Source organism: Nicoliella sp. ESL1113 (assembly GCF_058509245.1).
The window spans coordinates 230,686-346,028 of record NZ_CP196387.1 but is presented as its reverse complement, the minus strand read 5'-3'; the positions used below and the strand labels follow the sequence as shown (position 1 = coordinate 346,028).

Annotated in this window: 31 protein-coding genes (2 of these 31 only partly in view); 9 read left to right on the top strand and 22 right to left on the bottom strand. The window is 49.0% G+C overall.

Annotated features, from left to right (window positions below; all coding sequences use genetic code 11):
- Positions 1–198: the 5' end (the start) of a TetR/AcrR family transcriptional regulator gene (locus ACSYTJ_RS01280; protein ID WP_491717066.1), read on the bottom strand. It extends 348 nt beyond the left edge of the window; only the first 198 of its 546 coding nucleotides appear in the window; its start codon is at positions 196–198; its stop codon lies beyond the left edge, outside the window.
- A 17-nt stretch (positions 199–215) separates the two neighbouring features.
- Positions 216–764 (bottom strand): TetR/AcrR family transcriptional regulator, encoded by a 549-nt coding sequence (locus tag ACSYTJ_RS01275; RefSeq protein WP_491717065.1) that lies wholly within the window; start codon positions 762–764, stop codon positions 216–218.
- A 217-nt stretch (positions 765–981) separates the two neighbouring features.
- Between ACSYTJ_RS01275 and ACSYTJ_RS01270 the strand changes: the two genes are divergently transcribed.
- On the top strand, positions 982–2,235 hold the full coding sequence (locus ACSYTJ_RS01270; protein ID WP_491719963.1) for a DUF5776 domain-containing protein: 1,254 nt from the start codon (positions 982–984) through the stop codon (positions 2,233–2,235).
- A gap of 101 nt (positions 2,236–2,336) precedes the next feature.
- Here the strand turns inward: ACSYTJ_RS01270 and ACSYTJ_RS01265 are convergent, their stop codons facing one another.
- The 9 genes from ACSYTJ_RS01265 to ACSYTJ_RS01225 all read right to left on the bottom strand — a co-directional run bounded on the left by ACSYTJ_RS01265 (position 2,337) and on the right by ACSYTJ_RS01225 (position 9,574).
- The gene (locus ACSYTJ_RS01265) at positions 2,337–2,864 is read right to left on the bottom strand and encodes a DUF5776 domain-containing protein (RefSeq protein WP_491719962.1); all 528 of its coding nucleotides are present in this window, start codon (positions 2,862–2,864) and stop codon (positions 2,337–2,339) included.
- A gap of 94 nt (positions 2,865–2,958) precedes the next feature.
- The gene (locus ACSYTJ_RS01260; RefSeq protein ID WP_491717062.1) at positions 2,959–3,681 is read right to left on the bottom strand and encodes a hypothetical protein; all 723 of its coding nucleotides are present in this window, start codon (positions 3,679–3,681) and stop codon (positions 2,959–2,961) included.
- A 78-nt stretch (positions 3,682–3,759) separates the two neighbouring features.
- Positions 3,760–4,461 (bottom strand): class A sortase, encoded by a 702-nt coding sequence (locus ACSYTJ_RS01255; protein ID WP_491719961.1) that lies wholly within the window; start codon positions 4,459–4,461, stop codon positions 3,760–3,762.
- Between the two features lie 70 nt (positions 4,462–4,531).
- Positions 4,532–6,154 (bottom strand): ABC-F family ATP-binding cassette domain-containing protein, encoded by a 1,623-nt coding sequence (locus ACSYTJ_RS01250; protein ID WP_491717060.1) that lies wholly within the window; start codon positions 6,152–6,154, stop codon positions 4,532–4,534.
- Between the two features lie 118 nt (positions 6,155–6,272).
- A complete protein-coding gene (locus tag ACSYTJ_RS01245) occupies positions 6,273–6,932 on the bottom strand; it encodes an SDR family oxidoreductase (protein ID WP_491719960.1) in 660 nt (219 codons plus the stop codon).
- A 123-nt stretch (positions 6,933–7,055) separates the two neighbouring features.
- Entirely contained in the window at positions 7,056–7,409 is a 354-nt protein-coding gene (locus tag ACSYTJ_RS01240) for an iron-sulfur cluster biosynthesis family protein (protein ID WP_491717058.1), read from the bottom strand.
- Between the two features lie 85 nt (positions 7,410–7,494).
- Positions 7,495–8,436 carry a DNA/RNA non-specific endonuclease gene (locus ACSYTJ_RS01235; protein WP_491719959.1) on the bottom strand — a complete coding sequence of 314 codons (942 nt, stop codon included), beginning with the start codon at positions 8,434–8,436 and terminating at the stop codon, positions 7,495–7,497.
- Between the two features lie 13 nt (positions 8,437–8,449).
- The gene (locus ACSYTJ_RS01230) at positions 8,450–8,965 is read right to left on the bottom strand and encodes a methylated-DNA--[protein]-cysteine S-methyltransferase (protein ID WP_491719958.1); all 516 of its coding nucleotides are present in this window, start codon (positions 8,963–8,965) and stop codon (positions 8,450–8,452) included.
- Positions 8,966–9,103: 138 nt separating this feature from the next.
- On the bottom strand, positions 9,104–9,574 hold the full coding sequence (locus ACSYTJ_RS01225) for a C40 family peptidase (RefSeq protein ID WP_491719957.1): 471 nt from the start codon (positions 9,572–9,574) through the stop codon (positions 9,104–9,106).
- 233 nt (positions 9,575–9,807) lie between these two features.
- Here ACSYTJ_RS01225 and ACSYTJ_RS01220 point away from each other — a divergent pair, with 233 nt between their 5' ends.
- On the top strand, positions 9,808–10,959 hold the full coding sequence (locus ACSYTJ_RS01220; RefSeq protein ID WP_491719956.1) for a DUF3290 family protein: 1,152 nt from the start codon (positions 9,808–9,810) through the stop codon (positions 10,957–10,959).
- 42 nt (positions 10,960–11,001) lie between these two features.
- Here ACSYTJ_RS01220 and ACSYTJ_RS01215 read toward each other — a convergent pair whose 3' ends face one another.
- The 3 genes from ACSYTJ_RS01215 to ACSYTJ_RS01205 all read right to left on the bottom strand — a co-directional run bounded on the left by ACSYTJ_RS01215 (position 11,002) and on the right by ACSYTJ_RS01205 (position 13,943).
- Positions 11,002–11,874 carry a tyrosine-protein phosphatase gene (locus ACSYTJ_RS01215; RefSeq protein ID WP_491717054.1) on the bottom strand — a complete coding sequence of 291 codons (873 nt, stop codon included), beginning with the start codon at positions 11,872–11,874 and terminating at the stop codon, positions 11,002–11,004.
- A 118-nt stretch (positions 11,875–11,992) separates the two neighbouring features.
- Entirely contained in the window at positions 11,993–13,183 is a 1,191-nt protein-coding gene (locus ACSYTJ_RS01210; RefSeq protein WP_491719955.1) for an aminotransferase-like domain-containing protein, read from the bottom strand.
- A 154-nt stretch (positions 13,184–13,337) separates the two neighbouring features.
- Positions 13,338–13,943, bottom strand: coding sequence for a nitroreductase family protein (locus ACSYTJ_RS01205; protein ID WP_491717052.1), 606 nt, complete (start codon positions 13,941–13,943; stop codon positions 13,338–13,340).
- A 163-nt stretch (positions 13,944–14,106) separates the two neighbouring features.
- Here ACSYTJ_RS01205 and ACSYTJ_RS01200 point away from each other — a divergent pair, with 163 nt between their 5' ends.
- On the top strand, positions 14,107–14,430 hold the full coding sequence (locus ACSYTJ_RS01200) for a DMT family transporter (RefSeq protein WP_491717051.1): 324 nt from the start codon (positions 14,107–14,109) through the stop codon (positions 14,428–14,430).
- A gap of 47 nt (positions 14,431–14,477) precedes the next feature.
- Here the strand turns inward: ACSYTJ_RS01200 and trhA are convergent, their stop codons facing one another.
- Together trhA and ACSYTJ_RS01190 are read right to left on the bottom strand one after the other, a co-directional pair.
- Positions 14,478–15,122: a PAQR family membrane homeostasis protein TrhA gene (gene trhA, locus ACSYTJ_RS01195; RefSeq protein WP_491717276.1), complete on the bottom strand. Its 645-nt coding sequence runs from the start codon at positions 15,120–15,122 to the stop codon at positions 14,478–14,480.
- A gap of 115 nt (positions 15,123–15,237) precedes the next feature.
- A complete protein-coding gene (locus tag ACSYTJ_RS01190) occupies positions 15,238–15,582 on the bottom strand; it encodes an aggregation-promoting factor C-terminal-like domain-containing protein (protein WP_491717050.1) in 345 nt (114 codons plus the stop codon).
- A 210-nt stretch (positions 15,583–15,792) separates the two neighbouring features.
- Here ACSYTJ_RS01190 and ACSYTJ_RS01185 point away from each other — a divergent pair, with 210 nt between their 5' ends.
- From ACSYTJ_RS01185 to ACSYTJ_RS01160, 6 genes are all read left to right on the top strand, one after another.
- Entirely contained in the window at positions 15,793–16,701 is a 909-nt protein-coding gene (locus tag ACSYTJ_RS01185; protein ID WP_491719954.1) for an ABC transporter ATP-binding protein, read from the top strand.
- Positions 16,701–17,450, top strand: coding sequence for a DUF2705 family protein (locus ACSYTJ_RS01180; protein WP_491719953.1), 750 nt, complete (start codon positions 16,701–16,703; stop codon positions 17,448–17,450). The genes ACSYTJ_RS01185 and ACSYTJ_RS01180 overlap by 1 nt, the downstream gene beginning before the upstream one ends.
- A gap of 142 nt (positions 17,451–17,592) precedes the next feature.
- Positions 17,593–18,348, top strand: coding sequence for a hypothetical protein (locus ACSYTJ_RS01175; RefSeq protein WP_491717047.1), 756 nt, complete (start codon positions 17,593–17,595; stop codon positions 18,346–18,348).
- Positions 18,349–18,416: 68 nt separating this feature from the next.
- Positions 18,417–18,863, top strand: a complete 447-nt coding sequence (locus ACSYTJ_RS01170) for a MarR family winged helix-turn-helix transcriptional regulator (RefSeq protein WP_491717046.1) — start codon at positions 18,417–18,419, stop codon at positions 18,861–18,863.
- Between the two features lie 259 nt (positions 18,864–19,122).
- Entirely contained in the window at positions 19,123–20,490 is a 1,368-nt protein-coding gene (locus ACSYTJ_RS01165; protein ID WP_491717275.1) for an amino acid permease, read from the top strand.
- A gap of 162 nt (positions 20,491–20,652) precedes the next feature.
- The gene (locus ACSYTJ_RS01160; RefSeq protein ID WP_491720120.1) at positions 20,653–22,011 is read left to right on the top strand and encodes an amino acid permease; all 1,359 of its coding nucleotides are present in this window, start codon (positions 20,653–20,655) and stop codon (positions 22,009–22,011) included.
- A gap of 45 nt (positions 22,012–22,056) precedes the next feature.
- Here the strand turns inward: ACSYTJ_RS01160 and ACSYTJ_RS01155 are convergent, their stop codons facing one another.
- The 6 genes from ACSYTJ_RS01155 to ACSYTJ_RS01130 all read right to left on the bottom strand — a co-directional run.
- Positions 22,057–22,476: a hypothetical protein gene (locus ACSYTJ_RS01155; protein WP_491717045.1), complete on the bottom strand. Its 420-nt coding sequence runs from the start codon at positions 22,474–22,476 to the stop codon at positions 22,057–22,059.
- Positions 22,476–23,711 (bottom strand): MFS transporter, encoded by a 1,236-nt coding sequence (locus ACSYTJ_RS01150; RefSeq protein ID WP_491719952.1) that lies wholly within the window; start codon positions 23,709–23,711, stop codon positions 22,476–22,478. The genes ACSYTJ_RS01155 and ACSYTJ_RS01150 overlap by 1 nt, the downstream gene beginning before the upstream one ends.
- 125 nt (positions 23,712–23,836) lie before the next feature.
- On the bottom strand, positions 23,837–40,366 hold the full coding sequence (locus tag ACSYTJ_RS01145) for a DUF5776 domain-containing protein (protein WP_491719951.1): 16,530 nt from the start codon (positions 40,364–40,366) through the stop codon (positions 23,837–23,839).
- A 163-nt stretch (positions 40,367–40,529) separates the two neighbouring features.
- Positions 40,530–67,343: a DUF5776 domain-containing protein gene (locus tag ACSYTJ_RS01140; protein ID WP_491719950.1), complete on the bottom strand. Its 26,814-nt coding sequence runs from the start codon at positions 67,341–67,343 to the stop codon at positions 40,530–40,532.
- Positions 67,344–67,548: 205 nt separating this feature from the next.
- Complete coding sequence (locus ACSYTJ_RS01135; RefSeq protein WP_491719949.1) at positions 67,549–94,557, bottom strand: DUF5776 domain-containing protein; 27,009 nt, start codon at positions 94,555–94,557, stop codon at positions 67,549–67,551.
- A gap of 179 nt (positions 94,558–94,736) precedes the next feature.
- Positions 94,737–115,343, bottom strand: the 3' portion of a protein-coding gene (locus ACSYTJ_RS01130) for a DUF5776 domain-containing protein (protein ID WP_491719948.1). 7,701 nt of this gene lie beyond the right edge of the window; the window shows 20,607 of its 28,308 coding nt (coding positions 7,702–28,308); its start codon lies beyond the right edge, outside the window; it ends in the stop codon at positions 94,737–94,739.

Here is a 115,343-nt window from a genome sequence, read left to right as displayed (position 1 = left end):
GAAACCATGAATTAATTCACGATCGATTTGACATTCGGAATATTTAATAATGTCATCCTTACTATGAAAATGATGGTAAAAAGTCCCCTTGGCCACATCGGCTTCATTAATAATATCAATATTAGTAATATTCAAAATTGATTTTTGATTAATCAAGGATAAGAATGCATTAACAATTTTTTGTTTTGAATTTGCCATGTAATCAATCCTTTTCCTTAAATTAAACCCGTAATTGTTTGTTTATACAGTTGATCAAAATCCGCAATGAACTTCTCTGGATCCTCAGGATTGGGTTCTGTAATCCAGGATTCAATAATGATCACAATGTAGTTCAAAATAATATTCACATTCTTAGTCGATATGCCATTGTGCTTGGCTTTAGCAGCAACAAAGGATTTAAAGACTTCAATCAATGGATTTTCCCAAATGTGATTTAAAGTACATTCACTCAGAACCATAATTCGGTCTGAATGGGCATATAAGAACGGAACGCTCACCTTGGCAATGTCTGAGATTGCCTGTTCCATGTTCAAATTAGCAGCATTTAATTCAGCGAGTCCATCCCGAATCGGTGCCACTAACTCATGTTCAATCTGCACTTGAATATAATCTAATATATCCTGTTGGCTTTCAAAATTGTTATAATATGTGCCTCGTGAAATGCCAGATGTATTAATGATGTCATCGTTATTAACGTTCAATAGCGAATTATCGCGCACCAATTTTAAATATGCATCTGCAATCATATGTTTAGTTTTGAGCATCAACTCACCCCGCTTTTTTTAGGAATCCCTGCATATTTATTACAATTATGCAAAAAATACTTACGACTTATTATAACAACATATCTTGTAAAAATTAATGATTATTACGGAATTTTTACTTTTAAAAAACCGTTTTGTAAAGAAATATTGATAGTATTTAAATAATGATTGTGTTATAAATGATTTAAGTATTAATTATAATAAGGAGTCCTTAATTATGAATAATCAAAAATCAAACCCACAGGAACGTAAAGTTCTCCACAAAGTTAAAAAACAATGGCTCGTATTATCATCCGTCGTACTATTAGGAATGGCAGCTGGCGTTAGCGTCAACGCCAATGCTGATAGCACGACTAGTTCGGCCGCCACGACCCAATCAACTGCCAGCGATAATACCGCAGCTGGTTACTTAGCCAACACAACGGTGTTTAGTAACACCGTTTCTGGTGCTAACAATAGCCTGGCTGCTCAAGTATCGATCGTAAATAGCCTTGCGAGTGCTGCTTCGACAGCCGTTAGCCAAGCCCAACGCGGTGCTAACACTAATATCAGTGCTAGTTATGATGCTTCTAACGCTGCGAGTGCATACTCCACGGCAGCACTCATCAATACCACTGCCAATAATTTAGCATCTGCAGGACAAGCATTGAACGCCCAGATCAGTGTTGCCGTTACGATTGCTAGTACTGCTACGACCACAGGCGGTAACATTGCCGATGGATCTAGATCCGCTAGCCTTGCATCATCTGCCTTCACCCAAGTAATGGCTTACCTAAACAGTGCGTACGGCTTGGTCCCAAGCATGAGCAGTGCCACTAATTTGGTATTAGGGCTTGCCAACAAGTCGATCTCAGAAGCAAGCAGTAGTTCGACCAGTGCGACGAGTTCAGTCGCTAGTTCGACGACTTCCAGTGCATCATCAGCTAGCTCTTCAACCGCTAGTTCAGCAAGTGCTAGTTCGGCACAAAGCAGCAGTGCCACTAGTAGTAGCGCTACTAGCGTTCAATCCAGTGCCAGCTCAGCTGCCAGCAGTAGTGCATCGACTACCAATAGCCAAAGCAGCAGTGCGAATAGTACCAGCAGCGATGCTGACGATACCCAATCGGCCGAAGTTGCCAGAGCAAAGAGTCGGGTCAAAAGTGCTAAGAAGGCCCTCAAGAAGGCTAAGACCAAAAAGGCCATCAGTAGCGCTAACAAACGTTTGAGCTCTGCTGAACGAGGCGTGCTCATCGCTGAAAATAACTATAATGAAGATTACTACTACTCATTTGATGGGACCTTCAAGACGATTACCACCAAAAAGAATCTTTACACTTACAGTAACCAACACCTCGTTAAGAAGTATCGGCTCAAGAAGGTTAAAAAAGGCACGACCATTACGGTTAAAAAGATCATTACCTCTGATAATTCATCCGTCTTCGAAGTTACTGGTAACCAATACATTACTGGGAAAAAGAGTTTTATTAAATAACCATAAATCACTTATTTTTGCAAAGTCGTTTTTGACAATTGTTAAATTATACCACAGAAATGAAAGCGCCCCTAAATTTTTTCAATTTAGAGGCGTTTTTATTATCGAATCTTATTAATTAATGTTTTGAGGCCTGTGATAAAGTGGTGGTTAGCGATCTCGATCCGTGTCGTCTTACCGTAGTGAATAATCCGATTCACTTTCACCTTGGTCCCACGCTTTAGTTGCCCGATGTGGTGCTGGCTAGTAAAGCGTTTGTTGTTATAAACGTTGACAGTTTGAGCCACTTTTACGTAGTCACCAACGCGGTCAAAGTCATAGTAGTAACGCGCGTTGTATAACTTGGCTAGCTTTAAGTAGGTCTTTTCGGCAGAATAATACTTGTTCAGATCATGGCGCTTCTTCGATGCCGCCTGATTTCTGCTTGATTGATAAGTCGCCGATAACCCCTGATGCTTTGAATCAGCTTTTAAGGTCGCAGTGGCTTGGTTAAGGTTAGCCTTGGCTTGCGCAACGGTTTCCGTTTTGGCATGGGCGATCGGACCGTGGTTTCCATTGATCAGTCCGAATGCCAAGCCCGTTGACGCTAACAGCGCAATTAGCAACTTATTTTTTCCAATATTTTTCATTCATCTCACCTAAATTCCTTATTGCCCCCATTATAGCAAATTGAACGTAAAAAAGCTCAATTCCGAAAGTAATCGAGCTTTTTGCGTAATTGAATTAACTTAATTTACTAAAACCACCACTTAAGCCGTTCAATAGGTTCACAATGTTATTCCATTGTTGGTCCCGTGCGCTGGCAGTCGTGCTACCGTTCGCCCAGTTTTGTTGAACCTTTGAAGCAGCGTCTGAAATGACTTGGTTATCATAAGTGGAGAAGCGGCCCTTGAATGCTTGGGCTAATTCTGAAGCTTGTTGTTGGAAGACCATTACGGCCTTGTTCCCGAAGTTAGTATTATCGTAAGCATCGGTCGAACCCATGTCAGAAGTGATCGCATTTAATGAGTCACGGTAGTCAGTGTAGTTCCCATTGTTAAAGCGTGTCCCTGCCCCGACAGTGTAACTATTCTGCGCACCTGGGTTAGCGTAAATCCCTAGTGAGCTAACGGCATTATTGAATGCGGTTTGGTCATTATTAACAGGCGTCGTTGCTGGTTGGGTATTGTTATTCGCAGTCGTCGTCGTTGATGGAGTCGTATTTTGGTTCTGGGTGCTAGAAGGGGTGGTATTTACAGGCGTTGTTGAATTGTTCTTTTTAGCCTTTTTAGCCTTCTTGGTCTTCTTAACCTTCTTATGGTGCTTGACCTTGGTATGTTTCTTAGCCTTATGCTTCTTAGCAGCATTAACAGTTACTTGCGCCTCAGTATTGAAGGCTTCTAAAACGGTCGGTGCCACTAGCATTAGTGATAAGGCGGTCATTAAAAGCGTCTTTTTCATTTTCATATATGTACATCTCCTTAAGAATTATCATAATTAATATAGCATTTTCTTAAGGAGAATTCAAAATGTTTTTGATACTAATTAATATCCAGCTAAAACATTATAGTTATTAGTCTTTTGATGCATCATCTTGACAACGGATGCGGGGGCCTTGTTCAGACTCATCGTTTGTAGTAACCGCCCGCGCAGCAATAGCCGCTTGCTTCCGCTATCGTTACAAGTGATCAACGTGAGCAGTTTTTGCTTGGTATTATCGACCACGCTGACTGCGTAGGGACTGATGATCTTACGCTGAGTGATCTGGTATTCATAGACTTTATGCATATCAGTCAAGTAGACCTTCATCCCCACTTTGCCCTGATTGTAAAATGGCGAGAACAACGCCTGCTTGTTGATCATATGGTGACCAGCTAGCGCATAATTACCCTCCCCCATCTTTTGGTCCGCTCGCATCGTTCCCGCAGCGAGCATCAGCGTTTCATTATCGACCCCGAGGCCAATCGGTAAGTGCAAATTGATCGAAGGCGCGATGATTTGCCCAACGAGTTTAACGTTTTTAGCATGCAAGCGGGCGTTGATGACTTGATTCATCGTGACCGCCTTGACTTGATTCATATTATAGTTGGCCTGCTGAGTCCGTTGTTGATTAGCTTGGACCTCTTTGCGATTGATCGTCGGCCGATACCCAGCGACCAATGCGGTCTTGATGGGTTCAATGCTTAACATTGCAAGCCCCGCGACCAACAAGAGGATCGCGGCCCATAGTTGCCACTTTTGCTTCATTATCCATCAACTCCATTGAAATCATTATAAAACAAAAGGGAGTAGACACCAAATGCCAACTCCCGATTGATTAGTAAAGTTTTGCAACTTGTTTTTGAATATCTGCGTTGTCCAAGAAATCGTCGTACTTGGTCTCAGCCCGTTCCACGATCCCCTTATCAGAAACTTCGATGATGTGATCAGCAATCGTTTGGATGAATTGGTGGTCATGGGAAGTAAAGATGATCGAGCTTGGGTATGAGATCAAGCTGTCGTTCAATGCGGTGATCGATTCCATGTCCAAATGGTTAGTCGGATCATCGAACAAGAGGACGTTGGCCTTTTGCAACATCATCTTGGAGAGCATACAACGCACCTTTTCACCCCCGGATAAGACGTTGACCTTTTTATCAACGGCTTCGCCAGAAAAGAGCATCCGTCCTAAGAAGCCACGGATAAAGGTATTGTCGCTTTCATCCTTTTGGGCGTATTGGCGCAACCAGTCCATGATCGAAAGGTCGCTGCCGTCGAATTCAGCATTGAAGTTCTTAGGTAGATATGACCGTTTCGTCGTTTGCCCCCAGGTAACGGAGCCCGTGTCTGGTTGCATCTCACCTGCGATGATCTGCATTAACGTCGTGGTCGCCAAGTCATTGCGACTGATAATGGCGGTCTTTTCACCTGGCCGCAACGTAAAGGTCACGTTATCTAAGATCTTGACCCCATCGATCGTTTTGGAAACCTTGTCCACACGCAACAGGTCGTTACCGAGGTCGCGTTCCTTTTCAAAATTAATGAATGGATACTTCCGTGAAGACGGCTTGATATCGTCCAGGGTGATCTTATCAAGCTGTTTCTTCCGTGAAGTCGCCTGCTTGGACTTGGAAGCATTGGCACTAAAGCGGGCGATAAATTCCTTTAGTTCCTTGATTTGATCTTCTTTTTTGGCGTTGGAATCAGCACGCATCTTGTTGGCGAGCTCGCTGGATTTCAACCAGAAGTCGTAGTTCCCAACGTACATTTGGATCTTTTGGAAGTCGACATCACACATCATCGTACATACTTGGTTCAAGAAGTAACGGTCATGGGAAACGACGATCACGATGTTGGGGTAGTCAGCCAGGAAGTTTTGCAACCATTCAACGGTGTGGTTGTCCAACCCGTTGGTCGGTTCATCTAATAATAAGATGTCGGGCTTACCAAAGAGGGCTTGGGCGAGTAAAACCTTCACCTTTTCCCCCTCGGTCAATTCACTCATCTTTAAGTCGTGCATCGATTCTGGGATCCCCATGCTTTGCAGGAGTTGGGAAGCCTCTGATTCGGCATTCCAGCCGTCCATTTCGGCAAATTCGCTCTCGAGTTCGGCAGCGCGGACCCCGTCTTCATCGGAGAAATCGGGTTTAGCGTAGAGGGCATCTTTTTCCTTCATAATCTCGTAGAGCTTTTTGTACCCTTGAATCACCGTGTCCAAGACGGTGAACTCTTCGAATGCGTAGTGATCTTGGTTCAAACTAGACATCCGTTCGTGTTCGCCAATCGAGATATTACCACTAGTGGGTTCAATCTTGCCTTCAAGCAACTTTAAAAATGTTGATTTACCAGCACCGTTGGCACCAATCACCCCGTAACAATTACCGGGCGTAAATTTTAAATTAACATTTTCGTAAAGCTTCTTACCAGAAAACTGAAGTCCCATGTCGCTAACTGTAATCATATTTTTCCCTCCATACAATGGTGTTTACATAACAAAGCGCCCTGGTCACCATCGCTGGACTAGGACGTTTTTTCGTTGTAACTAGCTATTTGTTATTACTTTACCATAACTAAGGAGACTACTCAACTTGAAAAACCGAGTTGACTGGAGCATCCCCACTCGTAATTTCGTAAATGTGCTGCTTCGTATTCGGGTTCGCTAAGATTGCGACTATTGCTGATGCCACGTCATCACGGGGAATTGACCCACCGATGCGATCCCCATCGACCGCGATCTTGCCAGTCCCCGCATCATTGGTGAGCATCGTTGGCCGTAAGATCGTGTAGTCGAGTCCACTTGCCTTTAAGAAACGATCGGCGTAGTGCTTAGCCACGTAGTATGGTTGTAACGCCCCCGTCTTAGCCCAATAGCTGCGGTCATCGGCGGCAACGGCACTGACCATCACGTAGCGCTTGATCCCCGCGAGCTTAGCAGCATCCATCGTCTTGACCGCCCCGTCTAGATCGATCAAAAGCGTCATATCATCACCGGTGTTGCCACCAGAGCCCGCACTAAAGACGAGAGTATCGATCGAATGGGCCGTCATGATTTTGGCCATTGCCTCAGGGCCGCCCAGCAAGTCGAACTTTACTGGCGTTACGTGCGCTAGGTTGGCAACGGTCGTGAATTGACTTTCATCACGAAAGCCTGCGAACACGTGATCACCAGCTCGCGATAGCTTTGAAACCACCAGTTTACCTACGTGTCCATGGGCACCGATCACAAGAATATTTGCCATTTAAACAGCCTCCTTATTATTAATTAGTAAGCATATTGTATCAATTATCAGCGATTAATTATACTAATGCGACTCAGGGCAACAAAAAAACTGATCTCAAACGAAATCAGTTTTTAAGGCATGTTATTTAACACTTTTTTTATCGAGAATTGCAATGGCGGAATCGATTAATCCACTGTCGTTTTTCAACGCTAACTGGTTGTATTGAACCGTCAACGTTAGACCCGGAGCATCGATATATTGTCCTGAATAGCCCTTGTAGTAAATGGGACCCAAGTCACTGTCGAGTGCCTTATCAAAGTCTGGGGTAGCGAAATCAGCATCCACGACCACCAAATCAAAAGAGGTGTCAACGGCGCAGGAACCAACATCTGAGAATGGTCCGACCCCATCATCTAAGCTCAACAGGAGCTTGGAATTTTGATCAGCAACTTTTGTAATCTTGGCCTTTGCTTCATCAGTAATTACAATTTTCATTCAAGTAATCCCCCTTCATTTAAACTACAATTACTATCTTAACGATTATTGAAAATATGTCAATCATTTGATACACGCAAAGCTGCTAACGGTGTTTAAAGATCCGATGGGACTTATAGGTGCTGCGGTTATCACTATAATGGGTTTGATATTGACGTTCCGTCCTGCGTTTTTGGTAGTGTTGATAAGTCTTGTAGGCCGCATAGCCAGCCAAGAGCTTGCTAACGGTCGAATAATGGCGTTGGCCATTTTGATAGTAGCCGACCTTATCTGGTGCTGGAACGTTCATCGTATTATCGATTTGCGAACGGCCCGTGGCGTAATCGAATTTAATCCCTGGTTGGACGTTGAACAAGTAAACGTTAAAATCGAGCTTCCGATTCGTCGAGATGGCCTGCAAATGAACCCCGCGGGCCATTAATTCGCTGCCCCTAAAGATCGGTTGGACTTGATAGACGACCTTTTGGTTATCCTTCAGGGCGTTTCTGACCAGGGTCTCATAGATCGTCTGTAGTTTTTGATTGCTGAATGCCGATTGGGTAAAGAGGTTCTTCAAATTATTTTGATCGCCCGACTGCAGGCTCGCCTGGTAATTCCCATCGGTATCGATTCCCTTTGATAGGCTGTAGGCGATCAAGTGCCCACGGTTAATGATCGCATCTTTGTTGACGAACTTTTGGTGCCAGCCCGTCGGATATACCGTCTGCCGTGTCCGCAACGCCCCATCAGCGACGTTACGCTTTTCTAAGTATGCCGTATTCGCGGCTGAGGTCCGATTATGCGAATCTAAATTTGCATATTCGATCTTATTGGTCCGCCAGCTCGTCGGATCTAAGGTACTCTTGCCCCCGTTGACCTCGACGACGGCCTGCTTGCCAGATGAATAATCTAAATTCGGTAATTGACTGGCGGTAATCTTAGTTTCGCTAGTGGCGGTAGTCCCCGTGCTTTGCGAGTGATTAGTGCCACACCCGACTAGTGTGACTGCAACGAGCGCCGTTGATAATAATGCTACTAATTTTTTCATTATAATGAAACCCCTATTCCAGATCGTCTAATCCATTCATTGCTTCCATCTCTAATAATTGCGAACGCATTGCTGAACCCCCGCGGATACTGTTGTTCATGTTATTCGGGCAGATGACCCGGTGGACTGGGATGACCATCGTTAACGGCGAGTCAGTAACCGCTTGCATCACGACTGTTTCAGAGACGCCCGCCTTTTCAGCAACGTCCTCAGCAGTCATGAACGAACCATACGGGATCGTTCGAATCAGCTGCCAAATCTTTTGTAAGGCAGGATCGCCCGCCCCGCTAATGTCGATGGGTATGTCCAGCTGCTTTTCTTCACCTAGGATGTAGTCTTCAAAGCGTTCTACATATCCAGTCGTCACATCCCGTTGGTTGCGAAATTCGAACTGGCCATTTGGATAGAAGTCATAGATTTGCGATATGTGTTGATCTGAGTCTGAAATAAAATTCAGCCCATTGTTATTTACGGTAAAATATAATTTTTTGTCGTTAAACTTAATTATATCCCAATATAATTTTTCCATTTCAGTAGTTACCCCATCTCTTTAAATGAATTATAGCAAACCTCGTTCAGAAAATAAAAACAATCCATTCCACCCTTAATTTGTTAAAAATAAAAACGCCAATGGATAGCTCCATTGACGTTTTGGATTTGAATTTTATTATGGACGTGAGTAGCCCACTGAGTGCCACCATGGTGAGGAAACGTTTTCGATGACGACCCCGCGGTTTTGGGCGTTGATCATCTTACCATTACCGATGTAGATACCAACGTGGGAAATACTATGCTTGCTATAACCAAAGTATACTAAATCACCCTTTTGCCGATTTGCTGCCGCAATCTTTTTCGTCGTGTTGTATTGAGCTTGGGCAGTTCTAGCTAGGCTCTTGTGACCAGCCTTATAAACGTATTGGGTGAATCCTGAACAATCGAAGCGACTAGGCCCCGTTGAACCGTAAGAATAAGGAGTCCCTAGCTTTGATTTAGCCAAACGATACATCTGGTCAAAGTTTTGGCTTTTGCCAGCTGAATCAGCATGGACTGCTTTGCTCCCTGCAAAAGTAGCGGCAACGATGGTCAATGTTGCAACGGTTAAAATTACCAAGAGGCGTTTAGTTAAAGCGTTAATCATAGTTGAATAATTCCCTTTCCATTTTCGTTTTTTTATTTTTGCTTTAATTGAATAAGTTCATTATAAAGAATCAATACTACGGGAAGAATTCAACTAAGTTGCAATTTGATTAAGAAAAATTACAAAATGCGTCCATTTTTGTAATAATGATTATTCGACTTTGATAGAAAAATCGTCTCGTTTCGATTATAATAAATATGTAAATCAAATCTTTAGGTAAGAAGTGAATTTTAATGAATTTATACTCGTACCATTATTTAACCCAAAATTTCAGTAATTTAGGGTTTTGGCTATCAATCGTCGCAGCAGCGTTTGTGATCGCGTTCATCATTTTAGGAATTTTATACTTACGGAATCGGACTAACCTGAAGTATCGTGACTTCTTCGTTGTCTTGAGTTTCTCAGCTATTTTATTCGCCAGTCTGCAGGTCAGTAATTTCGTGAGCATGCAGTCCAGTTCTAGCCAGTCTGGCCAAACGGCGACCGTGTTGAAAAACATCAGTGCCCAAAAGCACGTCCCCGTTTCCGAAATGTACGCCAATTCGACGACGTTGCAAAATGGGATGACGATCAAAGCCGGTAAGCAATATTACCAAGTGACTTTTAACAACGACCAAAGCGGTTATAGCTTGACGCCCACTAATCTGGTCTACAACAAGCCTAATTACATAACTGCCAATCACTTTAGCTTTAATTTCTTGAACAACGTCTACGTTGAACTGGCGTTGAAACTATTGATCGGGTTCATTATGTTAGTAATTCAAATCAACCTCTCAGGGAAGGGGAACTTGATGCCGTCCAATGCCATCGACCAATTACAAAACTATGTTCTTGGTGGGATTATCGGTGGGATGATCTATAATGATGCGATCACGATCTTGCAGTTCTTCATCGTCTTATTGATCTGGTCATTGATCATCTTTGGTAGTAAACTGCTCGTTCGGCAGTCGGACTTCTTCAAGCGAATGTTGACTGGGAATCCCCAAAAGATTATTGCCAATGGTAATATCATCGTGGATAACGCCTTGAAGAACGGGATGTCTGGTTCGGACTTAGCGTTTAAGCTGCGGTTAGAAAACATCGGAAGCTTCCAAGACGTTAAAAGCGCCGTGCTCGAACAAAACGGCCAGATGACGATCACTAGTTACGGCGACGAATCGATTCGCTACCCATTGATTACTGATGGTAAGGTCGACGAATCCGTGCTCGAACGAATTCATCGGGATGAAAAGTGGGTCGAAGATCAGGTCAATAAACAAAACCTGACGATCGAACAAGTGTATCTCGGCCAGTTGATCAACAGCAAGTTGGTCTTGGTCCCATATCCACAACACAGCCACCGTTTTGGTGATAGATTATTCAAGTTAAATAAGAATGCTCATTAATAAAAAAGCACTTCATCAGTAACCCTGGTGAAGTGCTTTTTATTATTTCGTTAAATACTTAGCCTGAAGTTGTTTTTCCTGGGCGGCTGAAATGCCGATTCCCTTATGAATATAATTTTGCATGTTGCCATAGTACTTAGCGACCGTTGCGTAGAAGCGGTCCAATTGGCCAACTTGTTCGACGTACGTATTCTTATGGTGGTAGTAATTAGTCAATAGATAGTCGTTGTAAATCGTATCCTTATCGACGCCGAGCGCTGATAGTAATACGACCGTCACTAGTCCAGTTCGGTCATGGCCGTTCAAGCAGTGATACATTACCGCGCCGTTTTGATTGTTCAACAATAACTCGATGATTTCCCGATAAGAAGTCCGTGCCGAGCGATACGTGGTGAACGGTTTGCCGTAGGTATAGATCTGCCCCTCTTTTTTCTTTTCTGCCTTATAGCTTTGCTTTTCCGCCGCCGTATTGGTTGGATAATCAAAGTATTGCACATTGGCCAACAATGATGATTGATTGCCATCCTCATTTGGATCAGGGAGGGCTTTGACCCCATCCTTTTCGGTCAATGAACGTAGATCGATGATCTTATTGATGTTGAACTTCGCCACCATGTCCGATCCCGCTTGATTGATGTCGTTCAAGGCATTACTTCTAAAAATCGCGTCGTCCTTAATGTGTTTGCCATTCGCTCCTACATAACCACCCAGATCACGAGTGTTCCAGCTGATCGTTTCGTAGTGATGACTAGCCCGTTGCTTAGCGAACTTATCGACGCGCGCAGTCCATTCTTGTTCCTTACTTTGGGCGCTCTTAGTCACCTTAGCCAATGCTTGGTAGTTAACGAACGTAATCGCCGCTACCATCGTGATGACGATTGCCAAAATTTTTACCCGACTTCGATCTATTTTCATAATTCCATCCCTTTCCGTTTCGGATTAATTGTATCAGCCGAAGGTAAAGGACTTGTAAATTATCGGTGTAAAGAACGTAAAAACGACGGCCCATTAGAACCGTCGTTTAAAAATTCGATTATTTAACTAGCATTTTATTGATGACCGCACCCATCACCTTGATTCCAGCTTTGATTTCGTCAACTGAGCGGTTCGAAAAGTTCATCCGCATCGTATTCGTTTCTGGATTATCAGGGAAGAATGGTGTGCCTGGTACAAAGGCAACGTTGTTTTTAATACATTCATCGAACAAACTGTCGATATCTGGATTGCCTGGTAATTTCACCCAGAGGAACATGCCCCCTTCTGGATGGGTCAATTCAGTCCCTACTGGGAAGTGTTCTTGAATTGCTGCATACATTGCTTCACCACGTGCATGGTATGCTTCGGTAATTTGATCGATATGGGCCTGCATATCATTGTGTTCCATGTAGCGGGCGATCACGTATTGGGTAAAGTTATCGGTGTGCACATCTTCAAATTGCTTCAAAAGTGTCATCTTGGCAATCAATTCAGGAGCAGCACTAGCCCACCCCATGCGCAAACCTGGTGCTAAGATCTTGGAGAACGTGCCGGTGTAAATGACCCGCCCGTTCTTATCAAGGGAGCGAATCGGTGCAATTTGCTTCCCTGCGTATCTAATCGCACCGTATGGATCATCTTCAACTACGATGACATCATATTGGTCAGCTAGTTCGACTAAGCGTTGTCTTCTAGCTAGCGACATTGAATTACCAGTCGGATTTTGGAAATTAGGCACCACGTAGACGATCTTAGTAGTGGGGTGTTGCTTTAAAGTGGCTTCTAATTCATCCATCTTCATCCCATCTTCATCAACGTCAACGCCGACCGTTTCAGCACCATAGGTCTTAAAAACATCTAGTGCGCTTAAATAAGTCGGCCGTTCGCTAATGACTACGTCGCCTGGATTGATCATCATTTCAGCAATGACGTCCAATCCTTGTTGAGAACCGGTCGTGATTAACATATTAGCAGGATCTTCATCTAAGCAACGCGTCCGCATATACTTAGCGATCAATTGACGAAGGTGTAAGTTTCCTTGCGCAACGCTGTATTGAAGAACGGTTTGCCCGTATTCGTCGAGTACGTAATCCGCGGCATCCTTGATCTCTTTTACTGGAAATAGTTCTGGTGCAGGTAGTCCACCTGCAAATGAAACAATGCTAGGCTTACTAGCAACGGTCAATACTTCACCAAATGGGTTATCGTTGGTCAACGGCACTCTGCTTGAAAAGTTATACTTTGTCATATTTAATCCCCCTAAATTGAATCAATTTCATGTTAAATAGAATTATATTACATAATTTCATCTAATGTCAATTTTTTCAACAAAAAAACCAAAACTATTTTAGTTTTGGTTTTTAAGCATTATTTATAGGATCACTAATGATTTATTGAGGCGATTACTTAAAGACGCGGAAACGTTCGCTGTCTTCCATGAATTCCTTGTCACCAGCTGGGGCTTCGATTGAACCAAAGTCCATTTCACCACGAAGTCTCCAACTCTTAGGAATGTCGAATTCCTTAGCGATATCAGCATCGATTAGTGGGTTGTAGTGTTGAAGGTTAGCACCAATTCCGTTTTCAGCAAGGGCAGTCCAAACTGCGTATTGAGCGTTTCCTTGAGCTTGTTCGGACCAGTCGTAGAAATTATCCTTGTAAGCTGGGAATTGTTCTTCTAAGCCGTGCACAACGTCAGTGTCAGTGAACCAAAGAATCGTTCCAAAAGCGTTCTTAAAGCCATCGATCTTAGCCTTGGAGTTCTTTTCGAATGCTTCGTCGCTTCCCATGGCCTTCTTCAAGTTATCAGCAACGATATCCCAAACCTTGTCTTGGTACTTGCCAAATGCAAATACGACCCGAGTGGATTGGCTATTGAAAGCTGAAGGAGTTTCCTTAATTACTGATTCTAAGAATGGTACTAATTCTTCTGGTGATTGGCTAACGTTTTTACCTAATGCGTAAATCGTGCGACGCTTCTTTTCTAAGTCTAAAAATTCTTTTTTCATGGTAAATTCCTCCCTGAATATTACTAATTTGATTTGATGTTACTATCATAACACAACAACTTACTTTTTGTAAGTTAAAAGCAGTAAAAAATACAAAAAAGATGCCCAAGCCCAATATTCTGTACTATAATGAACTTGTAATGCTAATTAAGGAGCCATGCAAATGTATTACTACCTGTTCTTGTTTTTAGCAATAATTGGTGAAATGATCGGGACCAACCTATTGAAGGCCTCAATGGGGTTCACCCACTGGTTGCCAGCATTAGGTTCAATCTTTTCATTTACATTATGCTTCTATTTCCTTTCAATCGCAATGATTAAGATCCCATTGAACATTGCATATGCCACTTGGAGCGGTGTTGGTCTGATTTTAGCGACCGTCGTATCCGTTCTGATCTGGAAGGATCAAATTACAATCATCACGGTGCTAGGACTCACCTTGATTATCGCGGGCGTGGTTATCTTAAACGTCTTCGAACCAAAATAAAAAGAGCTTTGATTACTTCAGTTAAGTGATCAAAGTTCTTTTTATATTTATACATAAAAATAAATTGAAAAATACATTAAAATCGTGCCTATCATTACAAAAATATGCCAGATGACATGACCAAACGGAATGGCCCGAAAGCTATAGATGACGGAGCCGACCGTAAATGCGATTCCGCCGAGCAGCAATAAGATAAACCCATGCCAACCCAATCCCTGAAGTAAACGATGGATGCCTAGCACACAAAACCATCCCATGACCACATAGATTACGGTCGAAGCCACTTTGAACCTACCCATCCAGATCGACTTATAGATGATTCCTGAGATTGCCATGAACCAAATCACCCCGAAGATCACCCAGCCTAGCTTCCCACCAATCGTTACCAACGAATATGGTAAGTAGGTCCCAGCGATCAACAGGTAAATTGCCGAATGGTCAAAAATTTGAAAAACGTGTTCAGCCTTAGTGAAGTATAGGCTATGGAAGAGCGTTGATGCTAAATAAAAAATGATCAACAACGCCCCATAGATCGAAAAGGTCGTAATCCGCATCGCCCCACCCTCATGGACGCCGTGAACGATCAAAACGATCGCAGCTGCAATGCTTAATCCGACCCCGATACCATGGGTAATCGCACTCAAAATTTCATTGATCAGTAGGTATTTTTTGTTGTTTAAAAAAGCAGGCATCTTATCCATGACAAAAAATCCTCTCTAATAATTATTAGTTCTATTATACTCAATAAATCAAAAAAAAGACCATGTTTTATTAATAAACATGGTCCTTTAAAGGTTTATTTAAATTTTAATACCAGTTATGTGATAACCAGTGCTTTTTAGCGTTTGACCAACTGCCATAACGACTTAAAACGTATTTATCAGCAGCCTTTTCTTGGTTTGCAGCTGAGTAGTTACCATGTAATAAACCAATTCCCAATTGGTATTTACCATAGTACTTACCATTTCTGGCGGTGTATGAGTTCTTTGATTCGTGCCATGCGATCCATTTCTTAGCAGCTGCGTCACTCTTTGATAAAGTCGTCGTAGCATCTGCACTGGCAGTGGTTTCAGTTTCGTGTGAAGTAGCGATAAATGAGCCAAACATTGAGGCGGTAGCTAGAATAGTAAAAACAATTTTTTTGATTAACATATAAGAAAGATTTTCCTCCTTGAGATTCGTATCCATGATTTTATTCGTTCGTTTCAATGTTTTATACTTTACAGTAAAAATCTTACGCAATCGTTATCAAAATATTACAGGTTAATTACATGTTATTACGATTATGAAATAAAAAGGTTGCTATTTAAAACTAATATGATATAGTTAGTTACATAAGTAATTAACTAAAGGAGAAGTGAAATGGCAATTTTAGAAGTAATTAACTTGAATAAAAAATATGGCCGCAAGCAAGTGCTCCATAACGTTAGCTTTGAGATTCCAGCCGGGCAGATCCTTGGTTTGATCGGACCGAATGGGGCTGGTAAGTCGACGATTATGAAAACGATCGTGGGATTGACGAGCTATAGCCTAGGCAAGATTACAATTGATGATCAAACCCTGACTAAGCATAATCGCAAGGCACTAGCAAGCGTTGGGACAATGATCGAAACCCCCGCCCTTTATGATAATTTAACCGGGATCGAACATTTACACCTCTATAATGAGGGCAAGACCACGAAGGAAGAGATCCATCAAATCATGAAGGAAACCCAAATTGAACGATTCGCCAATCAGAAGGCAAAGAAGTACTCATTAGGGATGCGCCAAAGATTAGGAATCGCAATTACGTTATTGAACCATCCCAAATTACTGATCTTAGATGAACCAATGAATGGTTTGGATCCGCAATCGACCCATGACCTCCGTGACCTCTTGTTGAGGCTTGCGAGCCGTGGAATCAGCATTTTGATTTCCAGTCACCTCTTAGATGAACTCGCTCGGATCGCTGATTCATACGTTGTCATCAATCACGGTCGCGTGGTTAAACAAGCCAGTGCTGCTGATTTCCTTTCAAGTGACAATCAATTAGTTAAGATTGAAACCACCGATGTTAATGCAGCAGCTAACGTATTGAAAAGCGCTGGCTTCGATGCCCGCATTAACGATAAAAAAGTTGAAGTGCCCGCTAAGCAAGACACGTTGAACGATGTCCTAGTCGTCTTGGTGAACGCACAAATTAAAATTACGAATGTCCAAATGGCTAGCGCTGACTTGGAAGAATCACTACTCAAATTATTAACGGCTGATAATCAAAAGGAGGTAAAATAATGTTCACGCTACTAAGACAGGAAGGCTACAAGGCCATCAAGGGTAAATCGATCTGGATTTCACTGATCTTATTGTTGGCCTATCAATTATTGATTACAATCGCGATCAAACAGTTCAAGATCATTAGCCCCACTGAATTTTTAACCACCAATGGGCAATCGAGATCGATCGTTGAAATCATCATGGTCGTGATTGCTAGTACGATCATTACCAATGAATTCGTTAATAAAACCATCAAAAACCTATTGGCTAGACAATACTCTAGACTCCAGGTGTACTTAAGCAAGATCATCACCCTCGTTTGGATCTATGCGATCATTGTCATCGTTAACAATTGCTTCACGTTCGTTTTGAAATTGATCTTCTTTAACAATACGGCAGTTAGCGACCACATGATTAAAGAAATGGTCAACGCAGGAGTTGGTCAAGCGATCTATGTATTCTTAATCGCTAGCTTCGTATTGTTGATCAGCAACATTGCCAAAAGCTCTGGGGCTTCGATTGGAGCTGGGGTCGCATCCATTTTCGCCACCCAGATCATCAGTCAGCTCCTCGCAATCTTGATCAATAAGTATGAATGGGTCAAATATAATCCGTTTAACTTCTTCATGGTCGAGAACCAATACGATACAAGCGCATTCAAAGAATTAACCCACCTATCCTTGAAAATGATTACAGCAGGAGCATTCGTTTATGGAATTATCTTCATCGCCCTGGGCTACCTGATCTTTAACAAACGCAATATCTAATCCACCCGAGCTTAAATCATTTCATAATAATGATTTAAGCTTTTTGTTTGCAATCTAATCTCTATTGACTGGATATCAAAAAGTGATAAACTCTAAATATTATATTAATATTAGATTTTACTAGGATCAGGAGGTCCGCGTTTTGTTTACTGCTATTAAAGAAACGTTTGCCAAGCGGGGCAAGCTCACGCTTATCTTTGGTGCGATTTTAGCACTGTACATTATCATCGTCGCTTTTTGGGGAGCGTTCGGTGATTTAATCAACGCCGATAACTTCTTTCAATCACTCGGGACCGCTAACGTGGTTATTGGGATGTTAATGATGATTCTTGCTAGCCTCTCGTTCGGAAGTTCCCATACCCGTGAATTTCTCGCTAAGTTAATTGACGAAGGCCATCACAAAGCAATCGTGTTTTTAGCACAAATTATTTTCTTGGCCGTATCATATGGCTTCTTCTTGCTAATCAGCATTGCCCTAGTGATCGGACTTCAAGTATCGCTATTTAAGGGGCAAGGGATGCAATCATTCGCCCAGTTCAATACCGTTATCTACGGGAATGCGATTCACATGTTTATCATGAGTGCGATGATCATCTTCTTCATGGTGTTGTTTAGAGGCATCAAGAGTCAACTAGGGGCCGTTGCGACTGGAATCGGGATTAACTATGGTGGTCTAGGGGTTGCTTGGATCGGATTTTTATTCGTTTACCGCTACCGCCTATTAAAATGGGAACCCTTCAACTTCTTAATGGTTGAAAACCAGTTGATCAAACCAATTAACCATACTTTGACTAAGCTATACCGTCCAGAAGCAATCTCAGGAAGCCTTATCTATGGGATTATATTTACACTTTTAGCTTTATGTCTCTTTTTATATATGAAGCCGATAAAGCGTTAAAATTCACTATTTTTCTGGTATAATTAATAGTACGTTCAAAATTTTTAATTAAGCCAGGAGGAGATATTGTGGACTTTAGTATCGATTTAGATAAACAACTCTGTTTCCAAGTATCTAGAACCCACCAGTTATATAATAAGTTATACCAAAAACCATTAAAGCAATTTAATTTAACTTACGTTCAATACATTACTTTATTGACCCTTTGGAAAAAAGATGGCGTAACCGTTAATACGTTAAGCAAGGAGCTTGATTTAACTAACGGGACTTTAACCCCACTGTTAAAACGCTTAGAAAAAGCAGGTTGGATCACTAGAAAACGCGATCGACAAGATGAAAGACGTCTGATCGTATCGCTTACTCCACACGGCCAAGAGCTACAGGGTAAAATTACCAATTGTACAGAAATGTGCCTAAATGAGATGGGCTACACTAACGAAGAATTCAAAAAAGCGCTCAAGAACGTCCAAGACATTCAAAACCGCCTACAAACCGCAATTGATAATCAAGAATAAATAAAAAAGTTCCCCACTGAGGGAGCTTTTTTTTGTCCCCTTTTTAACCTTTTTCCGTACTATTTCAGAATTTAATACAAATTCATTCGTTTTTAGGGTAGAATAGAAAGTGTTAAGTTTTATTTTTTAGTTTTTATCGACTTGACTAAATAATGGGTCTTCTTGTAAGATACTATTACAATTTTTAAAAATCTTTAAAGAAGGTGTAAATGTGTCAGAAAAGAACGAAGAACTAGAACGTAAGTTAGCTCCTCGTCATATGCAAATGATTGCCCTTGGTGGAACGATCGGGGTCGGACTATTTATGGGGGCTTCCTCCACGATCAATTGGACCGGTCCTTCAGTATTGTTAGATTACGCATTGGCGGGGGTCTTCTTATACCTCATCATGCGTGCACTGGGTGAAATGCTTTATGTGCACCCAGTTACTGGGGCATTTTCTCAATTCGCGACCCTCTATATGCATCCCGTATTCGGATACTTAACCGCTTGGAGTAATATCTTCCAGTGGGTATTAGTCGGAATGAGTGAAGTGATCGCGATTGGTACCTATTGTCACTTCTGGTGGCCAAACCTCCCTGGGTGGGTCCCTGGAGTGATCGCCATCGTCAGTTTATGTTTAGCGAACCTCTTCTCCGTGAAGTCATTTGGAGAACTTGAATACTGGTTCGCATTGATCAAGGTCGTTACGATCGTCTTAATGATCGTAGCCGGCCTAGGGGTCATCATCTTTGGGTTCGGCCACAACGGTCACCCAGTTGGAATTAGTAACCTTTGGAAGAACGGTTTCTTCGCTGGTGGAATCAAGGGCTTCTTGTTCGCCCTCGCCATCGTATTGGGTTCTTATCAAGGGGTTGAATTAATTGGGGTAACAGCTGGTGAAGCCGATAACCCTAAGAAGTCAATCGTTGAAGCAATTCAATCTACGATCGGTCGGATCTTGATCTTCTATATCGGAGCAATCTTCGTGATCGTTTCCATCTACCCATGGGACAAGATCGGGACGTTAGGTTCACCATTCGTGTTGACCTTCTCCAAGCTTGGAATCACCGCTGCTGCTGGAATCATTAACTTCGTGGTCTTGACCGCTGCGCTTTCTGGTTCTAACTCCGCGATCTACAGTTCCAGTCGGATGACCTACCTGCTTTCAAAGGAAGGCAAGTTACCTAAGAAGTTCTTGGAACTCACTAAGAGCGGGGTGCCATTGTACACCGTCTTGGCCGTTTCAGCCGGAATCTTCGTTGGGGTCATCTTGAACGTCGTCTTACCACTATTCGTTAAGAACGCATCGGACATTTTCGTGTTGGTATACAGTTCTAGTATCCTTCCTGGGATGGTCCCATGGTTCGTGATCCTAGTGAGTGAAATGCGGTTCAGAAAGTTGCATCCAGAAGAACTAGAAGGCCATCCATTCCAGATGCCTTGGTCTCCATACACTAATTACATCACCCTCTTCGTGTTGTTCGTCACTTTGATCTTCATGGTGATCAACAGCGATACGCGAGTACCAGTAATTATCGGTGCGATCTTCTTAGCCGTAATGACAATCATTTACTTTGCTAAGTACAACCAAAGCGATTTAGAACAACGGCGTAAGAATCAAGGAAAAGAAATTTTTGATAAATAAATAATTCAAACAGCGTCCCTGCTTAGCCAGGGGCGTTTTTTTATTCATCCTTGACAAATGAACAGTTGTTCATTAATATTGTACTGTTGACTTTATTTGAGGAAGTGTTTAGTTGTGTCAGAAAAAGATTCAAATTTAAAGCGGGGCCTCGCACCCCGCCATATGCAAATGATTGCGTTAGGAGGAACAATCGGGGTCGGCCTGTTCATGGGTTCATCATCTACGATTGGTTGGACAGGACCATCCGTATTGATCGACTACGCGATTGCAGGAATTTTTCTATACTTAATCATGCGTTCGCTCGGTGAAATGCTCTATGTTCACCCCGTAACTGGATCATTCGCCCAATTTGCGAACCAGTACATGCACCCCGTTTTCGGATACCTAACCGCTTGGAGCAATATTTTCCAATACATTGTCGTTGGAATGAGTGAAGTGATTGCGATTGGGACCTATTGTAAATTCTGGTGGCCAGGATTACCTGGTTGGATTCCAGGATTGATCGCCATTATCTCACTAGCGGTTGCGAACCTAATTTCCGTTAAGGCCTTTGGGGAACTCGAATACTGGTTCGCCATGATCAAGGTCGTTACGATCGTCTTAATGATCATTGCTGGACTGGGGGTCATCATCTTCGGGTTCGGCCATGGTGGTCATCCAGTCGGCATCAGTAACATTTGGAAGTACGGTTTCTTTACCGGTGGCATCAAGGGCTTCTTCTTTGCCCTCGCGATTGTATTGGGTTCGTATCAAGGAATTGAGTTGATCGGGGTCACTGCTGGTGAAGCCGCCAACCCTAAGAAATCATTGATCGAAGCGATTCAATCCACGATCGGTCGGATCTTGATCTTCTACATTGGAGCGATCTTTGTGATCCTTAGTATCTACCCTTGGGATAAGATCGGTGAAATTGGTTCACCATTCGTGGAAACCTTCGCTAAGCTCGGAATCACGGCTGCGGCTGGAATCATTAACTTTGTGGTCTTGACCGCTGCGCTTTCTGGTTCTAATTCTGGAATCTACAGTGCCAGTCGGATGACATTGCTACTCGCCGAAGACCACAAGTTGCCAAAGCGCTTCTTGAAGATTAACCGCCATGGAGTGCCATTCTATGCGGTCGGTGCAATTTCACTAGGAATCTTTGTTGGGGTCATCTTAAACTTCATCCTCCCAATTTTCTTCAAGAGTGCTGGTGAAATCTTCGTAATGGTCTATAGTTCGAGTGTGCTCCCTGGAATGGTGCCTTGGTTCGTCATCTTGATCAGCCAAATTCGGTTCAGAAGGTTGCACCCCGAAGAAATGAAGGGCCATCCATTTAAGATGCCCCTTTCTCCATATACGAATTACATCACGATTTTCTTCTTGATCTTAACGCTTATTTTCATGTTCTTTAACGATGCAACGCGGGTCCCATTGATCATCGGGATCATATTCTTAGCCATCATGACGATTATCTACTTTGCGAAATACAACCAAAGTGATATTGAAAAAGCCAAAAAGAGCAGTGATGATCTATACTAAATAAAAAGCTGATGTTACTCATTTGAGTAGCATCAGCTTTTTTAGTTATTTTAATTCTTTGAGTTCCTTTTCGTAACCATCGACCATCACTAATGAATCTTGATCCTGGTGGTTTTCAAACTTACGGTGAAGCTTGGCAACAAAGAGTTCGATGTAATACCCGACTGACATTTCCTGATGAAAATGATCCTTAGCAGCAGCCCGTTCGGTTGCAAAATCAGCCAGGTAATCATCGATCAAGTGTTCCAAATATTGATCATAAGGTTCTTCCGCATCGTAAGTATCCGAATCTGGATGATAGGAACGATACTTAGCAACGTAAATCCCCTGATTTTCGGATTTATATTGACTTTGATAGAGTAAGTCACGGAGTTGCTTTTGCGAAACGTCGATCGCACGTTGGGCCAAAACATTTTCAGCAATCCCACTATCAGCTACTTCTACGATTCTTAAGTTCTTCGCCATTATTTTTCCTCCCTGGGGTGCGGATTCGTGGAGTTCCAACGCAATTCTGGCACCCGCCACATAATTAATACTAACACGGTTAATAACATCGCAGCGTTAAAAATGAACACGCCACCATAGTCAAAGACGTTTGAGATAATCCCACCAATCATTGAACCAATAACGGCACCGAGCGCTTGGGCCGCTTGATTCAAACTAAAGACCATTCCCGTCAAGGAACTAGGCGTTTCCTTGGCTAACATCGTTTGGATCGTTGGGTAAACAGCGGCATTGGCAGCCCCCACTAAGAACCGTAAGATTCCTAAAATGACCACGCTCGTCGTGAACGCCTGGGGGAAATATAACAGACCAGAGAATACGATTCCCAGTATCAAGACGCGGTGCGTGCCGTGGTTATCACCCAAGCGGCCCCAGATTGAGGAAGTCATGAACATCGAAATTCCGGGTAGAGAGGCAATCAATCCAGCCACGATTGTTACTGGGCCTTGATTATGCATCAATTGTTTGACCAATAAACTAATGATCGGATAAATCGAAAACAGTCCCGCTTGAATAATTACCGTTGCTAATAACATCCAAATCACAAAACGGGGTTTAGGAAAGCCCTTCAATAGGTGAATATCGAACAACGCGGTTTTAGCTCTTTCTGGATCGGGTTTGAAAGTTTCCTTGACCATGAACCAGGTAATAAAAAACGAAATCAATAGCAATCCCGCCGTAATAAAGAAGGTAATCCGAATGTTAAAAATACGGGCCAAGATTCCACCTAAGATCGGACCGATCAGATTACCACCGACATACCCCGTCGTGATGATCCCCATCGCGTACCCAGCGTGTTCCTTGGGCGTTTCGGTCGCAACTAGTGCGGTCGAATTCGGAATCACCCCTGCAAAGAACCCCTGCAAGACCCGCAGTAAGACTAATTGCCAAACGCTGGTGACTAGCCCCATTAACCCGAGCGTCACCGCCGATCCCAAGGCAGTCTGTAACACCATGTGCTTGCGGCCGTGGCGATCAGCAAAGCGGCCCCAGATCGGTGCGGTGATCATGACCACCACAAAGGAGGCCGCATACACGAGTCCACTTAGTAAAGATAGCTGCCCCTTTGAATAGTGGCCCAGGTCACTAACGTACAACGACAGAAATGGAATGACCTCACTAAATCCCATCCCATCAATGAAGGTACCGAACCACAGTACCCACAAATTCTTTTTCCAAGACTCAGACTGAGACATCTGAATAATAACAACTCTTTTCTAAATTATTTATTAATTATCATAATTTTTATTATAGCATATTCAAATTCTGAATCAGTTAAAAAGCGGCGTTGTTTTAAAACAACCCCGCTTTTTAATATGGATTAAATAAATTTCACAAATTTCTTGTTACTGGTTAGATATTGGCCATGGCCGACGTATAGCCGCGTCATGCCCTTGTATTTAACCACCCGTTTTACATGGACCTTAGCACCCGAATGGTAGTAGCGTTGTTGATCGTTCTTAAAACCAGGGGTCCGATGTAGCCGCGCCCCCGTTTTAGCAATCACTTGAACGGTCTTACTATGCGCCTTTGCCATTTCAGCGCTGGTGTAATATGCATTTACAACGTAGCGTTGATCAGTCGTCAAATAGCCGAACGTTAAAGTCCCGCCAAGGTGGGTTTTGACAAAGTAGCGAATCAAGCCGCTCTTAGACATTGCGATTCGAACGACCTTGAATTCATGGACTTGGTTTTGGGGATGTTTAGCGTATCGCTTCACCCGATTAGCCTTTGCAAAGTTGGCCGCACTGTGAACGTAAACCATTTTACGATTATAGATATAAAGCGGATGCTTTTTCAAATTAGCGTTAAACGCCAGTAAGTAACCGTAAATATACCCAGCGGATTGTTTCTGCAACGTCTTCTTTGCAATCGACCCCCGCTTAACGGCAGCCCGTTTGCCTGATTTAACAGCCTGTTCATAGGCCTGTTTTCCAACTTGGTATGATCTTTGATAATCAGATTGGTAGACCATCGAAAGCCCAGTAAAGTCAGTTCTGGCAGTCTTACCATTAAAGGCATCTTGATATCCCTGATAACCACCCATGTAGGTAGGTTGTTGTAAATAATCAGTATCGATCTTGAGTTTGGCCTGGGCATCTGCCAAGCCTTCAAAGTAATAATCTTTTGCAGCCGCCGCCTTAGCAGCATTCGTCTGATCGAACACGATCTTGGCAGCTAAAACGATCGTTTGATAATCACTAGCCGCCCGTGCAGCTGCGGAAGCGGCAATCTGATTTTGATCATAGATGGTCTGGTTCGCATGCTCTAACCTGTTGTTAGCAGACGCCGCCTTAGCAGCCGCACTACTAGCAACCGAGGTATACATCCGTCCGTTCACATAGTCACCACTGGCAAACGCAACTGATGCCGCTAAGTTAGCACTATTCGCAGTCGAATTCGCATCCGTGACGGTAACGTAAGCCCCGTTGGCCACTAACACTGCGTTGCTAGCCGCCACCGCAGCAGAACTGGCGATTTGATTAGCAAGCCCCGCATCGGAATAAGCACTGGCAATCATCGCAGCTGCTGAACTGGCTGCCGTTGCGTAACTACTAAACGCTGGAACGTTATTGTACTGACTGGCAATGCTCAAGACTTGGCCAACCAGTTGTTGAGCAGAACTAGCGGGTAGATAAGTTAAAGCGGTGCTGGAACTAGTGGCGAGTGCATAACTGCTGGCCAAGTTAAAGTTGGCACTCGCAGTTGTAATCCCATTGGTAGCATCATAACGATCATCGGTGGCACTATTTGCATATGGTTGCGCCTCGTTCGAAAGCGTCGTTACCCAGATTGCCATGGAAGCCGCACTTTTTGCAACACTGGCATCTAAACTGACGGTGTAAGAAGCAGCTGCCGCAGCCGCCGATGCAGAATTAGCAACGCTGGTGGCTGAACTAGCCGATAATTGGGCCTGATTCCCATTGTCAACGTAACTTTGCGTCAGCCGACTGATCGCAGCTGCACTACTGTTATAAGCATTCGCCTGGTCGTATTGCCCAGCATTCGCAGCTAGGGAGGCCAGTGTTGCATAGCTCAGTGCCGATTGCACGTAGTTGCTTGCAACGCTGTAGTTAGAATCAGCCAAGGAGTTCGCAGCAAGCGCAGCGGCACTCGCCTGCACAGCAGTACTATTGGCGCTAACGATTTCAGAGGTCGGCTCGATTGCATCCTTAGCAGCCGAGACAGCAATGCTAGCGTACAGTTGGGCATTGCTATTCAAGCGATGGGCAGCAGCGACACTACTAGTTAACACGGTCGCACTTGATGCAATCGTATTGTTGGCCTGCGCTTCACTAATTTGACCACTCGTGACATTTACGTCCGAATCAGCAGTCAGACTGAATGCAGCAGCGCTGCTGGCGTATTGAGCAGCCAGGCTGAGTTGCTGATTAGCAAGCGATGCATTCGAGTTGGCAACGCTATTGATTGCAGCCTGAACAGCTGCAATCGATTGAGCGGCTGCAACGACTGAATTAGCAGCCGTTACTAATGATTGCGTAGCAAGGACATCATTTGCCGCCCGCACCGAAGCACTCGCAGCCGCACTGATCAACCCAGCAGCAGTTTGTGAAGCAGCGTTCGCAGATGCAATCATCGTTGCAATGTTTGCAACCTGGTCTGCAGCCTGGGCGTTGGCATTAAATGCCGCTGATTCATCCCCAGCGTTCGCAAATTGTTGCGCCGCCATTGCATAACTATTCGCTAGGCTCGCAAGGCTCTGCGCCCCCTGCCCAGCAACACTAGCAGCAATCACTGCCGCATCAGCAGACTGTTTTAAAGCTTGCGCCTGGGCGTTCGCTAGGTCAGCATCAGCACTTGCATAACTAGCAGCTGCGGCAATCGAATTTGCACTGTGCAACTCTTGGTTCAGCAAGCGGTTGTTAGCAGCACTTTGGGCAATTGCACTCGTCGTGTTGGCCGCACTGATGACTGCGTTGTTAAGCACACCTGCAGTCTGATCGGAAACACTGGTCTGACTTGCGTAAGCATCAACTAGGCTAGCATTGGCATTAACACTGCTATTTGGTTGCAACGCAATTGCGGCACTGCTAACAGCAGCACTCATCGTTGCAATTGCGGCACTATTTTGCTGATCATTGTTCTGGGCCGCCGCTTGGGCCGCCGCATTAGCACTTAGGGCCTGACTAGCAGCCGTATTGGCAATCGTAGTATCCGATTGGGCTTGACTGAAAGCTTCGTTCGCATCACTAGTCGCAATGCTGGCAACCACGGATGCACTGGCAGCAAATGATTCTGCACTCGTTGCACCATCAGCGAAACTAGCGGCAGCATCCTTAGCAGCCGAACGTTGTGAAACCGTCAGTTGGGAATCGGCGGCAGCAAACGCTGCACTAGAAGCAGCAAGATAGGCTGAAGAAGCAGCAGCATTAGCACTCGTAATTACCGTAGCTGCAGCGTTCACCACTTGAGTCGCACTAGATACGACTCCACTAGCAACGGCAACATCAGAACGTGCCGCTGAAGCGGTCTGGAATGCAGCCTGGGCAATTGAGTTGGCGTTGCTAATAATTGAGTTTTTAGGATGGGCACTAACGAGCGATTGGATTGAGATTACCGCCCCGCTTACTTGCGATAGACCATCGTTAACGGTGGCTTGCGCTTGGCTAACTGCATTGGCATCGATAGTGACCTGATTTGAATCAGCACTAACGCTATCCAAATGATCGACGACTGCCGATGAAGCAGCTGATGCACGCTTGCGACTTTGATCTGCGTCATACTTAGCAGCTTGTGACTGGGCGTTTTGCGCATTTGAGTACGCCACGGAGGCCGCGTTGCTAACGATCAACTGGTTGTCATTCACTTGGTTAGCAGCCGCCATTGCAGCCGCCATCGCACTCGCCGTTAGTGAATCGGCAGATTGCGTTTGCATATCAAAGTCAGCTGCTGCCAACGCTGCGGAACGGGCCAAATTAATGTAGTGATCAGCCATTGAACTGGCCCCCAAAACAGCTGCAGACGAAGCCTGACTAGCATAACTGCTAGCCACCGCCACAGCACTTGAGGTTGCTGAACGTGCAGCAGTCGCATTAGCAGACGCAGCTATCGCATTAGATAGTGCAGCCAAGGCATTCGTTTTCGCCGCAATTGCATTGCTGCGCGCCTTTTGAGCAACACTGGTCGCTTGCGCAGCGATCGCAACGTTGCTTTTTAGATTTGCAGCGGTGGCTGGATCGTTAATCCCCTCAGAGGCAGTGATACTAGCGGCAACACTAGATGCTAAGACCGTATCAGCAGCCTGTGAATCAACTAGTGAGGCTTTTGAAATGATAACTTCAGCGAGCGAACCCGCAAACGCAGCATCATTAGAAGTAGTATCAGTGTTATTGCCCGCTGATGAATGTGCGGCGTTGGCATCGCTATCGGTTGCAGCTGCGGAGCTGGCAATCGAACTGGCTTCACTAGTTTGAATCGTTTGTAGATTGTAAGCCTGACTTAGGGCGTTAGCAGCATCACTAGCGGTGTTAAAGGCCTGTGCTGCAATCGAAGCTGCAATTTGTGCCCGTTGATCAGCAGAATTAGCGGCAACCGTCGCAGTCGATACCTCAGCTGCAACAGAGATGGCAGCTTGCATGGCGGAACTGGCATTCACAGCATCCTGCACAGCAGCACTAGCATAACGATTCCCGTCTGGATAATCATTTGCTAAGTACGCAGCCGCAGCCGCCGAACTATTGAAGTGTGCATTCGATGCTGCTTGATGGGCCAGGGAATTTTGATAACTAGCGGCGTTACTGCCATCGTTAGCAACCTGCTTGGCTGCTTGGGCCTGTTGATTAGCAACTAAGGCATCAAAAGCTGCGCTGCTAGCCGTTTGACTAGCTGAATCGAGCTGTGCTGCAGCCGACTGAATAACGGCATTGCTGGAGTTAGCAGTCACTACCTTTCCTGCAGCACTGACCATTTCATTAATGGCCGTATTAGAATCACTGGCAACGCTAGTAGCAGCATTCGTCTTACTTGCAGCACGGCTGACTTGCGCCACGTCAGCGTTAATCGAACGAACAATCGTATCGGTAGCAGCAGCGATACTTGGAGCCACTTGATTGGCACTGCTTGCCGCTGCATTCCCGTTCGCAACCGCAGTCGCATTCGATGCAGCCACCTTAGTGACTACCTGCATTGCGGATGTAGCATCGGCAACGGCCTGACTGGCCACCGCTTCGTTGCTAACCGCCCGAACGGTAGCGGATGCAGCGCGGGTTTGGGCCTCAGAAACAGCACTGGCTGCCTGGGAAGCCACGATTACTTGAGCAGCAGCTTTAGAAGCATTCAATGATGCTAAGACTGCAAATGAAGTTGCCTCTGAAACGTTGCCGGTCTGACTAGCAATCGTCGCTTGATCAGAAGCAGAAATGGCTAGTGCGGAATAACTATTGGCAGCTTGACTAGCGGAATCGGCAGCGGATTTAGCAACGGTAGCAATACTAGCAGCACTATAAGCAGCCTGGGAAGCAACCAACGCATCACTAGCGGCACTGGCAGCCTGTTGGGCAGCGGAATTCACCTGCCGTTCAGCAGCAGCCACTGCTGAATCATTGGGCTGGCTAGTCGCAATGCTAGCAACTAGGCTGGCGTCCAGTGCAGCGGTATTGGCAAAGCTACTCCCCGCATCATTTGCAACACTGGCACTATCGGATTGAGCACTAATTTCAGCACTCCCACTGGCAATCGCACCACTAGCGGCGTTAATCGCACTAACCGCACTGGCAGCTATTGGTTGGGCAGCAGCGGCGGAACTCACCGCCCGTGAATCGGCCTGCGCAACTGAGTTTGCCAGGCTAATCATCAACGTTGCAACTAGTGAATTAGCATTTTCAACGGTCGTCTTCGCTGTTAACGCCGTTTGGGCCGCAATCGTTGCTTGTTGAGCAGCACTGACCGCAGCAAAGACATCAGATGACCCTGATGCTGCGGCGTTCGAAGCATCGTTGACCGCCGAACTAGCGAGGCTGGCACTGATCAATGCATTGGATTTGTCCCCCTGTTGAGCATAACTGCTGGCGGTAGCGGCATAACTTTGCGCGGCAACAGAAGCTAGGCTGGCAGCTTGTAATTGGCTCGCCACTTGACTAGCAATAATGCTGGCACTAACGCTAGCGGCACTGGCAGCTTGGGCGGCAGTCGAACCAGCTGCTGAGGCTTGAGCAGCCACGCTTGCGGCTGAGTTCGCACTATTCACAACGGCCACTGCGCTTTCGTCCGTCCGATTATTGTTAAAAATACTATCGATCACGGCAGAATTACTGGTCAAACTAGCAAGGGGATTAGCAATCGCCGCAGAACTAGCAGCGGCACTAGCGGCGTTAACAGCAGCGGAAGTGCGAATTGGTCCAACACTCTCAACTGCCGCGCTGGTCATTTGAACGTATTGACTAGCATTATCAGCATTCACCTGGGCGCTATCAGCGATTGCAATTGCCTGACTTGCGATCAACGCATTCGATTGGGCGACAGCAGCAGCAGCGGCAGCTGAAATCGCAAGCGATGAATCCACCTGCGCCCGTTGAACAGCTGAATTAGCGAGGCTATTAGCAACGACCGCATTTGACTGGGCCACAGAAGCCGCCTGATCAGCAGCAATCGCATTCGCAGCTGCAGCAGAAGTCGCCTGTGAGGCTGTTGCATCGAATGGCACTACACTGGAGGCACTTCTAGCAACTGCATTCGCTGAATCAGCCGCACTGAGGGCCGCTTGAGCACTAACGTTGGCGCTTTGGGCTGCATCCAGTTCAGCATTGGCCTGCAAGGTGGCTATCGAAGCATCGGTCGTCGCTGATTGAGCAGCAAATGCGGCCTGACTCGCAATGCCGCTAATAAACGCAAGTGCTGAATTAGTAGCATTCTTATTAGCGAGCGAATTGATAACGTTAGTGGCACTAATTGCTTGTTGGTTAGTGGTTTGCGTATTTTGATTGATTTGATCAGCGTTAGCAGCTGCTTGAGAAGTCGCCTTTACGATCGCAGCGACACCATCAGCCGTATTTGAAGTCGCAACAGCAGCGTTGCTGGCCCGAATCGAGTTCAATAAGCCATTGAACGTGGCCGCTCTAGATTGAGCATCGTTGGCAGCCGAACTGCTAATGATAACCGCATTCGAAGCATTAACGCTTGCACTGGTGGCAGAAACGACCGCTTGACTCATGGTAACACTAGCTTGATCAGCCTGACTAAGTGCGTCGGCAGCAACATTAGCAGCACTATTGGCAACGGCGGCTTGACTAGCAGCCACTACTTCAGCGGAAGCAGCAGCCTGCGTATCACCATCGTTGGCGGCATTCCTAGCCACTGAAGCAGCATCCCCCGCCAGTGAATCAGCAGTACTAGCTGTCGCATGCGCCTGTTTTGCTACACTATTGGCGCTAGCTGCAACCACACTAGCAGCGTTAAATGTCGAATTCGCAGCGCTCACTACGTCATTCGCACTATTAGCTGCAGCGCGTGCAGATGCTGCCACTTGGGCATCACTATTAATTTCAGAATCATTGCCATGGTTATCTAAGGCTGCTAATGAAGCTGCAATCGAAATGGCAGCAATCGCGGAATCATTAGCACTGTTCACCACCGCAATTGATGCAATCGCACTAGCCATTGTCGGCGCTGCACTAATGGCAGTCGATTGTTCAACGGCCGTTTGACTGGCGTTGGAATCCGTAATCGAACTAGCTACCGAAGCCCGCTTAGCATCCAGATCAGCTTGATCCGCATAGTGATTGGCAATGCTAACCGCCGTACTAGCGCTACTAAGTGCCGTGGTGGCGTTCAAAGCAGCGGTCGAAGCAACGACTGAGGCGGATTCAGCAACGGAAGCGGCGCTGGACGCACTCGATACTGCATTCGCAGCACTCACCGCAGCTGACTGGGCATTAATAACGGCCGCATCAGCATCTTGAGCGGCCTTAACTGCTTGTCGAACCGCTTGATCACCAGCCCCGTATTGACTGTTGGCATATGCAGACGAAGCTAACTGCTTTGCGGTTTCCGCAGCAGCAACGGCCGAAGCGGCGACTGAGCTTTGTTGATTAGCATTGGTCATAGCAGCGTCAGCCATGGAAGCGGCACTCACCGCGGCTTGATTAGCGGCATTAGCAACAACCGAAGCAGAAGTGGCGACCGCAGTTGCTGATGTGGCAACGTTAACAGCGGATGAGACCAGCGGGTTGACTGGGTATTGACTAGCCAGCTGTGCTAATTGGTTATTGGCACTGTTCGCTAGTGATGCACTCCCGTAAGCCCCACCGCTTGCAGAATTAGCAATTTGAGCATCCCGATCAGCAGTGTTATCGCTAATGCGGCCCTGTTGATTAATTGTTTCAATCGAGGCTGCATCTTGATGTGCTTGAGCAGCGGCACTAGTTGCCTGACTATTCCCAGCACTAGCGGTAGCGGCATTTCCGATGTTGATCTGGTTCAAACGGTTGGCTAACTGATCAGCAGCCACCGCAATCGAATTGTAATCGGCAGCCACTTGGTTCGCACTAGTGGCGATCTGATTGGCAGAATTGGCAACGGCATTGGCGCTGTCAGCAACACTCGCAACGCTCACTAACGCAACCCCAAATGAAGCGACCCGTGCAGCAATGCTAGCGGCAACACTCGCGGCACTGGTAGCCAGTGCGCCATTATCAATGCTGGCAGCACCACTTTCCACCTGTTTAGCAGATGCATAATCGGATTGGGCGTTCGACATATCAGCAGTAATGCTATTTACAGCATTCACAGCAGAATTAGTCGTAAACGTGGCACTCGCTGCAACCGCAAACGTGGCGGTCGCTACAACGGCCGCCGAACTCGCAATCATTGCGGCCGAGTTAGCCCGACTGGCAGCAGAACTAATGGCAGAATCATTGGAATTTAAAACCGCAAGACTAGCTGCATCTTGGGCTGCCAGATAGGCATTGTTAGCTGCAGAACTCGCAAGCGAATTGGTCGCACTAGCAGCGTTAGTGGCAGCACTCGCCGTTTGCAAATCGCCATTCACCTGTGATTGGGCACTAGTGGAGACACTGGATCCACCAGCAATTACGTTTCCAGCAGAAGCGGTGGTCGCATTCGCACTTGCAATGGTATTGGCAACGGCAGCTAGGGCTTGATTGGCCGCAGCGATTGCTTCTACGGCAGCGTTAGAAGCAATTGCTTGATCAGAGGCTGCTTGTAGTGCTGCACTCGTAGCCTGTTGCGCCGCATTGTTCGCAGCGTTAGAAGCAGCTACGGCGTTATTGACTGCATCGGCAGCAGCAGCAGCCGCTACATTAGCTGATGATAATAATTGAATGGCATCGGTCCCACTAGCACCAGCCGCTAAACTAGCTGCTGAGTTAGCTTGTGACACGGCGCTGGCTGCGATGCTAGCTGCATTCAGCGCCCCCTTAGCAGCTTGAGCAGCCGCATTTTGTGCAACGACCGCAGCAGAACTAGCGTTGGTAGCATCAGCCGATAGCGAAATTGCGGCCGAATTAGCTGATGACACAACGAAGCTTGCGCTCGCAACGGATGAATCGCTAGAGTTATTGGTAGCCAGCGAGTTGACTTGATTCATTGCGGAACTGACCTGAGCGCTAGCGCTGCCTGCTTGCAGCGATGAAAGTTTCGCCTGACTGGCCTTCAACGATGCATCACTGGCGTTATTAGCAGCTGAACTGGCGGCTTGATTAGCAACGATCGAGTTGACGGTTGCAAAAGCAGCGCCAACGGTTGCATTTGCACTGGCGACACTATCAGCGGCGGTTTGAGCTTGCGCAGATGCCTGTTGTGCGGCTTGATAAGCTAAATTCGCATCCCCATTCACTTGGGCAGCCACGATCGCAGCTTGACTAGCGATCACGGCCTGTTGACTGGCAGCAGCGGCAGCACTACTAGCGGCATTTCGATCCCCGGTTGCAACGGCTTGACTAGCGGCCACAGAAGCATCACGAGCGGATTGGGCAGCCACGCTCGCAGTGTGATTAGCACTAGCAGCTACCATATTATCCGAATCAACACGCACCTTAGCCGATTGCGCAGCGCTGTTAGCAACTGAGACTAACGAATTGGCAACGCTGACCGCAGCATTCGCAGCACTGGCGGTCGATGCATAACTAGCAAGGACCGATAAATTGAGGTTGTTTTTGGCAATCGACTGGGTCAAACTGTTAACATTAGAGGCAAACTGCGAACCGTTCTGGACTGCAACTTGGCTGGCCAAAACGCTAGCGGCAATCGAATCGACATCGTTGGCATAGGAAGATGTGTTAATAGCGTTCGAATCACCATTCACTGACCCCGTGTATGCAATCGAAGCTTGTGCAGAGGCATTGTTCGCAATTGAAGTCGCTGTACTAGCAGCACTGTTAAAGCCAGAACCAGCGTTCAAGTTCGCAGAAGCAACCGCAGCGGCAGAAGAGGCGATCACAGCGGCATTCTGCGCAATCAACGAGGCCGTTTGTTGAGCAGCTGCCGCACTATTTGCTGCTATTGCTGCTTGACTGGCGATTGTATTGACACTGGTAGCGCTATCGGCAGCCGTACTGGCAATAACGACCTGTTGACTGGCAACAACGGCGGCTTCACTCGCCGCATTCGAATCCCCTAACGCTGCATCACTAGCTGCAACCACGGAGGCCGAACTGGCAATGCTTGCCGCAGTGCTTGCAACGACGGCTGCACTACTAGCAACGATTCTGGCACTATCAGCCTGGTTCTTAGCCGATTGAGCAACACTATTGGCAACGACGGCAGCGCTAGCAGCGGATGCAGCAGAAGTAGCCGCACTTTGAGCGACTTGATTAGCGGAAATCACAGCCGCATTACTTGGATTGGCGCTAACGTAATTAGATGTATCGTTAGCATATGCGGAAGCCGTGTTCGCATCACTAATGGTCGTGGTGGTGTTGGACGCAACCGAAGAAGCGATCGCACTAATCGAATTAGCACGTGATGCGGTGTTGGCGGCATCGGAAGCCCCGTTGGACTGCCCAGACGCAGCGCTTGAAGCAACACTGGCATCACTATTGGTGGCAATTACGGCCGAGCTAGCAGTCGAATTGGCATTACTACCGATCTGGACGTTCGCAGTGGCAACCTTAGCAGCATTACTAGCATTCACCGCCGCAGCAGAAATTGCATTTGACGCACTTTGCGCTTGAACTACAGCGCTTGAGGCCTTAGCAACTGCATCATCTGCGGATTGACTGTTAGTTTGCGCATTTTGATTATCAATGGCGGCTTGACTCCCAGCAGCTTTGGCGATTGCATCGGCACTCTTAGCTACATCGACCATCCCGGCCGCTGCAGCACTTCCAGCTACCTGTGCAGCACTACTGGCGATTGCAGCTTGACTACTAGCAGCATTAGCGTAAACAGCTGCAGCTTGTGCATACGAACCCGCAGCGACACTGGCAGTGCTAGCGGTCGTTGATGAAACAGTCGCATCGGCACTGGCTTGAGCTGCAACCACGGACGCGGAATTAATGACTCCTAACGCTGATGCAACAATACTATTACTTGAATTACTCGATTTTAAATCGTTAACAACGGCACTAGCGGTGTTAATGATCGGCAATGAATCACTTGCTTGACTCGACGATAAGCTAGCGGCCTTAGAAAAGACCCCCGCATTGGTTGAAGCTTGATCCGCACCGCTGTTAGCATTTGATACCGCATTCATGGCAGCAGCAGCATCGCGAGCGGCTTGACTGGCGATTTGACCAGCATCATCAGCAGCGCTACTTCCCCCGTTGACGATTTTAACCACGGATCCGCTAGAAATTACAATCGCTGCACTGGCGGAATCAGCAGCGGCTTGTGCACTCGTTGCATTAGAAAGAGCGGCACTTTCTGCACTGGCAGCAGAGTCAGCTGCAGAATTAGCGCTAATCGCATTCTGGGCAGCACTACTGGCGATGTTGGCGGTCGCACTGGCTAAACTAGCAGCACTAGATGCCAGACTTTGGTCCCCTTGATCAGCAGCACTCTTGGCAGCAGCTGACGCAGATGTAACAATGATCATTGCTGAACTAGCGATTGAGTTAGCCAGCGAGGCGGTCGAATTAGCCGATGAGAGATCCACGCGTGCCGATTGGGCTGTACTATTGGCAACGGAAGCACTTTGGGCCGCCGTACTAGCCACTGCCGCCTCAGAACTAGCAGCCTGGGCAGCACTTGCGATTGAGGAATTGCCGCTATTTAGCGCGGCGATCGATTGCACCGTGCTATTATTTTGACTTGCACTATTTGCAACCTGGGAAGCAGCAGTACTAGCATCAGTGGTCCCATCAACAGCAGCGTTGGCAGAACTCAATCGAGCATTAGCTGTGCTGGCAGCATTCGTGGCAGCATTGGAGGCCGATGCCATCGTATCACTAGCGATTGCTGCAGTACTGCTAGCTAAACTACTGGCAATCGAATTAACAACCACGGCGGCACTCGCTGTAGCATCAGCAGCATTGCTAGCAGCCTTACTATTGGCGGCAACCACCGATTCCGCAGCACTAGCAGATTGATAAGCAATAACGGCAGCAGAGTTAAACTGCTGAATCTGACTAGTGGCTGATTGCACGATTGCATTCTCGGACGCAACGGACGCGATCGCTGCAGCCGCACTCGCTGAATCGCCAGCTTGGGCATAGCTTTGGGCAAGACTGGCTTGAACGCTTGCTTGCGACGCTGCTGAGTCAGCGACCTGCGAAACCGCTCTGGCGCTACTGATCTGGGCATCCGCAGTTGATTTGGCAACCTGGGCCATTGAATTAGCACTGGAACCAGCAGCAACGGCCGATGAGACTAAAACAGCGGCAGCCTCGGCCTTCGAGCGTTCACTTTGAATGGCAGAGTTAGCTGGGTAGAGATTGGCAATGCTGGTAACCGTAGCCGAAAATGAATTATTACTGTTATTTGCAGCAATAATTCCGTTATTTTCATTATTCGCCGTTGACGCGTTGGCATCAGTGCCATTAGCCATTGATGAAACGCTTGAAATAATTATGTAATTATAAGAATTATTCAACGTCGAAGCCGCAATTGAAGCGGCACTTTCGTCAACGATTGCCCGTTGAGCGGCTAGCATTCCAGCTGAATTGATTTGATTGACACTAGTTGAATATTGAGTTGCCAAAGAAGCCGCCATCGAAGCATTTTGGGCGGCTACGGACGCGGTCGCATTAATTGCTGATTGATCACTCTTAGTCGAAGCACTACCGAACGCAAGCGAAGCATTCGCAGCGATCACCGCGTAATAACTAGCATTGGCAGCCTGCACGTTCGCAGATGCTAATAGGGCCTGCACGGCACTAGACGCCGAACTAGCGATCGATGATTGATTTTTAGCGTCGACACTGTAAGCGTTGATAGCAGATGCCGTTGATGATACCGCTGCAGAATAACTAGGGTTCAACATGGCACTACTATCAGCGGCAAGGCTCTGCACGGCGGTGGAATTATTAGCAACTACCACTGAGGCGGAGGATGCCATGGCAGAATAATCCTGACCAGAACCAGTTGTTAAAGCAACGGAACTAGCGGCTAAAGAGGCCGCATTACTGAAGACCGCAGCATCACTAGCTGGAATGGCGGTATTGTTCGGGACCACGATGTTATCAGTAATCGTCCCACTGTTGGTAGAATTACCATTCACGACCGCTGCAGTGGCGGGATTATGCGTCACGTTTTGCGTGATCATCGAATTACCGCTGTTCTTAATTTCGATACTGTTATTAGTCACTTCAAACTGTGCCGTAACGATTACGTCAGTGGGAATCGCGGTCGTGGCGTTCAATGAAGTATAGAATTGGTAGGTATACGAACCATCGCCAACCTTAGTGAAGGCCCCAGCGGGAATGGCAACGGTGTAGGCATTGCGGTAGTCAGTATCCTGGCCGTTCCCGACTGCTTGGTTCGATTCGATCATCCCGTTCGCATCGGTAATAAAGCCAGCCGAATTCGTTGGCTTTTCATCGATGCCGTTCGTACTGACCCGCACGTAGACGTAGTTATTCTTAATATCGGAATCACTAACGTTGTTCAAAATTAAATTCGCGGTGACCCCGTACTTGGTCTTAGCGGTCGCATCTTGGTACAACGCTGGGGTACTGTTCAAGAAAACAGTTGGCACGGCGTTGAACGCTAGGTACTTGGAAGTGTAGTTATTAAAGTTAGAAATGTTCGGGTCGTAGATTGCCTTCCCGGATTGATCCCAAATACTGATCGTATTCGTTCCAGTCCCTGGATAACCAATCGCAACCAGGTATTGGGCATTGGCATCCCGTTGGTTATCGACCTGGCCGATTACGGAATAGGCGTTGATCGGCGTCGTGTTAAAGAAACGCCCAGCGCCAATCGCACTTTGGTCGTTATTTAGCCCGACCTTACTTAAGATCACGTTTTGCCCTGGGTTATTGATCAACACGGTCCCTGAGTTATTCAGCAACGTCAATCCCGAATTGGTATTGGCCCCATCGGCGTAGATGATTAAATTCCCACGGTTTTGCACGTTTAATAAACCACCGTTGGCAATCGTGACCAAATCGGCGTTAAAGCTGTTGGCACTATTGGTCGCATGGGCGGTCAACGTTCCTCCATTTTGGATGCTGACGTTTCCTTGGATCCAAGTTGGATTATTATCAATCGGATTGTAATTATAGATCGAGTTAAAACTGCCCCCGTCGATCACGAGGCTGCCCCCTTGATTAACGGCGATCGAATCGGCACCGCTATCACCAGGCACGACCGTTAAGTTGGCGTCTTTGTTGATCGTCAAATTTCCGTTTACGAGCAAACCACGGTCCCCACCGTTACCTGCATCTTCACCACCACGACCATGGGGCACTAGATACATATTAGAACCCTGGTCCATCACTAAGTTGCCACCTAATTCAATGTTATTCCCCATTTGGGTCACACCATAGTAGTATGAATTCGGCAACAGTTCCATATTGGTAACCTGGAGGTTTTGTTGGTTATTATTTTGGGTCGTAAAGTTCTTATTGAACGGACTGGTGTAGCTCCCCTCACTGATGACACTGACTCCACCGTCGATGTAGAGGTTCGGTAGCTTATTACCAAAGAATAACTGCGAGCCCTCATAATTAATATTGCGGTACGTCAAACTCCCGGACGTTGAGTTCCAGAGGTTGATCGGCCCGTAAACGTTGTAGCCATACATTTTGGCAAAGTTTTCAATCGTTAAACTGCCAACATTATAGGGATTATGGTGCATTTGTTGCCAATCTACAATGTGATTTTGCCCGTTGACGATCATGTTCATGTTGCTACCATAGGCGGTGTTACTCCCAGAAGAAGTGTAGTTATAATCATTGGTGAAGCGTAACTCACTATTGCCGTTAATGTAGCTACGGGCAAAATAGCTATCAATATTAGAAGTGGACGTATTATAGGTCACAAAGGCAATGTTTTGGTTGTTCACCTTATTGGCAACGTCATTCCAGCCGTAATTATAGGTCGTTGTTTGCCCACTGGGGACGCTGCTAACCGCAAAGTAATTCCCAGATTGTTCATTATTAATCGCATCGTTTGCACCCTTATAAGCTTGGATGTATGGATTATTTACGTTGGTAGTGGTGTTCAAGACGCTATAGGCACCATTGCCATCCGCACCGTTCCAACGCCCCGTTTCAGCATCGTAAGCTCCCTGCCGTGATAAAAAGTAATCAACGGCGTAATTATAAGCCACTAGTTGATCAGCCGCACTGGGAACGTAAGTAGTGGCACTGACCTCCCCACTGCTGGCCGGTTGAACGTTATTGCTCGAATTCGCTTCAGCGCTATCACTAGGTGAATTTAACACGACTGCAGAATTGCTGCGGTTAACGGAACCACTCGTAACGCTGGTTTGTTGGCCCAGCCCACCAGAACCATAAATCGGACTTCCAGATTGAGTCCCCGCAGAGGCATTTAGTGAGGAATAGGTGGTATAAGCATCGATCAAGGCGTTATAACCGTCGACATAATAAGTATTACTCGAGTTAAAGGTGCCAGCGGAATCGGCACTTTTCGGATCGTCAGGATGAATCGAGTTCCAGGCATTTACCGCCCCAGCATTCGTAGCATAGTAGGCTTGCACCCCATTGTTGAACGCACTAGTTCCAAAACTAGCTGATTGGCTGCTTTGCGTGGCTAAAGAAGCTGCGACAAACCCACTCTTAAAGTCGGTTTGGGAAGACTGAAAGGCCTGCACCCCACTGTTAAAATTAGCATCACCACTTGTCACACTGGTCTTATTCTGGGCCGCAAGTGAGGCCGCTGCATACCCACTACTGTAGGCTTGACTAGCGGTAAGCGAGCTGTCGGTGTCTTCTAATTCAATGCGGACGCTAACTTGATCACTATCGCTATTACTGGTACTACTTACAGAACTACTAGCTGATTGGCTAGCACTGGTTGAAGCTGCTGAGGGCTGGCTAGTGGTCGTAGAAGATGAGGTTGCTTCACTAGTGTCACTAGTGGATGAAGAAGCACTAAGCGCAGTTGATGTGCTGGGGGTAACATCACTGCTGGCAGAACTATCCGCACTCTTTTTAGATGATGCACTACTGGAAGCAGCGCTAGTTGAAGAAGAATTAGCGGCGCTGGCTGCACTGCTCGTTGCAAAGGTCCCACTAACGCTTATTGATTGATTGACATTGGCGCTGCTCGTAACAACACTAGTTGCAGTAGAACGATCCTCACTACTACTATTATTACTATCAGCATACGCAGTTTGCGCATGACTAAGCATCGCGTTCCCACCCAGCAACACGAACATTGAAATCGATACCACGATCCACTGCTTATTTACCTTGCGGAGCACCTTTTTATCATTAACCTTATTGAATTTGAATTTATTATAAAGCATCCTGATCCCCACCATCTAAAAATAATCATTTTAATATGTACCTTTAAAACATTTTAGCATTTATCTAATCTATTTTCTCACTTTTTAATTAACTGTAAACAAAAAAACTCCATGAACTCAGAATTAAATCTGAATTCATGGAGTTTTTAATTATGACACGGGATTAAACAAATTTCACAAATTTCTTATTACTTGTGATGTACTTGCCGTTTCCAATGTAGAAACGAGTCAAGCCCTTGTATTTAACGACCCGGTCAACATGCAATTTCTTACCTTGCTTGTAGTACTTACCACTATTAGAGCTAAAGGTCTTGTTACTGTGAACACGGATACCCTTGCTATTGATTACCTTAACCGTCTTAGAACCAGCAGCAGTCATTTCACCCTTACGGTAGTAAGCGTTGACAATGAAGTTGCGGTTAGCAGTCAAGTAACCCTTAACGCCGGTATTAGTTAGGTGACTCTTTACATAGTAACGAACGAGACCACTCTTAGAAAGTGCAATTCTAGTAATCTTGAATTCACTGATCTTGTTTTGTGGCTTCTTAGAGTAACCCTTGACGTTTTCACCCTCACCAAAGGTTGCCTTAGTGTGAACGTAAAGCCCCTTACTGTTGTAAATATATAGTGGATGCTTCTTCAACTTCGCATTGAATGCTTGAACGTATCCATACTTGTATCCAGTAGACTCACCAGCTAAGGATTCTTCAGCGTAGAACGATGCCTTCTTAGCAGCAGCCTTACCAGCAGCAACTTCCTTAAGGTATGCATCATGCCCTTCTTGATATGCCTTAGCATAATCAGCTTGGTATGCGGCATCCATACCCGTGAAGTCTGACTTGGCAGTCTTATTATTGTAACCATCACGGTAACCGTCATAAGCACCTTGATAAGTTGGTTGACTTGCATACTCTGGATCCTTCTTGTATTCGCTCTTCGCATCGGTAATTCCTTCATCGTAGTAGTCAACTGCAGCTGCAGAAACAGCAGAGTCATGAGCACCAAAGATGACCTTAGCAGCAAGAATGATGGTTTGATAATCACTTGCAGCACGGGATGCAGCAGAACTAGCAGCAGAAGTAGCGGAAGCAACCAAGGAGTTCGCAGTAGCAACTTGTGCAACGGCATTGTTAGCACTATCAGCAGCAGCAGATGCAACAGCAGCGTAACTGCTACCAGCAGCAGCATCACCACGAGCATATGCTAATGATGCAGCAGCGTTTGCTGAGTTAGCAGTTGCAGCAGCAGCATTAGCAGCGTTAGCAGCAGATGCAGCAACTGAAGCAGCGGAATTAGCAACTACCGTAGCGGAACTAGCCTGACTATTAGCAATCACGGCATCGGCTGATGCTGAGGTGATCGTCGTCGCAGCTGAACTTGCAACGGCAGCGTAACTAGCCACGCTGACATTCCCAGAGTATTGAGAAGCTAAGCTGAGGGCGTCGTTTGCGGCTTGTTGAGCAGAGCTAGTTGGTAGTGATGTCATTGACGTACTTGAACTAGCAGCCACTGAGTAGCTATTTGCTAAGTTAACGGCGGCACTAACGTAACCGTAGTTTTGCGCAACACTATTAACGGCGAAAGATGCATTGGATGCATATTGACTCGCATTATTAGATAGATGCGTTACAGCGTAAACAACTGATTCAGCAGCTTGTGCAGCAGATGCAGCAGAGTATACAACGGAAGCAGCAGATGCATTCACGATTTGGGCACTAGCCACGACAGAAGCAGCAGCTTGGGCACTAGCGTTGGCAGCAGATGCCTGGTTGTTATAACTAACAGCCGCAGCATTAGCGGAGTTAACTAATGTGTTAAGTGAGCTAACTGCACTGTTATCACCAATAGCAGCTGCACTAGCAGCAGCAACTGCATATGAGGCAGCCGTTGCAGCAGCAGAGCTAGCATTAACGTTGGCAGCAGAAGCTTGTGCATTAGCTGAAGCAGCAATACTATTAGCACTTTGTACAGCAACGCTTGCGTTATTAGCAACTACAGCAGCAGATGCAGCAACCGTATTAGCGGAAACCGCAATGCTTGCATACGTTTGAGCGCTGTTGTTTTGTGGTGCTAAGGCAGCCATGCTCGTTGAAGCTTGGGCAGCTGATTGAGCAACGCTGCTTGCTGATTGAACTAGTGAAGTCGTAGCATTCACTGAGTTTGCATTCGCACTAACAAACGCATTGGCACTGTTTGCACTATTAGCTTGTGCAGAGGCAGCAGCACTTTGCGCAGATGCACTGTTGATTGCAGCTGATGCAGCTTGAACAGCAGCACTTTGGGCAGCAGCAGCTGATGCAGCAGCAGCGCTAGCAGCATTTGCAATCGTAGCAGCTGATTGAACAGCAGCAGCATCGGAAGCTGCTCTTACGGATGCACTAGCAGCTGATTGAACAGCAGTGGATGCAGTTTGACTAGCAACGACAGCATTTGAAGCAGCTACAGATGCCTTAGCAGCAGCTTCTGAAGCAACTACGTTAGCACTAGCAGCAGAGACAGGGTTACCAGTATTTGCGTAACTTCTAGCAATTGCAGCAGCAGTCGAAGCAGCAAATGATGCAACGCTAGCGTTTGAACTAGCATTGTTAGCAGCTTCTGCAGCAGCAGATGCAACTGACTTAGCAGATTGAGCATCTGAGTTAGCAATTACGGCATCGGAGGCAGCTGAGCTAGCAACTACGGCAGCTGATTTAACAGCAACTGCAGCAGAGCTGATCAATGGGTTCGTTGGGTGCGTAGAAGCAAGACTACTGATGTTAGTAGCCGTTGACGAAACGACGGCATTGTTTGAAGCAGCTTGACTAGTAGAATCACTAGCTTGACTAGCGTACTTAGAAGCTAAAGCAGCATCATTATTAGCACCGCTAGCAGCGCTTGATGCAGTCGAACTGTCATTAGCAGCAGCGTTAGAAGCTGTGTTAGCACTCGTTGAACCTTGATCACCAGCATCAGCAGCTGACTTAGCAACTTCACTAGCAGACTTAGCTACAGTTTCAGCAGCCTTGGCAACGGCAGCATCGGAAGCTGCTCTTACTGAGGCACTTTCAGCTGATTGAACAGCAGTGGATGCAGTTTGACTAGCAACTACGGCATTTGATGCAGCAGTAGATGCCTTAGCAGCAGCATTAGATGCAACTACATTGGCACTCGCAGCTGATTCAGCATTTCCAGCATCAGCATAGCTCTTGGCAGTTGAAGCTGCAGTAGAAGCTGCGTTGTTAGCTTCACTAGCAACTGAACTAGCATCGTTTGCAACTGAGGCTGCAGTTGAAGCAGCAGATTTAGCCGATTGAGCTTGATCATTTGCAATCGCAGCATCAGATGCAGCTGAACTAACAACTACCGAAGCAGAAACAACGACTGAAGCAGCTGATGAAACAACCGCATTTGATGGGTGGGTCGAAGCATAACTAGTAGCATCAGCAGCAGCATTTGAAACGACAGAGTTAGCACTAGCAGCTTCACTGTTGGAACCACTAGCTTGACTTGCATACTTAGAAGCCAAAGCAGCATCATTATTGGCACCACTGGTTGCTTTAGCAGCAGCCGAATTAGCGTTTGAAGCAGCTGATGATGAAGCATTCGCGCTCGTTGAACCTTGATCACCTGCATCGGCAGCTGACTTAGCAGCAGCCTTGGCAGCATCAACAGTGACTTGAGCAGCCTTAACAGCAGCAGCATCGTTGGATGCTCTTACGGATGCGCTAGCAGCTGATTGAACAGCTGTCGATGCGGTTTGACTAGCAACAACAGCAGCAGATGCGGCAGAAGTTGCAATTGAAGCTTGCATCGAAGCAATGATATTGGCACTAGCAGCAGCGGAGTTATTACCATCGTTAGCATAACTCTTAGCAGCAACAGCAGCAGATTGAGCAGCAGTATTAGCATTGCTTGCAACAAATGCAACTGAGTTAGCAGAGGAAGCAGCAGCGCTAGCAGCACTCTTAGCTGATTGAGCTTGTGAATTAGCAACTACAGCATCAGAAGTAGCGGAACTAGCAACGACTGAAGCCGAAGTAGCAACGGAAGCTGCGGATGAAACGATCGCATTTGATGGGTGGGTAACAGCATAACTGTTTGCCTCAGCAGCAGCATCAGAAATCGTAGCGTTATCCTTAGTAGCTTCACTAGTTGAGTCACTAGCTTGACTAGCATACTTAGAAGCTAACGTTGCATCAGCAGTTGCCCCACTAGCTGCGGAACTGGCGGTCTCGCTGGCTGTAGAAGCGGCATTGGCAGCTGAGTCAGCATTGGTCTTGTTCTGAGTACCAGCAGCAACTGCACTAGCGGCAGCATTCTTAGCATCAGCAGCTTGACTAGCAGCAGTGTTGGCAATCGATTGATCACGACTAGCCCGACTAGCAGCATTCGCAGCTGCATTGGCAGCGTTATCAGCGTCAGCAGCAGCACTAGATGCAATCTTAGCTTGGGCAGCAGCACTGTTAGCGGCATCAGCTGCTGTTGAACGAGCAGCCGCACGTGATTCAGGACTTACGTTTGAAGCAGCAGCAACGGAAGCTGCGGAGGAAGCCTTATTGTAAGCAGCAGAAGCGGCTGTTTGAGCAGCTGCAGTAACTGAAGAAGCAGAACTAACGGTTCCAGAAGCACTTACCGCAATGCTGTTTGCAACGGAAGCATCTGAAGAAGCTGCGGAAGCAACAGCAGAAGCGGATTGGGCAGTGGAGTTAGCACTCACAATCAATGAGTTGTTAGGGTTTGCACTAGCATATGAACTCGTTGCACTAGCAGCATCACTAGCATTTGAGGAAGCTTGGCTAGTAGCAACTGAAGCTTGGCTCGTAACAGATGATGCACTTGATACTACTGAACCATCACTAGCAATCGTACCGGCGTAACTATCGGTAGTAGAGTCAGCATTGGAAGCCCGCTTCTTACTTTGGTTAGCATCATAACTAGCAGCTCTTGATTCTGCATCAGATGCAGCAGATGATGCAGTCGAATTAGCTACACTAGCAGCAGATGAGGCAGCATCAGCGCTTTGAGCTGCATTGGAAACAGCTGAGTTTGCACTAGCAGCAGTACTATCAGCAGCTTGCGCACTTGAGTTTTGGGCACTAGCACTATCAGCAGCAGCCTTAGCTTGACTATTGTAACTATCGGCAGCGGAGCTATCACCATGCACAGCAGCAGATGAAGCTTGACTTGCGTAGCTAACGGCAACACTAGCAGCTGAATCAGCGTTTGACCGAGCAGCAGATGCGGTGTTAGCAGCAGCACTAGCAATTTCATTTGCCTTAGCAGCTGAATCCTTAGCAGCACTAGCGGCGTTGTTAGCAGAGCTGGCTACACTCGCAGCTGATGAAGCGATCGATGAATCGCTAGTCAACGCAGAGCTCGTAGCTGGATCAGTATCGTTTTCAGCAGCAGCTACTGAGGATGCAATGCTGGATGCAGCACTGGCATCATTAGCATAAGAACTAGCTTCTGAAGCAGCATTGGATGCCTTATTAGCAACTGAAGTAGTAGCACTATTGACACTAGAAGTAGCAGCACTGTGATCGCTGGCGTTGGCATTTGCATCTGAAGCAGCACTATTAGCGTTAGTAGCTGAACTAGCAATTGATGAAGCTTCACTAGTTTGTGCACTTTGCTTGTCAACGGCACTGTTCAAATCACTAGCAGCACTGTTAGCATCGTCAGCAGCCTTTGAAGCAACGGCTGAATCGGACAATGCCCGTGAATCAGCACTAGATGCAAGATCGGTAGCAGACTTCACAGCGTCAGCAGCAGATGAAGCGTTAACACTGGCCGTAGCAGCATTGGAAGCAGCTTGAACAGCGGTACTTGCCAATGAGTTTCCAGCAGCGTAATCATTAGCAGCGTAAGCAGATGAAGCAGCAGAACTAGCAGCATTAGCTTGAGCAGCAGCCTTTTGAGCTAATGAATTTTGCACACTAGCGGTATTGTTAGCATCGTTAGCAGCAGCCTTTGCTGATTGAGCTTGTGAATTAGCGATAGCGGCATCGGATGCAGCGCTTGATACCACTACGTTTGCGGAACTAACCTTCGCAGCAGCAGAAGCAATTGCCGTGTTGCTTGGGTTAGCGACAGCAACTGAGCTAGCAGATGATGCTAAGTTACTTACAGCAGCGGAAGTGTTATTAACCCCACTGGTTGCAGAACTAGCTTCACTAGCGTACTTAGATGCTTGTTGAGCATCAGCATTGGCATTCGAAGCACTTGCAGAAGCCCCACTAGCAAATGTTGGAGCAATGCTATTAGCACTTGAAGCAACGCTGTTACCGTTGGATGAATCAGTGGCATTGGATGAAACTGCTGATGAGGCAAAACTACCTGCATCAGAAGCATCCTTAGCAGCACTTTCAGCAGCCGATTGAGCACTAGTAGCTCGACTGGCAGCAGCAGATCCATCGGCAGCGGCCTTAGATGCAGCATCAGAAGCAGCACTTGCAATTGCAGCTTGAGCAGCAGCATCAGCAGCAGCCTTAGATGCAGCATCAGCATGTGACTTAGCAGCCGAAACGTTACCAGCAGAAGATGCTTGGTAAGCAGCGCTTGCTTCATTAGAAGCTACGGCTGAGAAGCTATCGGTAGCAGAGTTTGCTGATGAAGCAGTATCGTTGGCACTAGAAGCAGCGCTTGATGCAGCCCATGCATCACTAGATGCTTGAGTAGCAGCAGAGGCAGCACTTTGGGCAACGGAGTTTGCAGCAGAAGCCTTTGCAGCATCGCTAGCAATTGATGAATCCTTAGGGTTAGCAGATGCAGCACTGGCAGCCCGACTGTTAGCATCTGAAGCATTCGATGCAGCAGTTGAAGCGGCATCGTTAGCAGAACTAGCAACGGATGAACTACCATCAGCATTCTTGCTACTTACATTTGCACCTGAAGCGGCTTGACTAGCAACAACGGAAGCACTAGCTGCAACTGGTTGAGCTGAACTGGCTTCACTAGAAGCAGCACTATTAGCAGCAGCAATTGAATCAACTAGGCTCACTTGAACCTTATTAGCAGCATTGGCAGCTGATTGGGTTGCTGTCTTAGCACTAGCAGCACTTTGTGATTGTGTCGTTGCTTGTTGAGCATAACTAACGGCAGCGTTGGCATATGATGATCCGTCAACGGCAGCTTGAGAAGCAGCGTTAACAGCGGAACTAGCTAAGCTCGAATTAAGGGCTGCATTGGAACTATCACCACTTTGGGCGAAGCTATTTGCAGCAGCAGCGTAGGACTTAGCAGCAGCAGACGCAACAACGGCTGCGGAGTATTGAGCAGCAGCAGAGCTAGCATTAACACTCGCATTTGAGTTAGCTACGATTGCATTAGATGCGGCTTGGGAACCAGCAGCAGAAGCAGCGGAACCATCATTAGCATAAGAAGCAACCACGCTCGCAGCACTGGCAACCCCAGAATCAGTTGGGTTGACAGAAGCGATGCTAGAAACAGTTGAGTTCATAGAACTCAATGCAGCGGTGTCAGGAGCAGTTGCAGATGCACTAGCAACGGCATTCGATGCATTGTCACTAGCAGAAGTAGCAGCTGGAGCAGCATCACTATTAGCAACACTAGCGGCACTTACGTACTTGCCAGCGTCTGGTGCGATCAAAGCAGCACTAGAAGCTACATCTAGGGCTTGACTAGCAGCAACGGCGTTATCTTGAGCAGCCTTGGCAGCAGCAGCAGCGGAACTAGCTAATGATGAATCAATAGCAGCCCGAGTCGATGCTGATTGAGCTGAACTGGCAGCAACTGAAGCGTTGCTTTGGGCAGCAGATGCGACCGAATTAGCTGATTGAGCAGCATCAGCAGCACTGGATAATGCTGAAGAAGCGGAAGAATCAAATGGGTTCGCACTAGCAGCATTCGCAGCAGCCTTGGAAGCATCGGCAGCCTTAGCAGCAGCGGAAGCAGCAACGCTTGATGCTGATTCAGCAGATGCCTTAGCAGCATCGGCTTGATCAGATGCGATTGAAGCATCCTTAGCAGCTGAACTAGCGGCATTGTTGGCAACGCTAGCAGCGTTAGAAGCAGCCGAGATGGCAGCATTGCTTGGGTACTTCGAAGCGATCGAGTTAACGACGCTAGTAGCAGAACTAGCTACGCTTCCAGAGACGCTAGCTTGTGAAGTGGTTGGAACCGCCCCACTTTGTGCTGATGATGCGATCGATGCGTAGTCGCTAGTTGCGGCAGCATTCGATGCAGCATTGCTTGCAGCTGATTTAGCACGGTTGGAGTTTGGTGTTGGGTCAGCTGGGTTCAAGTTCGCAGCTTCGGATTGGGCATCGTTAGCAGCGGAACTACCAGCAGCAGTAGCTGAAGTTCCAGCTGATGCAGCAGAAGCAGCATCAGCAGCGGCTTGAGAAGCAACGACCGAAGCACTAGTTGCCTTCGAACGAGCAGAAACGGCAGCGTTGGATGCGTCAACGGCACTAGATGCTTGTTGTGAAGCAACCACGCTGGCAGATTCGGCAGCGGAGTTATTTCCAGTGGCAGCGGCACTCGATGCGGCGTTGGCAGCGGAACGAGCAGCCGAAGCAGCGGCATTGGCAGCATCACTAGCGGTGTTAGCAGCACTCATCGCAGCGCTCGCATCTGAACTAGCAGAGTTAAACGTTGAGTTAGCACTGGAAACGGTAGCACTAGCAGAACTAGCAACTACGGCAGCGGATGAAGCAACGCTGGCAGCACTTGAGATCTTAGGATCATTTGGTTGACCCGCAGCAGAAGCAGCGGAACTAGCCAATGAAATGGCAGCCGAGTTCGCATCGGTAGCAGCACTGAACGAGTTAGCAGCACTGGATGCTGAACTTACGACTGATGAAGCACTAGAGATGCCAGGTGTAACGTTAGCAGCAGAAGCATTGGAACTAGCAACTGAAGCGGCACTCGAAGCCTTCTTAGCATCACTATCAGCACCGTTGATGAAGCCCCCTGCTGATTGAGCAGCGTTGGAAGCATCATCGTAAGCACTGGCAACTTGCTTAGCAGCACTAGATGCAACTACCGAAGCAGAAGCAGCAACGGATGCGGCATTGGATGCGGCAACCACGGCGGAACTAGCGTTGGTAACATCTGATTGAGCCTGGGTCGCAGCGGAACTAGCGTCAGTTGCAGCTTGACTTGCTTGCCGTGCGTAACGGTCACCAGCAGTGGTACTTCCAGCAGCATATGCGGAGGAAGCAGCACTCTTGGCAGCGTTAGCAGTCGAAGCAGCCGAGTTAGCAATTGAGTTTTGCTTGCTTGCGTCGTTGGCAGCAGAATCAGCAACCGACTTAGCGTTGGCAGCAGAACTGTTAGCACTAGCGGCATCGGAATCAGCAGAGTTTACAACGGAATTTGCAGAGTTAGCAACACTGTTGGCACTGCTGATCACGGTGTTGGTTGGGTATTGGGAAGCGAGACTGTTAACGGCACTAGTAGCACTGTTAGCGAAGCTCGTGGAACTTCCTGCCCCTGTGTTAGCATCACTAGCAACCTTAGCGTAACTATCAGCGTTGGATGCGTCTGCACTCGTGGCACTGACGGTTGGGTCAGTCACACTAGTTGCAGAATTAGCAGCACTAGCGGCACTGGATGCGATACTGTTACCAGCACTAGCGGCCGATGAAGTATCTGATGGCTTAGCACTGTTCATGGCATTGGCAGCTCTATCGGCGTTGGATGCAACTACGGCAGCAGATTGCGCAGCAATAGCAGCACTGTTACCAGCAACGACGGCGTTGGAACCATCAACAGCAGCGGATGAAGCGGCAGCAGCGGCTTGACTAGCAAGGGCTGCACCTGACTTAGCTCTAGCAGCAGCGGAAGCAGCGGCGCTGGCAGCACTAGATGCTAATGCACTATTGCTTGCCTTTGCAGCGGATGCTTCAACAACTGATGCGGAGTTGTAGTCACTATTAGCGGAACTAATATCGTTATTAGCACTAGATACAACGGTGGCAGCAGAGCTGGCAACACTCGATGCACTAGATGCGGTTTGAGAAGCGGAACTAGCTACGCTGGATGCGGAGTTAGCAACGCTAGCAGCTGATGATGCCTGAGTAGCAGCAGATGCGATCGATGAATTGGTTGGGTTAGCAGACGCAATTGCAGCGGCATCTTGAGCATCTAAGGCAGCATTGTTAGCTGCGGAACTAGCGGTTGAGCTAGCAGAACTAGTTTGAACTGAGTCTTGACTAGTGGCAGCACTGGCGGAGTTCGTAACCCCAGCAGCACTGGAACCAGTGGCAACGGCTGATGAAACAGTTGAACCAGCGGAGCTAACCACACTATCGGCACTGGAGATTCCAGCGGAGATTGCACTTGAAGCTTGGTTAGCGGCGTTAGTGGCATCCCGTGCAGCATTAGATGCTAATGATTGATCAGAAGCAGCCCGCAATGCGGCACTAGTTGCGTTTTGCGCAGCCGAGTTAGCAGCATCGGAAGCCACGTTGGCACTGGTCAATGCGGCATCGGCATCGGAAGCAGCTGACTTAGCTTGACTAGCAAGCGTTGAAGCAGCTGGGCCGGTCGCACTTTTGGCAGCTGAGGCATATGAAGTGGCCTTGGAAGCTGCAACAGATGCGGCAGATGATGCTTGGGTCGCACTGGCGGTCGCAGCATCGGCAGCGGCCTTGGCACTGTTGGCAGCTGAGGAAGCAATCGTTGCATCAGCGGATGCTGAGTTAGCAACGGAGCTTGCGGATGCGACCACAGAACTAGCAGAAGTAACAACTGGGTCATTACTATTAAGACTGTTCAAACTGTTTACATATGAAGCAGCGGAATTAACGGCGCTGGTTTCATCACTGGCTTGACTGGATGAAACGCTAGCTTGGCTAGACTTCAATGAAGCGTCGGTCCCGTTGTTAGCAGCGGATGCGTTGGCCCCTTCGGCAGCCACACTATCAGCCTTAGCACGAGCAGCGGCATCGGAAGCAGCGGATGCGTAACCGTTGTTGGCGAGTGAAGCAACGCTGTTCATTGCACTGGACAATGAGGTTGCAGCGGAACTCAATGCAGCACTAGCTGAGTCGTAGTTAGAAGCAGCAGTTGAAGCTTGGCCGGCAGCAACCGAACCATCATCATTTGCTGACTTAGCAACGGCAGCTTCACTAGCGGCGATCGAAGCCTGTTGACTAGCAACGACGGCTTGGCTAGTGGCGGTCGATTGATCACCATTAGCAACGGCGTTAGAAGTAGCTTCACTGGCTAACTTAGCGGCAGAGGCAGCGGAGTTAGCAGCAGCGTTGGCACTGGATGCGGTGCTGGATGCTACGTCGGCACGACTCTTAGCTGATTGAACAGCGGAGTTGGCGAACGAAGCAGCAGAGCTGGCAGCGGAGGCGTTCGATGCGTATTGGTTGGCAATTGAAACGGCTGATTGCAGTGCAGAATCACTTGGATTGTCACTGGCAACCGATTGAGCACTGGATGCAGCTGCACTAGCGGAAGTGGCAACCGAGCTAGCGTTACTGTAAGCACTGGCCACGCTAGAAGCGATGACGCTCACGGAAGTGGCGTGAGAAGCGGCGTTATTAGCGTCGCTTGGACCGTTTGGTTCGCCACTAGCATAACTAGTTGCTTCGGAAGCAGCGGATGAAGCAGCCGGTGCAGCGGAACTAGCGGTGGCGCTAGCACTGGATAATGCAGCACTGGCACTGTTAGCAGCACTTTCGGCGTTTTGTGCAACTTGAGCAGCGGAACTAGCCAATGATGAATCAATGGCAGCCCGTTCGGATGCTGATTGAGCGGAACTAGCGGCAACCGAAGCATTGCTTTGTGCATCACTGGCAGCTGAGTTAGCTGATTCAGCGGCACTAGCAACGCTAGCTAAGGCGCTGGATGCGGATGAATCAAATGGTTGCGCACTAGCAAGTGATTTCGCTTGAGCACTCAAGGCGCTGGCAGTAGAAGCTTGCCCCTTGGCAACGACATCGGCAGAAGCAGCTTGGCTATTTGCGTCGCTGGCTTGTTGAGAAGCAATCACGGCATCGTTAGCAGCGGAACTAGCAGCAGCGTTTGCGTTGCTTGCAGTCACTGATGCAGCTGAAATCGTTGGATTGGTTGGGTATTGTGAAGCAATTGAGTTCACAACCCCAGTTGCGGAACTAGCAACACTCCCAGAAACACTGGCTTGTGGTTGCGTCGTCTTAACGCCATCGTCAGCAGCAGATGCGATTGGAGCGTAGCTGGAAACGACAGCCGCATTTGAAACGGCAGCACTAGCAGCGGCGGAAGCCCGATTTGCATTTGGTGTTGGATCAGATGGGTTCAAGTTCGCAGCCTGTGATTGAGCATCGGCAGCGGCAGCACTCCCCTTCGCGGTAGCGGAAGCCCCATCAGCGGCAGCGGATGCAGCATCAGCAGCGGCCTTGGAAGCAACTGCAGAAGCACTAGCGGCCTTGGAACGAGCATCAACAGCGGCGTTGGATGCGTCCACAGCGGAGGAAGCTTGTTGAGAAGCAACCACGCTTGCAGAAGCAGCAGCGGAGTTGTCACCCTTGGCAGCAGCACTGGATGCATCGTTAGCAGCTGAACGTGCAGCGGATGCAGCAGCACTTCCGGCGTTGGTTGCGGCTTGAGCAGCACTCATTGCGGAACTAGCGTCGTCACTAGCGGATTTGAATGCTGAACTAGCACTTGAAACGGTCCCACTAGCGGAACTAGCAACAACGGCAGCAGATGAAACAACGGCAGCATCGCTCGCGATTTGGGCGTTGCTTGGTTGACCGGCAGCAGCAGCAGCGGAACTAGCTGCGGAGATGGCAGCCTGGTTGGCACTAGTGGCAGCGCTGAATGAACCAGCGGCACTGGATGCTGAGTTGATTACTGACGAAGCGCTGGAAACGCCAGGCGCAACGTTGGCAGCCGAAGCGTTCGAACTAGCAACGGATGCGGCACTGGATGCCTTCTTAGCATCACTGTCGGCCCCGTTGACGAAGCCAGCGGCAGAACCAGCAGCGTTGGAAGCATCACTGTAAGCGCTGGTTACTTGCTTAGCAGCGTTCGATGCAACCACGGAAGCAGAAGATGCGGTGTTTGCAGCGTTCGATGCGTTCGAAACGGCTGAGTTAGCGTTAGCAGCATCGGATTGGGCCTTGGCAGCAGCCGAACTAGCGTCGGTTGCGGCTTGGCTAGCTTGCCGTGCGTAACGATCACCAGCGGTGGTACTTCCGGCAGCGTAAGCGGATGAAGCTTGGCTCTTGGCGAGGCTAGCAGCAGCGGCAGCAGATGAAGCAACGGAGTTTTGGAGGCTGGCATCATTAGATGCAGCATCGGCAACCGACTTCGCATTGGCAGCCACGCTGTTGGCACTGGAAGCATCAGAGTCAGCGGAGTTCACAACTAAGTTAGCGGAACTAGCCACGCTGTTAGCACTACTGATCACGGCGTTACTTGGGAATTGTGAAGCATAGCTGCTAACGGCACTGGCGGCACTATTGGCAATGCTGGTTGAACTACCGGCCCCAGTATTAGCATCACTTGCGACCTTAGCATAGCTATCAGCGTTGGATGCATCAGCACTGGTTTGACTCGTAAATGGTGAGATAGCACTGGCGTTCGAGCTAGCTGCGGAGGCAGCGGATGATGCGATGCTGTTTCCAGAGTTAGCAGCATCTGAATTATCAGTTGGGGCAGCACTGTTCATTGAGTTGGCAGCACTGTCGGCGGCGTTGGCAGTCGAGTTAGCAGCACTAGCTACGGCAGCGGCACTGGATGCCTTAGCAGCAGCACTACTTCCATCAACGGCAGCGGAGGAAGCAACGGCAGCAGCAGAACTAGCGGTATCAGCACCAGCCTTAGCCCGAGCAGCGGCAGAAGCAGCAGCACTGGCAGCGCTAGATGCTAAGGCGCTGTTACTGTCCTTGGCAGCGGAAGCTTCAACGGCGGATGCGGAAGCATAGTCACTGTTAGCAGAACTGATGTCGTTGTTAGCACTGGATACCAGGTTAGCAGCGGAGCTGGCAACACTGGATGCGCTGGATGCAACTTGGGAAGCAGCACTGGTGGTGTTGGCAGCCGAACTAGCGACCTTGGCAGCAGAAGCGGCTTGGCTAGCAGCCGAAGCGATTGATGAATTGCCTGGGTTGGCTGAAGCGATTGAAGCAGCATCTTGGGCGTCCAAGTTGGCATTGTTAGCAGCCGAACTAGCAAGTGAGTTAGCCGAGTTAGCCGTGGCTGAATCTTGGTTAGTGGCATTACTTGCGGAGTTAGCAACGCTAGCGGCACTGGAACCAGTAGCAACAGCGGATGAAACGGTCGATCCAGCGGAACTAACCACACTGTTAGCACTGGAAATTCCGGAAGCAATCGCACTGGATGCTTGGTTGGCGGCGTTAGTAGCATCGTTGGCAGCGTTGGATGCTAAGGCAGCATCACTGGCAGCCCGCAATGCGGCACTGGTAGCCTTTTGGGCAGCGGAGTTGGCAGCGTTAGAAGCAACGTTGGCACTGGATAATGCAGTGTCAGCATCGGAGGCAGCGCTGGCAGCTTGACTGGCCAGAGTGGAAGCGGATGGGCCAGTAGCACTTTTCGCAGCTGAAGCATATGAAGTCGCCTTCGAAGCAGCTTCAGATGCGGCGGTAGATGCTTGCGAAGCACTGGCGGTCGCACTATCGGCAGCGGCCTTAGCACTATTAGCATCAGAAGAAGCCTGGGTCGCATCGGAAGATGCGGAGTTAGCAACTGAGCTTGCGGAAGCGACAACTGAACTAGCGGAAGCGACAACTGGGTTGTTGCTGTTCAAGCTATTCAAGCTGTTAACAGCGGAAGCAGCTGAGTTAACTAAGGAAGTCGAGTCACTGGCTTGACTGGATGAAACGCTAGCTTGACTGGACTTCAATGAAGCATCGGTCCCGTTATTTGCAGCGGATGCGTTGGCACCATCGGCAGCCACACTATCGGCCTTGGCCTTATCAGCAGCGCTTTGTGCAGCAGATGCGTATTGGTTCCCGGCAATTGAGTTGGCATCACTATTAGCACTTGAAATCTTAGTTGCTGCTGAGTCTAAGGCTGAAGAAGCAGAGTTAAAGGCTGCAGAAGCGGAAGTAGCAGCAGATTCTGCGGCTGAACCATCAGAGTCAGCAGCCTTAGCAGCAGCATCAGCCTTCTTAGCCACTTCGGCTTCAGAACTAGCCACGCTAGCTTGGCTAAAGGCAGCGGATGGATCACCACCAGCAGCAGCGGATGAAGCAGCTACACTAGCTAGTGAAGCGGCAGAAGCAGCCGAATCAGCAGCAGAGTTGGCACTCGAAATCGTTGATGATGCTGAAGCAGCGGTGCTCTTAGCTGATTGAATCGTAGCGTTAGCCGCGGAGGCAGCAGCACTGGCAGCAGAAGCGTTGGCAGCTTCACTGTTGGCAATCGAAGCCGCAGAGTTGATGCCTGAGTTAGCTGGGTTTGCACTCGCTAATGATTGGGCATTTGCAGCATTGGAAGCAGCAGCGCTAGCGGTTGCACTAGCGGAAGTGTAGGCACTGGAAACACTGGATGCCAAAGCACTAATTGAAGTTGCCCGTGATGAAGCGGTGCTAGGAAGTGGTTTAACGTCTGAAGCGGCGCTAGAAGCAGCGGAACTAGCAGAACTAGCAACTGAGTTTGCGTTTACGATCGCATCACTGATGGCAGTCGCTGCATCTTGGGCTGACTTAGCAGCGATGGCAGCGGAACTGGCGATTGATGAATCGGTAGCAGCCCGGTTGGAAGCAGAAGTTGCTGAATCAGCAGCTTGTGATGCATTAGCTTCGGCACTGGAAGCCACGGCGTTAGCGGATGCAGCAGCATCGGCAGCCGAACTAGCAGCACTGGAGTCGTAAGGTTGCGCACTCTTAGCTGATTGAGCAGCAGAGTTAGCAGCGTTAGCGGAATCTACGGCCTTGCTTGCAGCAGTCGATGCAGCAAGAGCAGAATCCTTAGCAGCACTGGCTTGGTTAGCAGCAACTGAAGCATCGTTGTTAGCAGATGATGCAGCTTGGCTCGCCTGGGTCGCAGCGGTGTTCACGTTGGAAAGCGCTGAATTGTCAGAATGAGCACTCGCAATTGATGCAACAGCGGAGGCAGCGGAACTAGTTTGACTAGTGGAATCGCTGGCCTGACTGCTTTGTGTTTGGGCTCCATTGTTAGCGGATGATGCAACGGATGCGTAACTACCGGCATTGTTGGAGTGAACGGCGGCGTTAGCAGCGGCGTTGGAAGCCCGGTCTGGGTTCAACGAAGTGTTAGCGGAGTCCACGTTCGCAGCTCTGGATTGAGCATCGGAAGCAGCTTGACTAGCAGCCTGGCTGGCTGATTGAGCAACCGAAGCGGCGGACTTAGCAGCACTAGCGGCACTGGATGCAGCACTCGATGCACTATCAGCGTTGGAGCGTGCGGAACTAGCATCGCTAGCAGCTGAAACAGCGGTGCTAGCTTGTTGTGAAGCAACCGCGCTAGCTGAAGCAGCGGTCGATGGATCACCCTTGGCAGCAGCGTCGGATGCAACGGAGGCAGCGGATGAAGCGGCATCCTTAGCAGCAGATGCTACTGAGTCGGCAGCATTGGCCTTACTGTTGTCATCGTCAGCAGAAGCCTTAGCGGATGAAGCCACATCGTTTTCGGAACTAGCCACTGAGTTGGCACTGGAAGCAACGTCAGATGCGGAACTAACTACGGCTGCATCGGAAGCGATCGATGAGTCTGGTTGACCAGCTTGTGAAGCGATGGAACTAGCTTGTGAAACAGCAGCCGAAGCACTGTCGACACCAGCCTTGGCGTTCGAAGCCACGCTTGCAGCAGAGCTGGTAACAACGGAGTCACTACTAGTTGCACTAGCTTGACCACTAGTAACGGCTGATTGGGAACTAGCTACGGAAGCAGCACTGGAAGCCTTAGCGGCATCACTGGCAGCCCCGTTAGCGGCGCTGTTGGCACCCCCGGCAACGCTATTGGCATTTGATAATGCCTTGGCAACATCACCAGCAGCACTGGAGGCAACGCTAGATGCGGAAGTAGCGGTTGAAGCAGCATCAGAAGCAGTCGCAACGGCGGAGCTAGCTACGGAAGCGTTTGATAATGCTTGGACGGTAGCGGAACTAGCGTCAGTGGCAGCTTGGCTAGCTTGCCGAGCGTACTTGTCCCCGTCCTTGGTGTTGCCGGCAGCATAAGCTGAGGAAGCAGCACTGGATGCGGAAAGAGCAGTTGAAGCAGCGGACTTAGCAACTGAGTTCTGTTGACTAGCATCACTGGATGCATTGTCAGCAGCGGACTTAGCGGCTTGAGCAACGCTGTTGGCACTGGAAGCCACACTGTTGGCCGAGTTAGCAACTGAGTTAGCTGAGCTAGCTACACTTGCGTCACTGGAGATTGCAGTATTGGATGGGTATTGAGAAGCATAACTATTAATTTGAGCAGTGCCACTATTAGCGAGGCTGGTGGAGCTTGCGGCCCCACTATTAGCATCACTGGCCACCTTAGCATAACTATCAACACTGGCGGCATTGACACTAGCGGAACTAGCTAATGGCGCAGTGGTGCTGGATGCTGAGCTGGTAAAGCTAACGGCACTAGCGGCGGTGCTGTTTCCGGCACTGGCGGCGCTAGATGCGTCAGCGGAGTTGGAGCTGTTGAGGGAGTTAGCAGTGTTATCTGCAGAACTAGCAACCCCAGCAGCTGAATTAGCAACGCTGTTGGCACTGGAAGCCTTGGCAACGGCGGAATCCCCTGCTGACTTAGCAGCGTCGGCTTGGGAAGCAGCTGAACTGGCGGTGTCGGCACCGGACTTAGCCCGCGCAGCAGCGGATGAAGCAGCACTGGCGGCACTGGAAGCAGCGGAACTATCGTTAGCCTTAGCAGCTGATGATTCAGCGGCGGAGGCTGATGAGTAGTCGTTGTTAGCGGAACTAACGTCAGCGTTAGCACTGGATGCCACGGAGTTAGCACTCGATGCGGTCACGGATGCACTTGATGCGTCCTGTGAAGCTGAGTTCGCGTCACTGGCAGCAGACTTGGCAACGCTAGCAGCACTTTGGGCTTGGCTCGCAGCGGATGCAATCGAAGCGTTGCTTGGGTTGGCAGATGCGATTGAAGCGGCATCTTGACCATCGATGTCAGCACTATTAGCGGCAGAGCTAGTAGCGGAGCTCAGGGCACTGGCTTGTGATGAGTCTGCATTAGTTGCAGAACTATCGTCGTTAGCGTCCTTAGCGGCACTCGCAGCGGTGCTGGATGCAGATGGGACTACCGAACCGGCGGAACTAACGGTGCTGTTGGCACTGGAAATCCCGGATGCAATCGCACTGGATGCTTGGGCAGCAGCGTTAGAAGCAACTTGGGCAGCACTGGAGGCTACGGCTTGATCAGAAGCAGCCCGTTGAGCGGCACTGGTGGCTTTTTGAGCAGCGGAGTTGGCAGCGTTAGAAGCGGCATTGGCACTGGATAATGCTGAATCAGCATCAGAAGCAGCGGAAGCAGCCTGGCTAGCAATGCTGGATGCGGAAGCTGGATCGGCACTCTTAGCAGCATTAGCGTACGATTGGGCAGCCGAAGCAGCGTTGGAAGCAGCGGTCGAAGCCTTAGCAGCCGAAGCAGTGGCACTATCAGCGGCAGACTTAGCACTGGAAGCATCACTAGATGCACTTGTGGCGTCAGCAGATGCGGATTGCGCAACGGAGTTCGCACTGGATACGACTACGGAAGCGCTGGAAACAACTGGGTTGGCACTGTTATTACTGTTCAAGCTGTTAACGAAGCTGGTAGCTGAACTAGCAGTTTGCGCAGCATCACTGGCTTGGTTAGACGAAACGCTAGCTTGGCTGGACTTGAGTGAAGCATCAGTCCCGTTGTTAGCAGCGGAACCGTTGGCACCATCGGCAGCGATACTATCAGCCTTAGCCTTGTCAGCAGCACTTTGGGCTGCGGAAGCATAACCGGCATTGGCAGCTGAGAATGCATCACTAGCAGCGGCAGCAGCAGCATCGTTAGCACTCGATGCCACTGAAGAAGCGGTTGCAGCCTTAGCGGAAGCGGAATTAGCGTCTGAAGCAGCGGATGAGGCATCAGCGTTGGCGTTTGATGCATCTGAAGCAGCAGATGAGGCCGTGGAAGCGGCATCTTGAGCAGATTTAACGGCGGCAGAAGCAGCTGATGAGTCTCCGGAGTTAGCGGCTTCACTAGCAGCGGTCGATGCTGAACGGGCAACGGATGCGGCAGAACTTGCAACTGAATTAGCGACCGAAGCGGCGGAGCTATCCTTATCCGCCCGACTCTTGGCTGATTGAGCAGCAGAGTTAGCATTCCATGCATCGTTCGATGCTGAATTTGCCGTGGATGCAGCAGAACTAACCACGCTGTTAGCACTGGAAATTACCGCATTACTTGGATCATTAGATGCTAATGACTTAACAGCACTTGAATATGAATTTGCGGATGTAGCACTTTGAGCGGTTTGTGAATTGTTGTTGGCAGCACTAGATGCCACGACGCTCACTGAGTTAGCGTGTGAAGCGGCGTTGGAGGCATCGGAAGATCCCTCAGCCGAACCACTAGCGGCACTCGAAGCAATACTTGCGGCCTTATCTGCATTAGCAGCAGCCGTGCTAGCATCACCGTTGGTCTTACTGTTAGCATCAGCAGCACTGGCAGCGGATTCAGCACTAGCGGCAGCCTTAGATGCGGCATCGGCGGCATTTGAAATAGCACTAGATGCACTAGCAGCCTTAGATGCGGCATTTGAACCGACGGTGGCTTGAGTATCAGCAGCCTTACTTGCATCTTCAGCAGCGCTTTGGTAAGACTCAGCACTGGATTGTGCATCCTTAGCTACAGAGGCAGCAGAACTAGCAGCACTGGTGTCACCATTAGCGGCAGCGGAACTAGCAGCTACCGAAGCTGAGGAGGCAATTGAAGATTCCTGGTTAGCAGCACTGGCAGCGGAATTGGCAGTGGATGCGTACGAACTAGCGGCAGAACTAGCTGAATTAGCGGCACTGGAAGCATCAGTGGCATCACTGGATGCAGCACTCGCAGCAGCAGCAGCACTGGAAATGGTCCCAGCAGCACTACTTACGGTTGGGTTACTGGAGTAACTACTGTTCAAGCTGTTGATTGCACTTTGGGCAGAAGTAACTGAACCCATGGAGTCCTTAGCAGCACTCGATGCGGCACTAGCTTCACTAGAGTACTTGCTGGTTGCAGAGGCAACGCTATCGGCACCACTGGAGGCATTTGATGCAGCATCGTCTGCCTTTGATGCAGCAATTGAAGCAGCCTTAGCAGCACTATTAGCAGCGCTATTATCGTTAGAGGTAACGACCGCAGCACTAGCAGCGGAAGCAGCGTTAGAGGCATCTTTAGCAGCACTTTCAATTACTGCAGAGGCACTTGAGGCCTTAGAATTAGCCGAAACGGCTTGTGAAGCTTCATTTTCAGCAGCAGAACGAGCAGATTCAGCGGAAGAATTAAGGGTAGCGGCTTCGGCTGCGGCTGAAGCAGCATCTGAGTCTGCCGACTTAGCAGCATCAGTGTTCCCAGCACTAGCAGCACTAGCGGCTGCGGATGCAGCGGCTGAAGCAGCTGATGCTTGAGAACTAGCGGCACTAGCGAAGGAACTAGCATCATGTGCGTGTGAACTAGCAGCAGCACTTGCTGAGTTAGCAGCACTCGATGCGTCAGTGGCATCACCAGATGCAGAGTTAGCAGTCGAAGCAGCACTGGAGATCGTACCGGCAGCACTACTTACGGTTGGGTTGCCAGAGGCATCACTATTTAAGCTATTGATTGCACTTTGGGCAGAAGTAACTGAACCCATTGAATCCTTAGCAGCACTTGAAGTGGCACTGGCTTCAGAAGAAGCCTTAGAAGCAACAGATGAAGCACTATCGGCACCATTATTACTGTTAGTAGCAGATTGACCAGCTGCACTAGCATCGTTAGAGGCCTGACTAGCATAACTAGCAGCTTGGTTGGCAGCACTTTGGGCCCCACCGGCAATGCTGTTAATAATGCTGTTGGCAGATTGGGCAGCGTTGTTGGCAGATTGGGCAGCACTGTTAGCACTGGCTGCGGCTGAACTAGCACTAGAAGCAGCAGTCGATGCCGCTTCGGCTGATGAGTTGGCATCATTAGCACTATTTGCCGCATCACTAGCCACTTGGGCAGCGGAGGCAGCGGAGGCAGCAGCACTGGCCGCACCAGCTTGATCACCCTTTGCAGCGGCAGAACTAGCGGCAGCGGAAGCGGAAGAGGCCGCCTGGTTAGCAGAACTAGCGATAGAATTAGCAGTAGATGCAGCTGTGGATGCAGCGTCAGCGCTACTCTTAGCAGCTTGGGCAGAGGTATTGGCACTGTTAGCATCACTAGCGGCATCACTAGCCACTTTGGCAGCAGAGCTCACCACTGCAGCGGCGCTGGTCACGGAACTATTGCCAGAATTCTTAGCAGCCATGGATTGGGCTTGGCTATTAGCGCCATTAGCGGCTTGGGCAGCACTATTAGCAGCTTGGTTGTTAGTTGCAGCACCCGATGCATCAGAACTAGTTGAGTTAGCACGCGAAGCAGCGTTCGATGCGTCAGAAGAGCCGTTAGAAGCCCCGCTCGCAGCAGTCGAAGCGGCCTTCGATGCATTGGCAGCGTTGGAAGAAGCGCTGTTCCCAGTACTGTTAGCAATGCTAGTGGCAATCGAATTAGCACTTGCTGCGGCGTCAGCAGCACTACTTGCGTAAACACTAGCGGACTTCAAGTTAGCATAAACAACCGATTCTGCTGATGAAACGGTATTAGCAGCTCCAGAAGCAACTGAGTTATACGATTGTAAACTAGCCCGAGCAGATGTGGCATTAGAACTTGCGCTAACAGCATTAGACAATGCAGTTTGGGCGTCAGTTAAGTCGCCAGAACTAGCGTAGCTTTGGGCTAAAGTAGCGTAGCTTTGGGCATCTAAAGCATACGAACTAGCATTAGTAAATGCGTTCTTAGCACTCGTAATCGCATTATCTACTGTACTCTTAGCGAATTGAGCAACACTGTTTGCTGATGAACCAGCTGATGAAGCAGAGTTCATTAATGAAGCTGCAGAACTAGCAGCTGATTGAGCGCTTTGAATATCAGCATTTGATGGGTAAACGCTAGCAATACTGTTTACGCTAGAAACATCGGAAGCAGTTTGGTTGCTGTTAGCAATGATTTGACTATTTTCTGCATTAGCCTTGGAAGCTAATGAATCAGCATTTCTTGCGATCGAACCGGTGTTAGAAGCTGCTAAACTAGCGGAGAATGAGTTCAATACGAAGCCTTGGATGGCAGCGGATTGTTCATCGGCAACCGCTTGGGAAGCGGCCTTCACCCCATCAGCATTGATCGAAGTTACCGCAGCCGAGTATGATAACGCAGCGGAAGCAGCAGATTGCGCATTCGATGCGGCAGTCGAGGCAGCGTTGTTGATCGAAGTTTGTGCACTGGCTACTGATGATTGTGGCGTTAGGCTAGCGGCACTACTAAATTGAGTAATGGCATTCGATGCAGCAGCAGCGTAGGAAGAAGCGGCCTTGGATTGAGCAAGGGCGTTCGAAATCGCAACGCTAACTGCGGAACTAGCGGAACTAGCAATCGATGATTGACTCTTAGCGTCAGCACTGTATGAACTAATGGCACTCGATGCAGAAATAACGGCAGAGGCGTAGCTATTGTCACGGCTCATGGTATTTCTGTCGTTTGCTAATGAACGGGCTGAACTATTGTAATCATTCACTACAGACGAAGCGGATGAAGCCACACTTGAGTAAGAAGTGGCCACGTTAGAAACGTTCGCAGCGTTACTTGCGTATGAAGCGGCGGACGAATTAGCTGATTGCGCAGAGCTATTGTAAGTTTCGGTACTATCAGGAACGATCACGTTATCGGTAATCTTCCCACTGACGGTATTAGAATTATTTTGGACTGGCGCAGCAGCCGGGTTATGCGTAACGTTAGTAATAACGGTATTGCTACCATTATTCTTAATTTCAACACTATTGTTAGTAACTTGATATTGCGCAGTTACGATCACGTCGGTTGGCGCAGCGGAAACCGCGTTGATTGGGTGGGCATAATTGTAAGTGTAAGTCCCATCACCGGTCTTAGTGAATGCAGTTACTGGGATGGCGGTGGTGTAGGCGTTCCGATAGTCGGAATCTTGCCCGTTCCCAACGGCTTGGTCAGGATCAGTCAGCATCCCGCTACTATTGGTATTGGTGTTAGATGCATTATCACCAGTTGCTGGCTTTTCATCGGTCCCGTTGGTTTGAACCCGCACGTAAACATACCCATCGGTACTGTTAATGTTCGTCAATTGAAGGTTCGCATTAATATTGTACTTAGAGGTTGCACTTGAGTTCTGTGATAGTGCGGCGTTCCCGTTAATGTAAACGGTCGGGATGGCTCTAAAGGCCAAGAACCCGGAATTGTTGTTATCAAAGTTATTAATGGTTGAATCTTGAACAGTTTGCCCATTTTGGTTGTAGACCTTAATAACGTTTCCGCTATTCCCATTAATTTGAACCAGGTATTGAGGAGTGGAATCCTTTTGGCTATCAACTTGACCCAAGACGGAATAAGCATTGATTGGGGCGGTGTTAAAGAACTTACCTGCACTGGTAGTGGAAGTATCGTTATTTAACCCACGCTTACTTAAGATCGTATCTTTACCAGGGTTATTGATGGTAACGGTCCCGGAGTTGTTAAGTAAAGTTAGGTTACCGTTAGTGTTGGTACCGTCAGAATAAATTTGGAAACTCCCACGGTTTTGAACGGTTAAAGTACCACCATTGGAAATGGTAAAGAGGTCCCCACCGAAGTTAGTCATCCCATTAGTAGCGTGGGCAGTGATTTGACCACCATTTTGCACGTTCACACTACCTTGAATCCAGGTTGGGTTCGAATCGGTTGGGTTGTAGTTATAAATGGAGTTCATGGACCCACCATTGATGTTAACAGTCCCACCACGGTTAACAACTAGGGCGTCAGCTTGGTTATCGCCAGGAACGGAAGTTAAATTAGCGTTTTGGTTAATGGTAACGTTACCATTAACGACCAATCCACGGTCCCCACCGGATCCGGCATTTTCACCACCAGAACCACGAGGAACCAGGTACATGTTAGAACCTTGGTCTAAGACCAAGTTTCCACCTAATTCAATGTTGTTCCCCTTTTCAGTTTGACCATAGTAGTAGGAATTAGGGAGTAATTCCATGTTGGTAACTTGAATGTTTTGTTGATTATTGTTTTGAGTGGCAAAGCCAACGTTAAAGGCACTGGTGTAACTACCTTCACTAATTGCACTCACTCCACCATCAATATAGAGGTTTGGTAAGCTAGTCCCGTAGAATAATTGTGATCCTTCGTAGTTAACGTTACGATAGGTCAAACTCCCAGAAGTTGAGTTCCATAGGTTAATTGGCCCATAAATGTTATAACCGTACATCTTGTACATGTTTTCAATCGTCAAACTCTTCAAGTTATATGGATTGTAGTGCCACTTTTGCATATCAACGGTATGGTTAGCACCATTAACGATAACATCGGCACTGGTCCCATTTAGCGTAGCAGTGGTATCAGCAGAATTAGCATTATAATCTGACGTAAACCGCAGTTCATGGGTCCCAGAACCAAAGGTCCCAGAGAAGAAGTTAGTGATGTTTGCGTTAGACGTGTTATAGGTGACAAAGAAGACGCTTTGGCTATTTACCAAGTTAGCGACGTAGTTATAACCGTATTGGTAATTTTGACTTAGGGATTGCTTTTGGGCGGTCGTTAAATTAGTAACCGCAGTAAAACTACCAGTTTGTTCGTTGTTAATGGCAGCTTGAGCCCCGTTGTAGGCTTGGATATATGGATTATTGGTGTTCTTAGTCGTATCCAAGACCGTGTAGGCCCCGGTATTAGCAGTTGCTCCGTTCCAACGACCATTAGCGGCATCATAAGTCCCCTGCCGACTTAAGAAGTAGTCGATCGCATAGTTGTAGGCTAATGCTTGGGTAGGAGCTGCGGTATTAATTCCAGTTCCCACAATATTACCAGCAGTCCCAGAAGTTACGTTGTTACCAGAAGTAGCTTCAGCACTATCACTAGGTGAATTAACCACTTGGGCAGCCTTGGACTTGTTTACAGATCCACTAGTAACGCTGGTTTGTTGACCAACTCCACCAGAACCATAAATTGCGGAGCCAGACTGAGTTCCGACACCGGAGTTTAAGCTACTATAAGTATTGTAAGCATCGATGGTCGCATTGTACCCTTGGACGTAGAATGCATTGCTTGAATTGAACGTGCCAGCTGAATCAGCGGACTTCAGATCATCTGGATGCAATGAGTTCCAAGCGGCTACTGCCCCAGCATTAGCGGCGTAGTAAGCTTGGACCCCATCTGAGAAGCCACTGACGCTTTGGGCGCTGACACTAGTCCCAGCGAACGCAGCAGAAGAAGCTGCTGATAGTCCACTGGTAAAGGCAGAGCTATAAGCAGAGTATGCGCTTTGGGCGGAACTAACCCCACTCTTGTAGTTGGAGTTCGTGTTAGAAGTGGCAAACGATGATCCATTAGAAGCTGCTGAATAAGCATCGGAGTAACCAATGCTGTAAGCAACTGAATTATATGAATTAACGTAACTGGTAACCCCACTATTGAAGTTAGCATCAGAGCTGCTGGCAACGGAAGTCCCAGCGGATTGTGCTGATGCGGCTGCGGAGACCCCAGCACTAAATGCGCTGGATGCAGAGGACGTATAGCTTTGAACCCCACTTTCAAAGTAGGAATCACTAGAGCTAGCAACAGACGTCCCAGCGGATTGTGCTGAAGCAGCTGCAGAGACCCCAGCACTAAATGCACTGGATGCTGAAGATGAATAGGAGTTATTAAAGCTATCAACCCCACTTTCAAAGTAAGGGTCGCTACTGTTGGAAACGTACGTCCCAGCAGCTTGGGCGGATGAACCAGCAGCAAATCCAGCGCTAAATGCGGAGGATTGGTAACTAGCAATTCCACTATTGTATGCATCGTCTGAACTGCTATCAGCGGTACTACCCTTAGCAGCTGCGGAAGCAGCAGCTGAGTACCCAGCACTAAATGCGGATGAACTAGCTGCGGATGCAGATGAGGCGTAGCTAGCAACCCCACTATTAAAGTAAGTATCGTCAGAACTGGAAACCGTTTTCCCAGCCTTTGCAGCTGATTCGGCAGCGGCAACCCCAGCACTAAAGGCACTAGAAGCTGAAGATGCAAAGCTAGCAATTCCGCTATTGTAATTAGCGTCTGAAGTATCAGAAGCACTCTTGCCTTCCTTCGCAGCTACAGATGCAGCTGAAAAGCCAGCGCTAAATGCTGAGCTAGCTGCGCTGGAATCATCAGAATCGCCATTACTATCGCCATCAGTTCCATTCCGATCACTTAAACCGTCATCGCTACTGGATTGATTAGCAGAACTACCAGACTTAGCAGCACTGCTCTTGGCATCAGATGATGATGATGCAGCAGCTACTGAAGAATTGTATTCAGAAACACCCTTGTTAAAATTAGAATCAGCGCTACTTGGCACTGAAGTATGAGCCTTCGCAGCTGAAGATGCAGCAGAAAAACCAGCACTAACTGCTGAGCTAGCATCTTCACTGTTTGAAGATGAACTTGAATTAGTACTGCTAGAGCTACTTGTCTGACTAGCATCCGCACTGGAACTAGTCGTCGATTTAGCATCTGAACTAGCACTAGTGCTATCAGCTGTACTACTTGCACTAGTTTGGCTAGCAGTAGAACTATTATCTGCAGAAGAACTTGTAGCACTAGACGTGGCTACGTTTGAACTATCATCACTACCATATGTACCACTAGTAGTCGCACTGACATTAGCGTTAGCACTGGTTGTATCTGCATGAGCAGACACGGAATGTTCAAATACTGATCCTCCACCAAGTAAAGCAAGCATGGATAATGAAACAACTACCCACTGCTTTTTTACTTTACGGAGAACTTTTTTATCATTAACTTTATTGAATTTGAACTTATTATAAAGCATAAAGTATCCCCCTCATTTGCTTAAAGATTACGAACGTTAGAAAGAATAATTTAGTACACAACTACATACAGTCATTCTATCACTAATAGACAAATAATTCATTTAATTCTATTTAGTTTCGTTAAATTTATTCAAAAAAAAATAGGTTCCCAAAATCGGTTAAAACGATTTTGGAAACCTATTTTCAATTACTTAAAAATTTGTATTAAACGAACTTAACAAATTTCTTGTTACTAGTAATGTACTTACCGTGACCAATGTAGAAACGAGTCAAACCTCTGTAGTTTACAACCCGATTAACATGAAGTTCTTTGCCACGCTTGTAGTACTTACCACTTTCTGAATTAAAGGTCTTTGAACTATGAGTCCGAATTCCCTTATTGTTGATTACCTTAACGGTCTTGCTACCTGCATTAGCCATTTCACTCTTACTGTAGTAAGCGTTGACAATGTACTTGCGGTTAGCAGTAAGGTAACCCTTAGTCGAGTTAGCACTCAAATGACTCTTAACGTAGTAACGTACCAAGCCACTCTTAGAAAGGGCAATCTTAGAAACCTTAAATTCACTGATCTTGTTACGAGCCTTCTTGGCGTATCCAGCAACCTTTACACCATTACCAAAGGTAGCCTTACTGTGAACGTAAACGCCCTTGGTGTTGTAGATGTAAAGTGGGTGCTTCTTCAACTTACCATTGAATTCCTTAACGTATCCATACTTGTAACCAGCAGACTTACCAGCTAATGATTCCTTTGCATACTTAGTATCAGCCTTGGCTGCAGCTTTACCAGCGGCAACTTGCTTCAAGTAAGCTGCGCGTCCAGCAGCATAAGCCTTGTCGTAATTAGTTTCATAACCACTAGCTTCACCAGTAAAGTCTGACTTAGCAGTCTTACCCTTGTATCCTGCCTTGTAACCATCATAAGCACCAAGGTAAGTAGGTTGACTTGCGTATTCAGAAGACTTACCAGAATCGTCCTTAGCGTCAGAAACCCCTTCTTTGTAGTAGTCAGCAGTTGAGCTTAGGTTAGATTCACCTGAGAAGATGACCTTAGCAGCTAGGATGATCGTTTGATAATCACTAGCAGCACGACTAGCAGCTGAACTTGCCAATACCGTAGCAGAAGCAAGCACTGAGTTAGCAGAACTCAATTGAGTTGTTGCTGAGGCAGCAGATGCAGCAGCTGCGGAAGCAACTGATGCGTAACTGTCTCCAAGTGCAGCATCACCACGTGAGTAAGCGAGTGAAGCATTCGTATTCGCATTGTTAGCAGCGGTTTGAGCGCTGTTAACAATCGAAGCAGCTGAATTAGCAGCAGAAGCAGCAGAGTTAGCAACTACCGTAGCGGAACTAGCTTGGCTGTTAGCAATTACAGCATCAGCAGATGCGGAAGTAATAACAGCGGCAGCAGAACTAGCTTGAGCAGCATAACTGATCAATGCTTGGTTACCAGCTGATTGAGCAGCAAGACTAAGTGCTTGACTAGCAATTTGAACAGCGGAACTAGCAGGCGTTGCAGTTTCTGAAGTGTTGGTGTAAGCAACAACTGAGTAACTATTTGCTAAGTTAGCATTACCGCTAACTTGACTGAACGTTTGAGCAGCTACACTAGTTGAAGCGTTAGCAGCTGAAGCGTATTGACTAGCATTATTAGACAAGTGCGTAACAGCGTAAGCAGCGGCAGCATCGCTTTGCGCAACTGAGTTAGCATTTTGAACCGTTACATTAGCGGAACTAGCAACTGATTGAGCAATTGCAGCAGCATTGGCAGCGGAAGTTGCAACTGAGTTTACGGAAGTAGCGTAGCTGTAGTATGAAGCAGCAGCACTATTAGCAGCGTTCATTTGTGAGTTCAATGAAGTAACAGCAGAGAAGTTACCTGCACTGGCGGCACTAGCCACTTGACTAGCAAATGATACAGCTGCACTGGCTTGAGCACTTGCTTGAACATTGGCAGATGCAGCAGCCGAATTAGCAGAACTAGCAATACTACTGTTAGATTGAGCAATTGCATTTGCACTCGCTACTTGAGAAGCAGCGGATGAAGCAATGACAGTTGCTGCAGAAGCTTCACTTGCATATGATTGAGCACTGCTGTTTTGAGTTGCTCCAGAAGCAATGAGTGAAGTAACTTGGGCTGCAGAACTAGCAGCTGAAGCTCCAGATTGAGCTTGAGAAGCATTTGCGCTTGCTGATCCAGCGTAGATTGAAGTTGCTGAGTTAGCTTGGGTAGCGCTAGATGCTTGAGAAGCAGTCGCGTTACTTTCAGCAGCCGCACTACTTGAAGCTTGTGATGCTGATTGAATAGCAGCACTTTGTCTTACGGATGCTGATTTAGCAACTGAGTTAGCAAGGGATGCAATTGCAAGCGCATTTGCTACAGCTGAATTGTCATTTGAGGCTACCACTGCGGCACTAGATGCTGATTGAGCAGCATTAGAAGCAACAACGGAAGCATTGACAGCTTGAACAGCAGCCGAACTAGCTAGGTTAGCTTGAGCAGCAGCGGATGCATTAGCGATCGCAGCATCAGATTCATCACCAGCACTAGCGTAACTCTTAGCAGCACTAGCATAGCTAGATGCGAGCGTTGCGGTAGAACTTGCAACCGAACTAGCAAGGTTAGCAGAATCTGCAGCGGAGCTTGCAGCACTCTTAGCGGATTGAGCAGCGGAGTTAGCAATTGCAGCGTCTGAAGTTGCAGAGTTAGCAACTGAAGCAGCTGAATTAGCAACTGAGTTAGCAGACTTGATTACCACGTTGTCAGGGTGAGCCGAAGCAATGCTGTTCGTAGCAGATACAACGGAGTTCACTTGACCGTCTGCAGAGGTAGCAGCGCTAGTTGATGAACTAGCATTGCTTGCATAACTAGCAGCGGCACTGGCATCTTGATTGGCACCATTAGCAGCATTCGAAGCAGCAGTGTTTGCACTAGCAGCTTCACTGGAAGTAGCAGTTGCACTAGCTGATCCTTGAGTACCAGCAGCAGCAGCGGATGAAGCAGCGCTGTTGGCAGCAGCAGCCGTGTTAGCAGCATTGGTAGCAACAGTTGCATCGCTAGCGGCTCTAGCAGAAGCACTCGATGCTGATTGAACAGCGGTTGAAGCTGTTTGACTAGCAACGATGGCTTGACTAGCAGCTTGACTAGCAGCAGCAGCTTGGTTAGAAGCTACAACGTTGGCGCTGGATGCAGATTCAGCATCACCTGCACTAGCGTAGCTGTTAGCAACACTAGCGGCGGATTCAGCGGCACTGGCAGCTTGACTAGCGTTAACACTAGCAGCGTTAGCAGAAGCAGCGGCACTTGATGCAGCTGACTTAGCTGATTGAGCATCAGCATTAGCAGAGTTAGCATCGGCATGGGCGGAACTAGCCACAGCAGAAGCCGAGTTAGCAACGGAAGCAGCAGAGCTGATTACCTTGTTAGCTGGGTTTGCTGATGAGAAGGCAGTTGCACTTGCAGCAGCACTAGCAGCAGCCGTATCGGCAGTCGATGCAGTGTTAGTTGAAGCACTGGCATCAGCAGCGTAACTGGATGCTAGGCTAGCATCGTTGTTGGCACCACTGGCAGCATTAGAAGCAGCCGTGTTAGCACCAGCAGCAACTGAGTTGGCAGTACTTGCACTGGCTGATCCTTGGTTACCAGTTGCAGCAGCATTCGAAGCAGCAGTGTTAGCTGAGCTTGCGATGTTGGCAGCATCGGTAGCAACCTTGGCATCATTAGCAGCCCGTACAGAAGCACTCGATGCTGATTGAACAGCGGTCGAAGCAACTAGGCTTTGAGCAACGGCTTGACTGGCAGCTACACTGGCATTGGCAGCTTGTTGTGAAGCAACCGCGTTGGCGCTCGCAGCGGAAACGGTGTCCCCATTATCTGCGAAGACGCTAGCAGCATTAGCAGCTGATTCAGCGGATTGAGCAGCGTTGCTTGCGTTAACACTAGCAGCGTTAGCAGAAGCAGCGGCACTCGATGCAGCAGACTTAGCGGATTGAGCATCAGCATTAGCGGAGTTTGCATCGGCATGAGCTGAGCTTGCAACTGATGCAGCGGAGTTAGCAACTGAAGCAGCTGAACTAACTACCTTGTTAGCAGGATGAGCTGATGAGAAGGCAGTCGCAGTCGCAGCAGCACTAGCAGCATTGGTGTCAGCAGTTGATGCTGTGTTAGTTGAAGCACTGGCATCGGAAGCGTAGCTAGCTGCTAAGGAAGCATCGTTGTTAGCACCACTGGCAGCATTGGAAGCAGCCGTGTTAGCACTAGCAGCAACTGAGTTAGCAGTACTTGCACTTGCTGATCCTTGGTTACCGGCGTTAGCAGCGTTGGAAGCAATGGCATTAGCGGAGATTGCCACGCTGGCAGCATCGGTAGCAACCTTAGCGTCACTAGCGGCTCTTACGGAAGCGCTAGATGCAGATACAACGGCAGTTGAAGCAGTTTGACTAGCAACAACAGCTTGACTAGCGGCTTGGCTAGCAGCATCAGCTTGGGTAGAAGCCACTACGTTAGCACTGGATGCAGAGTCGGCATTTCCTTCGTTTGCGTAACTCTTAGCAACACTAGCGGCAGATTCAGCAGCACTGGCAGTTTGACTAGCAGTAACGCTGGCAGCGTTAGCAGAAGCAGCGGCACTGGATGCAGCCGACTTAGCTGCTTGTGCATCAGCGTTAGCGGAGTTTGCATCGGTATGAGCAGAACTTACAACCGCAGCAGCGGAGTTAGCAACTGAAGCAGCGGAACTAACTACAGAGTTGTTAGGATGTGCTGATGAGAAGGCAGTCGCAGATGCAGCAGCACTGGATGCCGTGGTGTCGGCAGTCGATGCAGTGTTCGTTGAAGCACTGGCATCGGAAGCGTAACTGGATGCTAAGGCAGCATCGTTGTTAGCACCACTAGCAGCATTTGATGCAGCGGTGTTAGCGTTAGCAGCCTTGTTGGAAGCAGCATCGGCACTAGCGGAACCTTGATCACCGGCGTTAGCGGCGTTCTTAGCATCGTTATTAGCGGAACTAGCTAAGCTAGCAGCATCGGCAGCAGTCTTGGCATCATTAGCGGCTCTCACAGAAGCACTCGATGCGGAAACAACGGCAGTGGATGCAGTTTGACTTTGAACAACGGCTTCGCTAGCAGCTTGGCTCGCAGCGGCAGCTTGTTGCGAAGCAACCGCATTGGCACTGGCAGCAGATTCAGCTTCACCACTAGAAGCAAATAACTTAGCGGCGTTGGCAGCTGATTCAGCAGAACCTGCAGCTTGACTGGCAGTAACGCTAGCCGAGTTAGCAGAAGCAGCAGCGGTGGATGCAGCCGACTTAGCTGATTGTGCATCAGAGTTGGCTGAGTTTGCATCAGCATGAGCGGAGCTGGCAACCGCAGCAGCTGAGTTAACAACTGAAGCAGCGGAGCTAACCACCTTGTTGCCAGGATGTGCGGAAGCGTAGCTATTAGCGGAAGTAGCGTCATCAGCAGCAGAACTATCAGAATTAGATGCATCACTAGTTGAAGCACTAGCTTCACTTGCGTACTTAGCAGCATTAGAAGCATCGTCGTTAGCACCACTAGCAGCGTTAGATGCAGCGGTGTTAGCACTAGCAGCACTGGAGTTGGCAGTACTTGCACTGGCTGATCCTTGGTTACCAGTTGCGGCAGCGTTAGAAGCAGCCGTGTTAGCGGAGCTTGCTAATGCAGCAGCGTCGGTAGCAACCTTGGCGTCAGAAGCAGCTCTAGCAGAAGCACTGGATGCTGAAACGACGGCAGTGGATGCAGTTTGACTAGCAACGACGGCTTGACTAGCGGCTTGGCTAGCAACAGTAGCTTGGCTAGCAGCAACCGAGTTAGCACTCGATGCAGAGTCGGCATCCCCTGCACTAGCGTAGCTCTTGGCAACACTAGCGGCAGATTCAGCAGCACTGGCAGTTTGACTAGCAGTAACGCTGGCATCGTTTGCAGAAGCAGCGGCGTTAGATGCAGCCGACTTAGCTGATTGAGCATCAGAGTTGGCTGAGTTGGCATCTGCATGTGCTGAACTTACTACAGCAGCAGCGGAGTTCGCAACTGAAGCGGCGGAGCTAACTACCTTATCATTTGGATGTGCAGATGAGAAGGCAGTGGCGCTGGCAGCATCGGAAGAAGCATTCGTGTCAGCCTTAGATGCAGTGTCAGTTGAAGCACTAGCATCGGAAGCGTAGCTAGATGCTAAGGCAGCATCGTTGTTAGCACCACTGGCAGCGTTAGATGCGGCGGTGTTAGCATTGGATGCAACCGAGTTAGCAGCGCTGGCACTAGCGGAACCTTGATCACCAGCGTTAGCGGCGTTATTGGCATCGTTAGTTGCTGAACTAGCGGTCGATGCAGCATCTGCAGCAGTCTTAGCGTCGTTAGCAGCTCTAGCAGCAGCACTGGATGCTGATTTAACAGCAGTTGATGCAGTTTGACTAGCAACAACAGCGTTTGATGCAGCAGTTGATGCAGTTGCGGCTTGAGCGGCAGCTGATGCATTGGCGTTATCAGCAGCTGATTGATCACCATCGCTAGCGTAACTCTTAGCAGCACTAGCATAACTAGATGCAAGTGTAGCAGCAGAACTAGCAACTACGCTGGCACTGCTTGCTGATTGAGCAGCAGCACTGGCGGTACTCTTAGCTGATTGGGCATCGGAGTTAGCAGAGTTGGCGTCTGCATGAGCGGAGCTGGCAACTGAAGCAGCGGAGTTAACAACTGAAGCAGCGGAGCTAACCACCTTGTTGCCAGGATGTGCAGAAGCGTAACTGTTTGCAGAAGTGGCAACGCTAGATGCAAGACTGTCAGAAGCAGAAGCTTGGCTAGTTGATGAATTTGCGTTGCTTGCGTAACTAGATGCTAAGACAGCATCATTGTTAGCACCACTGGCAGCGTTGGATGCAGCAGTGTTTGCACTAGCAGCTTCGGATGAAGAAGCATTGGCACTGGCATCCCCTTGGGTTCCAGCAGCGGCAGCGGCACTAGCAGCAGAATTGGCATCAGCAGCTTGAGAAGCAGCAGTTGAAGCAATTGATTGATCCCGACTAGCCCGACTCGTAGCATTTGCAGCATCGTTAGTTGCGTTGCTTGCTGCAGCAGCAGCCTTAGATGCAATTTGTTCTTGTGAAGCAGCACTATCAGCAGCACTTGCAGCGGCACTTCTAGCAGTTGACCGTTGGGCTGGAGTAGCGTTTGGATCACTAGCTGCAGAAGCGTAGCTAGCTGCTGATGAGTAAGCATCGGAAGCAGCACTTTGCGCACCACTAACTGCGGCAGAAGCAGAATTTACAACTCCTGAAGCACTGCTTACGATGGCGTTAGCAGCACTAGCATCGTTAGCAGCTTGACTAGCAACTGCTGAAGCTGAGTTAGCAGTTGAGTTAGCACTAGCAATGACGGAGTTCTTAGGATGAGCTAAGGCTTGTGATGCAGTGGCGCTAGCAGCAGAATTAGCACTGTTTGAAGCGTCCGTAGTGTTAGAAACAGCAGCACTGGTTACGGCTGAATCACTATTAACAGCGGAACTGTTACCAGAAACAGCGGCAGCATCGCTATCAGTGGCAGAATCAGCATTGGATGCCCGCTTCTTGCTTTGGTTAGCGTCGTATTTAGCAGCTCTAGATTGAGCATCAGATGCAGCACTAGATGCAGTTGAGGAAGCTTGACTTGCAGCAGTTGAAGCTGCTGAAGCATTAGATGCAGCAGTTGAAGCAACCGTACTTGCACTAGCAGCAGCTGAATCTGCATTTTGAGCACTTGCGTTTTGTGAACTGGCAGCATCAGCAGCGGACTTAGCTTGACTATTGTAACTATCAGCAGCGGAACTGTTACCAGCAACGGCAGCAGATGAAGCTAAACTAGCAAGGCTAGTAGCAGCGCTCTTAGCTGAGGTTGCATTACTTCTAGCGTTAGATGCAGCAGTTGAAGCAGCATTAGCACTAGCAGAAGCAGAATCTGCAGCGGTTTTAGCAGATGCAGCAGAAGTCTTAGCATCATTTGCAGCAGATGCAGCAGATGCAGCGGTTGAAGCATCACTTGAAAGAGCTGAAGTAGTAGCAGGATCAGCTGAATTTTCATCGCTCATTACTGATGAAGCTACGCTTGAAGCACTGTTAGCAGCATCAGCTTGTGAACTAGCTAGGCTAGCAGCGGAGCTAACTTGATTTGCAACTGAATCAGTTGCACTCGCGTTAGATGAAGTAGCAGCATTGTTCTTACCAGTATTGGTATTAGCATCAGCGGCTTCACTTTCAGCAGCAGAAGCTGAACTTGAAATGGATGAAGCAACGCTGGTTTGTGAATTTTGAGTTTGAACAGCATTACTGATGGCAGCACTAGCGGCAGAGGCAGCAGATGCAGCATTAGATGCAGCAACTGAGTCGGCTTGTGCCTTAGCATTAGCAGCAGATGCTGAATCAGTAGCACTCTTAACAGCGGCGGCGGCAGATGCGGCATTGGAACTGGCAGTTGATGCATTGGATGCAGCTTGGACTGCAGCGTTGGCATAACTGTTTCCAGCGGAGTAATCCTTAGCAGCGTATGCTGATGAGGCGTTTGAATTAGCAGCTGATGCATCGGTTGCGGCCTTTTGAGCAAGTGAGTTTTGGTAACTTGCGGTATTAGCAGCAGCATCGGCATTTGACTTAGCAGTTGAAGCTTGCGCATTGGCAGAACTAGCATCAGCTGAAGCACTTGAAGTAACAGTGTTGGCAGAGTTAATTACGGAAGCAGCGGAGCTAACAACGGTGTTGCTTGGGTTAGCAGAAACCGCATTGCTTGCGTATTGACTATCAGCACTAACTGCGGATGATGATACATCGGCACCACTATTAGCAGCAGATGCTTCACTAGAGTACTTAGCAGCATCTTGATCATCAGAACTAGCTTGACTAGCACTTACAGATGCCCCACTTGCAAATCCTGGTGCAACTGAGTTGGCACTAGATGCAGCGCTGGTATCAGCAGTTGCAGCAGATGAGTTAGCAGTACTTCCCTTGGTAGCATCACTACCAGCAGCAGAAGCAACGGCGTTAGCTGATTGTGCAACATTATTGGCAGCAATTGCTTGAGAAGCAGCGTTAGATGCATCCTTAGCAGCTTGAGCGGCAGCAGCAGAAGCATTGTTAGCAATTACAGCTTGAGCAGCAGCGGCAGCGGCGGCACTGGATGCTAAGTCAGCGTAGCTCTTAGCATTTGACATGTTACCAGCACTAGATGCTGAATCAGCTTGGATAGCGTAACTCAATGCAGCAGATGAATCATTACCAGCAGTGGTGTTAGCTGATGAAGCAACTGAGTTAGCACTATTGGCAGTAGATGAAGCTACCCGCGCGTTGCTAGATGCACTAAGGGCAGTTCCAGCAGCACTGGATGCAACCTTAGCAGCAGAAGCAGCAACGACAGCATCACTAGCAATTGATGAATCAGTTGGGTTGTTAGATGCGGCGTTAACGGCAGCTGAAGCAGCATCACTGGCGTTAGCAGCAGCAGTACTTGCAGCATCGTTAGCGGAACTAGCAAGTGATGAACTGGAATCAGCAGAATTACTGTTAACTACAGTTCCAGAAGCAGCAGCACTGGCATCGGATGAAGCACTGGATGCAACTGGTTGAGCAGAAGCGGCTTCACTAGATGCAGCGTTGTTAACTGAAGTAACTGAAGCAGCAAGGCTGATCTTAATGGTTGAAACATTGTTAGCATCACTATTAGTAGCGGCCTTAGCTGAAGCTGCATTTTGTGATTCAGCAGTTGCCTTTTGAGCGGCACTAACGGCTTGGTTAGTGTATGATGAACCGTTCGAAGCAGCTTGACTAGCAGCGGAAACTGCTGAAACAGCTTGGCTAGCAGCAGTGGATGCATTAGCACTATCACCGCTGGCAGCGTAACTAGTAGCAGCGTTAGCGTAACTTTGTGCAGCACTGGATGCAGCAACAGCAGCAGCGTATTGACTAGATGCTAATTGAGCAAATGAGTTAGCATTAGAACTATCAATGACGGCATTCGATGCAGCAGTTGATCCAGCAGCAGATGCCTTAGAAGCATCAGCTGAATATGAAGCAACGAGACTAGCATCAGAAGCAACTGAAGAGTTCGTTGGGTTTGCAGATGCAATGCTGTTAACTACGTCACCGTTAGAACTCAAGTTAGTAACGTCACCACTGGTTGCAGCGGAACTAGTTGCAGCATTGGATGCGTTAGATACGGCTGAAGCAGCAGCACTATTACCATCGCTAGATGCAACTGATGCAGCACTAACGAACTTGCCAGCACCAGCAGTAATTGTTTGAGCGCTTCCGGCGTTGGAAATAGCTTGACTAGCAGCAGTGGCACTAGCAGTGGCAGCAGATGCAGCAGAACTAGCATCAGCAGCAGTCTTAGAATCGGCAGCAGCCCGTGCAGAAGCACTAGCTGCCCGACTATCAGCATCAGCAGCAGCAGTGGATGCTGCAGTGGCACTTGATAATGCGGTATCAGCATCGGCAGCAGCGGATGCGGCCTTGTCAGCAAGTGACTTAGCATCAGAACCGTGAGCAGCAGATGCAGCGGAAGCATATGAATTAGCTTCGGATACAGCGGTAGATGCAGCAGTTGAGGCCTTGTTAGCATTAGACGAAGCAACGTCAGCATCTGACTTAGCCTTAGAAGCATCGGCAGAGGCACTGGTTGCATCAGAAGATGCAGAGTTAGCAGCTGAACTTGCGGAACTAACTACGGATGAAGCACTAGCAATTACAGAATTACCACTGTTATTACTGAAGATACTGTTAACAACGGAAGCAGCGGAGTTAACCCCACTGGTTGATTCGCTAGCTTCACTGGATGAAACGCTAGCTTGGCTGGACTTCAATGAAGCATCATTAGCGGCATTGGATACAGCAGCCGAGATTGAACCAGCAGCACTGTTATCGTCGCCGGCATGCTTAGCATCACTTCCAGCGTTAGAAGCTTCACCACTATCAATGGTGCTACCAGCTGAACTTTGGGCACTAGCAGCAGCGGATGCAGCTTCTGAAGCGGCCTTTGAGTCGTTATCAGCAGCAGCAGATGCGGAGTCAGCAGCGGATCTAGCATCACTGGCAGCCTTATTAGCAGCAGCAGCGGAGGAAGCGGCAGTCACAGCATCAGATGCATATGACTTCGCAGCAGATGCAGCGCTATCAGCAGCACTGGAATCACCAGCTACGGAAGCGGAACTAGCAGCAGCGGATTCCTTGGCAGCCCCAGATGATGCTGTGGATGCAGCTGTGGATGCAGCATTGGCATTGCTACTTGCGATTGAAGCGGCAGTAGATGCAGATTGAGCAGCTGAGTTTTGAGCATTAGCATCCTTAGATGCAGCAGTGGCAGCAGCAGTGGCACTAGCAATTGCAGATGATGCAGAAGCAAGTGAGCTGTTTGATGGATTAGCTGAAATCATTGAGTTAACCACGGCAGCAGCAGAGCTAGTAGCAACAGATGCAGATTCAACGGCTTCAGATGATGCCTTTACGCTATCGGCTTCGGATGAAACAGCAGCAGCGTTGGAGTCAGTATCAGAAGTTTCAGATGGAACTGGTGCAACGGCACTAGATGCAACTGAATCAGCGGAACTAGCCACGGCACTATCACCAGATACTTGAGCAACGTTAGCAGCAGCTTCAGAAGCAGCCTTAGAAGCAGCTTCGGCAGCACTAGATACAACGACTTGGGCACTAGCTGCACTGGTTGCTTGATCACTAGCAACGGATTGGGCACTGGATGCGGAATCACGAGCAGCACTGGCAGCACTGTTAAACGTGTCAGCAGAATTCTTAGCAGCAATGGCATTGGCAGCGTCAGCAGAAGCAGCTGAAACATCACCAGCATTTGCATCAGATCTAGCAGCAGATGCGGCAGATGAAGCAATTGATGATTGAACACTTGCGGATTGAGCTGCATTATTAGCTGCAGATGCAAATGAACTAGCAGCAACGGAAGCACTATTAGCAGATGATGATGCAAAAGTTGCAGCATCTGAAGCATCACTAGCAGCCTTAGAAGCAGCACTGATTACGCTGGATGCACTGTTAACAATAGCATTGCTTGGGTTATTGCTGTGAAGGGAAGTAATTTCAGTATTAGCTGAGGTAACTGAGCCCATTGAATCGTTAGCAGTCTTAGAGGATGCATTAGCAGCTTCGGATGCCTTAGAAGCATCGGCTGCGAAGCTATCAGCACCATTGGAAGAACTTCCGGCGGTGTCCCCTGCTGAACTTGCAGCAATGGAGGCAGCCCGAGCAGCACTTTCGGCTGAGGTAACGTCATCATATCCACTTCCATTGATGGTGTGGATGTAGTTATTTGCGGATTGGGCTGCGGAATTAGCAGTGGATGCGTTCGTACTTGCAGATTGAGCAGCAGCACTAGCGGAACTCATATCATTTGAAGCACTTGAAGCATCATTGTTAGCAGCACTGGCATCAGCAGCAGCTTGAGCAGCTGAGGCAGCGGCTTCACTAGCAACCTTAGATTGAGCAGCAGCGGTTGAAGGATCCCCATTGGAAGCAGCGTTTTGGGCTGCAGCAGATGCGGAAGCAATGGCACTCGATGCACTTGATGCAACTGAGTTGGCACTGGATACCTTCGCACTATCACTGTTAGCCCGACTTTGTGCAGATTGTGCAGCAGAGTTAGCACTCGATGCGGCAGAGGAGGCAGCAGCAGCACTAGATGCAGCAGCGTTAGCTTCAGAAGCAGCATTACTCATTGCTGAGTTGTCAGAGTGAGCACTGGCCATTGAAGCAGCAGTAGAGGCAGCTGAACCAGCAGCAGCGGCACTGTTACTTGCATTGGCATTGCTACTTGCAACGCTGTTAGCAGAAGTGTCGGCTTCAGAAGCAGCCTTTGCGGTGTTAGCAGAATCACTTGAGATTGCAGATGAAGCACTCGATGCCTTAGCTGAATCACTAGCAATGCTGTTAGCAGTGTTAATAGCAGCACTGGCAGCTTCAGCAGTACTTTGAGCAGCAGAAGCAGCTTGAGCAGCTGAACTAGCAATTGATGAGTCAGTGTTGGCCCGATCAGATGCAGACTTAGCAGCAGAAGCGGCATCGGATGCATTGTTTTCAGCAGTGGATGCAACGCTATTAGCAGATTCAGCAGCACTGGCAGCAGATTCGGCAGCGCTTGAATCGTATGGGTTGCTAGTGCTTGCAGCAGACTTAGCAGCAGCGTTGGCTGAACTTGCAGCAGAAGCGGCAGCGTCAGCGATACTCTTAGCAGAGTCAGCGGAATCCTTAGCGGCACTAGCTTGGTTCCCGGCAACGGAAGCATCAGCATTAGCAGATGCAGCAGCAGAACTAGCTTGGCTAGCTACGGCACTGGCATGATTAATAACCGAGTTGCTTGGGTATTGACTAGCAATTGAGTTAACAGCTGTAGTGGCAGTGCTAGTAGCACTAGCTGATGAACTAGTTACGGCACTTGCACTTTGGGCACTGTCATTGGCAATTGAAGCAGCCTTATCGTAACTGTCAGCATTGGATGCGTGAGCAGAAGCAGCACTCGCAGCATTGGAAGCCCGGTTGGAGTTTAATGCTGCATTGGATGAATCCAACTTAGCAGCCCGACTTTGGGCATCAGCAGCAGCTTGACTAGCTACGGCACCAGCAGAACTGGCAACTGAAGCAGCAGAACTAGCTACGGAAGCAGCACTGGATGCAACGGCTGATTCACTATCAGCTGTTGAACGAGCAGTGTTGGCAGAGTCAGCAGCAGCTGATGCAATGCTTGCTTGTTGTGAAGCAACGACACTGGCTGATTCTGCAGTAGAGTTATCACCAGTAGCAGCAGCACTAGCAGCTTCGCTAGCAGCAGTTGAAGCTGCAGACTTAGCAGCGTTAGCAGTTGAAGTAGCAGCATTGGCATTTGCAGAAGCAGATGCAACGGCAACACTAGCGGCACTAGCACTAGAAGTAGCACTAGATGCTTGGTTGTTAGCACTGGATGCAACGTTATCAGCAGAGCTAGCAACTGAGGCATCAGATGCAATGGAAGCATCACTAGAGTGACCAGATAGTGCAGAAATAGCAATTGAGTTAGCACTCGATGCATTACTGTTAGCATCTGAAGCGATCGAGTTGGCACTCGATGCCACACTGGATGAGATGGAAGCGTTGGATGCGTCGTTAGAAGCAACTGAGTTGGCATCACTGGTTCCATTACTGTTCTTAGCAGCAGCACTAGCAGCAGATGATGCGATGCTTGCATTCTTAGCAGCACCGGAAGCATATGCATTAGCAGCATTGGCAGCGCTATTAGCGGAATCCAATGCGGTATTAGCATCAGAAGCAGCATTTGATGCCACGATTGATTCGGAAGTAGCAGTTGATGCAGCATTAGATGCGTCAACAACGGCTTGGCTAGCAGTGGATGAGTCGCCTTGGGCCTTAGCAACGGCGGAGCTGGCATCAGCAGCAGCTTGGGAAGCTACCCGCGCGTACTTGTCACCGGCAGCGTAGCTACCTGCTGAGTAAGCAGAAGCAGCAGCGGAACTGGCACTCTTAGCGGCGTCAACAGCAGAACTAGCAACTGAGTTTTGTTGAACAGCATCGTTTGAAGCAGCATCAGCAGCAGATTTAGCGTTAGAAGCAACTGAGTTTGCGCTAGATGCAACAGTGTTGGCTGAGTTAACCACACTGGTTGCGGAACTAACAACAACAGCAGCACTTGAAACGATCTTGTTTTGTGGATATTGAGAAGCAAGGCTATTTACGGCACCAGAGTCACCGGATGCAACGCTTGATGAAACGCCGGCACCACTATTGGCATCACTAGCAACCTTAGCATAGCTATCAGCATTAGATGCATTAGTACTAGTAGCACTAGCAATTGGTGCAACGGTGCTGGAAGCGGAAGTAGCAGCAGAAACAGCTGAACTAGCAATGCTGTTCCCTGCTTGTGAATCAGCGGAGTTAGCGGATGAAGTTGCGCTACTCTTAGCATTAGCATCACTATCAGCAGAACTGGCAACGGCAGCATTAGATGCAGCGGCACTAACAGCAGAAGATGCAACACTGGCAGCCTTATCACCAGCAGCCTTAGCACTAGCAGCAGCATTAGATGCAGCACTAGCAACCGAAGCAGCGGATTGAATCTTAGCAGCAGCTGATGCTGCAGCACTTGCAGCACTAGCGGCAGCTGAACTGTTATTAGCCTTAGCAGCAGATGATTCAGCAGCAGATGCGGATGAGAAGTCAGTATTAGCTGAACTAGCATCGGCATTGGCACTGGATGCAACTGAGTTGGCACTGGATGCAGTGGATGATGCAGAAGATGCATCTTGGGAAGCTGAGCTAGCGTCACTAGCGTTGGACTTAGCAGCACTAGCGGCACTGGATGCGGTGCTAGCATCTGAAGCAAGTGAAGCATCAGATGGATTTGCGGATGCAATCGAAGCAGCATCAGCAGAATCAACGGCAGCGCTATCAGCAGCTGACTTAGCAGCTGAGTTAGCTGAACTTGCGGTTGATGAGTCCTTGTTAGTAGCTGAACTAGCATCACTAGTATCACTAGCTGCGTTAGAAGTAGCAGTTGATGCAGATGGCACTACGGAGTTAGCTGAACTAACCACACTGTTGGCACTGGAGATTCCAGCAGAAACGGCGTTAGATGCGTTCGTAGCAGCATTGGATGCAACTTGAGCAGCACTGGATGCAACTGATTGATCAGAAGCAGCCCGTTGAGCAGCACTAGTAGCGTTTTGGGCAGCGGAGTTCGCAGCGTTAGATGCACTGTTAGCACTGCTCAAAGCAGTGTCAGCATTAGCAGCAGCAGATTCTGCTTGGCTGGCTAATGAGGAAGCATCGTTCCCCTTAGCAGAGGCAGCTTGACTAGCGTATGAACTAGCAGTGGATGCAGCATTTGAAGCAGCGGTTGAAGCAGCTTTAGCACTATCAACGGCAGAGTCAGCAGATGCCTTAGCAGCACTCGCAGCGCTATTAGCGATCACAGCGTCAGATGATGCTGATGAAGCAACAGCGGATGCGGATGCAATTGCAGATGATGCGCTGGATACAACTGGGTTATCACTGTTGTTACTGTTCAAGCTGTTAACTGTAGCAGATGCAGAACTAACGACACCAGCATCACTGCTAGTAAGTGAATTTGCAGAACTAGCATCAGCAGATGCCTTGGAAGCAGCATTGGAGTTCAATTGGGCAGAACTGAATGCACTTCCAGCAGCGGTACTGTCTTGACCAGCCTTAGCAGCAGCAGATGCGGCAGCAGATTGGTTGCCACTGTCCAATGCGTTTGATGCAGCGGCAGCAGCGGAAGTAGCGTCAGAGGCAGCACTCGAAGCAGTTGCACTATCACTATCGATTGCTGACTTAGCAGCATCGGCAGCCTTACTTGCGGCTTCAGCAGAAGCACTTGCGGATTTCGCAGCGTTGCTTTCATCAGAAGCTTTGCTTGCGTATGAAGCAGCGTTACTTGCAGCGGTTGAAGCAGCACTGGTGTCCCCTGACTTAGCAGCATTGCTGGCAGCAGTTGATTGAGCAGCAGCTTGACTGGCAGCATCAGCAGCAGCGGAGTTAGCTGAACTAGCAGCTGAACTAGCTACAGATGCGGTCGTGCTTGCTGATTGAGCAATTGAGTTTTGGTGAGATGCGTCGGCACTAGCAGAACTAGCAGCGGAGTAAGCACTACTTACAACGGAAGTAGCACTGTTAACGGCACTGTTGCCAGGGGTGTTAGATGCCATTGAAGAAACGGAATCCTTAGCGTCAGATGCGCTAGTCGTAGCTTGTGAGATCGCACTGTTTACGGAACTTACTACGCTAGCAACTGCTGAAGCACTTTTGGCACTATCAGTTGCGGAGCTGGCAACTGATGGCACATCGTTTGCAGTGGACGATGCAGCAGTAGAAGCAGCAGCGGCGGAATTGTTAGCAGCGTTTCCACTGTTAACGTTAGCGGTTGCAGCTTCTTCTGCTGACTTAGCAGCGGCGTTAGCACTAGCGGCAGTGGATGAAGCAGTGGATGCCTTCGCAGAAGCAGCACTAGCATCGGAAGCGGCACTGGATGCATCGGCGTTAGCGCTCGATGCGTCGGTAGCGGCACTTTGGGCACTGTCAGCCTGTTGACTGGCAATGGTAGCTTCGCTTTGGGCAGTGGCTGAATCACCCTTAGCAGCAGCGGAACTAGCGGCAGCGGATGCGGAACGAGCAGCTGAAGCGGCACTACTTGCAACGGTGTTGGCACTGGATGCCTTAGAGTTGTCGGAACTAGCCCGAGTGTTAGCAGAACTAGCAGATGCATTCGCATTGGAGGCATCAGTGCTAGCTGAACTTGCAGCAGCAGATGCAGCACTAGCTACCGAGTTAGCACTGGATACGACCGTGTTATCTGGGTTAGCAGATGCAATGGAAGCGGTCGTACTTGCATATGAAATTGCACTGGAAGCATCACTGATTGTAGCTGTATTAGAATTAGCAACACTGTCAGCGTCTGAAGCAACTGAGTTAGCGTGTGATGCAGCATTTGAAGCATCAGAAGAACCACTGGCAGAACCAGTTGCGGCACTCGATGCAGCAATGGATGCTTGGTTAGCTCTATCAACAGCGTTAGCAGCTTCAGAGTTTGCACCTGCGCCAGCGTTAGCATTCGCAGAAGCGTCTTGAGCGGCCTTTTGGGCAGCAGCGTTGGCACTAGCGGCAACAGATGAAGCAATGGATGCCTTAGCAGATGCAGCACTGGCGTTAGCGGCAGCTGAAGAAGCATCAGCATTAGCATTCGATGCGTCGGAAGCGGCACTTTGGGCACTGTCAGCCTGTTGACTAGCAACGGTGGCTGCACTTTGGGCAGCAGATGAATCACCCTTGGCGGCAGCTTCACTAGCGGCAGTGGATGCAGAACGAGCTGCAGAAGCAGCGGTACTTGCAACACTGTTAGCATTCGATGCCTTAGCGTTGTCAGAGTCAGCTTGCGACTTAGCAGCGGAAGCGGCGGTGCTAGCATTATCAGCATCACTAGATGCAGATGCAGCAGTGGAAGCAGCTGTGGAAGCAGTGGCAGCGTCACTGGAAACCGCTGTGTTGCTTGGGTTAGCCGAAGCAATTGACTTAGCGTTATCGGCAGCTGTCGAAGCAGCTGCGGCGTCTGACTTAGTAGCAGAACTAGAAGCAGTAACACTAGCAACATCAGAGTTAACTGAGTTAGCGTGTGATGCGGTATTAGAAGCATCAGCTGAACCACTGGCAGAACCAGTTGCGGCACTGGATGCGTCAACGGAGGCTTGGTTAGCTCTGTTTACGGCGTTGGATGCATCGGTGTTAGCACCTGATCCAGCGTTAGCATTCGCAGCAGCGGAGGAAGCGGCTTCACTAGCGGCCTTAGCAGCATCTGAGATGACACTGGATGCACTTTCGGCCTTGGATGCAGCGCTTGAACCAGCAGCAGCTTCACTGGCAGCGGAAGCAGATGCAGAAGAAGCATTGGCATTATCAGTATCAGCAGCCTTTTGTGCATTTTCAGCGGAAGTAGCAGCTTCACTCGCACCAGAAGCATCACCGGCAGAAGCCTTAGAGTGCGCAACGGATGCAGCGGAACTAGCAATTGAAGCTTGGGTGCTGGCATCATTAGCAGCTGAATTTGCAGCAGATGCGTATGAACTAGCAGCAGAACTAGCTGAGTTAGCAGCACTGGATGCGTCGGTAGCGTCCTTAGAAGCGGATGCAGCAGTGGATGATGCACTCGTAATTGAAGCAACCGCATTCGAAACAGCTGAGTTGCTTGGGTAAGCACTCTTCAAGCTGTTTGCAGAACTGGATGCATCAGTAATCGAACTAAGTGATTGGGCAGCGGTGCTAGATGCAGAGCTGGCAGCCTTAGAGTAGTCATCAGCTGCAGATGATGCACTGGTAGCCCCACTTGAGGCGTTGGAAGCATCATTAGCAGCGGCAGAAGCGTCACTCTTAGCAGCTGAAGCAGCACTATCGGCAGCAGTCGTGGCCTTATCTCCGTTAGCAGCGTTGGCAGCGTCTTGAGCGGCCTTTTGAGCAGCGGCATTAGCACTAGCAGCAACGGATGATGCAGTCGATGCCTTAGCTGAAGCAGCACTAGCGTTCGATGCAGCTGAAGAAGCATCGGCATTCGCATTTGAAGCGTCAGTAGCAGCACTTTGCGCACTGGATGCTTGTTGACTGGCAACATCGGCAGCACTTTGGGCAGCAGATGAATTACCATTAGCAGCGGCTTCGCTAGCGGCACTGGATGCAGAACGGGCTGCAGAAGCAGCATTACTTGCAACGATGTTAGCACTGGATGCCTTGGCGTTGTCAGAGTCTGCTTGTGACTTAGCAGCAGCGGCAGTGGAACTAGCACTGTTTGCATCGTTAGATGCGGATGAAGCGACAGCAGCAGCAGATTGGGCAACTGAGTTCGCACTGGATACCACCGTATTATTTGGATTTGCAGATGCGATCGCAGAAGCTGTTCCAGCGTAAGATTGGGCAGATGAATTAGCTAAACTAGTGGCGTTGCTGGAGTTAGAAACATTGGCAACGTCTGAAGCAACTGAGTTAGCGTGGGATGCAGCATTCGAGGCGTCAGCGGATCCATTTGCGGAACCAGTGGCGGCACTGGATGCTTCACTGGAAGCCTTGTCGGCATTATCAACTGCAGTTGAAGCTTCGGCATTAGCGCCTGAACCAGCATTAGTATTCGCAGCAGCGGCACTGGCAGCGGCACTAGCAGCTTGAGCAGCACTAGCAATTGCGGAAGAAGCACTAGATGCCTTTTCAGAGGCAGCCTTTCCAGAAGCAACTTGGGAATCAGCAGCAGTACTTGCAGCTTCGGCAGCACTACTATCGGTTTCAGCAGCGGTTTGAGCAGCTTTAGCAGTTGCGGCAGCTGAACTAGCCAATGAAGTATTCCCAGCGGAGGCAGCGGAGTGTGCAATTACTGCAGCTGAACTAGCAGCCGTACTTTGGGCATTAGCATCACTCGCAGCTGTAGAAGCAGCAGCAGCATATGAACTAGCAGAAGCACTGGCGGAGTTAGCAGCACTAGAGGCATCAGTGGCGTCCTTAGTAGCAGAACTAACCACCCCAGCAGCATTAGAAATCGTAGCAGCAGCACTGCTTACGGTTGCGTTGCTTGGGTATTGACTCGTCATTGAGCTGATTGAGTTTTGCGCTGAAGCAACTGAGGTTGCTGATTGAGCAGCAGTGCTGGAAGCGGAACTAGTTTCAGCTGAGTAGCTATTTGCAGCCGTATTAGCACTGGCAGCCCCACTGGTAGCGTTGGATGCAGCCTGATTGGCAACGGATGCCGCTTCACTGGCAGCCTTCGCAGCGGAATCAGCAGCGTTCGCAGCAGAATCACCATTTTTAGCAATTGAAGAAGCATTAGCATCAGCAGCTTGAGCAGCAGCGTTGGCACTGGATGCAACTGATGAAGCAGTTGATGCCTTCGCAGAAGCAGCATTGGCGCTATCTGCAGCTGAAGAAGCGTCGGCATTGGCATTCGATGCGTCAGTGGCAGCATTGGATGCTACAACGGCTGCGGAATTGGCAGCAGAAGCAGCACTGGATGCACCAGCTGAATCACCATTCGCAGCGGCTTCACTGGCAGCGGTTGATTGAGCACGCGCAACGGACGCAGCAGAACTAGCCGTCGTGTTAGCACTAGCTGCCTTGGCATTGTCAGAGTCAGCTTGTGACTTAGCAGCAGCGGCAGTAGAACTAGCATTATCGGCATCACTAGATGCGGATGCAGCGACGGAAGCAGCAGAACTAGCAACTGAAGCGGCACTGGAAATAGCTTGATTACCGGAGTTAGCACTAGCAATTGACTTAGCATCATTAGCATATGAATTAGCGGATGAAGTAGCTAGACTAGTAGCATTGCTGGAATCAGTAACACTGGCAACGGTAGAAGCAACGGAGTTAGCGTGTGATGATGCATTGGAGGCATCAGAAGCACCGTTAGCAGAACCAGTTGCGGCACTGGATGCAGCAATCGAAGCACTGTCGGCACTCTTAACGGCATCACTGGCGTTACTATTAGCAGTTGATCCACCATTTACGTTTGCAGATGCAGCAGATGCAGCAGAGCTTGCGGATTGGGCAGCACTACTAATGGCTGCAGAATCACTAGATGCTCGAGAAGCAGCACTCTTGGCCTTGTCAGCTTCACTGGCTGCAGCGTTAGCTTCGGAAGTTGCGTTACTACTATCGGCAGATGCTTGCGCAGCAGCACTTTGCGCAGTGGCGTTAGCAGAACTAGCAGCATTAGCGTTCCCAGCATTGGCAGCGGAACTAGCAGCAGCAGCAGCGGATTTAGCAGTAGCAGCTTGGGCACTCGCATCACTAGCAGCGGCACTTTGGGCGGCAGCGTGTGAACTAGCAGCAGCGCTGGCGGAGTTCGCATCACTGGATGCGGAAGTTGCGTCAGTGGCAGCGGAACTAGCAGTCGATGCGGCACTTGAGATGACAGCAGAAGCACTGCTTACGGCCGCGTTGCTTGGGTAAGCACTGTTCATGCTGTTTGCAGCACTTTGGGCTGGGGCAATTGAGGATGCAATTGAGGAACCAGCGGCTGCAGAATCAGCACTCGCAACGGATGATGCACTCTTGGCAGCATCGTTAGCACTATTGGCACTGGATGATGGTGTTGCAGCATTAGAAGCATCAGCAGAGGCCTTTGATGCAGCGGAAGCAGCGGCTTTAGCATCAGCAGCAGCCGATCCAGCGACTGAGGTAATAACATTGTTAGCAGATTGAACCGTAGCGTTAGCAGAAGAAGCGGTGCTTGCAGCAGCCTTACCAGCAGCGGAAGCACTCGAGGCAACTGAGGCTTGTGTGCTGGCATCGGTATTAGCATCAGATGCATCATTAGCTGCAGTCGAACCAGCAGCGGCAGCAGCAGAAGCAACTGAAACCGCACTGGATGCAGCAGATTGGTTACCGGCAGCAGCTTCGGACGAAGCAACTACGGATGCAGAACTAGCGGCAATCGCAGCAGAACTAGCAACAGAGTTAGCGCTAGAAGCCTTGGCATTGTCACTATCAACCTTACTCTTGGCATCCTGGGCAGCCGAATTAGCAGCCGATGCAACACTGGCAGCAGAACTAACCGTTGAAGTGGCAGAGGATGCAACACTAGCAGCACTGGAAACGGTGCTGTTGCCTGGATTAGCAGCTGAAGCTGATTGAGCAGCACTATTGGCACTCGATGCAGCACTTGAGTCACCGCTAGCATTTGAATTATAAGATGCAGCACTCGATGCATCTACGGAAGTCGAATTAGCGTGTGAAGATACGTTTGAGGCATCAGAAGCCCCATTTGCAGATCCAGTTGCAGCTGTCGATGCGGCACTAGAGGCATTGGAAGCAAGTGAACTAGCACTATCCGCAGTACTCTTAGCGATACTAGTAGCAACTGAACTAGCATTAGCAGCAGCTGAATTAGCTGCAGTAGCAGCGGCACTCGCAGACTTCAAGTTAGCAGCAACTACTGATTCAGCGGAAGAAGCCTTCACGTTGGCAGCAGAAGCGGCGGAAGTGTAAATGTTCAAATTGCTATCAGCAGTCGATGCATTGGTACTTGCAGAACCAGCAGCAATTAATGCAGATTGCGCAGATACACTATTACCAGCAGAAGCAAAGCTTTGAGCAGCTGATAATTGAGCAGCAGCAGTCGATACGGCAGCAGAAGCTGCAGCGGCTACTGATGATGCGTTACTTTCAGCAGCATCAGCTGAAGCCTTAGCCACTTGGGCATCTGAATTAGCAGATGAACCAGCAGCGTAAGCGGATGATAAAGTAGCAGAAGCTGAAGATGCTACTGATTGGTCACTCTTAATATCTGCATTGGATGGGTAAAGACTAGCAATGCTGCTAACGCTGGTGAAGTCTGAATCCACAGCGGACTTATTGTTATTGATCGTGACATCTTCGGAGTTAGCTTGACTAGCTAATGAATCAGCGCTAGAAGCTTGAACACTGGTGTAGGCAGAGCTGAGCGCAAAGGCAGCGATTGCAGCACTCATTTCATCAGAAACGGCCTGAGAAGCAGCCAATGATCCACTGTTATTGATTGAGGTAACTGCAGAGGATTGGTTGTATGCAGATGCTGCTGCTGCAACTGCTTGGGAAGCGTAGCTAGAAACCAAGTTGTTAACCGAGGTTTGGGCGCTCGCTCCTGAAACAGCAGCAAAACTTTGGGCAGCACTGGAAGCTAAAATAGCGTAAGAACTAGCAGCCGTTGAAGCTGCAAAGGCAGACGCAATTGCATTGCTTGCTGCTACACTAGCAGAGCTAGCTAATGATGATTGCGAGCTTGCATCCTTGTTAGCAGCACTAATTGCAGCTACAGCGGAACTGACCGTTGCTGAATAACTAGAATTGCTTGAAAGCGCGCTACTGTTACTTGCAATTGATTGTGCAGAGCTGTTAAAGCTGGAAACTACAGAAGATGCACTAGATGCAACGCTGGAGTATGAAGTCATTGCACTAGCAACTGATTGTGCACCGTTTGCGTATGAACCAGCAGCAACGGATGCAGAATTAGCGGAACTAGTGTATGAACCGGTACTATCTGGCACTTGGGCGTTTCCAGTAATCGTTCCGCTAGTAGTTCCACTATTATTAACAATGGCTGAAGTAGCAGGGTTCAAGGTACTATTGCTAGCTGCAGTACTCCCGTTACTGGTAGTAATTTCAGCCAAGTTATTAGTTACCCCATATTGTGCATCGACCTTCACGTCGGTAACTGAAGTCCCTGAACTAACGGCGTTCAATGAACGGGTGTAAAGGTAAGTGTAGGTCCCATCTGATCCAGATGTGAAACTAGCAACTGGGATGGCAACTGTATAGGCGTTCCGGTAGTCTGATTCGCTAATTCCTGAAGCCAATGAAGGTTGTCCAGAATTAGTGATCATCCCGTTATTATCAACTGCAGCACTAGCTGGGTTATCATTGGTGCCCGGCTTTTCATCATTTCCGTTGGTACTTACCCGCACGTAAACATACCCATTCGTTGAGTCAACGTTGGTCAATTCCAACTTAGTTGCTGCTGAATAGCCACTTAGTGAGCTACTATTCACAACCAGGTATGGTTGGCCACTAATGTAGACGGTTGGCACGGCGTGGAATGCTAGGTACTTGGAATTACTATTATCAAAGGCACTCACAACTGTGTCGTTTTGGAGTTGGCCGTTTTGATTGTAAACTTGAATCGTTGAATTAGAAGTACCAGTAATTTTAGCTAGGTATTGAGGAGTTTGATCGGTAGTGTTATCAATTTGCGTCATAACAGAGTAGGCATTAATTGGCACCGTATTGAAGAATTGACCCTTAGAAACCGTGCTTAAGTCCCCGTTGAGCCCATTCTTACTAAATACAACGTACTTCCCAGGGTTATTGATGGTAATGTTCCCAGAGTTGTAAAGCAAATCGATACCAGAATCAGTAAATCCACCGTCGGAGTAAACTTCCAAGTTCCCACGGTTTTGAACGTTCAAGGAACCGGTAACCTTAACTAGGTTTCCACCACTACCAACATCGGTCATTCCAGATGTTGCATGGGCGATAAAGGTCCCACCGTTTTGGACGTTAACGTTTCCTAGTAACCTAGTTGGGTTATTATCAGCAGTAGTCTTATTGTATTCGAGGTCCAAGGTCCCACCGTTAATGTTAACAGTTGAATTGGAAGCTAAACTAATCCCATTGGCAATCGTGCTTCCAACGGTTGGATCAGAAGAGTTTGGAGTAGATGTTTGTGGAGTAATGGTTAATTTGGCATCCTTATTAATGGTCAACACACTAGTACCGTTAAGTAGTAATAATCCAGTATTTGCATTGGAGCCACCATTAATGGCAATATCTTCACCACTATTACCAGCTGGGTAGAGGTCCATTGTAGACCCTTGATCCATTACTAAGTTCCCACCTAGTTCGATAACGTTCCCATTTTGGGTAGTCCCGTAGTAGTGTGAGTTTGGCAATAGTTCCATGTTACCGGTTTGGATATTTTGTTGGTTTGTCCCACTAGCAGTTCCGTAATTACTGTAATAAGGACTGGTATATGCTTGTTCACTTAAGGCATTCACGGTCCCATCAATCAAAAGCTTAACCCCGGCACCAGTCGAGTTATAAAGCTGTGAACCTTCAAAGTTAACATTTCTCATGATCATGTTCCCAGAAGATGACCCCTGCATGTTAATTGGCCCATAGTAGTCATAAGCATACTCTTTCCGCATGTTTTCGACCGTAATGGAGTTGGTATAGTTAATAATTGATGTCGTGTAATGGAAATCAACCACGTGGTTTTGCCCGTTGAAGATGTAATTCATCCCACTATTACTAGCATAGGTGCCATATCCATTTGAACCCAGGTTAATATCAGCAGTAAATCTTAATTCGTAGGTACCAGACTTAGTGTAAGTACTGCTAATGAAGTTCGTAAAGTTGGATAAGGCGTTCGTACTATCAACAAAGACGATGTTTTGGTTATTAACCTTATTGGCAACGTCATTGTAACCATATGAGTAATTATTGCTTGGAGAGTTAGTGAGCGCACTCACTTGGAAAATGTTCCCCCTTTGGTTACTACTGATGGCCGCAGTCGCCCCTTGGTAGGCCTGAATATATGGGTTATTACTATTTGCTGATTGGGTCGCACTGGTCAAGACGGACGAACCGTTCAGACCATTCCAACGCCCGGTTTCAGCATCATAAGCCCCCTGCCGACTGAGCAAGAAGTCAACGGCGTAGTTATAAGCTAAGCTTTGGTCTGGAGCGGCGGTATTGATCCCAGTACCGGCTAAATTCCCGGCGGCTGAAGTCTGCGCATTGACCCCGTTAGAAGCTTGCGAAGTGTCGCTAGGTGAGTTCACAACGGTGGCACTCTTGGTCAGGTCAACTGAACCATTGCTCCCAACGCTGGTTCCAACCCCGTTGGTGTCCTTTCCGTATGCAGATGCACCGGATAGGGTCCCGATTCCGGAGTTGGCACTACTGTAGGTCGTAAACGCGTTGATCGTAGCGTTGTAACCTTGCACGTAGAAGGCATTACTTGCGGTGAATGAGTCGGTCGTATCGGTTGCTGACTTTAAGTCATCTGGGTGAAGTGAGTTCCAAGCGGCTACAGCCCCAGCGTTGGTAGCGTAGTAGGCCATAATCCCACTGTTAAAACCACTATTGGATCCACTGGTAGCAGAAGCGCTGTTTAAAGCTGCGGAAGTGGCTGCAGAGAACCCGCTGTTAAATGCAACGCTGTACGAACCGTAATCACTTTTAGCAGAAGCGACCGCACTTGCGACGTTAGAGTCATTTCCAGCGTATGAGTACGTCGATCCATTTGAAGATGCGGTGTATGCAGCAGAATAAGCCGAACTGTAAGCTACTGAATTCGTGTAGCTTGCAATTCCGCTATTATAGTTAGGATCTGAGCTACTAGCAAGCGTCTTACCAGCTGAAGCCGCAGATGCAGCAGCTGAGAAACCAGCACTGATGGCAGCACTGATTTGAGCTGAGGTCGATGATGGAGTTGTTGAACCCTCACCATCACGGAAACTAATTACATCACTGGTAACATCACTAGTCGTTGAAGCTGATGATGAACCTGAATTAGTCGTTGAGCTATTGGAGTCAGCTGAACTAGTGGTAGTAGAGTTAGAAGATGATGCTGTAGCAGCTGAAGCCGCTGAAGCATCATACTCTAAGACCCCTTTATTGTAATTATCATCTGAACTAGCTGGTACTGAAGTACCGTTCTTTTCGGCTAATGAAGCCGCAGCAAAACCAGCGCTTTCTTCTGATTTAGCAGAAGCGCTTGCAGAACTTGCAGAGCTATCATCGGCTGATGAACTCTTCGTATTATCACTTGACGAAGTAGTTGATTTACTATCCGAACTAGTAGTATCGCTGCTAGCTGAACTAGAAGTCGTTGAGCTGGCACTACTACTTGAAGTGGTTGAGCTATTGCTTGAAGCACTAGCAGAACTAGTCGTACTATCAGAAGCGCTAGTCTTAGATCCAGCATCAGAAGTGCTTTGTTCATCTTCATTAGCTGATCCAGAACCGTATGTAGAGCTAGTATTAGCATCGGCCTTAACAGTGACAGTTCCATGACTCACTGCCGCTGCTCCTCCTAGTAATGAAAGCATGGATAGTGAAACTACTACCCAATGCTTCTTTACTTTCCGAAGGACTTTTTTATCATTAACTTTATTAAATTGAAATTTATTATAAAGCATGAGGACATCCCCTTTTGCGTCTTTAAATCTATTAGTATAAAAACAATCTATCCATTTGTGGACAGTATCTTATGCTGTTAAGTGTACCACTTATTAGAAATATAATCATTGATTTAGGTTCAAAAAAAAAAGAAATTAAATTGATATTTTTTATCAATTTAATTTCTTTTTTAAACGGGTTAAATAAACTTAACGAATTTTTTGTTACTTGTAATATACTGTCCATTCCCGATATAGAAGCGGGTAATGCCCTTATACTTAACAATTCGCTGCACATTTAGCTTAGTGGATTTCTTAACATGGGTGGAATTATTCCGATCGAACTTAGTTGCGGAATGAATTCGAATCCCCTTATTGTTAATTACTCGAACTTGCTTGGTAGCAGGAGTGCTTTGGTAATAAGTGTTAACAATATACTTCCGATTAGCGGTAATGTAGCCGCTGTACTTAGCAGCTTGACGTCCACTAATCAGTGCTTTGACATAGTAACGAATTAATCCAGATTTGGTCATTACGATCTTTTTGATCCGATATTGAATTGCATTCGTCCGTGAACGTTTAGGGTGTAATACCTTCCGTAAATGAGTGTTGAACGTTGCTCCCTTATAGGAGTAAATCGAATCAGTTGCGTAGATATACTTAGGATGCTTGGCTAACTTAGCGTTGTAAGCCTTAAGGTAACCATCCCGATAACCCTTCGAGCGGTTCTTTAGCGAGCTTAGCGCTAGATAACTACTATTGGCTTTTTGTTTCCCAACGGCTGCTTGGCTTTGATACTTAACATATCCAGCACTAGCACCTAGTGCATACGCCCTTTCGTATTGCGAAGCATCACTAGCAAGTGCAGTCGGTTGCTTACCATTATAACCAGCCTTGCTCCCGGCTAAATAGCCAGTCCGACCAGCAACATAAGCACTATCGGTTGCTAGATCGCCATTATTAATTTTCTTTTTAGCATCACTGATACCCTTCAAGAAATTATCGTAATCAGCAGAGGCACTGCTGGTGGCTGAGGAAGTAGTTGACGTTGCTGATGAAGCTGCCGATGACGTTGCCGAAGCGGAACTGGACGCAGCAGTCGAACTCGCTGATGATTGAACAGCTGAACTTTGACTACTGGAGATCAATCCAGCTGCTTGAGTAACGAATCCACTAAGCATCTCAGCAGCCGACTTAGCAACTACAGCAGCACTCACTGCAACACTAGCGGCACTACTTGCTGAATAACTAGCAGCATTGAATGCACTGTACGCACTAGCTGCATCGGCTCCTGCGGAATTAGCAACCGCAGCATAGCCCTTGAACGTAGCAGCTAAACTATCACCTAATGAATAACTACCAGCAGCATAAGCACTAGAAGCAGCCAAGTATGCACTGTTAGCATTTGAACGCGCGGTCGTTACTACCATGTTGGCGTTGGATAATGCAGTCGCAGCACTAGCAGCTTGACTAGTGTAAGCGCTGGCCTGACTCGCATTCCGACTAGCAACGATGCTTGCAGAATTAATCGTCAGGTTCAACCCACTAGCTTGACTATTCAAGCTACTTAGTTGGGAGTTAGCAGGATTAGCAGCTGCATATGAGCTAATGCTACCAACCGCCGTGATGGCATAAACTTGATAACTATTGGCTTGTGATGCAGCAACACTGGCAACGGAGGCGTAATTATAAACGCTTGCCGTGGATTGAACTACGGTGGCGTTATAAGCACTTGCCTGGCTCACGGATGAGCTAATTGCAGCACTCGTAACCGCTAATGATTGTAATCCACCATTGGCACTTACCATCGTAGCAATCGCAGTGGCTGATTGGTTCACCTGGGCACTTGCTGAAGCAACTAGGTTAGTTGCTGAAACTGCAGTTAATGCATAGCTAGCAGCAGCTTGGCTGGCATTCGCTGCTGCCTGGCTGTTTTGCAGTGCGATCGCAGCTTGACTTTCAGCACTCACCATTGCCTGATGAGCAGCCTGACTAGCATTCGCAGCATTCACCGTGTCGCCTTGAGCAGCATAGCTGTTGGCAAGCGATGCGTTATTCGCATTCACCTGTGCATAACTACTTGCAGCAGCCTTAGCCACGTTCGCAGCACTAGCAGCTTGACTAGCCTTCATCGTTTCAGCTTGGGCGGCTGAATTAGCGGAAGCGGCATTCACAGCGGCAGTCGAAGCAATTGCTGCTGCAGAACTGAGCGCTGAACTGACGGCGCTAATGCCAGGCACTGAAGCGTTCCCACTGGCAACGGCACTGGCTGATGCAGCAACACTGGCAGCTTTTTGCGCACCACTTTGAGCAACACTCATTGCACTATTGGCAAGGGAAGCAGACGAACTAGCGTGGTTGCTTACATTGGCAGTCCCACTATAATCTTGGTTCGCCCCAGATGCAGCTACACTAGCAACGGAAGCTGCAGAACTGGCTAATGCAACGTCACTAGTAATGCTTTGCTGCGTCCCACTGGCAACGCTAGCGGCACTAACTGCACTTTGCAATGCAGATTGAGCGGTTGCATTAGCAGCCCTAGCATCATCCGCAGCACGACTGGCACTTTGCGATGCTTGTTGAACATCAGCAAGTGCGGACTGCACAGCAGCAGATGCTGAGGAGGCCGCTGTTTCAGCACTGACTGCCAAACTCGTCATTGTAGAAGCAGTCTGTGGATCAAGGTGATCAGCAGCGGATTGGGCCTTTGCTGCATATGAACTAGCAGCGTCCCGTGCACTATTTGCGACCTGTGTTTGTTGATCAGCAATTGAACTAGCTGCTGATGCGCTTTGAACAGCAGCACTAGCAACTTGGCTAGCAGTAGCCGCTTGACTAACGGCTGCATTGACTGCACTAACTGCACTAGCAACTTGAAGATTGGCTGGATTAGCAGAAAGGACCTGTCCAGCAGAACTGGCAATTGCTGAGATACTTTGCACAGCAGCATCAGCAGTGCTTGCAGCAACGGTGATCGCAGATGATGCCGTTGTGATTGCCTGGCTATCGACACCAGCTGAATTAGCTGAGCGCGCAGCATTTACAGCGGCTTCGCTTGCCCATTGCGCACTAACGCTCGCTTTGAATCCATCGGCGATCACATTAGCACTATCGACCGCAGCGGAGGCCTTAACGACGGCCGCGCTGGCATCGATAGCTGCGTTCTTAGCGACTTGAGCAGCACTGGCAGCCGCAGAACTAGCAAGCGAGGCTGCTTGACTATTTGCCCTAGCAGCCGCATTTTGATCAGCAACCGCATTGGCAGCTTGACTAGCAGCAAGGCTGTATTCAGCAGCACTTTGCATGTCACCTTGTGCAGCGTAGCTAATTGCTAGTGAAGCATTATCAGCATTTACCTTAGCAAAACTGCTTGCGGCATCACGGGCGGAGTTAGCAGCACTCGCAGCTGAACTAGCGTTTGTTAATTCACCCTGGGCGGTAGCATTTGCAGCGCTTGCGATTGAATTAGCAGCACTAGCGATTGCTAATGCAGAATCAGCACTTGCTAGCACCTGATCCATGCCAGGTGCTGCCGAGTAAGCAGCAGCAATCGAGTGAACGACGTTATTAAATGAACTAGCAGCTGAGGATGCATGTTCAGTGGTCGTAGCTGCACTACTTGCTAACGAAGCCGATGAATTGGCGGCGTTCGGTTCAGTCGCAGTGCCACTATAATCACGGTTAGCACCCGATGCTGCGACACTAGCGTCAGCAACGGCGGTACTTGCACGTGCAGTATCACTAGCCACGCTACTGTTCAACGTCCCAGCATGCCCAGCAGCAGCATTGGCATCATCTAATGCTGCGTTGGCAGCTTCAGAGGCTGAGCTAGCAGTTGTCGAGGCACTAGCAGCGGTGCTTAATGCCTGTTCGACAGCGCTACGAGCGGAACTGACCGCTAAGGAGGCAGTCGAAGCCGCATTGGCCTTATCAATGGCAAGGCTAGTAGCAACGCTGGCTGCTTCAGGATCAAAGCGTTTAGCAGCATCTGATGCTACGGCTGCATATGAACTAGCGGCATCCCGTGCATCGTTGGCGACCTTGGTTTGTTGATCAGCCACACCACTTGCCGATGCAGCTAATGAAGCAGCAGCACTTGCAGCTTGGTTCGCTTCAGTTGCTTGACTCAATGCTGATTTAGCAACGCTAGCAGCACTGGCAACACTCTTGTTGGCTGGATTAGCACTAAGAACTTGATCGACTGAACTAGCAGCAATTGCAACGCTTTGCGTATTGGCTACAGCAGCGTTCGAGGCTGTCGCAATCGCTACCGAAGCATCAGTAATGGCGTTACTATCGTTACCAGCAGAGCTAGCAGCACTCTTTGCTCTTTCAAAGGCATCAGCAGCCTTTTGCGCACTAGCACTAGCATTGAAGCCATCAGCTAATAGTTGGGCATCCCCCAATGCAGAATTAGCACTGGCCACTGCACTCGCAGCGATCGTTGCAGCTGCGCGCGCGGTACTTGCAAATTGTTCAGCAGCAACACTTGCAGAAGATGCTAACTGCCGATTGTGCTCAGCAATGGTGGCTTGTGATTCCGCAGCATCTGCTGCTTGACGCGCAGCAGTACTATACGAACTAGCGCTTGCGGTCTCACCTAATGCATTGTAACTATTTGCTAACGAAGCATTATCGGCATTGACCTTTGCAAAGCTGCTGGCCGCATCCCGTGCAGCATTGGCAGCACTAGCAGCCTGACTAGCATGATCTAATTCAGCTTGTGCACCAGAATTAGCAACACTTACAGCAGCATTGGCTGATTGAACAGCGGCATTGGCAACGCTTGCGGCACTGATTGCTTGATCCATTCCAGAAACGCCTGGATGGTTATTTGCAATCGAGTTCACCGCTGCATTGGTTGCACTAACGGTTGCAGATGCACTAGCAATAACAACGACCGCAGTTGCAGCTAAGGAAGCCGATGAACTAGCGTGATTGCTTTGGCTAGCAGTCCCGCTGTAATCACGGTTCGCAGCGGATGCAGCTGAGGAAGCGGCGTTGGCAGCTTCACTAGCTCTTAAAACGTCCTTAGCAATCGCAGCACTGCCGTTACCAGCATTGGTAGCAGCCGTATTCGCACTTTGTAATGCGGCATTGGCAGCTTCATTGGCCGCCTTAGCAGCACTAGCCGCAGCATTCGCATTTTGCAATGCCTGTTCAACATCAGCGCGGGCTGACTTAACAGCTTCTGAAGCCGAACTAGCAGCAGATTCCATTAATACTGCGTTACTAGTTGCGGCGCTCGCCGTTTCTGGATCGAAGTTCTTGGCAGCTGATTGTGCAATCGCTGCATATGAACTAGCGGCATCCCGTGCATCGTTAGCGGCCTTAGTTTCCTGATCGGCAACGACACTGGCGGATGTAGCGATGACGACCGCAGCACTAGCATTCTGCGTAGCGACACTCGCACTTGCAACCGCTTGGTTGGCAGCACTAACGGCACTAATAACTTGTTGATTGGTTGAGTTATCAACAAGCAATGCGGCAGCTGAGGAAGCAGCGGCGATCGCACTTTGTTGATCAGCGTTAACTGCATTCGCAGCATTGCTAACCGCCGATGAGGCAGTCGTGATAGCTTGACTATCATTGCCAGCAGCACTCGCAGCCTGTTCAGCATTGGTAGCTGCTTGAGAAGCCCGTTGTGCACTAGTGTTAGCATTGAAGCCATCTGCGAGGAGCTTTGCATCACTAACCGCTGAATTAGCGCTATTAGCTGCAGCACTGGCATTTGAAGCAGCTATCACTGCAGCTTGGGCGGCACTTTCAGCAGTCGAACTAGCAATAGATGCAGCTTGACTGTTCGCCTTAGCAATTGCAGCCTGTTCGGCAGCACTGTTAGCAGCTAAACTAGCGGCTTGACTGTGAACAGTTGCACTATCAGAGTTCCCAGTAGCAGCGTAGCTGATCGCAAGGGATGCATTCTCAGCATTCACCTGTGCAAAACTACTTGACGCATCGCGAGCTGAATCAGCAGCACTCGCAGCTTGGCTCGCATTGGCTAATTCAGATTGGGCAGTTGATTGGGCAGCATTAGCTGTCGCATTTGCGGAGCTTGCGACTGATAATGCGTTTGCAACGTTTTGAATTGCCTGATCCATTCCGGCAATCCCAGGATGCTTAGCAGCAATTGAGTTCACAGCATCATTAGCTGAGTTCGCAATGGTATTTGCACTCGCAGCCGTATTCGCAGCACTCGTTGCTAATGAAACTGATGAACTGGCATTATTAGGTTCGGTTGCCGTCCCACTGTAGTCACGGTTGGCAGCAGAAGCAGCAGAACTGGCATCTGCAGCGGCGGCGCTTGCCCGAGCAGTATCGCTAGCCACACTGCTGGTGAGCGTCCCAGCATGTCCGGCGGCAGAGTTGGCAGCATCTAGCGCCGTATTAGCAGCTTCGGATGCACTGATGGCAGCGAGTGAAGCGGCAGCTGCACTTTGCAGTGCTTGTTCTACATCAACTCGAGCAGCACTGGCAGCCACGGCAGCTGAATTAGCGGCGGATTCCATTGCCACTGCATTACTGGTAGCAACGCTTGCGGTTTCTGGATCGTTGTTATTAGCAGCCGATGAAGCAATAGCTGCGTACGAACTGGCAGCATCACGTGCATCGTTAGCCACCTTGGTTTGTTGATCAGCAACCACGTTAGCAGATGAAGCAATCACGGTCGCAGCACTAGCTGATTGCGTTGCAGCATTCGCCTGAACAGTTGCGGAACTAGCAGCACTAGCGGCACTAATTACCGCTTGGTTCGTTGGATTAGCAGAAAGGACCTTATCAACCTCAGCTGAGGCAGCGGCAACGCTTTGTGCATTATCCAAAGCAACGTTCGATGCTGTGTCGATCGCAACGGAATCACTATTAATGGCCTGTTGGTCATCTTGAGCCGCACTAGCAGCCTTAGCAGCATTTTCAGCGGCTGTGGCAGCACGTTGGGCACTGGAACCAGCATTGAAACCGTCAGCAAGTAATTGTGCATCGCTACGAGCTGCGTTAGCGCTACCAATTGCATCTGAAGCAGCAATTGCAGCCGCACTGGCAAGGTTCGCATACCCTTCAGCAGCAACACTTGCAGATGATGCTAACTGACTGTTGGAATTAGCAATCGTTGCTTGGGCCGCAGCTGAATCAGCGGCTTGACTAGCAGCTTGACTGTAAGCAGCTGCACTGCTGGTGTTGCCCTGCGTTGCATAACTATTAGCAAGTTCGGCGTTGTCAGCATTGACCTTTGCAAAGCTGCTTGCCAAGTCGCGAGCAACATTGGCTGCACTAGCAGCTTGACTAGCATTATCTAATTCATTCTGAGCTGCAGCAGTGGCAGATTTAGCAGCGTTATTCGCAGATTGGGCAACGGAGTTCGCAACACTGGCGTTACTTATTGCCGTATCCATCCCTGAAATTCCAGGATTAGCACTCGCAATTGAGCTCACCGCACTGTTAACGGCACTGGTAACCGTTGCTGCACTATCAGTTATCAAAGCAGCGCTGGTTGCTAATGAGACCGACGAACTGGCATGGTTGCTTTCGGTCGCAGTCCCACTGTAATCACGGTTAGCACCTGATGCAGCAATCGCAGCGTCGTTTTGAGCAGCACTGGCTTTTGCGACATCCTTAGCAATGGCAGCACTAGTGTCACCAGCGGCTGCAACAGCTTCACTGGCAGCTTGTAATGCATTATTGGCGGCGGAATTGGCGGCAGCAGCATTATTAGCAGCAGCATTGGCGCTTTGTAAAGCCTGTTCCGCATTCGCCCGCGCAGCCTTCACTGCATCGGAAGCAGAACTAGCGGCTGTTTCTTGTTCAACCGCAAGACTGGTCATTGCAGATGCCGTTTCTGGATCGTTGTTATTAGCAGCTGATGAAGCAATGGCTGCGTATGAACTAGCAGCATCGCGCGCATCGTTAGCCGCCTTAGTTTGTTGATCGGCAACCTGGCTGGCCGCACTAGCAGTTGCAGCGGCTTGGTGAGCAGCTTCGCTAGCGGCCGTGGCTTGACTGACCGCTTGGTTAGCTTCAGCAGCAGCGCTAACCACGTTTTGGTTTTGTTGATTATCAGCTAGGATTTGCGCTACTGATGAGGCCGTGGCAATCGCACTTTGCTTAGCAGCATCAACAGCATTGGAAGCCGTATTCACTGCAGAAGATGCATCGGTAATTGCTTGACTATCAGTTGCAGCAGAGCTAGCGGCCTGCTTAGCATTTTCAGCAGCTTCGCTCGCCCGTTGTGCACTGGTGCTAGCGTTAAAGCCATCCGCTAATAGTTGGGCATCCCCAGCTGCGGAGGTCGCCTGAACAACCGCAGCACTAGCTACAGAAGCAGCATCGGTGGCAATCTTAGCATAACTTTCAGCGGCAACACTAGCGGATGAAGCATTCGTGCTTTGTTGCTTAGCAATCGTTGCTTGAGCAGCAGCAGAATCAGCGGCCTGACTCGCAGCTAAGCTATAGGCACTCACTTTATCAATATTACCAACCGCAGCATAGCTTTTGGCAAGCGCAGCGTTATCGGCATTGACCTGTGCAAAACTACTTGCTGCATCCCGCGCCACATTGGCAGCACTAGCGGCTTGACTGGCATCGGCTATGGCTGATTGAACAGCGGAGTTAGCACCATTCGCCACGTCATTGGCGGAACTAGCGACGCTGTTAGCAACCGTGGCCGCACTGACCGCACTACTCATTCCTGAAACGGATGGGTGCGCAGTGGCCAGCGAGTTAACTGCACTAAGCGCAGAACTAGTGGTAGCAGCAGCGCTGTTCGTAACACCGACAGCACTACTTGCTAATTCAGCAGATGAGCTAGCGTAATTACTTTCGGTCGCAGTCCCACTGTAATCGCGGTTAGCACCAGAAGCAGCGCTAGCGGCATCATCTACAGCCGCACTGGCTCTGGCAACGTTCTTGTCAATCGTTGCGTTGTTATTGAAAGCATCAGCGGCGGCATCTTGGGCAGCCTGCAATGCATTATTTGCAGCGGTTTTCGCAGCATTCGCTGCGTCGGAAGCAGCATTCACGCTTTGCAGTGCTTGTTCAGCATTTGCCCGTGCAGATTTAACCGCATCGGAAGCAGATGATGCAGCCGTTTCTTGGACAATGGCGTTGCTAGTGGCTACGCTGGCCGTTTCTGGATCGAAATTCTTAGCAGCGGATGCGGCAACGGCGGCATATGAACTAGCGGCATCGCGTGCGTCGTTAGCAACCTGCGTTTGTTGATCAGCAACTTGACTAGCGGCACTCGCGTTAGCAGCAGCAATGCTAGCGGCTTGGGCGGCAGCGCTGGCTTGACTGGCAGCTTGGTGCGCTGCGGAGGCAGCACTAATGATGTTTTTATTCTCTGGATTATTAGCTTGCAGATTGGCAGCTGATGCAGCAGCAGCACTGGCGCTTTGCTTAGCAATATCAGCAGCAGTATAAGCCATATCGACAGCTGATGAGACATTAGTAATCGCTTGACTATCGGTCGCAGCTGATGCAGCAGCTTGCTTAGCATTTTCAGCGGCTTCGGAAGCCCGTTGCGCACTCGCACTGGCGTTAAAGCCATTTGCTAATAGGTTGGCATCGTCAACTGCAGAACTAGCCATCGAAAAGGCGATATTTGCTTGAGTTACAGCAGATGTGGCTTGATTAGCATAACTTTCAGCAGCCATGCTAGCGGAGAAAGCAATCGCACTTTGGTCGTTCGCACTAGTAGCCTGAGCGGCAGCTGAATCAGCAGCAACGCTGGCGGCTTGACTGTAGAAGTTAGCACTATCAACGTTCCCCTCATTCGCAAAGCTATTGGCTAAGAATGCATTGGCAGCGTTAACTTGTGCATAGCTGGCCACGGCATCGCGCGCCACGTTAGCAGCACTGGCAGCTTGACTCGCCTTGGCTAATTCAGCTTGGGCAGCGGAGTTAGCAGCACTGGCAGTCTGGTTTGCAGCACTCGCAGTTGCGTCAGCAGAACCAGCATTCATGATTGCAGAGTTCATTCCAGAAAGCCCCGCATGGTGAGCGGCAATCGAGTTGATTGCACTAACGGCAGAACTAGTGGTTTCAGCAACACTGGCAGTGAATGAAGCCGCACTACTTGCAATCAAGGCCGATGAACTAGCATTTTGGCTTTGAATTTCGGCACCATTGTAATTACGGTTGGCACCAGCAGCAGCAGAGCTGGCATCAATAGCGGCACTGCTTATCCGTGCGATATCGTTAGCAACTCCCGCACTCGTAGCATTGACCTGGTCAACAGCCGATTGGGCTGCTTGAGTCGCCTGAGCAGTCGCACTATTTGCAGCACTGGCAGCTTGACCAGCTTGGCTGACGTTTTGTGCGGCCGCTTCAGCAGCTGCACGCGCAGATTGGACAGCAACAGAAGCTGATTGGGCAGCCTGTTCTTGGATAATCGCAAGGCTATTCAAGTAATCAGCAGTCGCAGGATCATGATCTAAGGCAGCGGATTGAGCCAATGAAGCATAGCTACTTGCTTGTTCCTTAGCAGCTTGGGCCGCTTGATTCTGTTGATCAGCAACGGAACTAGCACTTTGGAACGTGCTTTGTGCGTCGGTGGCAGCTTGACTGGCAGCTACTGCTTGACTAGCAGCTGAATTAGCAGCCGAAGCAGCACTGGCAAGCGAACTGTTCTGAGAATGTGCAGCAAATAATTGGTTGGCCTCATCGGCAACACTGGCAGCTTGGATCGCGTTAACTGAAGCCGCACTGGATGCAGTATCGACCCCACTAGCTGTACTTACCACCGCTTGGTTATCGGCGTTGGCCCCACTAGCGGCGATCGATGCATTCTGAGCTGCTTCGTTCGCCCGTTGCGCACTTGATCCAGCGTTAAAGTCATTTACCAGCGATTGAGCCGTACTAGATGCACTGGCAGCATATTGAGCAGCGTTAGCGGCGCTGATTGATGCACTCAGAGCATCTTGTGCATAACTTGAAGCAGCTTCACTGGCGGATGATGCCGATATACTATTTTCTTTGGCAGCGGATGCAAAGTTAGCAACGTCAACGGCAGCTTGACTAGCAGCCTGACTGTACTTCGTCGCATTTTCCACATCCCCAAGCGCAGCATAACTATTGGCTAATGAAGCATTGCTTGAGTTAACAGCAACAGCACTCAATGCACCATCACGAGCAACATTGGCGGCAGAAGCAGCAACACTCGCCTTCGCCAATTCGGATTGAGCACTAGCGTTCGCAACACTAGCAGTCGAACTAGCAACACTGGCATAGTTGGCAGCCTGAACGGCAGTGCTAACGGCACTGCTTACTCCTGAAACGTTGGAAGCGCTACTCATTAATTGCTCTGCACCATTTGCAGCAGCACTGGCAGCTTGATTTGCACTCGCAGCATCATTTGCCACACTATTTGCCAGTGATGCGGATGAACTAGCGTGACTACTTTCGCTGCTAGTCCCACTGTAATCACGGTTGGCACCAGCGGCATCAGCTTCAGCATCTTCAGCGGCATTGGTTGCTTTTTCAATATCACTGGCGACACCAGAATTAGTAGCACTCGCCTGTTGAGCAGCATTAATAGCATCGGTTGTGGCCTTATTGGCGGCATCAGTAGCAACACTGGCGGCATTCGATGCATCAACAGCGGATTGAGCAGCCTTTTGTGCATCTGACAATGCAGCCTTAACCGCATCAGAAGCAGTCGAAGCGACTTGTTCTTGAGCAATTGCTGAACTGGTCATTTCTGCAGCCGTCTTTGGATCGTGATTATTGGCAGCCGATTGAGCCAAGTCAGCAAAGCTCTTAGCAGCGGAACTAGCTTGGTTGGCGATTGAGATTTGTTGATCAGCGGTAGTACTTGCTGATTGAGCCAATGAATATGCAGAATTAGCAGCAGAACTAGCGGCAACGGCCTGACTAGCAGCAACGGAAGCAGCACTCGAAGCGACTGCGACAGATTGGTTTTGCGGGTTGGCAACCACAAGGTCGGACGCCTTGCTAGAAGCCATTAGAGCATCCATGGCAGTACTATTAGCAGCACTGGATGCAACACTCGCATTATCATTTGCCGTGGTGATTGCTTGACTATCAGTCGCAGCTGAACTAGCAGCCTGCTTAGCATTTTCAGCGGCTTCAGATGCCCGTTGCGCGCTGGAACCAGCGTTAAAGTCATCAACTAATGATTGAGCAGCCTTGACCGCATTCGATGCATCGTTAGCAGCATCAGCAGCGGCACTGGAGGCATCTTTAGCAGTTATGGCATAAATAGCAGCAGCTGAGCTAGCATTAGCGGCAGCTTCACTGTGGTCCTTAGCAATCGAAGTTTGGGTTTCAGCGGCACTAGCGAAAGCATTGGCAGCCTGGCTATACTTAGCAGCATTTTCAACATCCCCAAGCGCCGCATAACTATTTGCCAATGAAGCGTTCGATGCATTAGCAGCAGCGGCATCAATTGCGCTATCACGTGCAGCATCGGCATCGCTGGCGGCTTGCTTGGCCTTGGCCAATTCAGCTTGGGCACTAGCATTAGCTTCACTCACAGCGGAATTAGCAGCACTGGTCTTAGCATATGCTTCGCTGGCAGCACTGATGGCCGAGTTCATTGATGGAACGTTTGAATTTTGCGCAGCAATGCTACTTACCGCATCGACTGCTTGGCTGGCAATTTGGTTGGCAGAACTAACCGCTACAGAAGCACTACTTGCTAATGAAGCCGATGAACTAGCATGATCACTTTCGGTGGCCGTTCCGCTGTAATCGCGGTTGGCACCAGAAGCAGCGGCGCTCGCATCAACGACGGCATTCGAAGCTCTTGCAACATCATTAGCCACGTTTTTATTCGTATCACCAGCAGTATTAGCAGCACTTGTGGCAGCATTGAGCTGGTTAGTTGCTTCACTAGCGGCAGATTGGGCAGCGGAATTAGCAGCACTGGCGTCCTTTGCAGCTTGATCAGCAGTCTCAAGAGCAGCACTGGCAGCGCTGGATGCTTGGTTCGCTAGGTTGGCTTGGGCAACGGCAGCACTGGCCAATTCAGCGGCGGTGGCTGAATCGTGATTATTTGCTGCGGATTGAGCTTGACTAGCCAACGAGTTCGCAGCACTGAATGCAGAATTAGCGATACTGGATTGTTGGTTCACGGTATCGTTGGCTGCACTGATCCGATCGTTAGCAGAACTGATCGTCTGTGCAGCAGAACTAGCCAATGCACTAGCTGAATCGGCAGCACTGGCGGCACTGACTACGGAACTATTATTTGGATTGTTAGAACGAAGCGTATCGGCTTGACTAGCGATAAGCGAGGTACTGTTGCTATTCAACGAAGTGGTTTGCGCATTATTGGAAACTGCTTGACCATCGGCAGCCACCGCCCCACTGTTATCAACAACCGCTTGGCTAGCTTGACTAGCTTCCTGGGCGGCATTCGATGCTCGTTTGGCACTTTGATCAGCATCGGCAGAGGCAGCCAGGTCTTGAGCCTGTTCAGCCGCACTTAACGCATTACTCTTGGCAACACTGGCGGCACTGTTGAATCCACTGGCCGCACTAGCATGGTCGTTAGCAGCATTACTGTGGTTCACAGCATCTTGACTCGCTTGACTAGCTGCTTGGGCCGCTTCAACGGCACTGTTAGCAGCTGCGCTGGCGGCTAAGCTGTACAGGTTCGCATTTTCACTATCCCCTTGATTAGCAGCATCAACGGCAGCAGCAGCCGCTTCGGAAGCAGCAACGGCGTAGGAACTAGCATTGCTGTTGGCAGCACTGGCCGTAGCGTTCGCACTCGCTGCGAGGTTCGCTTCGGATTCAGCAGCTTGGTGGGCAGCGTTAGCAGAATTTGCGGCACTCGCTGCGGCTTGGTCATCGGCACTAGCAGCTTGAAGGGCCGCACTCATTCCAGAAACCTCACCATGTTTAGCGACCGCTTCGGACGCAGCAACAGCTTGGTTGTAGGCATCATGAGCAACACTGGCACTTTGGGATGCAGCAGAGTCGGCTTGGCTCGCACTTAATGAAGCCGCACTCGTCGCATTCGCAGCTGAGTTGGCCCCGTTATTAGCAGCGCTGGCTTGACTCGCAGCACTGGCAGCCAATTCGTTATTGGCGTTAGCTTGACTAATCGTGGCACTGGCTGATTCAGCAGCACTGGCGGCAGTTGAATTAGCGACACTGGCGATTGCAGCCTGTTGACTGGCCTGGTTGGCTAATTCGACCGCAGCATTGGAAGCGTTTGCGGCACTATCAGCAGCAGATTTGGCCTGGTTAGCTTGTTGGCTAGCGACTTGGTTGGCGCTACTTGCTTGATCGGCTAATGATGCCGCAGCGGATTTGTCGGCTTGCTTAGCAGCAGAACTGGCCTGTGCTGCAAAATCATTCGCAACTGAAGCAGCGGAACTGGCCTGTTGAGCAGCATTAGATGCCGATGCACTGGCTGAGTTGGCAATTGCGGATTGAGCATTAGCACTACTGATCAATTGATCAATGGCTTGACTCGCCGAATTAGCAACTGAAGCAGCGGAACTAATGACCGTATTTTGCGAGTGACTGGCAGCTTGAGCGGCGGCTTCGGCAGCAGCAGTTGAAGCGGCTTGTGAAAAGCCACTCGTCTTCGCATTCGTTTCATCAGTGGCCTTCGAATCATTTTGGGCCGCGGATGCATACCGATCAGCGTCGACTACGGTCGCATTCGCTTGACTCGCAGCTGAAGAAGCCCGATCACCATTTTGACTGGCATCGATCGAACCAGCTAATGATTGTGCAGCTTGGGCGGCAGATTGAGCGGTTGAATTGGCCTGACTGGCAGCGGTACTAGCTTGAATGACTTGATCAGCCTGTTGACTAGCAACGACACTCGCAGAGTTGACCGTGCTCAACGCGGTGCTAGCGGCACTCGCAGCTGAATTGGCAGCTTCGGTATTTTGCTTAGCGGTATTGCTGAATTGATCAGCAGTCGATTGATCACCTGCTTGAGCGGCGCTAATGGCCTGACTAGCAGCACTAGATGCATCATTGTAGTATTTCGCTGCATCTTGAGCCGCGGTGCTAGCGGTGTTATTAGCAGCGCTGGCAACCTGGTTGGCACTATTAGCGAGGCTCGCAGCAGCATCAGCCTGACTTGCGGCCTCAGAAGCAGCACTCGCAGCACTGGCAGCAGTTGAATTAGCATTGCTAATGCCAGCATCGCTGTAACTGTTGGCAACTGCACTCGCCACTTCAGCAGCTTGGGAGGCTGCTTCAGCAGAAATAGCGGCGTCACTAGCATTCAAGGCGGCAGAATTAACAGCGTTGCTGGTTGCGGTAAATGATTGTCCCGCTTGATCTGCTTGGGCGACAGCTTGTGAATTGGCCGTCGATGCAGTATTGACATCATTATTGACCCCATCAGACGTCTGGTTAGCGGAATCAGCGGCAGCACTGGCGGTGTTATAGGCACTTTGCGCCAATGCGGACGCTGCATCGGCAGCATTAGAAGCTGCGATTGCCTTACTTGCGGCGGCATCAGCATCGCTTGCGGCTTGGCTAGCGGCTGCGATTGAACGATTTGCTTCGTTAGCGTATTGGCTGGCTTGATCGGCAAAATTAGCGGCGGCACTAGGATCGTTGTTCAAGGCGGCAGAACTAGCTTGTTGCGCTAGCGAATCGGCAATTTCAGCATTTGAAACCGCCAATGAAGTCGCTTCAGCAGCCTTACTATTGGCGTTACTTGCTGCAATCGTCGCTGCGTTTTTATCATCCTTTGCTGCGCTCGCCTGGGCAGTAGCCTCACTAGCAGCCTGGGCAGCACTGGAAATCGTTGCATTGCTTGGGTAATTAGAAAGTAGGTCGGCCACTGAGCCATTGGTCTGGACTACACTATCAATCACTGGTTGCATATCACTAGCCGTATCGTTAGTCAGTGAAGTCGAACTATCGGCTTGACTACGGTAGCTATCAGTCACGGTAGCGTTGCTGTGAGCGGCATTGGCAGCGTTACTTGCCCGATCCTTGCTTTCGTTAGCATTGGCGGACCCGGCTGCTGACTGGGCGGATTGAGTCGCGTTGCTCATCGCTTGAGCAGCCTGGCTTAATTGATCCGCTGCAGAAGCTGCTTGGGCCGCATAACTAGATGCAGCTTGGCTCGCATTCGCTGCTACACTCGATGCCGTTTGCACAGCGTTCGAAGCACTAGCGGCGGAATCGGCAGCTTGACTTGCAGCAATACTAAATGCAGTGGCATTGGAGTTATCACCAGCTAATGCAGCTGAAGTCGCGGCATCCGCATTCGATGAAGCCACCGCCGCGTACGAATTAGCGTCGTCTTGGGCAAATTCTGCCGCATCGGTAGCGGATTCGGCTACGTTCAATGCTGAGGTCGCATTACTGTTGGCAGCTGAAACCGTGCTGTTAGCTTGACTAGCCACTTCAGCATTACTATTTACGATCGATGCATATGAACTCATCGCTGGGATGTCATATTTAGCTGCATCACTTACCACGCTTTGCATATTTGAGACGGCTTGGCTGGCAATTAAGGACCCGTTGCTAGCGACAACGACGGCTTGACTCGCCTTGTCGCTATCGCTTGCGGTTGATAGATTGTTATTTGCCGCATTATTAGCGGTATCGGTTGCCCCATCAGCAGCAACTGATGCCCGTTGTGCATCGGCATTCGCACTGTTATTTAGATTGTTGATTACATCTACTGCCGAGTTGATTGCTTGATTGGCATTTTGAGCTTGCTCAGCAGCTTGACTGGCAACCGTCGAAGCCGAGTTCGCCTGTTCGGCAGCAGTATTAGCAGCATTAGTGGCTTCACTTGCCAGGTTCGCAGCTTGTTCGGCACTCAGTTGAGCAGCGGAAGCTTGATTGGCAGCACTAGCAGCACCAGAAAGATCCCCCTTGCTGGCAGCTTCACTGGCTTGACTAAGGTATCCATTGGCTTGTGAAGCATTCGAAGCCGCAATCGATGCTTGATACGATGCACTATCCTTAGCAACAGATGCAGCTGAACTAGCGGCAGCGGCACTTTGTTGGGCACTACTTGCTACACTAGCAGCGGAGTCAGCAATAGAAGCATTACTACTAATAGCACTGTGGTTTGGATATTGACTAGCATTGCTTGTGGCTTGATTAGCAGCATTAGATGCAACGGCATTGTCAGAAGTAGCACTATCATAAGCAGCACTGGCCTTCTGGGATGCAATCGTCGCAGCATCGACATCGTTGCTGGCTTGGATGGACTGATCGAATGCTTGTGAAACAGCATCTGAAGCCCGTTTGACACTTGCTTCAGCATCAGCAGAGGCGGCAATCGAGTTAGCATCGTTGATTGCTTTGTTCGCAGCGGTACTGGCAGCATCAGCAACTGCAGACTGGGCATTGGCACTTTGCGTTAAATCGTTGATCACCGCACTTGCGCTGCTAGCTAGGATTTGCGCAGCGGAGGCTGAATTAAAGGCACTGGCGGCACTATCAGCATTTTGCTTGGCAACTGAACTAGCAGTTTGAGCAGCGGAGAGATCCCCACTGGCGTTAGCGGAAAGCGCTGCAGAAGCGGCACTCGAAGCCAATGAAGCGTATTCAGCGGCTGCTGATTGTGCTTGGCTAGCGTTAGCATTAGCGGTACTCATTTGCGCAGTGGCGGATTCGACCCCACTATTGGCACTAGCGATGGCGGCAGAGGCCGAACTAGCGGCACTTTGAGCACTCGTAATTGCGGAAGCAGCACTGGAGATTCCAGCATGATCGCTGGAACCAGCGTTAGCAGCCATTGATGAAGCAGCTTGAATTGCACTTGCCGCACTATCGATGTTGGTAACGGCACTAGAGGCCGCTTGGCTGTTAGCAGCTACTTGGTCGGCTGAACTTTGGGCGGTATTAGATGCCGTTTGCACCGCAGTGTTATTATCTGAAACGGCGTTCGCAGCGGAACTGGCCCGATCAGCATCACTATTAACACCATTTACCAATCCATCAGCAGCAATCGCAGCGGAGTTGATTGCAGAACTAGCTGCATTGATCAATTCAGCAGCCGATTGAGCAACGGCAAGGTCACTGTTGGCTCGCGTAGCAGCACTCGACGCTGCAACATCAGCGTTACTTGCATCGATTGCAGCTTGGCTAGCTAGCTTTTCAGCGGCAGCAGCGGAGTTTGCAGCCGTTGCGGCGGCGTCCGGATCACTGTTCGAAGCGGCTGCACTAGCAGCAGCGTAGTAACTTTGTGCATCGATCAATGCCTGACTCGCAACGCTAGCGGCGGAATCAACAGTTGACTTAGCGGCCGCGGCAGCAGAGCTAGCGATGCTAGCATCATTATTCGCCCAACTAGTTTGAGCAACGGCATTACTGATTACCGTGGCGGCAGAATTGATAATTGGGTTATTGGAATATTGACCTGCCTGCGTGTTAGCAGCCGTCGCATTTGAACTAACGGCCGTGTTAATTGAATCGGTAGCAGAACTAGCTGAACTAGCGTTAGTGGAATTGTTAGCAGCATCGTTAACATTAACGTTGATTGCTGAACTGGCCTTATCAACTGAATTAACAGCGTTACTTGCCCGCTTAGCACTAAGTGAGGCGTCTGCAAATGCTGCGATTGATTGAGCATCATCGGCAGCCGCACTCGCAATCGTGGCGTTATCAACTGCCGTTTGATATGCAGAGTTAGCAGCTGATTCAGCATCAAAGGCACTCTGGGTGGCTTGAGAAGCTGCTTGGTAGGCACTGGAAGCCCCATTTGAAGCAACTTCTGCAGAATCAGCAGCCGCCTTAGCAGCATTACTATAAGCACTCGCAGCCGCACTGTCACCGTTGTTAGCGGCACTGATTGCTGCAGCAGCGGCACTAGATGCATCGTTAGCATAGCTAGTTGCATCGGTGCTAAAGTTCTGGGCAGCTTGGGCAGCACTACTTGCAAGCGTGGATGCCTTTTGGGTCTCTTGATTAGCTGAATTAGCAATTGAAGCAGCGATTGAAGCCTGTTCGGATGCACTGGAAGCCTTCGCAGAGGCGGAGCTCATCCCAGAAGCATCTGAGTACTTGGATGCAGCCGCGCTGGCAATTGAGTTGGCTTCACTAGCGGCACTCGATGCCTCCCGCGCTTGTTGAGCAGCTTCGTTAGCATTGCTAGCGGCAACACTGGCGGTGTTATTTGCGGAGGAAGCGGAGGTGCTATCACTATTAGCGTTGTTAGCATCGACCTTCGCGGATGCGGCAGCACTCGAGGCGCGGTTCGCATCGCTGGTGACGTTGCTTGCGCCATCGGCAAGCGCGTTCGCAATCGATTGGGCAACTGAGCTGGCACTAAGCGCCGCATAGGTAGCCGCACTGATCGTTGCAGCAGCCCCACTCGCTACTGAGGCAGCATTACTGCCATTCGCTAGGGCTTCATCTGCAGTATTTTTAGCTTCTGATACCTTCGAATTAGCGCTATCAGCATCCTTCGCTGCATTCGCCGCAGCTTGGGCATAACTATTTCCATCAGCAAATTGCGAATTAGCGTATGCTTGCGAAGCTGCTTGACTTGCGGCAGCAGCAGCACTATTGGCAGAATTTGCGATCGAATTTTGGTAGCTAGCGGCATTCGTGGCTGAATCAACGATCGATTTGGCGATTGAAGCCTGTTGACTAGCTGATTGAGCGATCACACTGGCGCTGCTTGCAGTTGAATAAGCCTCGCTGGCAGTTTGGGCAGCGTTGCTTAATGCTGGGTTATTGGAGTAGCTGCTAAAGTGTGATTGAACGTCACTATTAGCACTGGATGCAACGCTTGTCGATCCGGTGGCTGTTGAATTAGCAGCACTAGCGGTTTGTGAATATTGGTTTGCGGAATCAACGGCACTGCTAATCAATGAGTTAGCAATTGAATTCGTTTGCGCTGCATTGGATGAAGCCGCACTTGATGCAACGCTAGCGGCACTATTTCCAGATTGAACATCATTGTTAGCACTGGAAACAAAGCTATTCAATTCACTGGCGGTTTGTTCAGCAGAATGAGCCGCTGAAATGGCGTTTGAAGCAACTACTTGAGCTGAACTAGCCTGACTGGTAGCACTAGATGCTACTTGAGCCGCAGAACTAGCGGTATTGCTAGCATCGATTGCTGCTTGGACGGCAGAACTAGCAACATTCGCAGCTGATTCGGCAGCGGCAGCATGGGCGGAAGCAGCATTACTATCGCCATTAGCAACTGCTTGAGACGTTGCAGCGTGTTCACTAACCGCAACGGAAGCAGCGGAACTAGCGATTGCATCTGCTGATTTAGCAACATCAGCAGCAGAACTGGCAGTCGAGTAAGCATTTGAAGCATTCCCAGAAGCCTGACTGGCAGCCGTTGAAGCCGCCTGGGCATCTTGGTTCGCCGAACTAGCAACGCTAGCGGCAGAGGCAATCTCTGAATTGCCAGGATTATTAGAAGCAAAGTTCCCCGCATTTTCAGCTGCGGTGGAGGCTTCGGATGCAAAGGCGCTGGTTGCACTGTTGGCAGCACTAGCTTGACTGTTCAATTGGTTAGCAGAGCTAGCATTTTGACTCGCACCTGGGATTGATTCAGAACCGTTAGTTGCCTGACTAGCGGCACTGGCAGCGTTCGAGGCTGCATCGGTAGCGGAGGAAGCCTTATTACTATCACTGTTCAAGCCATCCGTAATTGCTTGTGATGCCGCACTGGCAGCATTCGATGCAGCTTGCGCAGCAGAACTCATAATCACGTTTTGATTCTGGGCCTCTTGTGCTGCACTAGTGGCAGTTTGGGCAGCAGAATTGATCTTATCGACAGCGGATTGCACTTGTCCTGCTGCTGAACTAGCGGCATTAGAAGCAGCTTCGGCATTCGATGCGGCAATCGATGCACCAGATTGATCGCCTCGATCAGCAGCTTGTGA

Bases quoted from the DNA above. Each gene is read 5' to 3' on its own strand.
- ACSYTJ_RS01185 (WP_491719954.1), top strand. From the start codon at position 15,793: ATGGCAATTTTAGAAGTAATTAACTTGAATAAAAAATATGGCCGCAAG.
- ACSYTJ_RS01150 (WP_491719952.1), bottom strand. From the start codon at position 23,711: ATGTCTCAGTCTGAGTCTTGGAAAAAGAATTTGTGGGTACTGTGGTTC.
- ACSYTJ_RS01270 (WP_491719963.1), top strand. From the start codon at position 982: ATGAATAATCAAAAATCAAACCCACAGGAACGTAAAGTTCTCCACAAA.
- ACSYTJ_RS01230 (WP_491719958.1), bottom strand. From the start codon at position 8,965: ATGGAAAAATTATATTGGGATATAATTAAGTTTAACGACAAAAAATTA.
- ACSYTJ_RS01160 (WP_491720120.1), top strand. From the start codon at position 20,653: ATGCAAATGATTGCGTTAGGAGGAACAATCGGGGTCGGCCTGTTCATG.
- ACSYTJ_RS01205 (WP_491717052.1), bottom strand. From the start codon at position 13,943: ATGAAAAAAGAATTTTTAGACTTAGAAAAGAAGCGTCGCACGATTTAC.
- ACSYTJ_RS01245 (WP_491719960.1), bottom strand. From the start codon at position 6,932: ATGGCAAATATTCTTGTGATCGGTGCCCATGGACACGTAGGTAAACTG.
- ACSYTJ_RS01225 (WP_491719957.1), bottom strand. From the start codon at position 9,574: ATGATTAACGCTTTAACTAAACGCCTCTTGGTAATTTTAACCGTTGCA.
- ACSYTJ_RS01255 (WP_491719961.1), bottom strand. From the start codon at position 4,461: ATGAAGCAAAAGTGGCAACTATGGGCCGCGATCCTCTTGTTGGTCGCG.
- ACSYTJ_RS01260 (WP_491717062.1), bottom strand. From the start codon at position 3,681: ATGAAAATGAAAAAGACGCTTTTAATGACCGCCTTATCACTAATGCTA.
- ACSYTJ_RS01250 (WP_491717060.1), bottom strand. From the start codon at position 6,154: ATGATTACAGTTAGCGACATGGGACTTCAGTTTTCTGGTAAGAAGCTT.
- ACSYTJ_RS01265 (WP_491719962.1), bottom strand. From the start codon at position 2,864: ATGAAAAATATTGGAAAAAATAAGTTGCTAATTGCGCTGTTAGCGTCA.
- trhA (WP_491717276.1), bottom strand. From the start codon at position 15,122: ATGCCTGCTTTTTTAAACAACAAAAAATACCTACTGATCAATGAAATT.
- ACSYTJ_RS01210 (WP_491719955.1), bottom strand. From the start codon at position 13,183: ATGACAAAGTATAACTTTTCAAGCAGAGTGCCGTTGACCAACGATAAC.
- ACSYTJ_RS01215 (WP_491717054.1), bottom strand. From the start codon at position 11,874: ATGAAAATAGATCGAAGTCGGGTAAAAATTTTGGCAATCGTCATCACG.
- ACSYTJ_RS01145 (WP_491719951.1), bottom strand. From the start codon at position 40,366: ATGCTTTATAATAAATTCAAATTCAATAAGGTTAATGATAAAAAGGTG.
- ACSYTJ_RS01200 (WP_491717051.1), top strand. From the start codon at position 14,107: ATGTATTACTACCTGTTCTTGTTTTTAGCAATAATTGGTGAAATGATC.
- ACSYTJ_RS01155 (WP_491717045.1), bottom strand. From the start codon at position 22,476: ATGGCGAAGAACTTAAGAATCGTAGAAGTAGCTGATAGTGGGATTGCT.
- ACSYTJ_RS01135 (WP_491719949.1), bottom strand. From the start codon at position 94,557: ATGCTTTATAATAAATTTCAATTTAATAAAGTTAATGATAAAAAAGTC.
- ACSYTJ_RS01275 (WP_491717065.1), bottom strand. From the start codon at position 764: ATGCTCAAAACTAAACATATGATTGCAGATGCATATTTAAAATTGGTG.
- ACSYTJ_RS01180 (WP_491719953.1), top strand. From the start codon at position 16,701: ATGTTCACGCTACTAAGACAGGAAGGCTACAAGGCCATCAAGGGTAAA.
- ACSYTJ_RS01240 (WP_491717058.1), bottom strand. From the start codon at position 7,409: ATGAAAATTGTAATTACTGATGAAGCAAAGGCCAAGATTACAAAAGTT.
- ACSYTJ_RS01190 (WP_491717050.1), bottom strand. From the start codon at position 15,582: ATGTTAATCAAAAAAATTGTTTTTACTATTCTAGCTACCGCCTCAATG.
- ACSYTJ_RS01235 (WP_491719959.1), bottom strand. From the start codon at position 8,436: ATGAAAAAATTAGTAGCATTATTATCAACGGCGCTCGTTGCAGTCACA.
- ACSYTJ_RS01140 (WP_491719950.1), bottom strand. From the start codon at position 67,343: ATGCTTTATAATAAGTTCAAATTCAATAAAGTTAATGATAAAAAAGTT.
- ACSYTJ_RS01165 (WP_491717275.1), top strand. From the start codon at position 19,123: ATGCAAATGATTGCCCTTGGTGGAACGATCGGGGTCGGACTATTTATG.
- ACSYTJ_RS01220 (WP_491719956.1), top strand. From the start codon at position 9,808: ATGAATTTATACTCGTACCATTATTTAACCCAAAATTTCAGTAATTTA.